Annotated in this window: 104 protein-coding genes, 1 other RNA gene and 1 pseudogene (2 of these 106 cut by a window edge); 42 read left to right on the plus strand and 64 right to left on the minus strand. The window is 65.8% G+C overall.

From position 1 onward, the window contains the following. Positions 1-116, minus strand: partial view of a hypothetical protein gene (locus tag ML401_RS27735; protein WP_246776341.1) — the beginning only. It extends 229 nt beyond the left edge of the window; the window shows 116 of its 345 coding nt (coding positions 1-116); it begins with the start codon at positions 114-116; its stop codon lies beyond the left edge, outside the window. A 353-nt stretch (positions 117-469) separates the two neighbouring features. Between ML401_RS27735 and ML401_RS27740 the strand changes: the two genes are divergently transcribed. The 3 genes from ML401_RS27740 (at position 470) to ML401_RS27750 (ending at position 1426) form a co-directional block, all read left to right on the plus strand. Further along, entirely contained in the window at positions 470-736 is a 267-nt protein-coding gene (locus ML401_RS27740) for a hypothetical protein (protein ID WP_259217069.1), read from the plus strand. Continuing rightward, on the plus strand, positions 729-1025 hold the full coding sequence (locus ML401_RS27745) for a hypothetical protein (protein ID WP_211416337.1): 297 nt from the start codon (positions 729-731) through the stop codon (positions 1023-1025). The genes ML401_RS27740 and ML401_RS27745 overlap by 8 nt, the downstream gene beginning before the upstream one ends. Positions 1026-1147: 122 nt before the next feature. Then, positions 1148-1426, plus strand: a complete 279-nt coding sequence (locus ML401_RS27750; protein WP_211416336.1) for a DUF1488 domain-containing protein — start codon at positions 1148-1150, stop codon at positions 1424-1426. A gap of 87 nt (positions 1427-1513) precedes the next feature. On the opposite strand, the gene rpsU is transcribed toward ML401_RS27750, so the two are convergent. After that, entirely contained in the window at positions 1514-1789 is a 276-nt protein-coding gene (rpsU, locus tag ML401_RS27755; RefSeq protein WP_285812757.1) for a 30S ribosomal protein S21, read from the minus strand. A gap of 439 nt (positions 1790-2228) precedes the next feature. On the opposite strand from rpsU, the gene ML401_RS27760 reads away from it, so the two are divergent. The 3 genes from ML401_RS27760 to ML401_RS27770 all read left to right on the plus strand — a co-directional run bounded on the left by ML401_RS27760 (position 2229) and on the right by ML401_RS27770 (position 3049). Next, the gene (locus ML401_RS27760; RefSeq protein ID WP_194408426.1) at positions 2229-2438 is read left to right on the plus strand and encodes a cold-shock protein; all 210 of its coding nucleotides are present in this window, start codon (positions 2229-2231) and stop codon (positions 2436-2438) included. 97 nt (positions 2439-2535) lie between these two features. Next, a complete protein-coding gene (locus tag ML401_RS27765; protein ID WP_211416335.1) occupies positions 2536-2778 on the plus strand; it encodes a transcriptional regulator in 243 nt (80 codons plus the stop codon). 49 nt (positions 2779-2827) lie between these two features. Then, entirely contained in the window at positions 2828-3049 is a 222-nt protein-coding gene (locus ML401_RS27770) for a hypothetical protein (protein WP_212067744.1), read from the plus strand. 38 nt (positions 3050-3087) lie between these two features. On the opposite strand, the gene ML401_RS27775 is transcribed toward ML401_RS27770, so the two are convergent. The 5 genes from ML401_RS27775 to ML401_RS27795 all read right to left on the minus strand — a co-directional run bounded on the left by ML401_RS27775 (position 3088) and on the right by ML401_RS27795 (position 10675). Further along, a complete protein-coding gene (locus ML401_RS27775) occupies positions 3088-3324 on the minus strand; it encodes a DUF6894 family protein (protein ID WP_211416334.1) in 237 nt (78 codons plus the stop codon). Next, positions 3325-3798: a hypothetical protein gene (locus ML401_RS27780; RefSeq protein WP_376717316.1), complete on the minus strand. Its 474-nt coding sequence runs from the start codon at positions 3796-3798 to the stop codon at positions 3325-3327. 254 nt (positions 3799-4052) lie between these two features. Next, positions 4053-6638, minus strand: a complete 2586-nt coding sequence (locus ML401_RS27785; RefSeq protein WP_285807620.1) for an EAL domain-containing protein — start codon at positions 6636-6638, stop codon at positions 4053-4055. A 155-nt stretch (positions 6639-6793) separates the two neighbouring features. Beyond that, positions 6794-8092 (minus strand): MFS transporter, encoded by a 1299-nt coding sequence (locus tag ML401_RS27790; protein ID WP_285807621.1) that lies wholly within the window; start codon positions 8090-8092, stop codon positions 6794-6796. 192 nt (positions 8093-8284) lie between these two features. Further along, positions 8285-10675: an EAL domain-containing protein gene (locus tag ML401_RS27795; RefSeq protein ID WP_259217063.1), complete on the minus strand. Its 2391-nt coding sequence runs from the start codon at positions 10673-10675 to the stop codon at positions 8285-8287. A 328-nt stretch (positions 10676-11003) separates the two neighbouring features. Here ML401_RS27795 and ML401_RS27800 point away from each other — a divergent pair, with 328 nt between their 5' ends. Beyond that, the gene (locus tag ML401_RS27800; RefSeq protein ID WP_212067650.1) at positions 11004-12170 is read left to right on the plus strand and encodes an ABC transporter substrate-binding protein; all 1167 of its coding nucleotides are present in this window, start codon (positions 11004-11006) and stop codon (positions 12168-12170) included. Positions 12171-12177: 7 nt separating this feature from the next. On the opposite strand, the gene ML401_RS27805 is transcribed toward ML401_RS27800, so the two are convergent. From ML401_RS27805 to ML401_RS27815, 3 genes are read right to left on the minus strand one after another with little or no spacing between them, the layout of a single operon-like run. Next, a complete protein-coding gene (locus ML401_RS27805) occupies positions 12178-13155 on the minus strand; it encodes a hydroxyacid dehydrogenase (protein ID WP_285807622.1) in 978 nt (325 codons plus the stop codon). Positions 13156-13167: 12 nt separating this feature from the next. Further along, a complete protein-coding gene (locus ML401_RS27810; protein WP_285812758.1) occupies positions 13168-15021 on the minus strand; it encodes a TRAP transporter large permease subunit in 1854 nt (617 codons plus the stop codon). Positions 15022-15026: 5 nt separating this feature from the next. Beyond that, positions 15027-16058: a TRAP transporter substrate-binding protein gene (locus tag ML401_RS27815; protein WP_212067652.1), complete on the minus strand. Its 1032-nt coding sequence runs from the start codon at positions 16056-16058 to the stop codon at positions 15027-15029. A 425-nt stretch (positions 16059-16483) separates the two neighbouring features. Between ML401_RS27815 and ML401_RS27820 the strand changes: the two genes are divergently transcribed. Then, complete coding sequence (locus tag ML401_RS27820; protein WP_285807623.1) at positions 16484-17953, plus strand: caspase family protein; 1470 nt, start codon at positions 16484-16486, stop codon at positions 17951-17953. 58 nt (positions 17954-18011) lie between these two features. On the opposite strand, the gene ML401_RS27825 is transcribed toward ML401_RS27820, so the two are convergent. The 3 genes from ML401_RS27825 to ML401_RS27835 all read right to left on the minus strand — a co-directional run bounded on the left by ML401_RS27825 (position 18012) and on the right by ML401_RS27835 (position 21222). Further along, on the minus strand, positions 18012-18380 hold the full coding sequence (locus ML401_RS27825) for a hypothetical protein (protein ID WP_259217060.1): 369 nt from the start codon (positions 18378-18380) through the stop codon (positions 18012-18014). 35 nt (positions 18381-18415) lie between these two features. Continuing rightward, positions 18416-19714: a Spy/CpxP family protein refolding chaperone gene (locus ML401_RS27830; protein ID WP_285807624.1), complete on the minus strand. Its 1299-nt coding sequence runs from the start codon at positions 19712-19714 to the stop codon at positions 18416-18418. An 83-nt stretch (positions 19715-19797) separates the two neighbouring features. Further along, positions 19798-21222 (minus strand): FAD-binding oxidoreductase, encoded by a 1425-nt coding sequence (locus ML401_RS27835; protein ID WP_194403890.1) that lies wholly within the window; start codon positions 21220-21222, stop codon positions 19798-19800. Between the two features lie 85 nt (positions 21223-21307). Between ML401_RS27835 and ML401_RS27840 the strand changes: the two genes are divergently transcribed. Next, positions 21308-21814, plus strand: a complete 507-nt coding sequence (locus ML401_RS27840) for a thioesterase family protein (protein WP_211416323.1) — start codon at positions 21308-21310, stop codon at positions 21812-21814. Between the two features lie 3 nt (positions 21815-21817). Here the strand turns inward: ML401_RS27840 and ML401_RS27845 are convergent, their stop codons facing one another. After that, on the minus strand, positions 21818-21991 hold the full coding sequence (locus tag ML401_RS27845; RefSeq protein WP_028138034.1) for a DUF1328 domain-containing protein: 174 nt from the start codon (positions 21989-21991) through the stop codon (positions 21818-21820). Positions 21992-22226: 235 nt separating this feature from the next. Between ML401_RS27845 and ML401_RS27850 the strand changes: the two genes are divergently transcribed. The 9 genes from ML401_RS27850 (at position 22227) to ML401_RS27890 (ending at position 30522) form a co-directional block, all read left to right on the plus strand. After that, positions 22227-24833, plus strand: a complete 2607-nt coding sequence (locus ML401_RS27850; RefSeq protein WP_285807625.1) for an ATP-dependent helicase — start codon at positions 22227-22229, stop codon at positions 24831-24833. Positions 24834-24843: 10 nt separating this feature from the next. After that, the gene (locus tag ML401_RS27855) at positions 24844-25128 is read left to right on the plus strand and encodes a type II toxin-antitoxin system HicB family antitoxin (protein ID WP_212067657.1); all 285 of its coding nucleotides are present in this window, start codon (positions 24844-24846) and stop codon (positions 25126-25128) included. An 88-nt stretch (positions 25129-25216) separates the two neighbouring features. Beyond that, positions 25217-25633, plus strand: coding sequence for a hypothetical protein (locus ML401_RS27860; protein WP_259217051.1), 417 nt, complete (start codon positions 25217-25219; stop codon positions 25631-25633). Then, positions 25633-26304 carry an OmpA family protein gene (locus ML401_RS27865; RefSeq protein WP_211416321.1) on the plus strand — a complete coding sequence of 224 codons (672 nt, stop codon included), beginning with the start codon at positions 25633-25635 and terminating at the stop codon, positions 26302-26304. Before ML401_RS27860 ends, ML401_RS27865 begins: the two co-directional genes overlap by 1 nt. A 170-nt stretch (positions 26305-26474) precedes the next feature. Next, positions 26475-26993, plus strand: coding sequence for a DUF962 domain-containing protein (locus tag ML401_RS27870; protein WP_194403896.1), 519 nt, complete (start codon positions 26475-26477; stop codon positions 26991-26993). Between the two features lie 28 nt (positions 26994-27021). After that, entirely contained in the window at positions 27022-28053 is a 1032-nt protein-coding gene (locus tag ML401_RS27875) for an NAD-dependent epimerase/dehydratase family protein (protein WP_285807626.1), read from the plus strand. A gap of 27 nt (positions 28054-28080) precedes the next feature. Further along, complete coding sequence (locus ML401_RS27880) at positions 28081-28707, plus strand: isoprenylcysteine carboxylmethyltransferase family protein (RefSeq protein WP_285807627.1); 627 nt, start codon at positions 28081-28083, stop codon at positions 28705-28707. Positions 28708-28865: 158 nt separating this feature from the next. Continuing rightward, positions 28866-29075, plus strand: coding sequence for a hypothetical protein (locus tag ML401_RS27885; RefSeq protein ID WP_194403898.1), 210 nt, complete (start codon positions 28866-28868; stop codon positions 29073-29075). 142 nt (positions 29076-29217) lie between these two features. Then, positions 29218-30522 carry a sorbosone dehydrogenase family protein gene (locus ML401_RS27890; protein ID WP_285807628.1) on the plus strand — a complete coding sequence of 435 codons (1305 nt, stop codon included), beginning with the start codon at positions 29218-29220 and terminating at the stop codon, positions 30520-30522. A 4-nt stretch (positions 30523-30526) separates the two neighbouring features. Here ML401_RS27890 and ML401_RS27895 read toward each other — a convergent pair whose 3' ends face one another. Both ML401_RS27895 and ML401_RS27900 read right to left on the minus strand, forming a co-directional pair. Further along, positions 30527-31351 (minus strand): aspartate dehydrogenase, encoded by an 825-nt coding sequence (locus tag ML401_RS27895; RefSeq protein ID WP_285807629.1) that lies wholly within the window; start codon positions 31349-31351, stop codon positions 30527-30529. Positions 31352-31388: 37 nt separating this feature from the next. Then, the gene (locus ML401_RS27900; protein ID WP_285807630.1) at positions 31389-32306 is read right to left on the minus strand and encodes a LysR family transcriptional regulator; all 918 of its coding nucleotides are present in this window, start codon (positions 32304-32306) and stop codon (positions 31389-31391) included. Between the two features lie 153 nt (positions 32307-32459). Here ML401_RS27900 and ML401_RS27905 point away from each other — a divergent pair, with 153 nt between their 5' ends. Next, positions 32460-33533, plus strand: coding sequence for a tartrate dehydrogenase (locus tag ML401_RS27905; RefSeq protein ID WP_211416316.1), 1074 nt, complete (start codon positions 32460-32462; stop codon positions 33531-33533). Between the two features lie 149 nt (positions 33534-33682). On the opposite strand, the gene ML401_RS27910 is transcribed toward ML401_RS27905, so the two are convergent. Beyond that, complete coding sequence (locus tag ML401_RS27910) at positions 33683-34627, minus strand: LysM peptidoglycan-binding domain-containing protein (RefSeq protein ID WP_212067664.1); 945 nt, start codon at positions 34625-34627, stop codon at positions 33683-33685. A gap of 101 nt (positions 34628-34728) precedes the next feature. Next, complete coding sequence (locus ML401_RS27915) at positions 34729-35448, minus strand: hypothetical protein (protein ID WP_211416314.1); 720 nt, start codon at positions 35446-35448, stop codon at positions 34729-34731. A 287-nt stretch (positions 35449-35735) separates the two neighbouring features. Here ML401_RS27915 and ML401_RS27920 point away from each other — a divergent pair, with 287 nt between their 5' ends. Then, complete coding sequence (locus ML401_RS27920; RefSeq protein ID WP_211416313.1) at positions 35736-36659, plus strand: ABC transporter ATP-binding protein; 924 nt, start codon at positions 35736-35738, stop codon at positions 36657-36659. After that, a complete protein-coding gene (locus ML401_RS27925; protein ID WP_259217039.1) occupies positions 36656-37417 on the plus strand; it encodes an ABC transporter permease in 762 nt (253 codons plus the stop codon). Before ML401_RS27920 ends, ML401_RS27925 begins: the two co-directional genes overlap by 4 nt. Before the next feature lie 53 nt (positions 37418-37470). On the opposite strand, the gene ML401_RS27930 is transcribed toward ML401_RS27925, so the two are convergent. Beyond that, positions 37471-37794, minus strand: a complete 324-nt coding sequence (locus ML401_RS27930) for a hypothetical protein (RefSeq protein ID WP_285807631.1) — start codon at positions 37792-37794, stop codon at positions 37471-37473. Between the two features lie 315 nt (positions 37795-38109). Between ML401_RS27930 and ML401_RS27935 the strand changes: the two genes are divergently transcribed. Both ML401_RS27935 and ML401_RS27940 read left to right on the plus strand, forming a co-directional pair. Continuing rightward, the gene (locus ML401_RS27935; protein ID WP_194403910.1) at positions 38110-38907 is read left to right on the plus strand and encodes a L,D-transpeptidase; all 798 of its coding nucleotides are present in this window, start codon (positions 38110-38112) and stop codon (positions 38905-38907) included. Positions 38908-38969: 62 nt separating this feature from the next. Then, positions 38970-39953, plus strand: a complete 984-nt coding sequence (locus ML401_RS27940) for a glycerophosphodiester phosphodiesterase (protein ID WP_285807632.1) — start codon at positions 38970-38972, stop codon at positions 39951-39953. A gap of 119 nt (positions 39954-40072) precedes the next feature. On the opposite strand, the gene ML401_RS27945 is transcribed toward ML401_RS27940, so the two are convergent. Next, positions 40073-42352, minus strand: coding sequence for a fused MFS/spermidine synthase (locus ML401_RS27945; protein WP_285807633.1), 2280 nt, complete (start codon positions 42350-42352; stop codon positions 40073-40075). A gap of 179 nt (positions 42353-42531) precedes the next feature. On the opposite strand from ML401_RS27945, the gene ML401_RS27950 reads away from it, so the two are divergent. Then, entirely contained in the window at positions 42532-44142 is a 1611-nt protein-coding gene (locus ML401_RS27950; protein WP_285807634.1) for an NAD(P)/FAD-dependent oxidoreductase, read from the plus strand. A 286-nt stretch (positions 44143-44428) separates the two neighbouring features. Here the strand turns inward: ML401_RS27950 and ML401_RS27955 are convergent, their stop codons facing one another. Beyond that, positions 44429-44584 carry a Flp family type IVb pilin gene (locus ML401_RS27955; RefSeq protein WP_371746368.1) on the minus strand — a complete coding sequence of 52 codons (156 nt, stop codon included), beginning with the start codon at positions 44582-44584 and terminating at the stop codon, positions 44429-44431. A gap of 163 nt (positions 44585-44747) precedes the next feature. Between ML401_RS27955 and ML401_RS27960 the strand changes: the two genes are divergently transcribed. Continuing rightward, entirely contained in the window at positions 44748-45635 is an 888-nt protein-coding gene (locus tag ML401_RS27960; RefSeq protein ID WP_285807635.1) for a 50S ribosomal protein L11 methyltransferase, read from the plus strand. 94 nt (positions 45636-45729) lie between these two features. Here the strand turns inward: ML401_RS27960 and ML401_RS27965 are convergent, their stop codons facing one another. After that, positions 45730-45909 carry a hypothetical protein gene (locus tag ML401_RS27965; RefSeq protein WP_259217032.1) on the minus strand — a complete coding sequence of 60 codons (180 nt, stop codon included), beginning with the start codon at positions 45907-45909 and terminating at the stop codon, positions 45730-45732. A gap of 185 nt (positions 45910-46094) precedes the next feature. Between ML401_RS27965 and ML401_RS27970 the strand changes: the two genes are divergently transcribed. Both ML401_RS27970 and ML401_RS27975 read left to right on the plus strand, forming a co-directional pair. After that, a complete protein-coding gene (locus ML401_RS27970) occupies positions 46095-47924 on the plus strand; it encodes an aminopeptidase P family protein (protein ID WP_211416304.1) in 1830 nt (609 codons plus the stop codon). A gap of 321 nt (positions 47925-48245) precedes the next feature. Beyond that, positions 48246-49520 (plus strand): multidrug effflux MFS transporter, encoded by a 1275-nt coding sequence (locus ML401_RS27975; protein WP_285807636.1) that lies wholly within the window; start codon positions 48246-48248, stop codon positions 49518-49520. Positions 49521-49681: 161 nt separating this feature from the next. On the opposite strand, the gene ligA is transcribed toward ML401_RS27975, so the two are convergent. From ligA to rsmH, 19 genes are all read right to left on the minus strand, one after another. Next, positions 49682-51835: an NAD-dependent DNA ligase LigA gene (gene ligA, locus ML401_RS27980; RefSeq protein WP_285807637.1), complete on the minus strand. Its 2154-nt coding sequence runs from the start codon at positions 51833-51835 to the stop codon at positions 49682-49684. A gap of 196 nt (positions 51836-52031) precedes the next feature. Then, positions 52032-53702, minus strand: a complete 1671-nt coding sequence (gene recN, locus ML401_RS27985) for a DNA repair protein RecN (protein WP_194403921.1) — start codon at positions 53700-53702, stop codon at positions 52032-52034. A gap of 13 nt (positions 53703-53715) precedes the next feature. Next, complete coding sequence (locus ML401_RS27990) at positions 53716-54606, minus strand: outer membrane protein assembly factor BamD (protein ID WP_194403922.1); 891 nt, start codon at positions 54604-54606, stop codon at positions 53716-53718. A gap of 244 nt (positions 54607-54850) precedes the next feature. Then, positions 54851-55813, minus strand: a complete 963-nt coding sequence (gene lpxC / locus ML401_RS27995; protein ID WP_211416301.1) for a UDP-3-O-acyl-N-acetylglucosamine deacetylase — start codon at positions 55811-55813, stop codon at positions 54851-54853. A 364-nt stretch (positions 55814-56177) separates the two neighbouring features. Further along, positions 56178-57980, minus strand: a complete 1803-nt coding sequence (gene ftsZ / locus ML401_RS28000; RefSeq protein WP_211416300.1) for a cell division protein FtsZ — start codon at positions 57978-57980, stop codon at positions 56178-56180. A gap of 90 nt (positions 57981-58070) precedes the next feature. After that, positions 58071-59393: a cell division protein FtsA gene (ftsA, locus tag ML401_RS28005; RefSeq protein WP_194403925.1), complete on the minus strand. Its 1323-nt coding sequence runs from the start codon at positions 59391-59393 to the stop codon at positions 58071-58073. Next, on the minus strand, positions 59390-60418 hold the full coding sequence (locus ML401_RS28010) for a cell division protein FtsQ/DivIB (protein WP_285807638.1): 1029 nt from the start codon (positions 60416-60418) through the stop codon (positions 59390-59392). The genes ftsA and ML401_RS28010 overlap by 4 nt, the downstream gene beginning before the upstream one ends. Before the next feature lie 350 nt (positions 60419-60768). Next, the gene (locus ML401_RS28015) at positions 60769-61755 is read right to left on the minus strand and encodes a D-alanine--D-alanine ligase (RefSeq protein ID WP_211416611.1); all 987 of its coding nucleotides are present in this window, start codon (positions 61753-61755) and stop codon (positions 60769-60771) included. Between the two features lie 152 nt (positions 61756-61907). Further along, positions 61908-62828, minus strand: coding sequence for a UDP-N-acetylmuramate dehydrogenase (gene murB / locus ML401_RS28020; RefSeq protein ID WP_285807639.1), 921 nt, complete (start codon positions 62826-62828; stop codon positions 61908-61910). A 4-nt stretch (positions 62829-62832) separates the two neighbouring features. After that, complete coding sequence (murC, locus tag ML401_RS28025) at positions 62833-64236, minus strand: UDP-N-acetylmuramate--L-alanine ligase (protein WP_285807640.1); 1404 nt, start codon at positions 64234-64236, stop codon at positions 62833-62835. Positions 64237-64360: 124 nt separating this feature from the next. Then, positions 64361-65461 (minus strand): undecaprenyldiphospho-muramoylpentapeptide beta-N-acetylglucosaminyltransferase, encoded by a 1101-nt coding sequence (murG, locus tag ML401_RS28030; protein WP_194403929.1) that lies wholly within the window; start codon positions 65459-65461, stop codon positions 64361-64363. 189 nt (positions 65462-65650) lie between these two features. Next, positions 65651-66802, minus strand: coding sequence for a putative lipid II flippase FtsW (gene ftsW, locus ML401_RS28035; protein ID WP_194403930.1), 1152 nt, complete (start codon positions 66800-66802; stop codon positions 65651-65653). Between the two features lie 196 nt (positions 66803-66998). Continuing rightward, complete coding sequence (murD, locus tag ML401_RS28040) at positions 66999-68396, minus strand: UDP-N-acetylmuramoyl-L-alanine--D-glutamate ligase (RefSeq protein ID WP_285807641.1); 1398 nt, start codon at positions 68394-68396, stop codon at positions 66999-67001. A gap of 7 nt (positions 68397-68403) precedes the next feature. Next, positions 68404-69507, minus strand: coding sequence for a phospho-N-acetylmuramoyl-pentapeptide-transferase (mraY, locus tag ML401_RS28045; RefSeq protein WP_194403932.1), 1104 nt, complete (start codon positions 69505-69507; stop codon positions 68404-68406). Between the two features lie 150 nt (positions 69508-69657). After that, positions 69658-71037 carry a UDP-N-acetylmuramoyl-tripeptide--D-alanyl-D-alanine ligase gene (gene murF / locus ML401_RS28050; RefSeq protein WP_285807642.1) on the minus strand — a complete coding sequence of 460 codons (1380 nt, stop codon included), beginning with the start codon at positions 71035-71037 and terminating at the stop codon, positions 69658-69660. Beyond that, positions 71034-72506 carry a UDP-N-acetylmuramoyl-L-alanyl-D-glutamate--2,6-diaminopimelate ligase gene (locus ML401_RS28055; RefSeq protein WP_285807643.1) on the minus strand — a complete coding sequence of 491 codons (1473 nt, stop codon included), beginning with the start codon at positions 72504-72506 and terminating at the stop codon, positions 71034-71036. The genes murF and ML401_RS28055 overlap by 4 nt, the downstream gene beginning before the upstream one ends. 86 nt (positions 72507-72592) lie before the next feature. Then, positions 72593-74347 carry a penicillin-binding protein 2 gene (locus ML401_RS28060; RefSeq protein WP_285807644.1) on the minus strand — a complete coding sequence of 585 codons (1755 nt, stop codon included), beginning with the start codon at positions 74345-74347 and terminating at the stop codon, positions 72593-72595. Further along, positions 74344-74736, minus strand: a complete 393-nt coding sequence (locus ML401_RS28065) for a hypothetical protein (RefSeq protein WP_194403936.1) — start codon at positions 74734-74736, stop codon at positions 74344-74346. Before ML401_RS28065 ends, ML401_RS28060 begins: the two co-directional genes overlap by 4 nt. 3 nt (positions 74737-74739) lie before the next feature. Beyond that, a complete protein-coding gene (rsmH, locus tag ML401_RS28070) occupies positions 74740-75729 on the minus strand; it encodes a 16S rRNA (cytosine(1402)-N(4))-methyltransferase RsmH (RefSeq protein WP_285807645.1) in 990 nt (329 codons plus the stop codon). A gap of 563 nt (positions 75730-76292) precedes the next feature. On the opposite strand from rsmH, the gene ML401_RS28075 reads away from it, so the two are divergent. Further along, a complete protein-coding gene (locus ML401_RS28075) occupies positions 76293-77075 on the plus strand; it encodes an N-acetylmuramoyl-L-alanine amidase (protein WP_194403938.1) in 783 nt (260 codons plus the stop codon). A gap of 88 nt (positions 77076-77163) precedes the next feature. On the opposite strand, the gene ML401_RS28080 is transcribed toward ML401_RS28075, so the two are convergent. After that, the gene (locus ML401_RS28080) at positions 77164-78396 is read right to left on the minus strand and encodes an RNA polymerase sigma factor (protein WP_285807646.1); all 1233 of its coding nucleotides are present in this window, start codon (positions 78394-78396) and stop codon (positions 77164-77166) included. A 22-nt stretch (positions 78397-78418) separates the two neighbouring features. Further along, positions 78419-78772, minus strand: a complete 354-nt coding sequence (locus ML401_RS28085) for a YciI family protein (RefSeq protein ID WP_194403940.1) — start codon at positions 78770-78772, stop codon at positions 78419-78421. Between the two features lie 148 nt (positions 78773-78920). Between ML401_RS28085 and rnpB the strand changes: the two genes are divergently transcribed. Further along, an RNA gene (gene rnpB, locus ML401_RS28090) (RNase P RNA component class A) lies at positions 78921-79347 on the plus strand. Positions 79348-79529: 182 nt separating this feature from the next. Here the strand turns inward: rnpB and ML401_RS28095 are convergent. Beyond that, positions 79530-79970, minus strand: coding sequence for a DUF983 domain-containing protein (locus ML401_RS28095; protein WP_285807647.1), 441 nt, complete (start codon positions 79968-79970; stop codon positions 79530-79532). Positions 79971-80049: 79 nt separating this feature from the next. On the opposite strand from ML401_RS28095, the gene ML401_RS28100 reads away from it, so the two are divergent. Then, positions 80050-81420, plus strand: coding sequence for a PLP-dependent aminotransferase family protein (locus ML401_RS28100; protein WP_285807648.1), 1371 nt, complete (start codon positions 80050-80052; stop codon positions 81418-81420). Between the two features lie 97 nt (positions 81421-81517). Here the strand turns inward: ML401_RS28100 and ML401_RS28105 are convergent, their stop codons facing one another. Then, positions 81518-81790, minus strand: coding sequence for a hypothetical protein (locus tag ML401_RS28105; RefSeq protein ID WP_285807649.1), 273 nt, complete (start codon positions 81788-81790; stop codon positions 81518-81520). 212 nt (positions 81791-82002) lie between these two features. On the opposite strand from ML401_RS28105, the gene ML401_RS28110 reads away from it, so the two are divergent. After that, the gene (locus ML401_RS28110; protein WP_194403944.1) at positions 82003-82746 is read left to right on the plus strand and encodes a sulfite exporter TauE/SafE family protein; all 744 of its coding nucleotides are present in this window, start codon (positions 82003-82005) and stop codon (positions 82744-82746) included. Here the strand turns inward: ML401_RS28110 and ML401_RS28115 are convergent. The 5 genes and pseudogenes from ML401_RS28115 to ML401_RS28135 form a co-directional block, all read right to left on the minus strand. Continuing rightward, positions 82743-84013, minus strand: a pseudogene (locus ML401_RS28115) (O-antigen ligase family protein). The gene ML401_RS28110 and the pseudogene ML401_RS28115 overlap by 4 nt on opposite strands. A gap of 72 nt (positions 84014-84085) precedes the next feature. Beyond that, on the minus strand, positions 84086-85492 hold the full coding sequence (locus tag ML401_RS28120; RefSeq protein WP_285807651.1) for an MATE family efflux transporter: 1407 nt from the start codon (positions 85490-85492) through the stop codon (positions 84086-84088). Positions 85493-85559: 67 nt separating this feature from the next. Continuing rightward, positions 85560-87359 carry an ABC transporter ATP-binding protein gene (locus tag ML401_RS28125; RefSeq protein WP_285807652.1) on the minus strand — a complete coding sequence of 600 codons (1800 nt, stop codon included), beginning with the start codon at positions 87357-87359 and terminating at the stop codon, positions 85560-85562. A gap of 425 nt (positions 87360-87784) precedes the next feature. Next, positions 87785-89368, minus strand: a complete 1584-nt coding sequence (locus ML401_RS28130) for a DHA2 family efflux MFS transporter permease subunit (protein WP_212067694.1) — start codon at positions 89366-89368, stop codon at positions 87785-87787. 33 nt (positions 89369-89401) lie between these two features. Next, positions 89402-90715, minus strand: coding sequence for an HlyD family secretion protein (locus ML401_RS28135; RefSeq protein ID WP_212067695.1), 1314 nt, complete (start codon positions 90713-90715; stop codon positions 89402-89404). Between the two features lie 196 nt (positions 90716-90911). Here ML401_RS28135 and ML401_RS28140 point away from each other — a divergent pair, with 196 nt between their 5' ends. Further along, positions 90912-91547: a TetR/AcrR family transcriptional regulator gene (locus ML401_RS28140; protein WP_285807653.1), complete on the plus strand. Its 636-nt coding sequence runs from the start codon at positions 90912-90914 to the stop codon at positions 91545-91547. Positions 91548-91590: 43 nt separating this feature from the next. Then, entirely contained in the window at positions 91591-91932 is a 342-nt protein-coding gene (locus ML401_RS28145) for a DUF6665 family protein (protein WP_211416281.1), read from the plus strand. A gap of 6 nt (positions 91933-91938) precedes the next feature. Here the strand turns inward: ML401_RS28145 and ML401_RS28150 are convergent, their stop codons facing one another. The 7 genes from ML401_RS28150 to ML401_RS28180 form a co-directional block, all read right to left on the minus strand. Next, complete coding sequence (locus ML401_RS28150; RefSeq protein WP_212067697.1) at positions 91939-92667, minus strand: Crp/Fnr family transcriptional regulator; 729 nt, start codon at positions 92665-92667, stop codon at positions 91939-91941. 72 nt (positions 92668-92739) lie between these two features. Beyond that, positions 92740-94095: an amidase family protein gene (locus ML401_RS28155; RefSeq protein WP_285807654.1), complete on the minus strand. Its 1356-nt coding sequence runs from the start codon at positions 94093-94095 to the stop codon at positions 92740-92742. Positions 94096-94144: 49 nt separating this feature from the next. Continuing rightward, the gene (locus ML401_RS28160) at positions 94145-95155 is read right to left on the minus strand and encodes an aliphatic sulfonate ABC transporter substrate-binding protein (protein WP_285807655.1); all 1011 of its coding nucleotides are present in this window, start codon (positions 95153-95155) and stop codon (positions 94145-94147) included. A 21-nt stretch (positions 95156-95176) separates the two neighbouring features. Beyond that, positions 95177-96016: an ABC transporter permease gene (locus ML401_RS28165; protein ID WP_285807656.1), complete on the minus strand. Its 840-nt coding sequence runs from the start codon at positions 96014-96016 to the stop codon at positions 95177-95179. Then, positions 96013-97311 carry a M20 family metallopeptidase gene (locus ML401_RS28170; RefSeq protein ID WP_211416277.1) on the minus strand — a complete coding sequence of 433 codons (1299 nt, stop codon included), beginning with the start codon at positions 97309-97311 and terminating at the stop codon, positions 96013-96015. The genes ML401_RS28165 and ML401_RS28170 overlap by 4 nt, the downstream gene beginning before the upstream one ends. 241 nt (positions 97312-97552) lie before the next feature. Further along, positions 97553-98767: an extensin family protein gene (locus ML401_RS28175; RefSeq protein WP_194403957.1), complete on the minus strand. Its 1215-nt coding sequence runs from the start codon at positions 98765-98767 to the stop codon at positions 97553-97555. Positions 98768-99124: 357 nt separating this feature from the next. Further along, positions 99125-100000 (minus strand): DUF2147 domain-containing protein, encoded by an 876-nt coding sequence (locus tag ML401_RS28180; RefSeq protein ID WP_285807657.1) that lies wholly within the window; start codon positions 99998-100000, stop codon positions 99125-99127. Between the two features lie 194 nt (positions 100001-100194). Here ML401_RS28180 and ML401_RS28185 point away from each other — a divergent pair, with 194 nt between their 5' ends. Next, positions 100195-100980: a DUF2147 domain-containing protein gene (locus ML401_RS28185; RefSeq protein WP_211416274.1), complete on the plus strand. Its 786-nt coding sequence runs from the start codon at positions 100195-100197 to the stop codon at positions 100978-100980. Positions 100981-101303: 323 nt separating this feature from the next. Next, complete coding sequence (locus tag ML401_RS28190) at positions 101304-102770, plus strand: FecR domain-containing protein (RefSeq protein ID WP_285812759.1); 1467 nt, start codon at positions 101304-101306, stop codon at positions 102768-102770. Positions 102771-102899: 129 nt separating this feature from the next. Here the strand turns inward: ML401_RS28190 and ML401_RS28195 are convergent, their stop codons facing one another. Beyond that, positions 102900-103463 (minus strand): NUDIX hydrolase, encoded by a 564-nt coding sequence (locus ML401_RS28195; RefSeq protein ID WP_285807658.1) that lies wholly within the window; start codon positions 103461-103463, stop codon positions 102900-102902. 67 nt (positions 103464-103530) lie between these two features. Then, positions 103531-104394, minus strand: a complete 864-nt coding sequence (asd, locus tag ML401_RS28200; protein WP_285807659.1) for an archaetidylserine decarboxylase — start codon at positions 104392-104394, stop codon at positions 103531-103533. Between the two features lie 35 nt (positions 104395-104429). On the opposite strand from asd, the gene ML401_RS28205 reads away from it, so the two are divergent. Next, positions 104430-106094 (plus strand): aminotransferase class III-fold pyridoxal phosphate-dependent enzyme, encoded by a 1665-nt coding sequence (locus ML401_RS28205; protein ID WP_285807660.1) that lies wholly within the window; start codon positions 104430-104432, stop codon positions 106092-106094. A gap of 170 nt (positions 106095-106264) precedes the next feature. On the opposite strand, the gene ML401_RS28210 is transcribed toward ML401_RS28205, so the two are convergent. The 3 genes from ML401_RS28210 to ML401_RS28220 form a co-directional block, all read right to left on the minus strand. Further along, positions 106265-106924 (minus strand): hypothetical protein, encoded by a 660-nt coding sequence (locus ML401_RS28210; protein WP_211416269.1) that lies wholly within the window; start codon positions 106922-106924, stop codon positions 106265-106267. Positions 106925-107043: 119 nt separating this feature from the next. Next, positions 107044-107733 (minus strand): methyltransferase domain-containing protein, encoded by a 690-nt coding sequence (locus ML401_RS28215; protein ID WP_285807661.1) that lies wholly within the window; start codon positions 107731-107733, stop codon positions 107044-107046. A 33-nt stretch (positions 107734-107766) separates the two neighbouring features. Continuing rightward, a complete protein-coding gene (locus tag ML401_RS28220) occupies positions 107767-108819 on the minus strand; it encodes a glycosyltransferase family 1 protein (RefSeq protein ID WP_259216979.1) in 1053 nt (350 codons plus the stop codon). Positions 108820-109093: 274 nt separating this feature from the next. Between ML401_RS28220 and ML401_RS28225 the strand changes: the two genes are divergently transcribed. Further along, positions 109094-109819: a L,D-transpeptidase gene (locus tag ML401_RS28225; protein ID WP_285807662.1), complete on the plus strand. Its 726-nt coding sequence runs from the start codon at positions 109094-109096 to the stop codon at positions 109817-109819. A 111-nt stretch (positions 109820-109930) separates the two neighbouring features. Then, positions 109931-110350 (plus strand): cytochrome c family protein, encoded by a 420-nt coding sequence (locus ML401_RS28230; protein ID WP_285807663.1) that lies wholly within the window; start codon positions 109931-109933, stop codon positions 110348-110350. Here the strand turns inward: ML401_RS28230 and ML401_RS28235 are convergent. Next, on the minus strand, positions 110323-110613 hold the full coding sequence (locus ML401_RS28235; protein WP_285807664.1) for a hypothetical protein: 291 nt from the start codon (positions 110611-110613) through the stop codon (positions 110323-110325). The genes ML401_RS28230 and ML401_RS28235 overlap by 28 nt on opposite strands. Then, the gene (locus ML401_RS28240) at positions 110606-111397 is read right to left on the minus strand and encodes a DUF899 domain-containing protein (RefSeq protein ID WP_371746168.1); all 792 of its coding nucleotides are present in this window, start codon (positions 111395-111397) and stop codon (positions 110606-110608) included. Before ML401_RS28240 ends, ML401_RS28235 begins: the two co-directional genes overlap by 8 nt. Before the next feature lie 141 nt (positions 111398-111538). Here ML401_RS28240 and ML401_RS28245 point away from each other — a divergent pair, with 141 nt between their 5' ends. The 4 genes from ML401_RS28245 to ML401_RS28260 form a co-directional block, all read left to right on the plus strand. Next, complete coding sequence (locus ML401_RS28245; RefSeq protein ID WP_285807665.1) at positions 111539-112759, plus strand: helix-turn-helix domain-containing protein; 1221 nt, start codon at positions 111539-111541, stop codon at positions 112757-112759. 30 nt (positions 112760-112789) lie between these two features. Further along, positions 112790-113425 carry a PQQ-binding-like beta-propeller repeat protein gene (locus ML401_RS28250; protein WP_285807666.1) on the plus strand — a complete coding sequence of 212 codons (636 nt, stop codon included), beginning with the start codon at positions 112790-112792 and terminating at the stop codon, positions 113423-113425. Between the two features lie 89 nt (positions 113426-113514). Beyond that, the gene (locus ML401_RS28255) at positions 113515-115083 is read left to right on the plus strand and encodes a DUF4403 family protein (RefSeq protein ID WP_212067710.1); all 1569 of its coding nucleotides are present in this window, start codon (positions 113515-113517) and stop codon (positions 115081-115083) included. A gap of 118 nt (positions 115084-115201) precedes the next feature. Then, positions 115202-115343 carry the beginning of an ABC transporter ATP-binding protein gene (locus tag ML401_RS28260; protein ID WP_212067711.1) on the plus strand. The gene runs 968 nt beyond the window's last position, so only the first 142 of its 1110 coding nucleotides appear in the window; its start codon is at positions 115202-115204; the stop codon falls past the right edge of the window.

Consider the following 115343-nt stretch of genomic DNA (forward strand, 5'->3'; position numbering starts at 1 on the left):
CGCAGCAGCTTTCGGGCAAGGCGTAGCGCGACCGTCGCATTGCCGCGACCGAGATTGGAACTGCCGTATTCGTTGGTCCCGCTGACCAGATACGGCACGCGCGTCGGCCTAGCCATTTAGAAGGGCCGCGGCGCACACCAGAAGCAGAAGAAACAACGGAACGATCACCGGCGGCACGATCCATTCCAAGATCTGAACACGCGACATCGAACGCTCCTGCGAAGCCTTCGGCGGGAGCACACGTGACCCTCAGTCACCGGTCGAAGCCGTTGAGACGTGCGGTGATGGCCGCGACCTTACGCCCGCACAGCAGCGATAGCGAGCGCTAAATGCCTCGCGGGCGTCTATCGCGCCGTGACACTGTCGTTCTCGGCGCGGTGACGATAGTGCTGGCTATTGCCGCGCCAGGAGCGCATGCTCGCGGGCAGCCGGCACCGGTTGGGGCTTCACTTGCGAAAGGCAGGCGTGCATGACCATCCGCTCGCGGCGAGAAACCGTCACGTTCAGGCATCCGTTCCGCATGCGCGGCATCGACCGCGTCTTGCCAGCCGGCGCCTATGAGGTCGTCACTGACGAGGAGACGATCGAGGGCCTGACCTTTGCCGCCTATCGCCGCGTCGCCACGATGATCACCGTGCCCGCCGAAGGCGCGGGCGGCACCATGGAGATGCTGCCGATCGGCTCGATCGATCTTGCGAACGCGCAAGCCGCAGATGCGAGCATCGCCAATGACTGATCATACCGTGGATCTCGACAAGCACCGCGGCATGGCCGCACAGAAGGCCACCGACCTGCGCCGCGCGCTGGCGGAGGTCGAAGCCAACACCAGGGAGCTGCGCGAGCGCGAGGCCGATCTCGAGCACCGCATGATGACGGTGCCCGCCGCGTCCTGGCCGGAGGCCGCGGTGAAGGCGCGCCATTTGCTCAATCTCTACGCCGCGAGCCTGCCCACCGAGGACACGCGCCACCGCGCGCTGGTGACGGCGCTGCTCGATGATTTCGCCCGGCTGTCGGGGGAGAGCTGAGGCGAACGACCGCCGCCTGCATTCTCAACGCGCTCCATGCGCGGCGGGAACGCAGGCGGCCGGTCACTCGCGGTGATTTGAGGGGCGCGATCGTGCCTGGCGATCACGCAACGGAGCAAACCATGACGTTGACCAGCGGCCGCTTCATCAGCCACGAATACGACCGGATGGTCGTCCGGTTCTCGATGCATGACGGCACCAGGGAGGTTCCCTGCGCCATCTCGACCTCCGCGATGGATGATCTCGAGCGTGGGCCACAGGTCAGGCCCGAGCAGCGAGAGGCTCAGTTCACACGCCTGCGCGATCGCATCGAAGCACGCGCGGCGAGCAAATATCACGCGACGGAGTTCGAAGGCACCCCGCCAGGCATCGTGCTGCGTGGCATCGATTTCAGGACATAGGAGACGGCGGCGCCGCGACGGCGGATGTGCGGCGGAAGGACCGATATCGTCGCGGTCCCATGATCGCAGCCAGCGCCGAGGTCGTCTCTACTCGGCCTTTGCCTTGATCTCCGGCAAGGGCGGCTTGCGTTCAAAGGGCTTCTTTTTCGGCGGCGCGGGCAGCAACCCCTCTCTGATCGCCTGCTTGCGGGCAAGCTTGCGGGCGCGACGAATGGCTTCGGATTTCTCGCGAGTCCTTTTCTCCGACGGCTTTTCATAGGAACGCCGCTGCTTCATTTCGCGGAAGACGCCCTCGCGCTGCATCTTCTTTTTGAGAACACGGAGCGCTTGGTCAACATTGTTGTCTCTGACGAGTACGTGCAATTGATTCTCCCTGCTGGGGGGCTGCAAATGCGACACGTCCTGCAGGGCAGCCCATTGCGCAGGAGTCTCATTGCGATTTTGGAGGACGGTAGCGGCGACATTCGTCGCGGCCTCGGATGAGCTGGTCTGCTTGTCACAGCGATGCAGCTTCGTGGCGTGAACGTGACCACTGTCGTACAGCGCTGTCAATCGCTAAGGTCCCTGCTTGCGAGGTCGACGGACGCAAAGCGCCGCGATCGGAGCCGACGACATGCCTCGCAGGAAAACAAATCGGCCCCACTCCTTGCAAAATCGTGAAAACCATATATATTGGCCTGGTTCGATTAGCCGCTGTGCCTTGTTGAATGCGCCCGCGGGCTCCTTTTCCAGAGACATCGACGAAGTTGAAGATAACGCGCGATTGTTGCGCGGAATGCGCTTGCGCGCTTTGGAGAAGAAAATGGCAACAGGTACTGTCAAGTGGTTCAACGGCCAAAAGGGCTTCGGTTTCATTCAGCCGAGCGACGGCAGCAATGATGTGTTCGTTCACATCAGCGCAGTCGAGAGAGCTGGCCTTGCCGGTCTCGCAGAAGGCCAAAAGGTCAACTTCGAGGCCAAGACCGACAAGATGCGAGGCAAAGTCAGCGCCGAGAACCTCTCGCTGGCTTGATATCGTGGCGCCGTTTCACGGATGTACTGAAACGGCCGCCCTACCCGCTCAATCCCAGGATTGAGCGGGTTTAGTCGTTTACGGAGCCGGGTGAACGATGAGCACAAAGAAGACGGCAGAACCATCAGCCGAAAGCGTTGCGCGATCCGATCGGCGGCGTTTGGCCGCTGAAGAGGGCGTGCGGGCCATGGCTGACGCCGAAAGGCAGGCGATCGACGTTCGCAAGAACATGGCGCGGCTCCGAGCTGCGCGCGAGGCCAAGGAGGCAGCTGACGAAGCTGTTCGGCTCGCTTTGCCCCCACCGGCGCTCAAGAAGCGTTCGAAGAAGCCGACGCGGTAATCGTCTTCAAGACGCCGCCGAATTGAGGGGGCCGATCCCATGCCGGAGACTGCAGATCGTGCCTAGAATCAAACCCGACCACGGAACCATCACCTTCTTTCTCGCGTCCGGTGCAACTCGGCAGATGTGCCAGCTCGCCACGACGTTCAACACGCAGAAGCAGGCCTTCAGCTATTTGCAGAGGAATCGAACCGAGTTCGAGCGTATTGCTCGGTCACGGCTTGCTTCAGGCGAGCTCGAAGACGGGATCGTCGTGCTTTCGATGCTTTAGCCAAAGCGCTCGGGCTGTATGGCCGGCTCGCCGCGATCTCAATTGATCGGCTGAACTTTTTCGCAAACGAATATCGCCCTCAACACCGGTCCGCTCGCATCCCGAACATTGACGGCCAAACCGTCGCTGCTGGCGAGTGGCTCGAGCTGTCTGGCGATGTCGGCCAGAGACATCGCGGCCTCGACCTCCGCGGCACGTTGGCCGGCCAGATCCAGGCCTTCTTCGTCAACGACGAGCGCTTCACCATCCCAGATGTCGAAGTAGAAGTGCGACATCTAACGCGTCCTGTCGGACGGGCTTGGTCGGTCAGCTTCCCTCGCCAACCGTTCAGCCTTCAATCGTTCCCGGTTATCCTTGAAAGCCTGTTCCGCTTTCTCGTAGTCGGTCGCCGGCTTCGCCGCGGCCTGCTTGAAGTGGCTATTCGCCTCATCCTCTGCACGCGATTGGGAATGCCGTTTCATCTTACGTCCTCTATCTCTCTGGCGGCTCGAAGTCCTCCGGTATGGGGGCTTCCAGGTGGTCGCCTCATTCCTGGATCGGCTTGCCGCGTTTGGCACGATCAATTCGCACGCGTCCGAACTCCTTGGGTCCATCGAGTTGGGTCCATCGAGCAGATCCTGCTTGCGGATTGCCCGATCGTCCGCTGTCGTCGTCGCGTCGCCCATGCGATCAATCGTATCGCCGGCCATTTCGCGGGCGCGCAGCTTCTGTCGATCCTGGTCGGCGTGCGTAAGCCCCAGCTCCACCAAGCGAGCTATTGCCTGGGACAGACTGGGCGTTTTCTTCCTGAAACGCCATCCATGCCGTGATGGCTCCGAGCAGCGGTTGCGACGGTCGAAAACCTGCCGATCGAACCAAGGGAATGGCGTCTTCCGGTCTCTTTGTCGGGCCCATGCATCCTCCAAACTGGATACGGCGTGGCGCCCCTCCGCAGGTATCATAGATCAAACCGCCGGCGTTCCGATACGTTCCTATTGGCCGGGGAAGATCGCCGGCTAGGCAATTATGCCGACCGCTTCACCGCGGCCATGCCGGCCGGTCCCACCCCGAGCCGCGCCAGCATCGCCTTTGCCTGCTCGGCGCAATGCTCGATCAGCCAGCGCTCGAAGGCGACGGGGGGAAGCGCGGGGGCGTAGAGGAAGCCCTGCACGACGTCGCAGCCGAGCTCGGCCAGCGTCTTGCGCTGGCCCTCGGTCTCGACGCCTTCGGCGACGACGGTCATGCCGAGGCCCTGGCCGACGCGCACCACGGCGGTGGCGATGGCGAGGGCGCCTGCATCCTTCTCGATATCGCGCATGAAACTACGGTCGATCTTGAGTTCGCGGATCGGCAGATGCGCGAGGCGGCTGAGGCTGGAATAGCCGGTGCCGAAATCGTCCACCGAGAGGCCGACGCCGAGCTCGCGGATCGCGTTCATCGTCTCCAGGGCGGCAACGCTGTCCTGCATGAAGGCGCCTTCGGTGATCTCCAGCATCAAGGCTTCCGCCGGCAGATCGTATTCGGCGAGGATGTCCTTGAGCCGCGCGGCCAACGTGACGTTGCGGAAATTGATCGGCGACAGGTTCACCGACACGCAGGGGATGTCGAGACCGGCGCGGCGCCAGCTCGCCATCTGCCGGCAGGCCTCGCGCACCGACCACAGGCCGATCTGCTCGATCAGGCCGCACTCCTCGGCGAGCGGAATGAACTTGGCCGGCGAGACGTCGCCGAGCTCGGCGTCATGCCAGCGTGACAGCGCCTCGACGCCGTGGATCGCGCCGTCGGAGCTGCGGATCTGCGGCTGGTAACTCAGGCTGAGCGCTCCTTCCGCGATGGCGCGACGGAGCGCTGCGATCAACGCCAGACGTTGCTCGGTGAGCCCGTTCATCTCGGCGCTGAAGATGCGATGGGTCGAGCGCCCGGCCTGCTTGGCCATGTACATGGCGGCATCTGCCTGCTGCATCAGCGTATCGATGTCGGTCGCATGATCGGGATAGAGGCTGATGCCGATGCTGGCCGACATCGGCATCAGCTTCGATCCCAGCCTCAAGGGCGCGGCCAGCGCCTCGGTGATCCCGGCCGCGACGCGCTCGGCGTCTTGCGCGTTGCGCTGCGGCAGCAGGATGACGAATTCGTCGCCGCCGAGCCGTCCCAGCATGTCTTCGGGGCCGATCTGCTCGCGCAGACGCTGGGCCAGCTGGATCAGCAGCTCGTCACCGGCGGCGTGACCCAGCGTGTCGTTGACGTCCTTGAAATGATCGACGTCGAGGAAGGCCAGCGCGATATGGCTGCCGGTCGGGCAGGCATCGATCGCGGTGGTGATCAGATTCCGCAGCTGTGCGCGGTTCGGCAGGCCGGTGACGATGTCGTGATAGGCGAGCCGCGCGATCTCGGCGCGTGCCTCCTTGCGCTCGATCGCGAAGGCTCCGAGATTGACGCAGGCCTCGACGATGCGCCGGTGCCAGTTGCTCGGCGCGCGAGGCTCCCGATAGTAGAAGGCGAAGGTCGCGATGACCCGGCCGTCCTTGGCCTTGACCGGGGTCGACCAGCAGGCGCGCAGGCCGATCGCAAGCGGCATCGCCTTGTAGGGTTGCCAGCGGTGATCGGTCTCGAGGTCGGTCGCCAGCACCGGCTCGCCGTAGAAGGCGGCAGTGCCGCAGGAGCCGACATTCGGGCCGATCGCAATCCCGTCCAGCGCGCGTGAATAATCCTCCGGCAGCGAGGGACCGCCGAGCGGGTGGATCAGGCCGGCGGCATCGACGTGGAGCAGCGAACAGACGACGTCCGGCGCGATCTCCTCGACGCGGCGGCATAGCCGGTCGGCGATGTCGGTAATCGGAACTTCGTCCGCGAGGGAGCCCATGATGAGCTGCTGCAGCGAGCGCAACTGCTTGGTCTCGGTGATGTCCTCGAGCAGCGCGAAGATGTGCCTGACCTGGCCCTTCTTGTCGCGGAAAGCATCGATCCGGGCGCAGACCCAGATCTCCTCGCCATCTTTGTCGTAGGCGAGCACTTCGGCTTCGCCGCGGCGACCGCCATGCATCAGGCGCTTGACGAGCCTCTCGACCGCCCTGCGGTTGGTGTGACAGCCGGCGATCAGCTCGCCTGCGCGGCGGCCCTCGGCCTCACCGCTGGTGTAGCCGAACAGCGCCGTGAAGGCCGAATTGACGTAGACGATGTTCTGCTCGGTATCGGTGATGATCACCGCCCGGTTGGTCTGATCGGAGACGGCGTGGAGAAGTCCGATCCTGACGCGGCGCTCGGCATCCGCGGTGACGTCGCGCGCGAACACGACGCGATGGGTCGCGCCGTCATGCGCAATCGACGACAGCGATATCGCGGCACGGATCCGGCTGCCGTCGTTCCGCACGAGGCTGATCTCGTCGCGGAATTCCGCGACCGGATCGGCTTGAAGGCATTTCAGGCTGAGAATTCCGGCATCGCGGCCGAGCGCGTCGGTGCGCGCGAGCTTCCAGATCCGCTCCGCACTGGCGTTGAAATGCGTGATGCGATGCGCGCTGTCGACGATGACGACGCCATCGTCGGCGCGTTCCAGCGCAGCAAGCAGCACGTCCGAAGTTTCTGTCACAAGACCATCGCAAGCAGACATCGGTGGACCGGGCATCGGGAAGAAGCGGCAATCGGCCCGAGGCTAACGCTCCGATGGTGTCCAAGACGTTTTTGCAATCCCCCATCGCATTTGCCAAGCCGCGACATGCTTAACTTTCGGCGAAGGAAACGCAGGTAATGCGGTGTGCCCGGAACTCACTCCGCGGTTCGGCCCTGGAGTTCGTGCAATCGGCCGGCGACGGCCCGCACCTTTCCCGGCGATGCCCGCCAGATCGACAGCGCCGACAATCCACTCACGATCATCGCGATGCCGAAGGCGAGCGTGTAGTCGCCGGCGCGATCATAGAGCAGGCCGGTCACCCACGGTCCGGCCGCACCGCCCGCCAGCGCCGCCAGCATGATCGTACCGAAGATGCTGCCCTGGTGCTTGCCCTGGAAGATCTCGAACACCACCGCGCCCATGATCGAGGTGAGGCCGTAGCCGAGCGCACCTTGCGCGAACACCATGACGTAAACAAGCCAGAGCGAGGGTTGATACTTCAAGGCGATCAGCGCGGCGAAGCAGATCACGAAGCCCGCACAGCTGATCGCCCAGACCCACTCCCGTCCGATGCGATCGGAGACATGGCCCAGCACGATCTGGCCGGGAATGCCGAGCAGGCTGACGATACCGAGCGCCCACACCGCGACACCGGGACTGAAGCCGATGTCGAGCAGGAATTTTGTCTGATGCACCTGCACCGCGTACCAGATGTACAGGCCGGAGAAATAGCCGATCGCGATCCACCAGAAGCGCGCGGTCGCAACGGCGCGCTTCAGCGTCCAGTCGGTGTTGACCCAAACGGGATCGACGATGTTGGAGATCGGTTGGGCATCGCCCGCAGCCGGGTCGGCGTCGCCGTCCGGCTCGAGGCCGATGTCCTGCGGGCGCTTGTGCAGCAGCAAGTTGACCGGCGCCAGCACCACCAGGATGAGCAGGCCCATCGCGGTGCAGGCGGTGCGCCAGCCGGTCTGTTCGATCATGTGCTGCACCCATGGCAGCAGCGTCACCGAGCCGATGCCGACGCCGGCGAAGGCGATGCCGATGGCAAAGCCGCGCTTGCGGATGAACCAGTTCGGCAGGAACAGCGACTGGCCGGAATAACCGAGACACACCGAGCCGGCGCCGACCATGACGCCGATGGTGACATAGAGATGCCAGGGCGCGCTGGTGAGCGGCGCGAGCAGCAAGCCGCCCCCCATCAGCACGACCCCGAGCTCCATCACCGCGCGCGGGCCGACGCGGTCCATCAAGCGGCCGATCAGCGGGCTGACCACGCCCGACACGACGAAGCCGAAAGAGAACGCGCCGGCGGTCACGCCACGCTCCCAGCCGAATTCGGAGATGATCGGCGGAAAGAACAATGAGAAGGCGGTACGCGCGTTGACGCCGATGGCCATGGTGACGAAGGTCACGGCGACCACGACCCAGCCGTAGAAGAACGGAAGCCGCATGATGTGATTGTTTCACCCCTAGATGGTGCTACCGACCATCCGGAGCGGTCCGGGTCAAGCGCTTTTCGCGTGTACGCTCGAGCCGCGGGGCTCGCATGATGCCAGAGCCTGGGAATGATGCTTCCGCATCGTCATGGCCGGGCATGTCCCGGCATGACGGCTTCTTGTTCAAGGACGATAGAGGCGGTGCGCTCAAGCGGCGTCGCGGCGCGACGGTTTGGCGGGGGCGTCGAACAGGATTCGCTCGATCGGCTGCGGGCGGCCGAACAGATAGCCTTGCGCGAAATTGACGCCGAGCGCCTTCAGCCGCTCGTACTCCTCGCGGGTCTCGACGCCCTCGGCCGTCACCGACATGTCGAGCCCGCGCGCCAGCGTCACGATCGAAGAGATGATGGCGGAGCTGCGCGGCTGCTGCGTGAGATTGCGGATGAACGACTTGTCGATCTTGATCTTGTCGAACGGAAACGCGGTCAGGTAGCTCAGCGAGGAATAGCCGGTCCCGAAATCGTCGAGCGCGAGCTCGATGCCGAGCTGCTTGAGCCGCTGCATGAAGGCGTGGTTCTCGCCGCCGCGCTCGAGCAGGACGGATTCGGTGATCTCGATCTCCAGCCGGTGCGGCGGCAGGCCGGAATCCGCGAGCGCCGCGCAGATCACCTCGAACAGCTCGGCTTCCTTGAACTGGATCGGCGACAGATTGACGGCGACCGCGAGATCGGAAGGCCAGCCGGCCGCATCAGCGCAGGCGCGCCGCAGCACGAATTCGCCGAGCGGCACGATCAGCCCGGTCTCCTCTGCAAGCTGGATGAACTGGTCCGGCGGGATCAGGCCGCGGGTAGGATGCCGCCAGCGCACCAGCGCCTCGAAGCCGCGCCGCGCGCCGCTGAGGGCGTCGATGAACGGCTGGTAATGCACCTCCAGCTGGCACCGCGCGATGGCGTCGCGCAGGTCCCCCTCCAGCGTATTGCGGGCCTCCAGCTCGGCCGACATCGCCTCGTCGTAGATGGTGAAGCAGTTGCGGCCCGCCGATTTCGACCGATAGAGCGCAAGGTCCGCCTTCTTCAGCAATTGCTCCTGATCGCTGCCGTGATCGGGCGCGATGGCAATGCCGATGCTGGTGCCGATCTCGACGCGGTGGCCGGGCAGGAGGAAGGGCTCGGTCAAGAGCTTGGCGATCCGCGCCGCCAGCTCGGTCGAGCAGGCGCGCTGATCCGCGCCGGCTTCCTGGATGACGGCGAACTCGTCGCCGCCGAGCCGCGCCAGCACGTCGTTGGCGCGTACGGCGGATTTCAGCCGCTGTGCCACCTGGCGCAGCAGCGCATCGCCGGCGCCGTGACCGAGGGAATCGTTGACGTTCTTGAAGCGATCGAGGTCGAGCATCAGGATCGAGAACGGCAGGCCGCGCACGCCCAGCTGGCTGTTCATCTCGTCGAGCCGGGTCAGGAAGAAGGCGCGGTTCGGCAATCCGGTCAGGATGTCGGTCTGAGCGAGCTCGAGCACCCGCCGGTTGGCCAATGACAGCCGCCGCGAATTGCGGCTCGCGAGCATGAGGTAGGTCGACAACGACAGCGTCAGCAGCAAGCCGACGATCAGCACCGCGCCCGCGCGATCATAGGTCGTCTCCAGCGCACCGCCGGCGGTTGGAACCGCACGCACCTGCCAATCGGTATCGCCGATCTTCAGGCTGCCCGACCAGTGCAGCGCCCGCGCGACGTCGCGCATGGACTGCGGCGCCGTGGCGGCCGACGAATAATCCGGCAGCATCTGCTCCAGGCCGACGATCTGCGCCGTGAACGGCGGATAGACGTTCATGCTGACCGCGGGGCTCGCGCCGGTGGTCACGCGAATGGTCTGAATCAACAGCGGCAGGTCGAAGATGCCGACCACGAAGCCGGCGAGATTGCGACGCCGGTCCGCAACCGTCTCGCGCGACGTCCCCTTGGCATAGACGGGAACGGCAACGAGGACGTCGGGCAGCCGGCCCCCCTCCTTCGGTTCGAACAGGCGCGTGCGGATGGCCGCGACCTTGTCGTTGTCGCGCGCGCGCTCCAGAACCGCGCGGCGTTCCGGAACGGTGGCGTAGTCCATGCCGTAGACCAACGAGGTCTTCGGCTGGGTCGAGTAGAACACCGGAAAGTACTCGTCGCCCTGCGGCGCAGTCACGAATTTCTCGCCTTGAAGCGCCTTGATGCGATAGCCGGACACACCGTCCGTGATCGCCGCAGTCTCGTACTCGACGCGTTCCTTGCGGTTGACGCGCGGCAGCCAGGCAATGCGCAGCATGCCGGGATGGCGCTCGAACAGGCGGGCGCTGAAGGTCTCGAACTCGCTGCGGGTGACTTCGTCGTTGGTCGATTCGAACAGCGTGCGCAGCGCGACCAGCCTCGAGATGTACTCGCCCATGCCGTTCTGCATGACGATCGCTTCGGTCTCGGCCGCGTTCTCGAACTCGATCCTGTTGACGCGATCTTCCCACCGCGCCACGGCGGCCGCACCCACGACCGAGAACAGAAGGCCGACGCCGACCGCGACGAGCGCAGGGCGATAGAGCCCGAGCAGCGGCGCGGCACGCCACCATCCGGTCATCCGCCTTCGATCCTGATCGTTCTGATCGCGATCGCCCATCTTGAAAGCCGCCGTCCCCTATCCCGCGACAGCCGGAACCTCTGGTTGAGGCTCCGGCCCGGCTATCGGAACAAGACCGCGGTTAAGAACTGCACAATTTCGGAACCGGATCGTTTCGCACTGCATGGATTAGTTAACGAAGTGCGCGAATGACCGGGCATAGTGGAAACAAGTTGCCGGTTTTGCCCGGAGTACTACGGCCCTTCGATACCGTGCCGCTTAGCGAGCTATTCAGGCTCGCAGGGATATGTTGCGGAAGGTTTCTTCCAGCATCCGGCAAGACCTCCCGATGTATCGATTCCGATCGACGAGATCCGTTGTCCTGACCTTCCTGCTCCTGGCAGCGACAGCGCTCGCCGCCAGAGGCGATGAAACCGGCGTCAGCGAGGATGCGATCCTGTTCGGCCAGGCCGCCGCGCTGGAAGGCCCCTCCTCCGCGCTCGGACAGCGCATGCGGCAAGGCATCGTCGCAGCCTTCACCGAGATCAACGCCAAGGGCGGCGTGCACGGCCGCAAGCTCCAGCTCATCAGCCGCGACGACGGCTACGACCCCGATCGTTCGGTGGCTGAGACGCTGCACCTGATCGAGGACGACAAGGTGTTCGCGCTGATCGGCGCGGTGGGCACGCCGACCGCGATGGCGACGATTCCTATCACCAGCGCCAGGAACGTTCCCTTCATCGGCCCGTTCAGCGGCGCCGAATTCCTGCGCGACCTCGAACTCACGAACGTCGTCAACATCCGCGCGAGCTATGGTGCGGAAGCCGAAGCCTGGGTCAAGCACCTCACCGAGGATCGCCACTTCACCCGCATCGGCATCTTCTATCAGGACGATTCCTTCGGCCGCGACGGGCTGAGCGGTGTGAAGCGCGCACTCGCCAAGCGCGGCCTCGAGCTTGCCGCCGAAGGCACCTTCGAGCGCAACACCCGCGCGGTGACGGCCGCCTGGCGAACGATCAAGCGCGCCGAGCCCGAGGCCATCGTAATGGTCGGGACCTACGGGCCCTGCGCGGAGTTCATCAAGCTCGCACACCGCAGCGGTTTCTATCCGACCTTCGTCAACATCTCCTTCGTCGGCGCCACCGCGCTCGCCAGGGAGCTCGGCCCCGAGGGCGAAGGCGTCATCGTCTCGCAGGTCGTGCCGTTTCCATGGGACCGCTCGCTCGAGCTCGTCGCCGACTACCAGGCGGCGCAGAAGGCGTTCGACCCGACGCTGACGCCGGACTTCGTGTCGCTGGAAGGTTATCTCTCCGGCCGCCTCGCGGCCGCGGCGCTGGAAATCGCCGGGCCGAAACCGACTCGCGCGAGCCTGCTCCGCGCCATCAACAATGTCGGCCGTTTCGACATCAGCGGCAGCACCGTCACCGTCGGCGTGCGCACATTCGACACGCCGCCGAAGGTGTTTCTGACGGTGATCCAGAAGGACGGGACGTTCAAGGCTGTGGACCGGCTATAGGGCCGCTTCACGGCCGCCGCGTCCAGCGGTCGGCGTTCACCGCGCCCGGCGGCACTTCGCCCTTCACGATCGCTGCCACCTGCCGCACGGTTTCCAGCGACTGATATTCGATCGCCTGCGGCGTCAGCCCGCCGACATGGGGCGTCGCGATGACGTTCGGCAATCTCGCCAGCTCCGGCGTCGGCATCTGGTCCGGCGCGCGGCCGACGTCCAGCGCGGCGCCGGCAATGCGATTCTCGCGCAACGCCCGCGCCAGCGCCGGCTCGTCGACGAGATTCCCGCGCGAGAGGTTGATGAAAACGGCATGCCTCTGCATGCGCGCCAGCGCCGCTTCGCCGATCAGATTTTCGGTGTGCTCGTTGGCGATCGCGAGGCAGACGACATAGTCCGCCGCGGCGAGCAGCTCGTCGAGGCCAAGCTGGCGGATCGCGGCATCGCTGACGTCAGCGAACGGATCGCAGACCAGCACCTCCATGCGCAGCACCTTTGCCACTTCGGCAAGGTATCGCCCGATGCTGCCATAGCCGATGATGCCGAGCCGGCTGCCGGCGAGCTGGCGGCCCATCCGCGCCTCCGGCTTGCGGCCGGCCTGGTAGTCCGCCGTCGTCCGCGAGACGCCACGCGAGAGATCGACCATGAAGCCGAGCGCGAGCTCGGCGACCGCCTGCACGAAGCCGGGGCCAGCGCGGGTGACGAGCACGCCGGCCGCCGAGGCCGCCTCCACATCGACGTTGCGGATATCGACGGCGCAGCGGACGAAGGCCCGCAGACGCGGCAATTGCGCAAAGATCTCGCCGCGCCCTTCCGTCATGCGGTCGGCGACGATGATGTCGGCGTCCTTCGCGGCACGCACGAGGCCGGCGGCGTCCAGAGTTTCGTCGCTCTCGTGCAGGATCACCTCGGCGGCCGCCCGCAGCCCGTTGAGGCTACGGTCGCCGTAATAGTTGCGCCGCATCTCCGGCGTGTGCGCGAGCAGGACCTTCACGACATCTCTCCTTCAGTAACCGAACGCCCGCGGCAGCGCGGTGCTCAGCCACGGCACGAAGGCGATGACGAGCAGGCAGAGGAACAACAGGCCGAGATAGCCCATGATCGGCTTCACCGTCTGCTCGATCGGCACGTTGCCGATCAGGCAGGCACCGTAAAGGCCGAGCCCGAGCGGCGGCGCGAACAGGCCGATGCCCATGGCGATGACCAGCACGACGCCGAAATGCAGGGGGTCGACGCCGAGCTGCACCGCGACCGGCAACAGCAGCGGCCCGAAGATGATCAGCGCGGCCGCGCCTTCCAGCACCGAGCCCATCACGATCAGCACGGCGATCGCCAGCAGGATGAACAGCCAGACGCCCGAGGTCTTGGAGAGCCCGAGCATGAAATCGCCGACCGCATGCGGCACCTGCTGCAGGGTCAGCGTGAACGCCAGCGATTGCGCGGCGGCGACGATGAACAGGACGAGACCCGCGCGCGTCGCGGCCTGCACGAAGCTGTGCGCGGCCGATTTGAAGCTGAGCTCCCGGAACACCACGCTGCCGACGACCAGCGCATAAGCCACCGCGAAGGCCGAGATTTCGGTCGCGGTGGCAAAGCCGCTCTTGAAGCCGAAGAAGATCATGAAGATCAGGCCGAACGAGGCGATCGCACCGCTCCACAGCCCCGACACCGGCATCTGCGGCTCGACCTCCTCGATCCGCTCCGGCCGCTTGCCGAAGATGATGGAGACCGCAATCAGCACAGAAGCCATCAGCGCCGACGGCAGCAGGCCGGCGACGAACAGGCCACCGATCGACAGATTGGCCACGAAGCCCAGAATGATCAGGTTGATGCAGGGCGGAATGGTCTCCGCCATCACCGCGGATGCCGCGAGCAGCGCCACCGCGCCGCCCGGATTTTGCCTGGAACGACGCGCCGCCGGGATCAGCACGGAGCCGACCGCTGCGACGTCGGCCATCTTCGAGCCCGAGATGCCCGAGAATAGCACCATGGAAGCGACCATGACGACGTTGAGGCCGCCGCGCATACGCCCGACCGCGCGCTGCAACAGCTCGATCAGCCGCACCGACATGCCGTTGGCTTCCATGAGATAGCCGACGAGGATGAAGAAGGGGATCGCCAGCAGCACGAAATTGTCGATGCCGCGCGCCATCTGCTGGGCGAAGATCACGCCGGGCAGCGCGCCTTCGACCCAGATGAAGATGAGCGCGGCGAGCGCCAGCGCAAAGCCGATCGGCAGGCCGCCGAACAGCGTTGCGAAGAAGCCGATCAGCATCAAGGTGCCCGCCGACGGCACCGAGGACGGCGACAGATAGTCCCAGGCCAGATAAAGGCCGGTGACGACGATGATCGCGATGAGCCCCCTGACGATGTCTGGCAGCGGCCTTGCGCAGAGATGGTCGATTGCGAACACCGTCATGAACAGCGCGCCGACCCCCATGGGATAGAAGGTCAACTCCAGCGGCAGGCCGGAGCCGGTGGTCTGGCCTGCGGTCAGCGAACCCAGCTTGATCGCGTTATAGGCGACGTAGCCGGAGATCAGCACGATCAACAGCGCGCTGGCGGCATCGACCAGCGCGCGCAGCCGCACCGGCAGCAGATCGCGGAAGAAGGAGACACCGACATTCTCGCCGCGCGCGAGCGCGCTCGCCGCGCCGAAAAAGGCCGAGCCGACCATCAGCCCGCGCGCAACATCGTCGGACCATTCAACCGGCGCGTTGAAGAAGAACCGCAGCAGCACGGAGACGCAGACCACCACGAGATCGGCGGCGAGCAGGATCGCCGCGATCGCATCGCTGACGCGCAGCAGCAGGGCGATGCTGCCGTGGCGGCCGCCCGAAACGGGCACGGCGGCTGTCATCGTCATCAGGCTTGCGTCGCGCGGATGATGTCGATGACGGCCTTGGACTCCGGCCGCGCCTTCATGAAGTTCTCGGTCTGCGGCGCGACGCGCTTCTTGAACGCCTCGCGGTCGCATTCGGCCACCGTCACGCCCTTCTCGGTCAGGGCCGCAAGCGCCTCCTTCTCGACCGCGAGCCCATGGGCCCGGGTGTCGGCTGCGGCCTTCTTCGCAGCATCGAGGAAGCCTTCGCGCAGCTTCGGATCCATGCGGTTATAGGTCATGTCGCTGAAATAGATCGCGAGCGGCGAGAAATTATGCTGGGTCAGCGCGTAGAATTTCGACGTTTCGAAGAACTTGCTGGCCAGGATCGTCGGCGGATCGTGCTCCAGACCGTCAAGCACGCCGGCCTGCAGGGCCGTGTAGATTTCGCCGAACGCCAGGGGCGTCGCAGCAGCGCCCATCAGGCGCAGGCATTCGGTGATGACGGGGTTGGGCAGCGTCCTGATCTTGAGGCCGGCGAGATCCTCCGGCGTCTTCACCGGCTTCTTCGCCAGCACGCTGCGCGAGCCGAAATTATAGGCCCAGGCGATGATGCGGATGTTGCCGCCCTTGAGCAGCGCGTCCTCGATCGGCTTGGCCGCGCCGGCGTCGAACGCCTTGGTCTGCTGCGGGAAGCTCGAGAACAGGAAACCGAGATCGTAGGTGCCGACCAGCGGCACCAGATTGGCCGAGATCGACGAGCCCGACACCATGAGGTCGATGACACCGAGCTTCACCGAGTTGATGACGTCGATCTCCTGGCCGAGCTGGTTGTCGGGGAAGAAGGCGACCTCGATCTGCTCGCCGAGGCCATTCCCTTTCAGGTTCTTGACGAGGTTGTCGTAGTAGACCCGGCCGTTGGCGAATTTGGGATCGTTCGGCAGCGAGGAGGAGCATTTCAGCTTCAGCGTCGCAGCTTCGGCGCGGCCGATGATGGCGGGAGAGAGCGCGAGGCCGGCGGTGACCGCCGCCGATGACTTGATGAACGCGCGACGGTTCACGGGCACGATGGTCATGGTGCGGCTTCTCCCACATTGTTTTTGTTCGCCGCAGTCGTTGCTGGCGGCCTGTTGCGTGAACTCTATGGCCAAAGCGACGGAACAGGCAAGCGGGCGGCCGGCAAGCGCAGAGCGGCAGGGAGCGCGTACAGCAGGCGACCAGCGCGGCTGAACGACCGCAATTCCCCGGGGATTCGCGACGGGGATCGACCTGCAGCCACATCCGCGCAACGGGCGCGGTCGCGCCGGGCCGGCATCGATCCAATTGGAGCATGGATCAATGCGCAACTGACATGGATGGGCCGAGAATGATGCCCTCCGGCCCGGCAGGCGCCCTGCCCCATTTTGCCGCACGCCGAACGTGATCCAGTGCACAGACGGACGCATGGCGGCACCTTAGAAAAAGTGACATCATCGCGCGCATTGCCGATGGAGGTGACACCATGCGCCGTCCAGTCTTTTCCAATTTGCTTCTTGCATCCGGCCTTCTTGCGCTCGCTCAGTTGATGATTCCGACGGAGGCCGCGGCCGAAGCGCGGCTCGCGCTGGTGATCGGCCAATCCGCCTATCGCACCGTGCCCGAGCTGCCCAACGCCGCCAACGACGCCAAGGGCATGACAGAACTGCTCGGCAATGCCGGCTTCACCGTCACCACCGCGGCCAATCTGGCGCAGAACGAGATGCGCGCCGCGATCTCGGATTTCGCCGGCAAGGTCAGCGCCAGCGGCGCCGACACCGTCGCGCTGGTGTTTTATGCCGGCCACGGTCTGCAGATCGACGGCGAGAACTATCTCGTTCCTATCGATCTCGATCCCAAGCGCGAGGCCGACATCCCGCTCCAGGGCGTGCGCCTCAACGACCTGCTCAACACCCTCGGCGCGCTGCCGACGCGGGCGCGCATCTTCATGCTCGATGCCTGCCGCAACAATCCGTTCCCGGCGCTGAGCGGCGCCGGCCACGGCCTTGCGATCGTCGACACCAAGGCCGGCGCGCCCGGCTCCTTCATCTCCTATTCGACATCGCCGGGCGCCGAAGCCGAGGACGGCAGTGGCATCGACAGCCCCTACACCACGGCGGCGCTGACCATCGCCAAGCAGCCCAACCTGCCGATCGAGGAAGTGTTCAAGCGCATTCGTGTCGCCGTCGCACAATCGACCGACGGCCGGCAGATTCCCTGGGAAAGCTCCTCGCTGACCACCGACTTCAAGTTCTTCGGCGAGAGCAGCGGTCAGCCGTCCCTTCCGGGCGCAAATTCGATGGCGCTTGCCAGTGGCACGCGTAGCCTCGAGGACTGGCGCAAGGAATTGCAGGGCAAGCCTGCCATGGTCGCCTATGAACTCGTCATCACCGACGACACGGTGCCGGCGTACCAAGCCTATATCGAGCTGTACGCGCAGGACACCCGAACCCCGCGCGTGCGCACCGTGCTGGAACGGCGCCGCCAGATGCTGGCCTGGGAGCGCGCGACCGCGATCAACACCCGCGCTTCGTTCGAGGCTTATCTGGCCAATTGGGACAACAGCGACCTCGCCGCGACCGCGCGCCGGCTGCTGCTGCGCGTGCAAAACCGCAATTACGGCGTGCCCGTCGCCGCCGCGGCGACCCCGGTCGCCGTCGCAATGGCTCCGACCTGCCCGTGCTCGGCGCCGACACCGCCGGCGACGCCCGCCAATCCGAGCGTCGCGCCCATCATCAAGAAACGCGTCGACGACACTCCGCCCAAGCGCAAGGTGGTCGAGACGCCGCCGAAGCGCCGGCCGCCGCCCGACGAAGTGGTCTACGAGCGCGCGCCACCTCCCGGACCGCCGCCCGGCGCCGTGATGCAGGGCATCGGCGTCGGGATCGGCATCGGCATCGGAATGGGCGGCCGCGGCGGCGGCGACCATTACCGCGGCGACTACCGCAGATACTGAGACGGTCCAGCTTTGACATCGCACCGGCTCGCGCCCAATCGCGCGCGAGCCGGATTTATTACGTCAGCGCCGGATAATCGCGCTGGATGGCCTCCCGGATCCAGCCGGCCTGGATTGCGCGAAACAGGATCTGCGCCGTCCTGAGATCATTGGCCTTCATGCAGAGGTCGACGATGCGGCGGACCGCATCGTCGCGCATCAGATCGTCTGCAATCTTCATCGCGATTTCCATCGCGACGCGGGCCGCACGCTCATAGCGCTCACGCTCGCGCGTGGCAGTCTGCGCGGAGCCTCCGACGGCCTCCGCGCCCGCTCTCGCGGCCTCGCAGATGTTGCGGATTCGCTCCGCCGCGTCGATATCGCCGAGCGGCCCCAGGATCGGCTCATCCCAGATGTCGGCCGGCTGCCGCCTTGCGAACCACTTCATTGCCCCCCACCAATGGTCGTCGTTGCTTGCACCTTTCAGGACGTGCGGCGCGGCCCAATCGCCTCGAACTGCGCCTTCTGCTCGTCGTTGAGCGTGGCGTAGAAATCATCGAGCGCCGCGCGCACCGACTTGATGCCGTCCAGCATCGCATCCAGCCGCTTGCGGATCGTGGCCATGCGGGCCGGCGGTGTCATGACCTCATTGGGCTCGCAGGTTACTTTCAGCGATGCGCTGGCCTTGACGCTGGTATCCTGCAGCACCTGAAGCGCTGCGCGCTGGGTGTCGCTCGGACGAAGTCTTTCCTCGATCGTGGCGCCGGGCCAATCGAACGCGGCGGGCACGCTGCAAGTCTGCACCGGCGATCCGCCCGCATTGTTCGATGCGCTGGCGCGCCGCTGATCGTCAGCGAGGGCATTCAAGCGCGCCTTCTGTTCGTCGTTGAGCGAACCATAGAACTGGTCGAGGGCGGGCTGGACCAGATCGACGGCCTTCTGCATCGCCTCGATGCGTTGCTGCATGGCCGCGAGCCGGCCGGGGGCCGTCGCTGCGGCCTGCGTCGGACAGGATGTGCGGATCAGTGCTGCCGCGTCGACCGAGGCGTTGCCGAGCGCATCGAGAGCTGAGCCCTGCGCATCCGTCGGCTGCACCGCGGATGCGATCTGATCGATGGGCAGCCCGGCGATGGCGCGGCGGTCACTGCCGCAGAGCTGATCGAGCGGTGCGCTGCGCGCCCGCCGTCGTCCCTGCGGCTGCTGCGGCAGATAGGCCGACAGGCGATCAAAACCGTAGGGGCCGAAAATGCCGGCATAGATGTCCGGGTAGCCATAACCCCAGAAGCCGAGCCCGTCGCCCCAGATCGTGTAGTCGTAGAGATCGTTGTAGGCGAACGGCCAGAACAGCGGACCAACCCAGCCATAGCCGCCACCCGCATGTTGCCACCAGCCGCTGCTCGCGCCGCTCCAGCCGGCGAGTGCGGCCGCGGCGGCGAGCTGCGCACGCGCCGCCGGATTGCTGATCAGCCGGCCGTTGCGGAATGCGCTGGAGTTGATGGCATTGCGGAAGCTCGCGGGGGGGATCGCCGCGTTGCGGATCTGACCAAAATTGGGCCCGCCGCGCCGGGCACCCGTGGTGAACCGCATGCCGCGATGATGTCCGCCGCCATGTACATGCCCGCCGCCATGACCGCGGAAATGTCCGCCGCCGTGATGGCCACCGCCGTGTCCGCCTCCGTGGCCGCCGCCATGACCCCCGCCATGTCCGCCCTTCGCCAGGGCCGCGCCCGCCAGCATGCAGGCAAACGCCATTGCGGCAATTCCAATGACCGGTCGCACCATCGCATCCTCCCGCAGAGCCGCGCCATTGAGGCACCGGAACTTGGCGGGAATTGGAACCGGCAGGATTGCCGAAAGTTCCCGGTCTACGCCTCGGGCACAATCTTGCCGGGATTGAAGATGTTGAGCGGATCGAGGGCCTTCTTCAGGGCCCGCATCGCATCCAGTGCCTCGGGGCCGAGCTCCGCCTTCAGATATTTCTGCTTGCCCTGGCCGATGCCGTGCTCGCCGGTGCAGGTGCCGTCCATGGCCTGCGCGCGCTCGACCAGGCGATGCATGAACTCTTCGCCGCGCGCCATCTCGGCGGCGTCGTTGGTGTCGCAGACCAGGGAGCAATGGAAATTGCCATCGCCGACATGGCCGACGATCGGCGACAGCAGGTTGAGCCGCTTGAGATCCTCCTCGGTCTCGCTGACGCACTCGGCAAGGCGAGAGATCGGCACGCAGACGTCGGTCGCGACCACGCCGATGCTGTCGCCGGGCCGCAGCGCCTTCACGGACCAATAGGCGTCGTGCCGCGCCTGCCACAGTTTGGTGCGGTCCTCCGGCTTGGTGGTCCAGGAGAAATCGCCGCCGCCGCAATCTTTCGCGATCTCGCCGAAAGCCTTGGACTGTTCGGCGACCTCGATCTCGCTACCGTGGAATTCCATCAGCAGCAGCGGCGTCTCCGGCAGCGTCAGCTTGGAATAGGCGTTGCAGGCCTGCACCTGCGCGGCGTTGAGCAGCTCGATACGCGCCACGGGAATGCCGGTCTGGATCGCCAGGATGACGGCCTGACAGGCCCCGTGCACGGTCTCGAACGACACCGCGCCGGCCGCGATCGTCTCGGGAATGCCGCGCAGGCGGATGGTCAATTCCGAGATGATGCCGAGCGTGCCTTCCGCCCCGACGAACAGATGGGTGAGGTCGTAGCCCGCCGATGACTTCTTGGCGCGCGTGCCCGTGGTGATGATCTCGCCGTCGCCGCGCACCACCTTCAACGCCAGCACGCTGTCGCGCATGGTGCCGTAGCGCACCGCATTGGTGCCGGAGGCGCGGGTCGAGGCCATGCCGCCCAGCGAGGCATCCGCGCCGGGATCGATCGGGAAGAACAGGCCCTGGTCGCGCAGGTGCTCGTTGAGCGCCTTGCGGGTCACGCCGGGCTGGATCACGCAGTCGAGGTCCTCGGCATGCACCGCGAGCACCTTGTTCATGTCGCGCAGGTCGATCGAGATACCGCCGGCGGGCGCGTTGACCTGGCCCTCGAGCGAGGTGCCGGTGCCGAAGGGAATGACGGGGACGCCGTTCTTGGCGCAGATCCGCACCACGTCCTGGATGTCGGCGGTCTCCTGCGCCATCACCACGCCGTCCGGCGGCTGGTTGGGGATCCAGGTGGTGGTATGGCCGTGCTGCTCGCGCACGGCCTGCGAGGTGATCAGCCGGTTACCGAAGCGTGCGGCGAGCTGCTCCAGCGCGCTCGCGAGGGCTTTCGGCTCCGGCCGCGGCGGATTATTGGTGATGGTCGTACCCACGGAATTCCTCCCGACAGAAGAACCGTGGCAAAGGACATAAAGCCGGTCAAGTCAAGCGACCGGACGCATAGCTTGGGAAGGAAACATGCCGGAGACTGCCGCCTCGACGCCCAAAGCAGAGCCGTTCCGCGCCGCGATCATGCAGATCGAGCCGCAATGGATCGACTACAACGGCCATCTCAACATGGCCTATTACAACGTGATGTTCGACCGCGCGATCGACCAGCTCTGGAGCGAGCTCGGGATCGGGCCGACCTACATGAAGCAGCGCGGCGGCTCGACCTTCACGGCCGAATGCCATGTGCGCTATCTGCGTGAAATCCACCTCGGCGATCCCGTGCAGATCCTGGTGTGGTTGCTGGAGGCCGACGACAAGCGGCTGCATACATTCGAGGAGATGCGGCACGCGACCGAGGGCTGGCTGTCGGCGACGTCCGAGAACATGTCGCTCCACATGGACATGAATGCGCGGCGCGTTGCGCCGTTTCCGCCCGATATCAGCGAGCGCATCGCTGCGGTCACAAAGGCCCACAGCGCGGTCCCGCGCCCCGAGGGCATCGGCCGGAACGTGGCGATGCCCTCGAAGCGCTAAGCGCTATACCCTGTTGCGGCCGCGGGCCAGGCCGACCACGGCCGAGACCAGGAACAGAACGACCGCGATGAAGAAGATGATCTTGGCGATCTCGATCGAAGCGCCGGCGACGCCGCCGAAGCCCAGGATGCCGGCGATCAGTGCGATAACCAGAAACGTTACAACCCAGCCTAGCATGGTCAAACCCTCGTCTTGATGTTGTCTGCGTCGACGCGGCTCGCCGCGCCACTTGCCCAGACAATCTCGAGGCGGGAACGATGGTTCCGGGCCCTGCAACAGCGAAATTCGTGGTCCGCGAAGGAACAAATTGACCTGCCGCGCACGTGGAAAACCTGTTTTCGCCGCCCCATATAGGCACCATCCCTGTTAGAAGGCTCCCTCCCGTCACCCCGCGGTGTCATCGTGGGGCCAAATGATTCGCATGACCGAGCCGAGCAAGATCACTGGCGTACCCGACCACCAGCTCGCAGCCGGCGGCATCGCCGCGCGTGCGCGCGCCTCGGTGGGCCCGAAATACCTGTCCGGGCTCAATCCGGAGCAGCGCGAAGCGGTGGAGACGCTGGACGGCCCGGTCCTGGTGCTGGCGGGCGCCGGCACCGGCAAGACCCGCGTGCTGACGACGCGTATCGCCCATATCCTGAGCCAGGGCCGCGCCCGTCCCGCCGAGATCCTGTCGGTGACCTTCACCAACAAGGCCGCGCGCGAGATGAAGCACCGGCTCGGCCAGATGCTCGGCCATGCGGTGGAGGGCATGCCCTGGCTCGGCACGTTCCACTCCATCGGCGGCCGCATCCTGCGCGTCCATGCCGAGCTGGCGCAGCTCAAGTCCAACTTCACCGTGCTCGACGTCGACGACCAGGTCCGGCTCTTGAAGCAACTGCTTCAAGCCGAGAGCATCGACGACAAGCGCTGGCCGGCGCGCATGCTGGCCGGCCTGATCGACGGCTGGAAGAACCGCGGCCTGATGCCCTCGCAGGTGCCCTCGGGCGAAGCCGCCATGTTCGCCAACGGCAAGGGCGGCAAGCTCTATGCGAGCTATCAGGAGCGGTTGAAAATCCTGAACGCGGCCGATTTCGGCGATCTCCTGCTGGAGAATATCCGCATCTTCCGCGAGCACCCGGATATTTTGCGGCAGTACCAGCAGCGCTTCAAATTCATTCTGGTCGACGAGTACCAGGATACGAACGTCGCACAATATCTGTGGCTGCGGCTGCTGTCGCAGGCGCCGTCTGATTCGTCCTTCACCTCTCCCCGCGCACGGGGAGAGGTCGCATCGCCCGGCAGCGCAATTGCGCGCCTGAGCGATGCGGGTGAGGAGGACTCTCCGCAAGCTGAACCCGTGAGGACAACCCCTCTCCCCGTGCAGGACGGGGAGAGAGAGCAGAAGCCTCACGTCAAGAACATCTGCTGCGTCGGCGACGACGACCAGTCGATCTATGGCTGGCGCGGCGCCGAGGTGGACAACATCCTGCGCTTCGACCACGATTTCCCGGGCGCCAAGGTCATTCGCCTGGAGCGCAACTACCGCTCGACCGGGCACATCCTCGCCGCCGCCTCGCATCTGATCGCGCACAACGAAGGCCGGCTCGGCAAGACGCTGCGCACCGAGGACCAGGACGGCGAGAAGGTCACGGTCACAGGCTCGTGGGATTCCGAAGAGGAAGCCCGCGGCATCGGCGAGGAGATCGAGCAGATCCAGCGCAAGGGCGAGAAGCTCAACGAGATCGCGATCCTGGTGCGCGCGTCCTACCAGATGCGCGAGTTCGAAGACCGTTTTGTCACGCTCGGCCTGCCCTATCGCGTCATCGGCGGCCCGCGCTTCTACGAGCGCGCAGAGATCCGCGACGCGCTGGCCTATTTGCGCGTCATCAACTCCCCGGCCGACGACCTCGCCTTCGAGCGTATCGTCAACGTCCCGAAGCGCGGCCTCGGCGATGCCACCGTGCAGATGCTGCACGACCACGCCCGCAAGCGCCGCATTCCCCTGTTCGAGGCGGCCCGCGCGGTGGTCGAGACCGACGAGCTGAAGCCGAAGGCGCGCGGCTCGCTTCGCGACGTCGTCGCCCAGTTCGACCGCTGGCGCGCCCAGCGCGAGGTCACCGCCCACACCGATCTCGCCCAGATCGTGCTCGACGAGAGCGGCTACACCGAGATGTGGCAGAAGGATCGCTCCGCCGACGCCGCGGGCCGGCTGGAGAATTTGAAAGAACTCGTGCGCTCGATGGAAGAGTTCGAAAACCTGCAAGGGTTCCTAGAGCACATCTCGCTGGTGATGGACCGCGACAGCGGTGCCGACGAGGACGCGGTGTCGCTGATGACGCTGCACTCGGCCAAAGGGCTCGAATTCGACAACGTGTTCCTGCCCGGCTGGGAGGAAGGCCTGTTCCCGAGCCAGCGCACGCTGGACGAACAGGGCCGCGCCGGTCTGGAAGAAGAGCGCCGGCTCGGCCATGTCGGTCTGACCCGCGCCCGCCGCCGCGCCATGATCTATTTCGCGACCAACCGGCGCATCCATGGCACCTGGTCGACCACGATCCCCTCGCGCTTCCTCGACGAATTGCCGGCGGCAAACGTCGAGATCACGGAGTCCAAAGGCGGCTCGGCCTGGGGCGGCACCGGCGGCTACGGCGCCTCGCGCTTCGACGACATGGAGGCGTTCGGCTCGACCTATTCGACGCCGGGCTGGCAGCGCGCCCAAGCCAACCGCAACCGCGGCGGCGGACGCAATGGCGGCGGCGGAAGCGGCGGCTTCGAGGAAGAAGCCGCGACGTTCTCCTCCTCGTCATCCGGACCGGATTTCGGCAGCTTCTCCTCGCGCCGTCGCGCTCCCCTGACGATCGAGGGCGAGCTGGTCGCCAAATCGACCGGCACGACGTCCGAATTCTCGCTGTCAGACCGCGTCTTCCACCAGAAATTCGGCTACGGCCGCGTCACCAAGATCGACGGCAACAAGCTCACCATCGCCTTCGACAAGACCGGCGAGAAGAAGGTCGTGGACAGTTTTGTGCAGCGGGCGTGAGGCCTGCGATATGGCACAATACGTTGCTGTCATTGAGGACACCGATCCCGAAGCCGTCAGCTTGTGGTTTCCGGACCTGCCCGGCTGCATTTCCGGCGGCGACGACGTCGACGAGGCCATGGAGAATGCTCCAGAGGCCCTCGCATTCTATGCACAGGAGCTTGGTGCCGACGGCCGCCGGCTTCCTCCGCCGCGGACGCTGGACGAACTCAGGGCCGATCCGGAGTTCGCCGACGACCTGGGAAACCACACCGTCGTCCTGATCGAATGGCCACCCCTCGACACCGCCGAGTGAGGACTGTTCGCCGCACTCCCCTGGCCTTCGACGGTTCTCCTCCGAACAGGTCTTGACCATCGCGAACTTCCCCGTATCAGATAAAGCCATGGTCCGGGGCTCCATCACACTGATCTTGCTGACATTGGGGATGCCGTCGCTCAGCGCGGCGGAGACCATGAGCTTTGGCGATTCGATCGGAAAGCTGGCGGCGAGCTGCGGTGCGGAAATCGTCGCCAATTGCCGCGGCGTCAACCCGGACTCGACACGCCTGAAGGAGTGCCTGTCGCGCAACCGCGACGTGCTCTCCCCGCAATGCGCGAGCGACTATCTCGGCGCCTTCGACGCCATCCAGAAGCGCGTCGCCGCGCGCGTCACGGTGGCGAATGCCTGCCAGCGCGAGATCGTCAAGGTCTGCGGCGGCTCGACCAAGGAGACCAGCAAGTCGATCCCCTGCCTGGTTTCGACCCCCAAGGGCATCAGCAACAACTGCCTGAAGGCCGTCGACGACGCGGGGTATCGCTGATGCGCGCGACGAGGCTCTTCATTGCCGGACCGGCCCTCGCGTTTGGCCTCGCTTGGCTCGCGGGCACAGCCGTCGCGCAGACGGCGGCGCCGACCCGCGACGACATCGTCGGCAAGCTCAACCATCTCGAAGAGCCCGGCGAGGTCGATCTCCCCGCGCTGAAGACGCAGGTGATGGAGCGCGCCAAGGCCAGGATCAAGAATGATCCCGGTCCGGTGAACCGGCCGCCGATCGCGCCTGATCTCGCAAAGCTGCCCGCCTTCAACGCGCAGATCCAGTTCGATGCCGACACGCCGATCATCCAGCCGGCATCCTACCAGACCGTCGGCCGCATCGCGGACGCGCTGGTTCATTCCTCGCTGCTGCCCTACACGTTCCTGATCGTCGGTCACGTCGAATCCAATTCGAAGACGCGCGAGGCCAATGCGATCCTGAGCCAGCGCCGCGCGGACGCGATCCGTGACGTGCTGGTGAACACCTTCAAGATCTCGACCAAGCGGCTGCATCCGATCGGCCTCGGCGAGGAGCAGTTTCTCGACCGCGCCAAGCCGACGTCGGCCGTCAACGGCCAGTTGCAAATCCTGACCTATGCCAAGGTGCCCGAGGAGGCGCCTGCGCGTCCGGCCGCAGCGCCCGCGCCTGCGGCGAAAAAGCCCGCCAAGAAGCGCTGAGCACACGGGCTTCGCACCCGGCGGAACCCTTTGAAGTCCTGATCGTTTTGTAACCTGTCCGGGGCGCACCCATACGGCTTTGCGCGACAAAAGCGCCGGTTTGTGCACCGCCCTGTCCAGTGCTATAGCCACTGTTCGCCCTTCCCGATCCCGTGCTGCATGAGACCAAAATGGGTGGCATTTTTCAGCGCCAACTTGCCGTTTACGTCGAGTACCATCGCGATCCCCGGAATACGGCGATGCATGTGGTTGGTATTCTTCTGTTGTTCACCGGCGCGGTGATGCCGCTGACGCTGGTCCGGCTTCCGCTGTTCGGTTTCGATGTCAGCCTGGCGGTGATCCTGGCCTTGCCGGTGCTGATCTATTGGCTGCTGCTCGATGTGGCGCTCGGGATCGGCATTCTGGCTGTTTCCATCGTGCTGTTTTCGGTTGCGACGACCATTGCGGCGCAGGTCAGCACTGCGACCATGTGGGCTATTTTCGCCGCGCTGGTGGCGCTCGGCCTCGCCGCGCAGACCATCGGTCACAAGGTTTTTGAGGGCCGCGAAGCCTCGCTGTTCACTTTTCCTTCGCATCTTTTGCTTGGACCGATGTTCGTCATGGCAAAATTATTCATTGCATTGGGCTTCCGTCGCGACCTTGCCGCGATTCTGGCGCCTCTTCCGGCCAATTCCCTTTCAACCCGATAGTTCTAGAAGCGAAACAGCAACCTTCTGCATGGCTCTCGTCCTGGTTACCGGTGGCAGTGGCTTCATCGGACATCATCTCGTCGAAGCGCTCCGCGCCCGTGGGCAGCGGGTGCGCGTTCTCGATGTCCGCGGGCCGGCCGCGGGGAACACTGACGTCGAACACGTGCAGGGTTCGGTGCTTGACGGCGCCGCGGTCGATGCTGCGATCGCCGGGGTCGATCAGGTCTATCACCTCGCCGGTCTGCCCGGCATGTGGGTCGCCAACAAGCAGGACTTTCACGAGGTCAATTGCCGCGGCACCGAGATCGTGCTTGCGGCCGCGATGAAGCGCGGCGTGTCGCGCTTCCTGCACTGTTCGACCGAATCGATCCTGTTCCCCTATTCCGACCTGAACGGCGTCCCCGCGGAAGAAGCGTTGCAGCCGGCCGATGCCATGCCGGGCGCCTATACGCGCTCGAAGTCGCTCGCCGAACATTGCGCCGCAAAGGCCGCGGCCGATGGCTTTCCGCTCGTGATCGGCACGCCGACCATGCCGATCGGTGCCGCCGACCACAATCTGACGCCGCCGACCGCGATGCTGTGGTACTTCCTGCAGAAGAAGGTGCAGCCGCATCTCAACTTCCTGGTCAACCTCGTCGACGTTCGCGACGTGGCCATGGGCCTGGTGCTGACCATGGAGCGCGGCCGCCTCGGCCAGCGCTACATTCTCGGCGGGGACTGCGTCCCGCTCGGACGCATCCTGCGGATGATGTCGGCGATGAGCGGCCGCCGGCAGTTTCCGGTCGTCGTCCCCGGCAAGATCGCCGAGCTCTCCGCGATCATGCTGGAATACATCTCCGATCAATTCACGCGCCGGCCGCCCAACGGCACCGCCGAGGGCGTGCGCATCGCGCTCGCCGCGAGCGATCTTTCGATCGGCAAAGCCCGTAACGAGCTCGGCTATTCGCCGCGTCCGATCGAGCCGGTGCTGCGCGAAACCATCACCCATCTGCTTGCCCGCAACGGCCAGCAGCCCACCGGCGCCATCGAGCATCGCACGCTCTCCTCGCGCGCAGGCTGAAGCCGCCGCCCAACGCAAAGAACCTTCATGTCATTCGATTTCAGCAAGCTTCTCTCCGTCGCCTGGGGTGGCTGGACCACGGCCTGGCCGACCGAACTCCTTGCCCTGGTCTGGCTCGCCTTTCTCGCCAGCTGGGTTGGTGCCTCGTTCTGGCAGGGGCGGACCAAGAAGCAGGTCATGACGCTGGAGTCGCAGCGCTATCGCCTGCCGATCCTGGTCGGCGGCATCCTGTACACGCCATGGGTTGCACAGCTCCTGGGCTGGAAGCCGCTTTGGGTGCTCGGCAATACCGGCATCTACATCGCTGCGGTCCTCTCCGCGGCCGGCATCGCCTTCGCCTGGTGGGGCCGGCTGCATCTCGGAAAATTCTGGTCGAACACCATCACCCACAAGGAAGATCACCGCGTGATCGACACCGGCCCCTACGGCATCGTGCGTCACCCGATCTACACCGGCTTGATCTTCGGCATGCTGGTGACCGGCGTTGCGATCGGCTTGGTGACGACGATCCTCGGCGCGATCCTGATCTCGCTCGGCATGTGGCAGAAGGGCCGGATGGAAGAAGTGTTCCTCTCCAAGGAGCTCGGCGAAGATGCCTACGGCGCCTATTGCCGCCGCGTGCCGATGATCATTCCGTTTTTGTCGCCGCGGTAAGGGCGTAGTAACTGGCCCTCACTCTCGTGTCCCGGACGCGCTGCGCTGCGCCCCGGGGGCACCAGCGCACGCTTCTGCGCACCAAGGAACCGCACCCCCCCTTGCCCGTTAGCTCCTCGACATCTGCACCACGCAGAGCATCGAGCCGAGCCCAAGCCATGTCGGACGCCTACGATTATTTCCGCGAGCACGCGATCGCCGCCTTGCGCAAGGCGCGGGCGCTGCCGCCTGGGCGTACCAAGCAGAAGCAGCGCACGGTCGCGCGGGTCTATCATCTGCTGTCCAGAGAAGCCGCGCTCGCACCCAACGTCCATCACCTCGACGATTTTCGCGCGGCACGGCAGCTCGAGCGGCAGATCGGCCGTTGATCTCCGGGCATCACCCGTCGGCGCTCGTCCCATGCAAATTCGATCGGCTGCCATTCCCAGGGAATAGGCCCCAGCGGCATGCCGCATAGGTTGACGCCGGCCCCGTCAGCCAGTTGGATGCGCGCGCAAACAGGGGCACCTCATGACCTTCTCCAGCGTCTTCGCGCAGTTCGTCGCGATCCTCGGCGGCATCGCGCTGCAATGGCGCAAGATGACGGGCACCGAGCCCGCGCCGGCCTGGGGCCTGACCCCCGCCATTCCCGAAGCGAAGCCGCAAGGCGCGATCCCGACCTTGAAGATGCCGACCGCGCGCGGCTGGAACGAGGGCCAGAAACCGACGGTCGCGCCGGACCTTGAGGTCAACGCGTTCGCCACCGGCCTCGACCATCCGCGCTGGATCGAGGTGCTGCCGAATGGCGACGTGCTGATCGCGGAGGCGACGCAGATCGCAGGTGCCCCGCGCAGCGTGTTTCACTACGCGATGCAGGCGACGATGCGCCGCGCAGCAGCGCTCGGCGTGTCCGCCAACCGCATCACGCTGCTGCGCGACAGGGACGGCGACGGCGTCGCCGAAGTTCGCGGCGCCTTCATGGAGAACCTCAATCAGCCCTTCGGCATGGCGCTGGTCGGCGACACCTTCTATGTCGGCAACACCGACGGCGTGATGGCGTTTCCCTATGTCGCGGGGGCCGACCGCATCACCGCGCCGGGCAAGCGTCTCACGACTTTCAAGCCAGGCGGCCACTGGACGCGCAGCCTGCTCGCAAGCCCAGACGGCAGGAAGCTCTATGCCGGCGTCGGCTCGCTCAGCAACATCGCCGAGATGGGCATGGAGGTCGAGGAAGGCCGTGCCGCGGTGTACGAGCTCGACCTCGCCGCCGGTACGCATCGCATTTTCGGCGCCGGCCTGCGCAATCCCGTAGGCCTGGCCTGGGAGCCGAACACGAACGTGCTCTGGGCCGTCGTCAACGAGCGCGACGGGCTCGGCGACGAGACGCCGCCCGATTATCTCACCTCGGTGCGCGACGGCGGCTTCTACGGCTGGCCTTATTGCTATTGGGGCAAGACGGTTGACGACCGCGTGCCGCAGGATCCGGCGATGGTCGCCAAGGCGCTGCAGCCGGACTATGCGCTCGGCGGCCACACCGCCTCGCTCGGCCTGTGCTGGATGCCCGCGGGCACCCTGCCCGGCTTCGGAGACGGCATGGTGATCGGCCAGCACGGCTCGTGGAATCGCAGCAAGCTGTCCGGCTACAAGCTGGTGTTCATCCCGTTCGAGAACGGCAAGCCGTCCGGTCCGGGCCGCGACATCCTGTCGGGCTTCCTGTCTCCCGACGAGAAGGAATCCTACGGCCGCCCGGTGGGCGTGACGATCGGCCCCGACAAGAAATCGCTGCTGATGGCCGACGACGTCGGCAACGTGATCTGGCGCGTCACGGGAGCGTAGAGCCTCACGTCCCTACGCACAGGGTGGCGCGCTGCTTCTTGAGCAGCGCGATCACGGACAGCGCCGTGATCAACCCGGTCTTGGGATTCTCCGACGGGATGTTCTCGATCCCCATCGAGAACCTTGCAGAATCCGCGTCGACCTCGATGCGGTGAACGTTGCGTGTCACGGTCGGGTCGGCCCAGACCTGGATCTGGGTGCGATCAGGCCCGATGCCCGCCAGCGACAGCGCAACGGCGACATTGACGTTCGCCGGAAAGCCTTTTGCGGCTTCGCGCGCGCTGCCCTCGAACAATTTCAGCGGCTCGCGCAGATTGTCGATATCGATGTTGTTTTGCACGGTGAACGGCGCACCCTTCAGCCCGTCGATCGGCTTGCGCGTCACCATCTTCACGGAATGAATGGTGCCGATGGCGGCGGCGTTGACGGCGTCGAGCCCGATCAGCGCGCCGGTCGGCACGATGATGCGGCCGCCATTGGCGCGGGCGAGATCGACGAGATCGAAATTATCGAGCAGGCCGCCGACGCTGACCACGACCGCGGCCTTGCCGCGCTTCACCACGGGCTCGACGATGGAGCGCAGATGATGGCTCGGCGCGCACTCGACCACGATGTCCGCGGCCTCGCCGAGCTGGTCGATCGGCAGGATTTGCGGCGGGCGGCGCAGGCTATCGAGGAACGCCTGATGCTTTGCGGGATCGCGCACCGCGACGGCGGACAGCGCCAGCCCCTCGATGCCCTGATCGAGCGCGGTCGCGATCTTGCTGCCGATCGAGCCCAGCCCGGCAATGGCAACGCGCAATTCACCCGGCGTCTTTTGTTCGCTCATCGCATCCACCTTCTCGCCCAGCCTACGTCATAGCCCCTCATGCCTCCCGCGCATAGCGGCGCAGGCGCGCCTCCAGCACCGCCAGCATGACATCGCGAGCCGGATCGCGCGTGCCGCGCAGCCAGACGGCGGCGAGCGGCAGCCGGCCGACCGGGCCGCTATGCCTCAGCCGGAGCGGCACGAAGCGCACGCCTGACACCGCCATCCGCGTGGTCCAGCGCGGCACGATCGCGACGCCGAGCCTGGTGGCCACCAGATGGATGATGGTCTGCTTCTCGTCGGCGACCTGCACGATGCGCGGTGTCAGCCCGGCCTGCTCGAACAGCTTGATCGTGAGATCGTGGCTGTGCGGCCGCGAGCGGCGATCCGGCACCAGCATCGCCTCGTCGGCGATGTCGGCCAGCGTGATCGACTTGCGCCTAGCCAGTGCATGCCGCTGCGGGAACGCCACGATCGCGGTCTCCTGGAGCAGGTCGCGGAATTCGAGCCGCTTGTCCGCGCGGCCCGGCGGGCGGACAAAGGCCAGATCGAGCGCGCCGGTCAGCACCTTCGGCAGCAGCCGGACCGTCTTGTCCTCGAGAAGCTGCACCGCGATGTCAGGATGGCTCGCGCGGAAGTCGCGCAGGAGCGGCGGCAGCAGCCCGGCCGCCGCGCTGTCGATGGCACCGATCCGCAGCCGCCGCGCGGCTCCCGCACGCGAGCGATTGCGAAGGCTGTTCTCGACGGCCTCGACCTTGGCGAGGATGGCACGGGCATCGCGCAGCAGCGTCGTGCCGTCCTCGGTGAGCGACACCGCGCGCGTGGTCCGCGCAAACAGCCGCGTGCCGAGGTCCTCCTCCAGCAGCCTGATCTGCCGGCCCAGCGCCGAGGGCAGCATTTGGAGCTGCTGCGCAGCGCGGCCGAAATGCAGCTGCTCGGCTGCCGCCACGAAGCATCGAAGCTGATGCAATTCCATTCCCGGCCCTCTCACCTCAGACGGCGATGATTATATCATTTTTTTGTATAAACCAGCGCTGCTTGAGACGGTTTGGGCCACCGTCTAGATTCGGCGCCGACGCAGCCCGCCGGATCCGGCGCGGCACCACCGACATCCCAAACGGAGCCTCCCATGCGCACCCATTCGATCGCGGCCATTCCCGCCGACGGCATCGGCCCCGAGGTGATCTCGGCCGGCATCCGCGTGCTGGAGGCGCTGGCACAGCGCAGCGGCGATCTCGCCTTCGACGTCAAGACGTTCGACTGGGGCTCGGACTATTACAAGAAGCACGGCGTGATGATGCCGGCCGACGGTCTCGCCGAGCTCAAGAAGTTCGACGCGATCTATTTCGGCGCGGTCGGCGCCCCCGATGTGCCCGACCACATCACGCTGTGGGGCCTGCGCCTGCCGATCTGCCAGGGCTTTGACCAATACGCCAATGTGCGGCCGACAAAGATCCTGCCCGGCGTCGCCTCGCCGCTGCGCAATGTCGGCGTCGGCGATCTCGACTGGGTGATCGTGCGCGAGAACTCGGAAGGCGAATATGCCGGCATGGGCGGCCGCGCGCACAAGGGCCTGCCGGAAGAGGTCGGCACCGAAGTCGCGGTGTTCACCCGCGTCGGTGTCACCCGCATCATGCGCTATGCGTTCCAGCTCGCGCAGTCGCGCCCGCGCAAATTCCTGACCGTCGTGACCAAGTCGAACGCGCAGCGCCACGGCATGGTGATGTGGGACGAGATCGCCGCCGAGGTCGCGACCGAATTCCCCGACGTGACCTGGGACAAGATGCTGGTCGATGCCATGACGGTGCGCATGACGCTGCATCCGAAGAGCCTCGACACCATCGTCGCGACCAATCTGCACGCCGACATCCTCTCCGATCTCGCCGGCGCGCTGGCGGGAAGCCTCGGCGTGGCGCCGACCGGCAATATCGATCCGCAACGCCGCTTCCCCTCGATGTTCGAGCCGATCCACGGCTCGGCCTTCGATATCACCGGCAAGGGCATCGCCAATCCGGTCGCGACGTTCTGGACCGGCGCGCAGATGCTGGAGCATCTCGGCGAGAAGGATGCAGCGATGCGGTTGATGGCGGCCGTCGAGAAAGTCTGCGCGGCCGGCGTGCTGACGCCCGACGTCGGCGGCAAGGCGACAACGAAGGAGGTCACGGACGCCGTGATCGATGCGATCCACGGATCGAATGTTTGAGAACGCCCTGCGTCATGCGCCGGCTTATCCCGGCCATCCACGATCTTTCGTGCGGCACCGAGAACGTGGATGCCCGGGACAAGCCCGGGCATGATGAACGAGGAAGACCGCCCGCCCAATCAACACCGCTTTTACAGCGGCAAAGCCCCTTATTTCCGCTTCGGCGGAGCCGCCGGCGGCGCTGCCATCGCGGCCGCAGGCTCCGGCGGCGTCAGGTGGCGCGGGACGATGATGGTTTGCCCCGGCGTGAGCTGTGCATTCTCGGCAAGCGAATTGCTCTGCGCGAGCGTCCACAGCGGCACGCGATTGGCGGCGGCGATGCTCTCCATGGTGTCGCCGCGGCGCACCGGCACCCGCACGCCGGAATCCCACAATTCGACCAACGTATCGGCAGGTACGAGATAGCGCAGCGGCACGGCATCGGCCTGGGTCTGCGGCGGAATGCGCGGCAACTGCGTCACCATCTCGAGGATCTGGCGATGGATGTCATCGGACTTCTCGATGTTGATGTGCGAGACGCGCGCGTTTTCCTTCAGGTCGTAGCTGGCGTAATGACCGCGAAAGCCCGGCACCGCGACGACGTCGCCTCCGCCGAGCACGCTGTCGGACAGGAAGATGTTGATGAAGCGCTCGACATTGAGCGGCACGTCACCGGTCGCGTGCGCGGGATCGATGGCGATGACGAGGCTGATCGGGATGTTCTCCTTGGCCGCCATCTCGGAGATGACGACCGAGCACAGCCCGCCCATGGAATGGCCGATCAGCACGATCGGCGCCGGGCTTTCCTTGTAGCTGGCGATGACACGATTGCCGATGAACCGGCACAGGGTGAATTCATAGACATTGGCCGAGAAGCCGGCCTTCGTCAGCTTCTCCTCGAGCCGGTCCATGCCGGTCGAGAAGATGGGCCCCATGGCACCGCGGAACAGGTAGATCTTCGGCGGCGGCAGCGGCTCGAACGGCGGGGGCGGCGGCGCGGCAGGGACGGCGGCCGCCGCGGGCTTCGACTTGGCAGGGGAAGCGGCGGCCGGGCCGATGCTTAAGGCGAGCAGCGCAATCGCTGCCAGCGCAAGGATTCGCCTCGGTTCGAGCATCAGTCCAGCAGTCCCACCGTGGGAGGCAGAGGCCTCTCCCGCGGCGGTTCATGCCCGCGGATTTGGCGGATTTTGCGGCGCCGAAACTGAGCCGATTCGTCTCAGTTCCTCGCCGGAGCCGTTGCCGCCGCGGAGCGCGCCTGCCGCGGCGCGCCGCGCTCGGCGACCGGCAAGGCCGGAGCGCGCGAGCGCATGATCGCGGCGTCGATCTCGGCGATGACGCGGCGCTGGATCGCCTCGTTCTTGTCGATCGAGATGTGGCCGACGCCGGTGCCGCGCACGTCGACATTGTCGAGCTTGCCGCGCAGGCCCTGCGCGGCCCGCACCGGCTCACCGGGACCGTCGCCGATATAGATGTTGATGTAGCGCTCCGCGCCGGTCGAGAGCCTGGTCTTGAACACGGAGTCGAGACCGATCGCGAGCTTCACGGGCACGCCGAGCTGGTTGAGCTTGGCGATCATGTCGGGCAGCGCCGTGGCGCCGGAGGAATGGCCGACCAGGATGATGGTCTTGAGGCGGCCAGCCTTGTAGGCGGTCGCGGCTTCGTCGGCGAGCGAGGACCAGGACACGAAGTTGGCGACGGTGACCGGGACGCCTTGCGCCTGCAGCCGGGCGCCGATCGTGTCGAGCCCGAGCGAGAAGATGTTGAGCACGCCGCGGAGCAGGTAGACATGCGTGGTCGCGGCCTGGGCCTGGCTCGGTGCCGCGTTGGCGGGGGCCGGGCTCATGGCAACAGCTGACAGCAGGAGCAGGCCCATCGCCCAGACGCGAAGGGCGGACAATTGGCTGGCGCCGGCGGTGTGACGGCCGTTCGGTCTCATCGATGTTTTCCCTGGGGACATACGCTTTGCGATTGGCCGGAATCGTAGCCATGGCCTGCTCGCAGACGCAACAAAGAGCCGCGTGAACGGCAATCTTAGCCACAGCCCGTGACCATCGCGCAACACTTGCCTGGAACCTGCCACCGAAGGGCCTGTTTTGAGACCATTTTTCTCCAGCCGATTGCGGCCGGGCAATGGCATTCCTATCTCAGGGCTCCGCTGACCCGCCCTCCCGGCAGAGGCCAGCCTCCCCTCCCCAGCCCTTGCCCCTCATCCTCGCGGCCATCATGTCCTCCATCATTTCCGTCGCCAATTTGTCGAAGACCTATGGGTCCGGCTTCAAGGCGCTCAAGAACGTCAATCTCGATATCAAGCGCGGCGAGATCTTCGCGCTGCTCGGCCCGAACGGCGCGGGCAAGACCACGCTGATCTCCATCATCTGCGGCATCGCCAATCCGAGCGAGGGACGCGTCCTGGTCGGCGGCGAGGACATCCAGACCTCCTACCGCAAGGCACGCTCGCTGATCGGCCTTGTGCCGCAGGAATTGCACACCGATGCTTTCGAGAGCGTGTGGGCGACGGTGAGCTTCTCCCGCGGACTGTTCGGCAAGCCGAAGAACCCTGCGCATATCGAGAAGGTGTTGAAGGACCTCTCGCTGTGGGACAAGAAGGACAACAAGATCATCACGCTCTCCGGCGGCATGAAGCGCCGCGTGATGATCGCCAAGGCGCTGTCGCACGAGCCGCAGATCCTGTTCCTGGACGAGCCCACCGCCGGCGTCGACGTCGAGCTGCGCAAGGGCATGTGGGAGGTCGTGCGCACGCTTCAGCAATCCGGCGTCACCATCATCCTCACCACGCATTACATCGAGGAAGCCGAGGAGATGGCCGACCGCATCGGCGTCATCAACAAGGGCGAGATCGTACTGGTCGAGGACAAGGCGACCTTGATGCAGAAGCTCGGCAAGAAGCGGCTGACGCTGCATCTGCAGGGCAAGATCGCCGCGCTGCCGGAAAGCCTTCATCATTACGAGCTCGAGCTCTGCGACAACGGCGCGACGCTGGTCTACGACTACGACACCAAGGGCGAGCGAACCGGCATCACCAGCCTGCTCGGCGATCTCCGCACCGCCGGCATCCGCTTCAACGATCTCGATACGACGCAATCGTCGCTCGAGGACATCTTCGTCGACCTCGTGAGGACGTCATGAACCATCGCGCCATCCGCGCCATCTATCTGTTCGAAATGGCGCGCACCTGGCGCACGCTGCTGCAAAGCATCGTCTCGCCGGTGGTCTCGACGTCGCTATATTTCGTGGTGTTCGGCGCCGCGATCGGCTCGCGCATCAGCCAGGTCGAGGGCGTCAGCTACGGCACCTTCATCGTGCCGGGCCTGATCATGCTCTCCGTGCTGACGCAGAGCATTGCCAACGCCTCGTTCGGGATCTACTTCCCGAAATTCACCGGCACGATCTACGAGATCCTGTCGGCACCGATTTCCTATTTCGAGATCGTGCTGGGCTATGTCGGCGCCGCCGCGACCAAGTCGATCATTCTGGGCCTGATCATCCTGGCCACAGCCGGGCTGTTCGTGCCGCTGCATATCCATCATCCCATCTGGATGCTGGCTTTCCTGGTGCTGACGGCAGTGACGTTCAGCCTGTTCGGCTTCATCATCGGCATCTGGGCCGACGGCTTCGAGAAGCTGCAGATGATCCCGATGCTGGTGGTGACGCCGCTGACCTTCCTCGGCGGCAGCTTCTATTCCATCGAGATGCTGCCGCCCACCTGGCGCACGGTGGCGCTGCTCAACCCGGTCGTCTATCTGATCTCCGGCTTCCGCTGGAGCTTTTACGAGATCGCGGACGTCAGCATCTCCGTCAGCATCGGCATGACGCTGGCGTTCCTGGTGATCTGCCTGGTCGTGATCTGGTGGATCTTCCGCACGGGTTATCGGCTGAAGAATTGATCTGTCGTTCCGGGGCACGCGATGCATGCGCCCCGGAATGACGTCCGCGGCCGTCACCTGTAACAGTGGAAGTGGTGATACCCGTCGTAATATCCGCGGCAGCGGTGGCGGTAATGACGGTGGGGAATGCCGAACACGCCCTCCACCGCGCCCACGGCGCCTCCAACACCGGCCCCGACTGCGCCACCAACCACGCCGCCTACGGGACCGGCGATCCGGTTGCCTTCATAGGAGCCTTCCTGCGCACCGCGCACGATGCCCTGAGCGTAGCCGGCGTGCGGCAAGGCCAGCAGCGCAAGCAGGCTGGCTGCGGCGAACAGCAGGCGGACGGGCAAGCCGGCCGGGAGCGCTGCGGCGGAGATACGGGCTTTGTTCATGTTCGACCCCAGGGGAAATAAAAGAGGTAGCGGCGGCGGACGCCGCCTGTCGAGGGTGGTGGTGCTCAACGCCCGGGGCAGCCGGATGGTTGCGCCTTTGTGACGAATTGTCGGCGTTGCGAACGCGCGTCAGCTCGCGAAAATGTCAGCAGCGCCGGCAGCCGCGCGGCACAAAGCGGCCTTGCTTAAGCCCGACGTCACGTTAACGATGGCTGAAGCAGGCTGCTGGAACGAAAGCCGGATTGCAGGCATATTGCACGCCGGGGACGGAGAGCCGCGGCGGCTAGCGAGAAGAGGCCGGAGGCCAGGATTCAAATGCGTTTCCAGATGCGTTCATTTTTCATTGCTTTCACCTCCCTGATGCTTTTGAGCGCGGGCACCGCGCAGGCCAAGGTCGAGATCACCGTCGACAAGGACAATCAGCAGATGACCGTCGCCGTCGACGGCGTCGCGCGCTATCACTGGCCGGTGTCGACCGGCATCCCCTCGCGCGAGACGCCAAACGGCGCGTTCCGCACCTTCCGCATGGAAGAGGATCACTACTCCAAGGAGTTCGACGACGCGCCGATGCCGCACGCGATCTTCTTCACCAAGGTCGGTCACGCCATCCACGGCACGGATTCCGTCGGCCGTCTCGGCTCGCCTGCCTCCCATGGTTGCGTCCGGCTGTCGCGCCAGAACGCCTCGACGCTCTATGCGCTGGTGCAGCAGCAGGGCGTGCTCAACACCACGGTGACGCTGACCGGATCGGCCCAGGTGGCGCTGGCGCGCAATCCGCGCGGCCGCGCCAATGCTGCGGTGGCCCGCGCTCCCCAGCAGCCCGTCGAGGAGCAAGTCGCTACCACAGGCGATCCCGTGAACCTGACGCCGCCGGCGCAGCCCGCGCGCCGCTACATGCCGCAGGACGACAACTACATCTATCCCGCCGACGGCAGCGACACCGGCGCGCGCTATCCGGCGCCGCGTTCGGCCACCCGCCCGCTCTATGACGCGCAGGTCTATCAGCAGCAGCCGCAGCAATATTACAATCAGGGCTACGGCCAGCAGGGCTATTATTATCAGCCGCAACCCCGGCAGGTTTATCAGCCGCGCGGCTATTACTACCAGAATTGAAGCGGTCGCTTCTCCCCGCCGTCGGTGGTCAGCGCTAACAAGCGATAGCTATTCGAGGCACCATGCCGTCACGTGCCACGACTGTTCTGACCGTGCTCTCAGTTCTGATCATGGGGCGGGCCATGGCCTTTGATCTCGAGGCGCATCGCGGCGGGCGGGCGCTGTTGCCGGAAAACACTCTGCCGGCCTTCGCCAACGCGTTGTCGATGGGCGTGGACACGCTGGAGCTCGACGTCGGCGTGACCGCGGACGGCGAGATCATCGTGTCGCATGAGCGCGGGCTCAATCCTGATCTCACGCGCAACGCCGATGGCGCGTATATTCCCGCGCCCGGCACGCCTTTCGTGAAGCTGCGGCTGGACGAGGTCAAGACCTACGACGTCGGCCAGATCCGGCCGGACAGCAACTATGCAAAGCAATTCCCCGACCAGCGCGCCATGCCGGGGACGCGCATTTCGACGCTGGGCGAGCTGTTCGCGCTGGTGCGGAAATCCGGCAACGCGCGGGTGCGCTTCAACATCGAGACCAAGATCGACCCGAACCATCCGGACGACACGCTCGATCCGCAAGCGTTCGTCACGAAGCTGCTTGGGCTGATCCGGTCCGAGGCGTTTTCCGACAGGGTCATGATCCAGTCCTTCGACTGGAGGACCTTGCAGCTCGTCCAGCAGCAGGCACCGAAGATCCCGACGGTGTACCTGACGCTCCAGCGCGGCTCGGGCCAGACGGTGGCGCTGGACAAGGCGACGAACTGGACCGCCGGCTTCAGCCCGGCCGATCACGGCGGCTCGCTGCCGCGGACGATCAAGGCAGCAGGCGGCGCGATCTGGTCGCCCTATTTCGGCGATGTCACCGCTGCGCTCGTTTCCGAAGCTCGAGCGCTCGGATTGCGCGTGGTGGTGTGGACGGTCAACAAGCGTGAGGACATGGCGCGGATGATCGAGCTCGGCGTCGACGGGATCATCTCGGATCGCCCGGATCTGCTGCGACAGGTGGCGGGCGAGAAGGGAATTGCGCTGCCGGCGGGGACGCCGGTCGAGCCTTAGAAGCCTCTCGCCTTGCAGCCCGGATGGAGCGAAGCGCAATCCGGGAAAAGTGCCCATCACGCACGAGCGGCCCCGGATTACGCTTCGCTTCATCCGGGCTACGAAGTTACGAAGTGGCCCTACTCCCCGTCCCGCAAGCGCCGGTACAGCGCGCCCAGGATGTTGGAATAGTCGTCCGTCCAGACCCGCACCCTGTCGTCGGCTTCGGTCTGCTCCCAGGACTTGGATGAGGCAAGCCGGCCGATATCTGCTTCCTCCCGCGCGGAGATGACGACGTCGGTGGAGAAGATGTAGTCACCATCCCGCCCGGAATCCTCGTTGAAGACCCAGCTCTTGAGATCGTTGGCATCCGCAATGCCGACCACGACGGTCTCGAGATCGAGATGCCGGTTGGAGACGTGCATCACCACGGCGCCGTGCGGCGCGAGCTTGTCCTTGTAGATCTTCATCGCCTCTTCGGTGGCGAGATGAATCGGGATCGCATCCGACGAATAGGCATCGACGATGATGAGGTCGTAGGCGCCGTCGGGCTCTTTGGCAAAGGTGAGCCGCGCATCGCCGATCACCGGCTTCATGTCCGGCATGCAGCTCGAGATGTAGCGGAAATTCTTGGGGTCACGCGCCGCATCCACCATCGACTGGTCGATCTCGAAGAATTTCCAGTCCTCGCCGGGCACTGCGGCACACGCGAGCGTGCCGGAGCCGACGCCGATCGCGGCGACCTTGAGCGGCGTGCCCTTGCGTTCGCGGATCGCGCTGACGGCCTGACCGATGCCGCCGTCCTTGTGGTAATAGGTGATCGGCTCGGGGCGGCCCGCGACCGGCGTGCCGTCATTATTGCGGAAGCGCTCGGCGCCGTGGATGGTGGTGCCGTGCATCAGCACATGGAAATAGCCGCCGGGCGTCACCACGATCTTGTGCACGCCGAAGAAGCTGCGCACCGTCGTGACGCGGCCCTCGTCCGCGGGATAGACGCGGATCAACGCCAGCGCGAGCACGACGGTGGCAAAGATCTTCCAGCGTCCGGCATTGAGCGCCAGCGCAAGCAGCGCGGCAAGCACGCCGACGCCGCCAGCGACCCAGACGCGGTGATCCTCGAACCAGGTCGAGAGATGGCCGGTGGCGTATGACGGCGCGACGAGCGCGACCGCAAGCGCGGCGAGCCCCAGCCAATACCATTTGACGACACCGGCAAACCGCTCGTTTGCGGCCGGCCGGCACAGCGCAGCAAGCGCGACCAGGATCGGATATTCGGCGATCCAGGAGAAGGTGAAGGGCGCGACGAGGCCGGCAAAAAGCCCGCCGACCATGCCGCCGAACGACAGCGCGACATAGAAGCCGGTAAGATATTTGGCTGCGGGGCGGGTCCGTGCCAGCTCGCCGTGGCAGGCCATGGCGATGACGAAGAAGCACAATTGATGGCCGCCGAGCGTCAGCAGCAGATTCTGCTCGCCGCCGAAGGCGAGCAGGACGACGACGCCTGCGATCGCGACCGGCTGCAGCATCAGCATCCATTTGTGCGGCAGCAGCGGCCGCGACTGGAACACCACGACCCAGGTGAGCAGATACAGCGACAGCGGCAGCACCCACAGCAGCGGCGCCGCCGCAACGTCGGTCGAGATGTGCGCGGTGACGGCGATGAGCAGACCCGACGGCACCGCGGCCAGGAAGATCCAGCGCAGCCGCGTCAGGAAAGCCGGCGCTGGCGCATTGATGTCCTCGGTTTTCGGGTCGACGACCGCCAGCTTCGGCGAGCGCAACAACAGCGCGCCACAGGCGGCGATCAGGAGAATCAGGACGCCATAACCGGCGGTCCAGAGCCGGTTCTGCGTGTGCAGTGTGAACACCGGCTCCAGCAGGAACGGATAGGACAGCAGCGCGAGGAAGCTGCCGATGTTGGAGGAGGCATAGAGGAAATAGGGATCATGTCCGGCCGGATGGCCGGTGCGGACGAACCAGGCCTGCAACAGCGGATTGTTGGCGGCGAGCGCAAAGAACGGCAGGCCGATCGAGACCACGAACAGGCCGAGCAGCCAGAATGCATAACCGGACGCGGGCGGCTCGCCATAGGTCGAGGCGATACCGAGCGGCAGCGTGGCAAAGGCCGCGATCAGCAGCACCAGATGCACGGCCACCGGAACGACGCGGCTCCTCGCCTGCATCAACAGATGCGCATAGGCATAGCCCGCCAGCAGCAGCGACTGAAAGAACACCATCGCCACCGACCACACCGCCGGCGAGCCGCCGAGCCGCGGCAGCACCATCTTCGTGAACAGCGGCTGCACCGAGAACAGCAGCAGCGCGCTGACGAAGATCGCAGCGGTGTAGACCGTCAGCAGCAGCCGGTTGCGCGAGGCGGACGGCTGCTCCGTGGCGGCGGGTTGCACGATCGAATCCATGGAAGCTCCGGCTCAAGACCCGGCGGGCGCCGGACGCGCGCAATGGAGCACAAGGCGCCTGAACGGGCAATAAAGGGGCGCGTGATGTTGCAGCGAGGATTGCTTGATATAGAGATGTCATTCCGGGTCTGGTCCTTCGGACCATCCCGGAATGACGGTGGAACAAATTTGAAGCTCTCATGACCGAAACCGACGTCGTCATCATCGGCGCTGGCCATAACGGCCTCACCTGCGCGGCCTATCTCGCGATGGCGGGCCTGCGCGTGCGCGTGGTCGAGCGCCGCAAGGTGGTCGGAGGTGCGGCGGTCACGGAGGAGTTTCACCCGGGATTCCGCAATTCGGTCGCGGCCTATACCGTAAGCCTGCTCAATCCGCAGGTGATCCGCGATCTCAAGCTCACTGAACAGGGCCTGCGCATCGTCGAACGGCGTGCCCAGAACTTCCTGCCCGCGCCCGACGGCAGCTATCTCCTCACCGGCGAGGGCCGGACGAAGGCATCGGTCGAGCGGTTGAGTGCGCATGACGCAGGCGCGCTCGACGGGTTTTCACGCGAGCTGGAAGACATCGCCGACGTGCTCAGGCAGTTCGTGCTGCGGGCGCCGCCGAACCTCGTCGCCGGCTTTGGCACCGCGGCCATCCGCGAAGGCGTCAACGCCTGGAAGACTGCCAATATCCTGCGCGGCCTCACGCTGGAGCAGAGCCGCAGCCTGCTCGACCTCTTCACCCGCTCGGCCGGCGAGATGCTGGACGAGCGCTTCGAGCATGATCTGGTCAAGGCGCTGTTCGGCTTCGATGCCATCGTCGGCAACTATGCCAGCCCGTACGCCGCCGGCTCGGCCTATGTGATGCTGCATCACGCCTTCGGCGAGGTGAACGGCAAGAAGGGTGTCTGGGGTCACGCCATCGGCGGCATGGGCGCTATCACGCAGGCGATGGCGCGCGCGGCGCGCGAGCGGGGCGTCGTGATCGACACGGATGCCGGGGTGCGCGAGGTGATCGTCGAGCGCGACCGCGCGGTCGGCATCGTGCTGGAGAACGGCGAGACGATCCGCGCGAAATATGTCGCGGCCAACGTCAATCCAAAGCTGCTCTACACGCGCCTGATCGCGGCTGAGGCGCTGCCTGCGGACTTCCTCGCCCGCATCCGGCACTGGAAGAACGGCTCCGGCACCTTCCGCATGAACGTGGCGCTGGACCGCCTGCCCTCCTTCACGGCGCTGCCGGGCGAAGGCGACCATCTCTCGTCCGGCATCATCCTGGCGCCGAGCCTCGACTATATGGACCGCGCCTATCTCGACGCGCGGGCGCAAGGCTGGAGCCGCTCGCCCGTCGTCGAGATGCTGATCCCCTCCACCCTCGACGACACGCTGGCGCCCGCGGGACAGCATGTCGCGAGCCTGTTCTGCCAGCACGTCGCGCCGGAGCTTCCGGATGGAAAATCGTGGGATGACCATCGCGACGAAGTCGCCGATCTCATGATCGCGACGGTGGACAGCTACGCGCCGGGTTTTGCGGCGAGCGTGCTGGGCCGCCAGATACTGTCCCCGCTCGACCTCGAACGGCAGTTCGGACTTCTCGGCGGCGACATCTTCCACGGCGCGCTGACCTTGAATCAGCTGTTCTCGGCACGGCCCATGCTGGGCCATGCCGATTATCGTGGACCGTTGAAGGGCCTCTACCATTGCGGCTCCGGCGCGCATCCCGGCGGCGGCGTCACCGGAGCGCCCGGCCACAATGCGGCGCAGGCGATCCTGAGGGATCACCGGTCGCTGTTCGGAAGCCGTGGATAGGCCTGTGGATTGCCTGTGTACAGCCTGTTGGCAGAGCTGTGGAGAGGCTGCGGATGATTGGGCCAGAACCTCGTGACGAGCCCGGGGAAAACACGGTGGAAAAGCGCAGGGACAATTGCGGGAAAAGCGGGTGGATAGCGTCCTGGATAAGCAGCGGACAACCTGTGAGTCATCGAAAGCGCTGGCCAAAAACGACATCGCCCGCAAGGGGGAATTCCCCTCGCGGGCGGTGATCAGGAATAGCCTCAGAAGAAAAACAGCCCCCGCTGGGAAATGGAGGCGGAATTTACTTCAAGGAGGTGTTAATCGACGTGAACTTGTCGTTCATGGTGCTACCCAGGCTGTTCACCACGGTGATGATCGCCAGGGCGATGCCCGCGGCAATCAGACCATATTCGATCGCCGTCGCACCGGACTCATCCGACCAGAACTTCCAAATCATGCTCTTCAAGACTCGCCTCCGTTTCAATTTCAAATTGCACTGTCTGAATTCGACATCCGAAAATGTACGGGGCGCGACCTTCGACCCGGTTAACCCGGCAACCGCAACTTTCGCGGAAAATCGCCAACAAAAGTTCCAAAAATTGAACCCAATGGAACCCTGAATGCAGCCTTCTCCAACCCATCGCGCCAGCTTTTCGATCGGCAGCGAGGCCGACGCGAGGCGCGTCGTCGACGTGCTCACCGAGGTGTTTTTCGAGGGCGACGCGGCGGTCGCGGCGTTCGAGCGGCCGGACGGACAATGGGACGTCACGCTCCATTTCGCGGAGGCGCCCGATCAGGCTTGGCTGCGCGAACTCATTGTGAATTCAGCAGGAAATGAGATTGCCGCGACGCTTGTCTTCGACACGATCGAGGCGAAGGACTGGGTCAAGGCCAGCCTGGAAGACCTGGTCCCGGTGCCGGCCGGCCGCTTCGTCGTGCACGGCAGCCACGACCGCGACCGGGTGGCGCCGAACAAGCTCGCCATCGAGATCGAGGCGGCGCTCGCCTTCGGCACCGGCCACCACGGCACGACGCTCGGCTGTTTACTGCTGCTTGACCATGTCCTGAAGAGTTCCCGTCCGAGGAACCTGCTCGACCTCGGCACCGGGACCGGCGTGCTGGCCATCGCCGCGGCGAAAGCGCTGCATCGCCACGTGCTCGCCTCCGACATCGACCCGCCGTCGGTGCGGGTGGCAGCCGAAAATGCGATTCTGAATGGAGCCGGCACCCATGTGCGGGTGATCCGCGCCACCGGATTCGCCGCGCCGGATTTCGGACGGGCCGGTCCGTTCGACCTGGTGCTGGCCAACATCCTTGCCAACCCCTTGCGGCAATTGGCGGGCCCGATGGCGCGGCATCTCGCGCCCGGCGGACGCGTCATCCTCTCCGGCCTGCTGACGCACCAGGCCCCCGCCGTGATCGCCGCCTATCGCGCGCGCGGCCTCGTGCCGTTGAAGCATCTGCGAATCGAGGGGTGGAGCAGTCTGTTGTTGCGGAAGATGGGGTGAGATGCCGTATGGCTAACCCACCTCCTTACTCTCCGCGGTGACAGCAGCGGCGGGTTACGCCTTCGGCTAACCCGCCCTACGAAATTTCATGCAGCTACTTCGCCGGCTTCTCATTCTGACGCATCGCGCGCTCATCTTGCACCGCGCGCTTGGCGCGGCGCTCGGCGATCCGGTCGATCATCTGGTTGATGACGCTGCGCGGCTTCTGCGGTGCCGCCGCGGCCGCGCCACGGCGCGCCGGCGGCGATATCTTTTCAAACGAGAACGCTGGCATCACGTGTCCCCTCGTCGTTGAGATGAACCACCTGCTCGAATGTCCCCGTCATCCGGACGAAGCGCGGCAGCCGCATCCTTTACTCCACTCATTCGAATGGAACCATTCAAGCACAGTCCATGCCAGATGCGACGCAAATGCGACGAGATTGCGGACTGATCCCCATGATCCTAAAGTGATCCACCATGTTCGAAGCACACTTCCAGACATTCGAGGAGCCGGAGGCCGGCGTCGCATTGACGGCGCGGCTGGCGGCACTTCGCGAAGAACTCGCCCGCCGCAAGCTCGCCGGCTTCGTCGTTCCGCGCGCCGATCAGCAGCAAAACGAATATGTGCCGCCGTCGGAAGAACGGCTGGCCTGGCTGACCGGATTTACAGGCTCGGCGGGATTCGCGGTGGTTCTGGCCCAGGAGGCCGCGTTGTTCGTCGATGGCCGCTACACGCTGCAGGCGGCCAAGCAGGTCGATGCAAAGGCCTGGGCCGTGGAATCGCTGATCGATCCGCCGCCGGAGAGCTGGGTGTCGGCGCATCTGAAAGCCGGGGACCGCCTCGGATTCGATCCGTGGCTGCACACTTTTGCGGCAGCCGAGCGCCTGTCCGCCGCCTGCGCCAAGGCCGGTGCCGAGCTAGTCGCGGTCGACAGCAATCCGATCGACGCGATCTGGCAGGACCGCCCGCAGCCGCCGCTCGCCCCCGTCGCCGTGCACGGACCCCAGCATGCCGGCGTCACGGAAGCCGAGAAGCTGACGCAGATCAGAAGCGAGATCGGCAAGCTTGGCGTCGACGCGCTGGTGCTGTCCGACAGCCACGCGGTCGCCTGGACCTTCAACATCCGCGGCGCAGACGTCGCCCATACGCCGCTGCCGCTGTCCTACGCGCTGGTACCGAAAGACGGACGTCCCACCATCTTCATCGATAGCCGCAAGCTCTCAAACCTCACGCGCGACCATCTCGAGCAATCCGCCGACGTGCGCGAGCCCGATGCGATGGCGCCGACGCTGATGGCGCTCGCCAAGGGCGGCGGGTCGATCGCGCTCGACGGCGCCACCGCGGCCGACGCGCTCAGTCGGCTGATCGCGGCCGCCGGCGGCAAACCGCTGCGCGGCAGCGATCCGATCGCGCTGCTCAAGGCCGTCAAGAACCCGATCGAGATCAAAGGCACGAAGACGGCCCACGTGCGCGACGCCGTGGCGCTGGCGCGTTTCCTGGCGTGGGTCGACCGGGAAGCGCCAAGCGGCAAGCTCACCGAGATCGACGCGGTCGAGGCGCTGGAGACGTTCCGCCGCGACACCGGCGCACTGAAGGACGTGTCGTTTCCGACCATCTCCGGCACCGGCCCGAACGGCGCCATCGTGCATTACCGCGTCACGCGCAAGAGCAACCGGCGGATCGCGCCCGGCGACCTCCTGCTGATCGATTCCGGCGCGCAGTACGAAGACGGCACCACGGACGTCACGCGCACCATGACCGTCGGCGAGCCGACCGACGAGATGCGCGACCGCTTCACACGCGTGCTGCGGGGCCATATCGCGATCGCACGTGCGATCTTCCCCGACGGCACCACGGGCGCGCAGCTCGACACGCTGGCGCGGCAATATCTCTGGGCCGCCGGCGTCGATTTCGAGCACGGCACCGGCCACGGCGTCGGCAGCTATCTCTCGGTGCACGAAGGACCGGCACGGATTTCGAAGCTCGGCACCACGCCGCTGAAGCGCGGCATGATCCTCTCCAACGAGCCCGGCTATTACAAGACCGACGGTTTCGGCATCCGCATCGAGAACCTCGAACTCGTCGTCGCCGCCGACATCAAGGGCGCCGAAAAGCCGATGAACGCGTTCGAGACGCTGACGCTCGCACCGATCGACCGCCGGCTGATCGATGTCGCGATGCTGAGCAAGGACGAGCTCGACTGGCTCAACGCCTATCACGCGCGCGTCCGAGCCGAGGTGCGGCCGGCGCTGGACGAGGCGACCCGGGGCTGGCTCGATCAGGCGACGGCGGAGCTGAAGACGTAACGCATACCGCCACGCGATGAGCGCAAGGCTGCTTCCCAACCGCCGCCGTCATGCCCCGCGAAGGGGCAATCGAATACGCCGAGGCCTCCCGATTCAATCAGCGCAGCCTCTGGAATACCGGATTCCCCGCAGTTGCGGGGAATGACACCGAAGTTGAGGCGCGAGCGCACAACATCCCGGCACGCGCGCCCCGTAAGATAGTGCCTCCGCCCTCCCTCATCGCAACCCTCCCGGAATCCGTATAGCCGCATTCCGAAACGCCGATATCGGTCTTGCGCGAGCGCGCTACAGTCGATTCGAATTGCAACGAGATGGGCCCGCATGCACGGCATGATCAGCAAGCCGCCGAAAGCGGCAACCAACCTTGCGACCTCGCGCGGGGTGCTGCTGTTGCTGGTCGTGATGACCGGGATTGCGCCGATCTCGCTCTACATCCTGGTTCCGGCGCTGCCGGTGCTGGCGGCGAATTTCGGCAGCGACATCTCCATCGCACAGATGACGGTGTCGCTCTACATGGTCGGCATCGCGCTGTCGCAGCTGATCATGGGGCCGCTGTCCGACCGGTTCGGCCGGCGCCCGGTGCTGCTCGGAGGGCTGGCGCTGATGGTCGTGGCGAGCGTCGCCTGCATCTTTGCCGAAACCCTGCCGCAGTTGATCGCAGCCCGCTTCTTCCAAGCCCTGGGCGGCGCCGCCGGCATGGTGGTGAGCCGCGCCATCATCCGCGACATCTATGAGCGCGACCGCGTCGCCTCGATGATCAGCCTCGTGGTCGCGGCGCTGATGATCGGACAGATGGTCTCTCCGCTCACCGGCGGCCTGATCGAGACCGCGTTCGGCTGGTGCGCGATCTTCTACGCCATCACCATCGCCGCGATCATCGTCGCCGTCGGGATCGCAATCGCGCTGCCCGAGACGCGCCGCAGCCGCGCGGCCGGCAGCGGCTTCCGCGGCGACGTCGGCATTCTGATCAAAAACCGCGCCTTCGTCGGCTATGTGATGTGCCAGGTGCTGGCCTCGCAGATCATCTTCACCTTCGCTGGCGGCGGCCCCTACATCGTGGTGACGCAGATGGGCCGAACCAGCGCCGAATACGGCGCCTGGTTCGCGACAACGGGATTTGCATTTCTCGTCGGCAATTTGCTCTGCGTGCGCTTTGCGCCGCGGCATTCGCTGGAAAAGCTGATCTGGTTCGGGCTCGCGCTCCAGCTCGCCGGCAGCCTGCTGAACCTGCTGTGGAGCTTCACCGGCTGGAACGAGGCGCCAAGCTGGCTGTTCGGCACGCAGATGATCGTGATGGTCGGCAATGCCTTCGTGATGTCGAATTCCGCCGCCGGCGCCATCAGCATCCGTCCCGAAGCCGCCGGCGCCGCGTCGGGCGCCATGGGCTTTCTGCAACAGGGGATCGGCGCGCTGATGTCGCAATTCGGCGCCTATCTCGGCGGCCACTCAGCCACGACGCTGCCACTGACCGCGGCCGTCCTCGCCGTCTCGCTGCTCTGTGCCTGCATGATGATCTTCATCGTCCCGCGCCGCGAGGTGATGGTGAGCGAGACGATGATCGAGCAGGCGGAGGAGGAAGAGAGCGGGATGATGTGACTCATTCTTCCTTCTCCCCCTTGTGGAGAAGGTGGCGCGCGCAGCGCGCCGGATGAGGGGTCTCTCTCCAAACGGCCTCTCTCAAAGTTTGACTCGGGGATAGAACCCCTCATCCGGCGCTTCGCGCCACCTTCTCCCACAGGGGGAGAAGGGAAGACCCCTCACTCCCCGATCAGCTTCAGCCACTCGTCCTCGGTCAGCACCTTGACGCCGTGCTTGTTGGCCTCCGCGAGCTTCGAGCCCGCGCCGGGGCCGGCGACGACGAGATCGGTCTTCTTCGACACCGAGCCCGACACCTTTGCGCCTAGCCGCTCGGCGGTGGCCTTGGCCTCGTCGCGGGTCATCTTCTGCAGCGATCCCGTGAACACCACGGTCTTGCCGGCGACGGGCGAATTGCTCTTCGGTTTCTCGGCGTCGACGATCTCGACCTCCTTGGTCAGCCGTTCGACGATGCCGCGATTGTGGCTTTCGCCGAAATAATCGGCGATGCTCTTGATCACGGTGTCGCCGATCTGGTCCAGCGCGTCCATGTCGGCCATCGCCTCCTCGTCGCCGTCGGCGACCTTCAGGCAGGCGTCGTGGAAGGCATCCCAGGAGCCGTAGCCGCGCGCCAGCGCCAGCGCGGTGGTCTCACCGACATGGCGCATGCCGAGCGCATAGACGAAGCGCTCCAGCGCGATCTTGCGCCGGCTCTCGATGGCTGCGAACAGATTGCGTACCGAAGTCGCGCCGTAGCCCTCGATCTCCTCGAGCTTGAGCTTGGAATTGCGCTTCTCCAGCGTGAAGATGTCGGCGGGCTCCTTGACCCAGCCTTCATCGAAGAAATACTGCAGCTGCTTTTCGCCCAGACCGTCGATATCGAAGGCACGGCGCGAGACGAACAGCTTCAAGTGCTCGATCTTCTGATAGGGACAGGCGAACTCGCCGCTGCACCGGGCGCGGGATTCCTCTTCGCCGGCGGCCGTCTCTCCGCGCACGACGTCGGTGTGCAGCGGGCACGGGCATTTCTTCGGGAAGGAAAACTCCTTGGCACTCTTCGGCCGCTTGTCGAGCACGACGTCGACGATCTGCGGAATGACGTCGCCGGCGCGCTGGATCACGACGGTGTCACCGATCCTGATATCGCGACCCTCGCGCAGCACTTCGCCCTTGTTGCCGATACCCTTGATGTAGTCCTCGTTGTGCAGCGTGACGTTCTGTACGATCACGCCGCCGACACCGACCGGTTCGAGCTTGCCGACCGGCGTGAACGAGCCGGTGCGGCCGACCTGGATCTCGATGTCGCGCAGCACCGTCATGGCGCGCTCCGCCGGGAATTTGTGCGCGATGCCCCAGCGCGGCGTGCGCGAGACGAAGCCAAGACGCTCCTGCCAGTCGATGCGGTCGACCTTGTAGACGACACCGTCGATATCGTAGTCGAGCTCGGCGCGCTCTTCCTCGATGCTCTGGTGGAACGCGACCAACTCCTCGACCGAGTGACAGAGCTTGGTCAGCGGATTGGTCTTGAAGCCACAGCGCTCGAACCAATGGATCATGCCGGTCTGCGTCTCTTCCGGCATCGCGCTCATCTCGCCCCAGGCATAGGCGAAGAAGCCGAGCGGACGCGAAGCGGTGATGGTCGGGTCCTTCTGCCGGAGCGAGCCCGCGGCCGAATTGCGCGGATTGGCGAAGATGGTATCGCCCGCCGCCTTCTGCCGCTCATTGAGCGCGAGGAACGCCTTCTTGGTCATGTAGACCTCGCCGCGGACCTCGCAGATGTCGGGGACGTTGCGCCCCTTCAGCTTCTGCGGCACGTCTTCGAGAGTACGAATGTTGGCGGTGACGTCCTCGCCCACCGCGCCGTCGCCGCGTGTCGCCGCGGTGACGAGCTCGCCGCCCTCGTAGCGCAGCGACATCGACAGGCCGTCGATCTTCGGCTCGGCGGAGAAATTGACCTCGTCGTCGCCGAGCTTGAGGAACCGCACGATGCGGCCGACGAAGTCGCGCACGTCCTCTTCGGCAAAGGCGTTGTCGAGCGACAGCATCGGAACGGAATGCCGGACCTTCTTGAAGCGGCCGGACGGCGCCGCGCCGACCTTCTGCGAGGGCGAGTCCGCCGTGACGAATTCCGGAAACCGCTTCTCGATGGCGTTGAAGCGCTGGCGCAACGCGTCGTATTCGGCGTCGGTAACGGAGGGCGCGTCCTCTTGATAGTAGCGCTCGTTGTGCCCCTCGATCTCGAGCGACAGCCGCATGTGCTCGACCTTGGCCTGGGCCTTGGTGAGATCGGCGACGTCACGAAGCGGTTTTGCTTTGGATTTTGCTGCTCTGGCCATGATGCTTGGATACGACAGAGCGGGCGGCAGGGTAAAGGCGTGTGGAAATCTCGTGCTCCGCACGCAGCGCAACGTTCCCGGCGAAGCGCAGCATCGTCCGGTGCGGTGCGCTGCAGAGCCGAGGCCACCTGGCAGCGCTCTGGATCCCGGCTCTGCGGAGCGGCACTGCGCGCCGCACCGCGTCCGGGACACGAACCTAGCTCGCCGCCTTGAGCAGCCGTTCCGCGGCCGCCCGCGCCTCGGCCGTGATCTCGGCCCCCGCCAGCATGCGGGCGATTTCCTCGCGGCGGTGGTCGGCGGCCAGCGCGTTGACGCGGGTGGCGACGCGCTTGCCCTTGTCGAGGGCGTCCTTGGAGATGAGCAGGTGCTGGTCGGCGCGGGCGGCGACCTGCGGGGCGTGGGTCACGGCCATCACCTGGACCTTGCCGGCGAGCCGCGCCAGGCGCCCGCCGATGGCGTCGGCGACCGCGCCGCCGACACCCGTGTCGATCTCGTCGAACACCAGCGTCGGTGCCGAGCCGCGATCGGACAGCACGACCTTGAGCGCGAGCAGGAAGCGCGATAGCTCGCCGCCGGAGGCGACTTTCATCATCGGCCCCGGCTTGGTGCCCGGATTGGTCTGCACCCAGAACTCGACCCGATCGAAGCCCTGCGGGCCCGGCGCGGCCTCGTCGGTCGCGACCTGGGTCATGAACTTGGCGCGTTCGAGCTTGAGCGGCGCGAGCTCGGCATTGACGGCCTTGTTGAGCTTCTCGGCCGATTTCTGCCGCGCCGCCGACAGCTTCTTGGCGGCCGCTGCATAGTGTGCGTCGGCCTCGATCGCAGCCTGCTCCAGCTTCTTCAGGCGCGAAGCACCGGCATCGATCAGCACGACGTCGGCGGCATATTTGGCGGCGAGCGCTGCGAGCCCGTCGACCGGCGTCGAATATTTGCGCGAGGCAGCGCGCAACGCAAACAGCCGCTCCTCGATGCGCTCGAGCTCGGCCGGGTCGAAATCGGTTGCGGCCAGCGCGGCCTGGAGATGCTGGTCGGCCTCCTCCAGCGCGTTGATCGCGGCGTCGATCGCCCTCACGGCAGGCTCGACCAGCGCCGGCGAATTGACGCCGCGGCGCTCCAGCCGGCGTACCGCGGCCGACAGCGCCGCCACCGGCGAATGGTGACCGCCGACCGCCTCCTGCGCCTCGCGCAGATCGGAGGCGATCTTCTCGCCCTGCATCATGGTGGTGCGGCGCTGGGCCAGCGAGGTCTCCTCGCCGTCCTTGGGCGCGAGCTGCTTCAGCTCGGCCGAGGCGTGGCGCAGATAGTCGGCCTCGCGCGCGGCGCGCTCCATGCCCGCGCGATGCTCCTCCAGCGCGGTGTTGGCGGTCCGGCGTGCGTCCCAGAGCGTCTCGACCGCGGCGACGTCCTTCTCGAGGCCCGCGAAGGCGTCGAGCAGGCGGCGATGGGTGGCGGCGTCGACCAGCGCGCGCTCGTCGTGCTGGCCATGGATCTCGACCAGGGCGGCGCCGACGGCCTTCAGCGTCTGCACGCTGATCGACTGGTCGTTGATGAAGGCGCGGGTGCGGCCGTCGGCGAGCTGCACGCGGCGCAGGATCATCTCGCCGGTATCGTCCAGACCGTTCTCGGCGAGGATCTTCGCCGCAGGGTGATTCTTGGGGACATCGAACACGGCGGTGACCTGCCCCTGCTCCGCGCCGTGACGCACGAGGCCGGCATCGCCGCGGCCGCCGAGCGCCAGCGCAAAGGCATCGAGCAGGATGGATTTTCCCGCACCGGTCTCGCCGGTCAAAACCGCAAGGCCGGTGGCGAATTCGATATCGAGCCGTTCGATCAGGACGATGTCACGGATCGATAGACGCGCCAGCATGGAACCAAATTTCCTAGCCGAGGCCCATCTTCTTGAAGGTCTTGCTGATCCAGGACCCCTGATTCTCGCTCGGCTCGAGACCGCCGGATTTTACAAGATTATAGGCGTCCTTGTACCAGCGGCTGTCAGGAAAATTGTGGCCAAGCACGGCCGCCGCGGTCTGTGCCTCGCCGACGATGCCGATCGCCATATAGGCTTCGGTCAGCCGGTACAGCGCCTCCTCGACATGGCGGGTGGTCTGGTACTGCGTGACGACCGTCTTGTAGCGGTTGATGGCGGCTGTGTAATCGCGCTTCTGCGCGTAATAGCGGCCGGTATTCATTTCCTTGCCGGCGAGCTGGTCGCGCGCGCCCTCGATCTTGGCCTTGGCCGAGGTGGCATATTCCGAGTTCGGATATTTGCGCACCACCTCTTCCAGCGCGGCGATCGCCTTCTCGGTACGGGCCTGGTCGCGGCTGACGTCCGGAATCTGGTCGTAATGGGAGGCGGCGATCAGATATTGCGCGTAGGCCGCGTCCGGGCTGCCGGGATGCAGCGTGACGTAGCGGGTGGCCGCGCCGATGCAGCCGTCGTAGTCGCCGCCCTGATAGGACGCATAGGCGGACATCAGCAGCGATTTGCGGGCCCACTCGGAATAAGGATGCTGGCGGTCGACTTCTTCGAACTTCTTGTTCGCCGCCTTCATGTCCTTCTTCTCGTTCATGAGGTACAGGCCCTCATTGTAGATCTTGTCGGCGGGCTCCTCGACGAAGGTGTCGTCCTTGGCGGTGAACTTGTCCCAGAGCGAGCCGGTGCCGCAGCCGGCGAGCGGCAGCGCGAGAAGAATGAAGGTGACAGCCTGAAGCAGCCCACGGGCTCGCAAGGAGACCGAGAAATATCCGCGCGTCGTACGCTGTGCCGACATGAGTTTAAGCCCTGACGCCCTGTGAGCGGTGCCCGCCAGCCCATGAACCCCGTCATGGGCGCGAAATGTGTTCGTGGTGCCTGCCATGCGACCACGCCGATGGATCCGAAAAGCGATCTTTAACCAACCGGATAGGCAGGCATTCCGCCCGGATTAAGGCGAACTTGCCGCAATGCTAGCTGATCATGGTTACCAGGAGTTTCCCGGGGTAAGCCGCTGCCAGAGGCCGCGACACCAGCTCTGTTCAGGACACGTCCGGCCCGTAGGCCGCAGCGACCCGGCCGCCGACGATACCGCGACCGACTTCGCCCACGGGACGCGTGGTCCGGCGGGCCGCCTCGCCCTCGACCACCCGCCAGGCGGTACGGTCGGCCAGCAAGGCGGTCAGGACGGCGTGGTTCAGCTTGTGGCCGCCGCGCACCGAGCGGTAGGCGCCAAGCAGCGGCAGGCCGGCCAGCGCGAGATCGCCGATCACGTCCAGCACCTTGTGACGGGCGCATTCGTCGGCGTAGCGCAGGCCTTCGGGATTGAGGAGGCGTTCCTCGTCGAACACCACGGTGTTGCCGAAGGAGGCACCGCGACCGTAGCCCGCGGCCCAGAGCCGCGCCTGATCGCACATCAGACCGAAGGTCCGGGCGCGAGCGACCTCGCGGCGGAACCGCTCCGGCACCAGCTCCAGCGTGTAGCTCTGCCGGCCAATCACGGGATTGGCGAAATCGATCTCAACTTCAGCGCGGAAGCCGTCGGCATAGGGCCGCAATTCGCCAAAGGAGTCGCCGATTGCGACCGAAATGGGTTTCAAAACCTGGATGAAGCGGCGTTGTGCGGGTTGAGTGACAATGCCGGCCTGATCGATCGCCGCAACGAAGGCCGCGGCGCTGCCGTCCATGATCGGCACTTCGGGACCGTCGACCTCGATGGTGGCGTTGTCCACGCCCATGCCCCGCAGTGCAGCAAGCACGTGCTCGGCGGTGGAAACGAGCGGTCCCTCACTGTCACCCAGCACGGTCGCGAGATCCGTCGCGACCACTTGTCCGGCGGTCGCCTGAACTTCGCGGTCACTTCCCTCAAGGCCCGTGCGGACAAAAATAAAACCCGCGTCGACAGGCGCAGGCCCAAGCGTGAGAGTGACGGGAAGACCGGAATGAACGCCCACGCCTGCCACCGAGGCTTGCGCACGAAGCGTTGTTTGCCGGCTAAATTTCATCAGGAACCCGCCCCACTACGACCCATTGCGACTTATACGAGACCCACTTGGCCGGCTAGTGCCGGCACCCCTGCGAATCCGTATCCCCAAGTCACGCCAAACCATAGTCACTGCCTCAAACAGCGCCAACTCACGCTTTTTTACCGATTGTTACCCCAAACCCGCCGTATTCGCGCCAAGGCTTAACCAAATTGCGCCGAGCTTTTGGGCCGCTTCCGGCAATTCTACCGAACACCCGAACTCGTAATTAATGATTTAAAATCAGTTGTTTGACTGCGCAATCCGGGTATGCACGGGACAAAAGGAAAGGTCCCGGCAAGCGTGTTGCCGGGACCTTTTTTCGTCTGCCTTATTGTAACAATCCTCAGGTCGCCTGCCGCCGCAGGAAGGCCGGGATATCAAGATGGTCGTCACCCTGTGGCGCCGGCGCAACAGGCGCGGGACGGCCATGCATGTCCAGGCCCTGCGGCGCGGGACGGCGGGCATACTCCGATACCGGCTCGCTCGATGCGATCTGCTGCGCCACGGTCTTCTGCGGCCGGCGCTCAGGCAGCGGCGGCATTGCGGGACCGGCGGTGCGGGCTGCGACCGGCGGCTCGCTCTCTTCGTCACGACGGCCGAGGCCGACATTGGCGAGGCGCTGGAGCAACGACAGGCGGCTCTTCGGCGGCGTCTCCTCCTCGACCTCACCGCGAGCCTGGCGAAGCTCGGCCTGGGCCGGCATCGGCAGCTCGTCGATCCGCGGCATCCTGGGCGCACGGACCGGGCGCTCGGCCTGCGGCGGGATGAAGGTCTCGGGCGTCATCGGCTCCTGCATCGCGAGCGGGGCCTGCTCGGGCTCCGGAAACAGGGTCGGCTTCTGGGCGATCGGGCGCACGGTGACGTCGCCGTAGGTCTGCATCGGCGCCGGCGCCTGCGGAACGTCCGCCACGGCAGCCGCGATGGCGGCGAGCGCGGCGCGCTCGACGTTCGGACGGGGCGCCATCGGCGCGGCAGCGACCGGAGCCTGGCTTGCGGCCGGCATCTGCGCTTCCAGCTTCTGGGCGCGCTCGGCCATGCGCTGATTGTCGGCGCGGAGGCGCGCGGTCAAATCGGCGAGACGGCTCTCGGCGGCTGCGGCCGGAGCCGCGGGCGCCTGCTGGGCCTGCGGCGCCGCGTTCGCGACGGGAGCGGAGGTGGCCTGGCTGTTGCGGGCGATCGCGGCCTGCTCGATGCCGGTGGCGACGACGGAGACGCGGATCAGGCCGTCGAGCGCTTCGTCGAAGGTTGCGCCGACGATGATGTTGGCGTCCTGGTCGACTTCCTCACGGATGCGGGTCGCGGCTTCGTCGACCTCGAACAGAGTGAGGTCCTTGCCGCCGGTGATGGAGATGAGGAGGCCCTTGGCGCCCTTCATCGAAGAGTCGTCGATCAGCGGGTTGGCGATCGCGGCTTCAGCGGCGGTCAGCGCGCGCTTGTCGCCGGAGGCCTCGCCGGTGCCCATCATCGCCTTACCCATCTCCTTCATCACCGCTCTCACGTCGGCGAAGTCGAGATTGATCAGGCCTTCCTTGACCATCAGATCGGTGATGCAGGCAACGCCGGAGTAGAGCACCTGGTCGGCCATCGCGAAGGCGTCGGCGAAGGTGGTCTTCTCGTTGGCGACCCGGAACAGGTTCTGGTTCGGGATGATCAGCAGGGTATCGACCACTTTATGCAGCTCGGCGATACCGGCTTCCGCCGTGCGCATGCGGCGGGCGCCTTCGAAGTGGAACGGCTTGGTCACGACGCCGACGGTGAGGATGCCCATGTCGCGCGCGATCCTGGCGATCACGGGAGCAGCACCCGTGCCGGTGCCGCCGCCCATGCCGGCGGTGACGAACACCATGTTGGCGCCGGAGAGATGGTCGCGCAGCTCGTCGATCACCTCTTCCGCCGCGGTGGCGCCGACGTTCGGCTGCGAACCTGCGCCGAGGCCCTGCGTGACCACCGTGCCCATCTGCACGATGCGCTGCGCCTTCGACATCGTCAGCGCCTGCGCGTCGGTATTGGCGACCACGAAGTCGACGCCCTGAAGGCCGGCCGTGATCATGTTGTTGACGGCGTTGCCACCGGCGCCACCGACGCCGAACACGGTGATCCGGGGCTTCAGTTCGTGAATATCAGGAACGTTGATGCTGATGGTCATGGTTGCTGCCTCTCGATCACGCGCGCGTGGGTTCGCCCCGGCCGGTGGCCGCGGGAGTTGGTGAAAATCGATAATTGCGGACAGGAGTCATCAGAAGCCCTCGCGTAGCCATCGTCCGACCTTTCCGAAATAACCGCCGGTCCCTGTCTTGACCTGCTGCCGCGTATGCCGCGGTTCGACATGTTCGAGGTGAACATATTGCGGGTAGACGAGAAGTCCGGCCGGCACCGCGAACGCGGCGTTCTTCGCCTCGTTGGGCAGCCGGCCGAAGCCGAGCGGACGTCCGACCCGCACGGGCCGGCCGAGAATCTGGGTGCCGAGTTCGACGAGGCCGGTGAGCTGCGAGGCGCCGCCCGAGAGCACGACGCGGCCGTTGGGCTCCGAGGCGAAGGGCGAATCCTTCAGCTTGTCCCGAACCATTTCGAAGACTTCCTCGGCACGGTGCTTGACGATGTTGGCGATGGTGGCGCGGGAGACGATCTGCGGCAGATCCTGCTCGTCACCGGCCGTCGGCACAGACATCAGCTCACGCGAGTCCGATCCGCCGGTGATGACGGTGCCGTATAACGTCTTGATTCGCTCGGCATCGGCAATGGTCGCGGAGAGTCCGCGCGCGAGATCCATCGTGATGTGTTGCCCGCCGACCGCAAAACCCGCCGCATGCACGAAACGGCCGCCTGAATAAACGGCAATCGTGGTGGTGCCGGCGCCCATCTCGACGACGGCGGCGCCGAGATCGGCCTCGTCGTCGGTCAGCACCGACAATCCGGCGACATAGGGGCTCGCCGCCATGGCTTCGACATTGATGTGGCAGCGCTCGACCGCCAGCATCAGGTTCCGCGCCACGGTGGCGTCGCAGGTGACGACGTTCATGTCGACGCCGAATTGATGGGCGACCATGCCGCGGGGGTCGCGGATGCCCTTGACGCCATCGAGCGTGTAGCCGACCGGCAGCGCGTGCAGCACGGTGCGGCCTTCGCCGGTGGCGTGGCGCATGCCGGTGGAGGTGACGCGGCTGACATCGGCCTGCGTCACGGCACCACCACGGATGTCGGCGGCGGCTTCCACCAGCTGGCCGGACAGCCGGCCGCCGGAGACCGAGAGCAGCACGGACTCGACCCGCACCTTGGCCATCTTCTCCGCGAGCGCGACGGCCTGGCGCACGGCCTGCTCGCATTCGCCGAGATCGATCACCGCGCCGGCCTTCATGCCACGCGACTGGATCTGGCTGTATCCGATCAATTCCACCGCATGGGTGCGGCCGCGAAGCGCCTCGCTCGGCGCCGACGGCTTCAGGCGCGCGATCATGCAGGCGATCTTGCTGGTGCCGATGTCGAGGCAGGCGACGAGGCCGCCGCGCTTGTGCGGCATCGGGCGCGTCTTCGGTGTCTGGGTGCGATCGAGACCGGTCATGCAGCGTCCCCGGCCTTCTTTTTCTTCTTGTCCTTGAACAGATCTTCGCGCGCCTTGGCGGCGTCCTCGGACAGCTGCACCACCAGGCGATCGGGCAGGCGCATGTCGACGGCGACGATATCGCGGGAGAACAGCCTGTCCTCCTTGTCGAACTTGGACAGCATCGCGAGCGCGTTGCCGATGTCCTGCTCGGGCAGGCGAATGTCGAGGCCGTCCTTCAGCCTCAGATTCCAGCGCCGCTCGCCGACATAGATCGCAGCTTTCGTCACGGAATTGACCTGCGGATAGCGCGCCAGCAGCGCGAGGAAATCGCGGGCCTGGGTCTCGGCGCCCTTGCCGACCACGAGCGGCAACGACAGGAAGCGGCGCGAGACGTAGGGCTCGAGCACCGCGCCGTCATCGGCGATGACCGAAAGCCGGCCGGCCTCCTGCCACAGCGCGAACGCCTTGCGCTCGGTCAGTTCGATCATGAGCTGGCCCGGATAGAGCTTCAGCACGGTCGCATCCGCGATCCAGGGATTGGCCTTGAGCTTGTCGCGCACCGCGTCGGCGTCGAGGAACAGCAGCGAAGAGCGGCCGCTGACGCCGCCGATCGCCAGGATCTCGTCCTGGGTGAGCTGCTTGCGGCCGTTGATCACGACCGAAGTGATGCGGAACCCGGCGGAATTGGCCAGCGCGTTGCGGGCATCGCTGACCGCGGTGACGAAATCCTGGAGATGGCCGCCCTTGACGATGCCGAAGCCGGTGCTGCCGATCAGCAGCAGCACGGTCATGCTGATCCCGACCCGGCGCGGCAAATAGCGCTCGACCAGCGCGACCACGCGCGGCGGCGGCTCGCGCTCGACTGCGGCCTTGGCCTTCGCCCTGGTCTTGATCCTGTCCTTGGCGGCGGCGCGCGCCCCGGCGTGCTTGTCCTGCAGCCACTCGCGCAGAAGCACGACCGCTCCGACAGCGGCCGCCTTCAGGTCAGCTTGGGGCCTCAGCGATCTGAAAAGAGACCGGGTGAGGCTTCCTGCTCCATCCATTGCACGAGCTCGTCAACAGTTAGTCCGCGACATCGCGCGGATCCTGGCGAACATGACGTCTTGAACATGCCGGGCCGGGTGCTGGTCTTCAGCAGAAGAAAACCTCTCCCCTTCAAAGCGTTCGCTGGAGGTGACATCACCCGCGACAGCTCACGCGCCGGCAGCCAAAGCGCCATATGCGCCGCCAGCGTTAACCTTCGGACGTCCTGGTAAACAAAAGGTAAAGTTCGTTAACGTCCGGCGCATTTTGCCCCGGTGTGTGAGGCATTTATGCCGCGATGTCCGGCATTTTACCGGTTTTGGACCCCAAACCGGCCCGTTTCGCCCATTTGGCCGTTAACCAGTCCTAATTATTTCCGCACGGCCCGCCCGGCGAGCTCCACGAGGCCGCGCAGGAAGTCGACGAAGGCGATGCCTTCGGCTTTCAGCGCCTTGGGGTAGAGCGAGGACTTGGTCAGCCCGGGCAGCGTGTTGGTCTCGAGATAGACGAGGCCCTTGTCCGAGACGATGAAGTCCGACCGGGAGTAGCCGCTGCAGGACATCGCGCGATGCGCCAGCATCGCCTGCGCCTTCAGCGCGGCGGTGATCTCGGGCGCGAAACGGCCGGGGCAGATCTCCTGGGTCGACTTCAGCAGATATTTCGCGGCGTAGTCGAAGCTGCCCTCGCCCGGAATGATCTCGATCGGCGGCAGCGCGATGATCGAACCATCGGTGCGCTCCAGCACACCGCAGGTCGCCTCGATGCCGGCGATGTAGGGCTCGATGACATAGTCTTCGTGCTTGGCCGCGTTACGGACGGCGACGAGATCCTGCTTGGCGTTGACGAAGATCAGACCGTAGCTCGAGCCGTCGCGCGCCGGCTTTGCGATCAGTCTTCCGTATTCGGCGAAGGCTTCGTCGATGTCGTCGAGCGCAACGTTCGGCGGCGATGCCACGCCGCCGAGCGCGGCGAAATGCTTGGCCGCGATCTTGTCGAAGGCCAGATGCGAGGAGGCCGAGCCCGATCCGGTGAAGGGCACGCCGCGCGCCTCGCACATCACCTGCAATTCGCCGTTCTCAGCACGCCCGCCATGCAGGCCGAGCACCAGCACTCGGTTCTCGGCCTTGGCCTGGTCGAGCGCCTGCTCCAAGGGAATGCCACGCGTGCCCGGCTTGAACTCGTCCTCGAAGGGACGGGCGTGCTCGAGCAGCTGCTTGGACTGCACGACATGCACCTTGTCCTCGACGTCCCACCACCAGAGATCAGCCTCGGGTAGCGCCTGATGCAGCGCCTGCGCCGAGGCGACCGAGACGAGACGCTCGCGGTTGGAGCCGCCGAAGAGGATGGTGATGCGCATGGTCATGGTCTGCAATCTCTCCATTCGTCATTCCGGGGCGCGACGAAGTCGCGAACCATGGTGCGCAATTGCGCACCTGAGAATCCATTTCCCCACCGTCTCTGCCGTCCGATGGATTCCGGGTTCTCGCTTCGCGAGCCCCGGAACGACACTCACGCGGGAATCCCGATCCGCTTGATTTCCCAGTGTAGCTCAATCCCGGAATTCGCCTTCACGCGTTCGCGTACGGTCTCGCCCAGCGTCTCGATGTCGTGCGCGGTGGCATCGCCATTGTTGATCAGGAAGTTGCAGTGCATCTCCGAGACCTGCGCACCGCCGACGCGCAGGCCACGGCAGCCGGCGACGTCGACCAGCTTCCAGGCGGAATGGCCGGGCGGATTCTTGAAGGTCGAGCCGCCGGTCTTCTCGCGGATCGGCTGCGCTGTCTCGCGATGGCTCTGCACCTCCGCCATCCGCGCGCGGATCGTCTCCGCATCCCTGATCTCGCCGCGAAAACGCGCGGAGGTGAAGATGATGGAGGGATCGACGCCGCTATTGCGATAAACGAACTTCATGTCGGCATTGGAGAAGACGTGCTTGGTACCGTCGCGACCGACGCCGCGCGCCTCGATCAGCACGTCCTTGGTCTCGCCGCCATTGGCGCCCGCATTCATCCGCAGCGCGCCGCCGATGGTGCCGGGAATGCCGAAGTAGAATTCGAGCCCGCCGATATTGGCGGAGGCGGCCACCTCCGCCACGCGCTTGTCGAGCGCGGCCGCGCCGGCGGTGACGACGTCGCCGCTCGCGCTCGCTTCGCCGAAGGCGCGCGGCGCCAAGCGGATCACGACGCCCGCAATGCCGCCATCGCGCACGATGAGGTTGGAGCCGACGCCGACGACATAGACGGGGATGTCGGGCGCAAGACGCGCCAGGAAGTAAGCGAGATCGTCCTCGTCCGCCGGCGTGAACAGCACCTGCGCCGGACCGCCGACGCGAAACCAGGTCAGCTCGGCCAGCGACTGGTTGGCGAGCAGCCGGCCGCGAAGTTGCGGCATCGCGGCTTTGAGAGCGGGCGTGATGTCGGGGAAGCTCACCACCCTACCCCAGCGCCTTCAACTGATCCGGCAGGGCATACGCCCATTGCGTGATGTTGCCGGCCCCTAAGCACACGACGAGATCGCCGGACTTCGCGAGCCGCTTGACGATGCCCGCGAGCTCCGGTGCCGCCGGCAGCGGCACCACCTCGCGATGCCCATGCGCGCGCAGGCCTTCCACAAAATGGTCGCGGTCGATGCCGTCGATGGGCGCTTCGCCGGCGGCATAGACGTCGGCGACAACAACCGCATCCGCGTCGTTGAAGCAGGTGCAGAATTCCTCGAACAGTGATTGCAGGCGGGTGTAGCGATGCGGCTGCACCACGGCGATCACCTTGCCGGTGTAGGAATCGCGCGCCGCTTTCAGCACCGCCGCGATCTCCACGGGGTGATGGCCGTAATCGTCGATGACGGTGACGCCGTTCCACTCGCCGGTTTTGGTGAAGCGGCGCTTGACGCCGCCGAAGCCGGCCATCGCCTTGCGGATCGCATCGTCGGAGACGCCGAGCGCATGCGCGACCGCAATCGCTGCCGTCGCGTTCGACGCATTGTGCCGGCCCGGCATCGGCAGCGCGAGATCGGCGATCTCATGCGTGGTGCCGGCCTTGCGGTCGCGGATCACGACCTTGAATTTCGAGCCGCCGCCGCCCGCGGTGAGATCGACCAGCCGCGCGTCGGCCTGCGGGTTCTCGCCATAGGTGATGATGCGGCGATCCTCGATCTTGCCGACAAGAGTCTGCACCACGGGATGGTCGATGCACATCACGGCGAAGCCATAGAATGGCAGATTCTCGACGAAATGGCGGAACGCGTCCTGCACGGCGTCGAAGGTCTTGAAGTGATCGAGATGCTCGGGATCGACATTGGTGACGATGGCGACATCGGTCGGCAGCTTCAGGAAGGTGCCGTCGCTCTCGTCCGCTTCCACCACCATCCAGTCGCCGGCACCCAGCCGCGCGTTGGAGCCATAGGCGTTGATGATGCCGCCGTTGATCACGGTGGGATCGAGCCCGCCGGCATCGAGCAGCGTTGCGACCATCGTCGTCGTCGTGGTCTTGCCGTGGGTGCCCGCGATCGCGACGCAGCTCTTCAGCCGCATCAGCTCGGCCAGCATCTCGGCGCGGCGCACCACAGGAATGCGCCGTTCGCGCGCCGCCATCAGTTCCGGATTGTCGCGCTTGATCGCGGTGGAGACCACGACGACTTCGGCGCCGTCGACATTCTCGGCCTTGTGGCCCACCGAAACCTTCGCGCCCTTCTTGCGCAGCCGGTCGAGATTGTAATTGTCGGAGGCATCCGAGCCCTGCACGGCATAGCCGAGATTGACCAGCACCTCGGCGATGCCGCTCATGCCGATCCCGCCGATCCCGACGAAGTGGATGGGTCCGATCTCGCGCGGCAGTCTCATGCTCTGTTCCCTGACCTCGCCGCCTTCCGCAGGCGGCATCTGGCGAAGGTCACGGCCAAATCAGCCGCGCGCCTTTCTTACTGGATGCCTCGCTTTAGAAGGCGAAGACAAGGGCTTTTTCGCGTCAGATTCCCGCAACCTTGACCACCAGATCGGCCAGCCGCTCGGCGGCATCGAGCCGGCCCGCGCCACGGGCCGCTGCGGCCATGGCGGCGAGGCGCGCGGGTTCGGCGGCGAAGGCGGAGATTTCGGACGCCAAACGGTCGGAGGTGAACTCGGTCTGCGGGATACGGATCGCGCCATCCACCTTGACCAGCACGCCGGCATTGGCGAACTGGTCCTGGTCGATCGAGCCCGGCAGCGGCACCAGGATCGAGGGCCGGCCGATTGCCGCGAGCTCGGCCACCGTGCCGGCGCCGGAGCGCGATACCACGAGATGATTTGACGCGAGCCGGGCCGGCAAGTCGGTGAAGAACGGCGCCAGCTCCACCTTGATCTTCAGCCTGTCGTAGACCGCGCGGACGCGGCTCATGTCCTCGTCGCGCACCTGCTGGGTGAGGACGAGCCGGCCCCACAGCGCAGGCTCGAGCCGCTCGATCGCACCGGGCACGATGTCGGCCATGATGCGCGCGCCCTGGCTGCCGCCGACGACGAGCAGACGCAGCGGGCCGTTCACCTCGGGTGCAGCATAGGGCACGGCGGCAGCAGCGAGCACCGCCGGCCGCATTGGCGTGCCGACGGTGGTGGTCTTGGCCGACAGCGCGGGATCGCGGTCGAGCACGCCCGGCAACGACGTCGCGATGGCGCGCACGCGGCTCGACAGGAACCGGTTGGCGCGGCCGAGCACCGCGTTGGCATCGTGGATGATGCCGGGCACGCCGGCGAATTTCGCCGCGACCAGCGGCGGCAGCGTCGGATAGCCGCCGAAGCCGACGACTGCGACAGGCTTCAATCGCTTGATCAGTCCGTAAGCGGACAGCGTGCCGGCCACGAGCGTGAGCCCGGCATAGGCGAGCTGAAGCGGATTGCGGCCGCGCGCGGTCTCGCTGGCCACGACGTCGATCATGTCCTTGCTGAACAGCCCGCTATAGCGCAGCGCGCGCTCGTCCGTGACGAGGCGGACGCGATAGCCGCGCCGGATCAATTCGACGCCGAGCGCCTCGGCCGGAAACAGATGGCCGCCGGTGCCGCCCGCGGCGAGAAGAATCAGGGGGGACGTGGTCATGGTGGCGGAGTTTTACAGGGAGTTTTCCGTCATTGCGAGTGCGGCAACGAAAGTGTTCGTGCCCCGGGCGCAGCGCAGCGCGCTGCCCTTCGCAGCGTGGTGCGCTGCTGAACCGGGGCCCATTGGTTGCAGCATTCTGGATCCCGGCTCTGCGCTCCGCTTCGCGGAGCTTGTCCGGGACACGTGCAACTACGCGTAACTCCGCATCGCCTCGGCGTGGCCGCTGGCTTCGACCTCAGTGCGCGGGCGCAGCCGCGTCAGGGCCAGCATCATGCCGACGCCATAGGCCAGCGACACGATCGAGGAGCCGCCATAGGAGATGAACGGCAGCGTCATGCCCTTGGCGGGGATGAGCTGGAGGTTGACCGACATGTTGATCGCGGCCTGCACGCCGAACAGGATCGCAAGACCCGAGGCGGCGAAGCGCGAGAACATGTCCTCGTTGGCATAGGCGCGCGACAGCGTGCGGATGACGACGAAGGCGAACAGCGTCAGCATCGCAAGGCACAGGATGATGCCGAACTCCTCGGCGGCGACTGCGAACACGAAATCGGTGTGGCTGTCCGGCAGGCTGCGCTTGGCGATGCCCTCGCCCGGCCCCAAGCCGAACCAGCCGCCGTTGTAAAAGGCCTCCATGGCGGTATCGACCTGGAAGGTGTCGCCGGAGGCCGGGTTCATGAAGCGCTTGATGCGGCCCGCGACGTGCGGCACGAACAGATAGGCGCTGAACAGGCCGGCCGCCGCGGCGCCGGCGAGGCCGAACACCCAGATCATGCGCATGCCCGCGATGAAGAACAGAGAGCCCCACACCATCAGGATCAGCATGGTCTGGCCGAAATCCGGCTCCATCACCAGCAGCGAGACCAGCATCAACAGCAGCACCAGCGCCATCGTGGTCGCCGGCATCTCGGGCCGCTTGGTCGATTCCGCAAACAGCCAGGCCGCGATGACGACGAAGGACGGCTTGGCGATCTCGGAGGCCTGGATGTTGACGCCGAGCAGCGTGATCCAGCGTCGCGAGCCCTTCACCTCAGGGCCTATCGCGAGCGTCAGCACGATCAGGATGATGCTCGCCGCGAAGATGATCAGCGCCGAACGGCGGATCGCGCGCGGCGACAGGAAGGACACCCCGAGCAACACGATGCAGGACGGCACCAGGAACAGCACGTGGCGGCTGAAGAAGTGGAAGGGATCGAGCCCGATGCGCGTCGCAACCGGCGGGCTCGCCGCCAGCGACAGGATCACGCCGGTCAGCATCAAGGCCAGGATCGCGCCCATCAGCGGCTTGTCGACGGTCCACCACCACTCGGAAAAGGGGGTGCGTTCTTCACGGGAGAGCATGGGCGGCCGCTTTCGGACAGAGGTCAGCCCATTGGTCGCCGAGGTTGGTTACCGCAGGGTTAAGGAAGTGGATGAAGTTGTGCACAGTCTCGTGCCCCGGACGCAGCGCAGCGCCATTGCGGTGCGCTGCAGAGCCGGGGCCCAGCGGCTTCTGGGTCCCGGCTCGCGCTACGCGCGTCCGGGACACGAGAACTCGCTACACCACCGGCTTCACGCCCGGCAGCGCCTGCACCAGCTCGCGGAACTTGGTGCCGCGGATCTCGAAGTTGCGATACTGGTCGAAGGACGCACAGGCTGGCGACAGCAGCACGACGGCATCGGTGAGGCCTGATGCCTCCGCATCGCGCGCGGCGTGCTCGACGGCGACGTCCAGCGTCTGGCTGATCTCGTGCGCGACACTACCAAGCGTGCCGGAAAATTCCTGCGCGGCCTCGCCGATCAGATAGGCCTTGCGGATGCGTGGGAAATAACCGGTGAGACCAGTGATACCGCCCGCCTTGGGCTTGCCGCCGGCGATCCAGAAGATGTCGGCAAAGGACGACAGCGCATGCGCGGTGGCGTCCGCATTGGTGCCCTTGGAATCGTTGACGAACAGCACGTTGCCGCGGCGGCCGACCTGCTCCATGCGGTGGGCGAGGCCCGGAAAGCTGCGCAGGCCATTCTGAAGCACGTCGAGGCCGATGCCCATCGCGAGCGCGGCTGCGGCCGCGCAGGCCGCGTTCTGCGCGTTGTGCAAGCCGCGGAGTGAGCCGATGCCGCCGAGCGCGGCGATCTCGCTGCGCGCACCGCCCGCGGTGCGCACGATATTGCCGTGCTCGACATGGATGCCCGACGCCAGCGGGTTCTTGACGGAGATGCGCACCACATTCTTGCCCGAGCGGTCGAGCCGGTCGGCGATGTCGCGGCAAAAGCCGTCGTCAACGCCGACGATCGCGGTGCCGCCTCCTTGCACGCCCGCAACGAGGCGCTCCTTCACCGCGGCGTAGTGCGCGATGGTGCCGTGACGATCGATATGGTCTTCGCTGACATTGAGCAAAATGCCGACGGAGGGATCTAGCGAGGGCGTGAGGTCGATCTGGTAGGACGACATCTCGATGACGTGGACGCGGCCCGTGCGCGGCGGCTCCAGCGACAGGATCGCGGTGCCGATATTGCCGCCCATCTGGGTGTCGTAGCCGGCAACCTTCGTGAGGTGCGCGATCAGCGCCGTCGTGGTCGACTTGCCGTTGGTCCCGGTGATGGCGACGAACGGCGCATCCGGCGCATGGCGCCGCCGCTCGCGGCAGAACAGCTCGATGTCGCCGATCACCTCACAGCCCGCCTCGCGCGCCTTCAGCACGCTCCAATGCGGGACCGGATGGGTCAGCGGCACGCCGGGCGCGAGCACGAGCGCCGCAAAGTTCGCCCAGGACACGTTGCGCAAATCCGCGGTGATGAAGCCGGCCTGCGCAGCCTTGGCGACGTTCTCGGCGTTGTCGTCGGCCGCGATCACCTCGGCGCCGCCGGCCTTTAGCGCGTGGCAGGAGGCGAGCCCGGAGCCGCCGAGGCCGAACACCGCGACGGTCTTGCCGGCAAAGGAGGTGACGGGGATCATCGAGCGATCACCGCAGCTTCAGCGTCGACAGGCCGGCCAGCGCCAGCATCACCGAGATGATCCAGAACCGGATCACGATCTGCGGCTCGGTCCAGCCGAGCTGCTCGAAATGGTGATGGATCGGCGCCATGCGGAAGATGCGTTTTCCGGTCAGCTTGAACGACACCACCTGCACGATGACGGAGACCGCCTCCAGCACGAACAGGCCGCCGATCACCGCGAGCACGATCTCGTGCTTCACCGCGACCGCGATGGCACCCAGCATGCCGCCGAGCGCGAGCGAGCCGGTGTCGCCCATGAAGATCGACGCCGGCGGCGCGTTGAACCAGAGGAAGCCGAGGCCGGCGCCTAGAAGCGCGCCGCAGAGCACCGCGAGCTCGCCGGTGCCGGCGACATATTTGATCTGGAGATATTCGGCGAACACCGCATTGCCGGCGAGATAGGCGATCATCGCAAAGCTCGCGGTCGCGATCATCACGGGCACGATGGCGAGGCCGTCGAGACCGTCGGTGAGGTTCACCGCGTTGCCGGAGCCGACGATGACGAAGGCACCGAAGATCACGAAGAACCAGCCGAAATGCAGCACGGTGTCCTTCAGGAAAGGAATCGTCAGCGCGGTGGACGCGGGATCGCGGTTCAGCCGCACCAGGGCGTAGCAGGCCACCAGCGCGATCGCCGCCTCGATCAGCAGGCGAAGCTTGCTGCCGAACCCGCTCGTGGTCTGCTTGGTCACCTTGAGGTAGTCGTCATAGAAGCCGACGAAGCCGAAACCGAGCGTCACCGCCAGCACGATCCAGACATAGGGGTTGAGCGGATTGGCCCACAGCACGGTACCGACGGTGAGGCCGGACAGGATCATCAGCCCGCCCATCGTGGGCGTTCCCTTCTTGGCGAGATGCGATTGCGGACCGTCGGTCCGGATCGGCTGGCCCTTGCCTTGGCGGATACGCAGATGGTCGATGATCCAGGGCCCGAACAGGAACACGAACAGCGCACCGGTGACCACCGCGCCGCCGGTGCGGAAAGTGATGTAGCGGAAGACGTTCAGGAAGGTGCGAACGGCACCGAAGCCCGGAAATGTGTTGGAGAGCTCGATCAGCCAGTAAAACATTCAGACGGTCCTATGGCGCCTCTGCACGCACGATCTTGGCGTGCCTCACGCGCATTCGCTGGTCTTCATCATGGGTCGCGCGCCCCCAGGGAAACCGGACGGCTTCGCGCCGCAAAGGGTGGGATTCGGGAACGGCGCCTTCCAAGCAGTTTACGCCTTTGCCTGCAAGGCGGCCACCAGGCCCGGCACAAACTTGTTGACCCAGAACATCTTCTTGCTGCCCTTGACAACCACGACATCGCCTGCCTGCAGCAGGCTCGCGACCTCGCCCGGCTTCAGCGTGGCGGGGTCGTCGTGCCAGCCGAGACCCTTGCCTGATGGCAGCACCTCAAAGAGGTGCCGCATCAGAGGGCCGACGCAGTAGACCCCGTCGATGCCGTCGAGGTGCTTGGCAAGGGCGGTGTGATAGTCCGGGGCGTCTTCGCCCAGCTCCAGCATGTCGCCGAGCACCGCAATGCGGCGGCCGCCGGTCATGTTGCGTGCCTGCAGGCTCTGCAGCGCGGCAGCGACGCTGGCCGGATTGCCGTTGAAACTGTCGTCGATCACGGTGATGCCGCCGATCGTCTGCTCGACGCCGCGGCCGGTCATGATGCCGACCCGGTCGAGCTTGATCGCGAGCGTCGCCGGGTCGAGACCCGCCGCACGGATCGCGGCGAGCGCAGCCAGCGCATTTTGAACGCGGTGCGGCGCGCCCGGCGTCAGACTGAAGGCAAGTTCCTTCTTGCCGATCATGGCCACGATCTGCCAGCTCTCGCCGTGCGGCGCGTGCGCGACCTCGTGCACCTCGGCGTGCTCACCGAAGCGGACGACCTTGCCCTTCCATTCCGACGCCTTGAGCCCGGCGGGCAGCACCAGCACCCCGTCCTCGGGCAGGCCGAGCGCAATCGAGACCTTCTCGCGCCTGATGGCTTCGAGCGAGCCGAGCTTTTCCAGATGCACCGGCTGGACGTTGACGACGAGCGCGACCGTCGGCCGCGTCAATTCGCTGAGCCGTGCGATCTCGCCTTTCTGGTTCATGCCCATCTCGACGACCCAGAGGGTGGCATCGGTGCGCGCATTGCACAGCGTCAGCGGCACGCCCCAGAAATTGTTGAAGCTCGAGGGGCTGGCATAGGCGTTCGGATAGGCCGCCAGAAATTCCTTGGTGCTGGTCTTGCCCGCGCTGCCGGTGAGCCCGATCACCGGCCCGTTGAACCGCGCGCGCGCGGCGCGTGCGAGGCCCCAGAGGCCGTCGATCAGCGTGTCCTTGACGACGATTTGGGGAATGCGGATGCCGGCGATTTCATGCGGAACGATCATCGCGACCGCACCGGACGCCTCAGCCTTGTCTGCGAACTCCCAGCCGTCGCGCGCGCTGGCAAAGGCCGAGACGAAGCCGCCGCTCGGCGTGCCTGATAGCGCGACGAACAGGCTGCCCGGTTTCACCAGGCGGCTATCCTGGGTGACGAAATCGATCGGAGTATCCGGGAACGATCCGTCCGCGCTCAGCGCGCGCGCCACTTCGGCAACCGTCCATATCGGCGCGCTCATGCAACCCTCGACGCTAATGCGGCGGCGACCGCCTCGTGATCACTGAAGGGCAAAACCTCTCCGCCGACGATCTGCCCGGTCTCGTGGCCCTTGCCGGCGATGAGCAGCGCATCGCCCTCCTGCAATTCCTCGATCGCGGCGCGGATGGCAGCGGCACGGTCGCCGATTTCGCGGGCGCCCCTGGCGGTAGCGAGGATCGCGGCGCGGATCGCTTCCGGCTTCTCGCTGCGCGGATTGTCGTCGGTGATGATGATTCCGTCAGCGTTCTCGGCTGCGATCTCGCCCATGATCGGACGCTTGCCGGCATCGCGGTCGCCGCCGGCGCCGAACACGACGACCAGCCTGCGCCTGGCATAGGGACGCAGCGCCTGCAGTGCCTTCACGAGCGCATCGGGCTTGTGCGCGTAGTCGACGAAGATCGGCGCGCCATTGCGCTCGCCGACGAGCTCGAGTCGTCCCTTGGCGCCTTCGAGATGCTCAAGGCTTGCAAGCACGTTGGCCGCATCGCTGCCGGTCCCGATGGCAAGACCCGCCGACACCAGCGAGTTCTCGATCTGGAATTCCCCGACCAGCGGCAGGCGGATCGCATAGCGCTTGCCGCGATGCTCGAGCGCGAGCACTTGCGAGAAGCCTTCGACCCTGGCGTCCGCGAGACGAATGCCCTCGCCTGCCCCGTCGCCGTTGCGACCGACCGCCATGACGCGCAGGCCGCGCGTCTTCGCAGCGTCGATCGCTTCCGCCGAGCAATCATGATCGGCCGAGATCACCGCCGCGCCGCCGGGCGGCACCAGCTCGCGGAACAGGCGGAGTTTCGCGGCAAGGTAATGCGCGACGGTCGGATGATAATCCATATGGTCGCGCGAGAGATTGGTGAAGCCGCCGGCGGAGACACGCACGCCGTCGAGCCTGAATTGATCGAGCCCGTGCGACGACGCCTCGAAGGCGAGATGGGTGACGCCCTCGCGCGCGATCTCATCGATCTGCCGGTGCAGTGCGATCGGATCCGGCGTCGTCAGCGAGCCATAGACCGTGCGCTTGGGCGAGACGAGACCGATGGTGCCGATGCTGGCGGAGACATGCCCCAGCCGCTCCCAGATCTGGCGCGTGAAGGCTGCAACCGAGGTCTTGCCGCTGGTGCCGGTCACGGCCGCGATGGTCGCCGGCTGGGCGGGGAAGAAGCTTGCGGCGGCCAGCGCCAGCGCACGGCGCGGATTGGCGACGGCGATGAACGGCACCTTGCCGCCATCAGGCGCATGGTCGCCGACGACGGCGACCGCGCCCGCGGCAATCGCGGCGTCGACGAAGCGCGCGCCATCGGTCTTGCTGCCCGCCAGCGCGAAGAAGAGATCACCCGGCTTGACGACGCGGCTGTCGAGCGCAAGGCCGGTCACATCGAGCGCGGCGATGGCGGGCTCGATCGCGGCGTCATTGCCCAGAATATCCAGACCCAGGAGGTCGCGCAGCTTCATGGTCTTCCAGTCGACATGCCCTGCCGGGAAGCCGAATACGGGTGGAAAATCCCGACTCAGCCGCGGCGAAAAGCCTACCCCGTTGATTACTGGGTTGTCCTGGATGCTGCAAGAATAAGGCGCTCCGCAGGCGGCAGGTCGAACCGCGGCTCGACGCCCAGGAGCGGCGCGATCCGCTCGATCACCTTGCCGCCGGTCGGAACAGCGTTCCAGCCGGAGGTGATGAACCCCTTCGTCTCAGGAATGGCCTGCGGCTCGTCCAGCATGATCAGGATCTGATATTTGGGATCGTCGCAAGGCATGATCGCCGTGAAGGAGTTGAGCACGCGCTTCTTGGCGTAACGACCATTGATGACCTTTTCGGACGTGCCGGTCTTGCCGCCGACGTAATAGCCCTTGATATCGGCGGTCTTGGCGGTGCCAATCTCGGCGTTGAGCCGCATCAGGAACCGCATCTTGTCGCTGGTCTCGGTCTTGATGACGCGCTTGGCGATCGCCGCGGCTTCGGACTCGCTGCGCTTCATGAAGGTCGGCGGAATCAGATAGCCGCCGTTCACCAGCGCATTGATGCCCATCACCGCTTGCAGCGGCGCCACCGACATGCCCTGACCAAACGCAATGGTGACCGTGTTCAGCTCGCCCCAGCGCCGCGGCACCAGCGGCGCCGCGCTCTCCGGCAGCTCGGTGCGCAGCCGCGTCAATTGGCCCATCTTGGCGAGGAACGCCTTGTGGGCCTCCACGCCCTGGCTCAGCGCGATGCGCGCCGCACCGATGTTGGACGAGTAGGTGAACACTTCCTTCGTGTTGATGAAACGTCCGAGCGGATGGCTGTCGTGGATGGTGAACTTGCCGTAGTGCAGGTTTCCACGCGCGTCCCACGACGAGTTCAGATTGATCTTGCCGGAATCGAGCGCCATCGCCAGCGTGAACGCCTTGAAGGTGGAGCCCATCTCGTAGACGCCGGTGGTCAGGCGGTTGATGCGATCAGGATCGTGCGCTTCCTTCGGGTTGTTGGGGTCGAAATCCGGCAGGGAGACCATCGCCACCAGCTCGCCGGTCTTGACGTTCGAGATGATGCCGGAGGCTGCCTTGGCGTGGAACTTGTCCTTGGCCTTCAGAAGCTCGTCGCGCAGCGCGTGCTCGACGCGCAGGTCGATCGAGAGCTCGATCGGCTTTTGCAGCCGGTCGGTGGCAAATCCGGCGCGGTGGAGATCGGCGAGGCCCTGATTGTCGAGCCACTTCTCCATGCCGGCGATGCCCTGGTTGTCGATGTTGACGAGACCGATGAGGTGGGCGACCTCGTTGCCGGTCGGATAGACGCGCTTGTTCTCGCGCAGGAAGCCGATGCCGGGAATGCCGAGCTTGTGGATGGCCTGCTGCTGCTTCGCCGTGACCTCGCGCTTGAGCCAGACGAAACCCTTGCGCGTCCTCAGGCGCTCGCGCACCTCGGCCTCGTCGAGGTCGGGCACGGTCGCGGTGAGAAGCTCGATCGCCTCGTCCTTGTCGATGATGCGGCGCGGCTCGCCGAACAGGCTCGCCGCCTTGACGTCGGTGGCGAGGATCGCGCCGTTGCGGTCGACGATGTCGGGACGCGCGGTCGCCACCACCTCCTGCGCCGCTGCGCGGCGCGCGCCATGGGCATCGGCGCCGATCGCGAACATCACGAGCCGGCCGCCGATCAGGGCATAGACCGAGGCGAAGGCGAGCATGGCGAGGCCGACGCGCGCGCGCGCCTTCGCGGCGCGGTCGACGTTGCGCCCGTAGAGCAGGCTGCGGGTCAGACGCTGCCGCCAGGGCTCAGTCGGCTTTTCTGCAGGTTTGGCCGGAGTCGCAGCGCTCATTGATTGTCCTCGGGCTGAGGCACGGAGCCCGTCACGGTGTCGGGATCGCTGGCGGCTTCGATCGTGTTCAGCATGGCCCCGATCGGATCGGGCTCGCCCGGCCTGAACATCCGCGGCGGACGCTCCGGCAGGTTCTTCAGCGAATCGTATTGGGTGCCATTGACCGGCTTGAGCTGCAGATGCCGATCGGACAGGCCTTGCAGCCGGTGCGGCGCATCGAGCCTGGCCCATTCGGACCGCAGAGACGCGATCGCGTCGCGCTGCTCGCGGATCTCCGCATGCAGCCGCAGCACCTTCTCGACGCGCGCTGTCGAGTCCATCTTGATGCGGTAGACATAGGCCGCCGCGAAGATCAGCGCGCCGATGACGAGGAGGTGGATGATGCGCATGCGCTAGCCGCCCCTCATCACGTCGGAGAGTTTCGGCCAGGACGATGGCTCGTCATCATGATGCGCCGGCGCGGAGGTGCGCTCGGCTGCGCGCAGTTTTGCGGAACGCGCCCGCGGATTATGCGCGACTTCGTCGTCACCGGCGACCACAGGCCGCCGCGTCAACAACTGGAAGCTCGGCGGAACCTGCGCGACTTCCGGCAGATGCCGCGAGCCGCCGCCGGTCTTCGAACGCGCGGCGAAGAAATTCTTGACGATGCGGTCTTCCAGCGAATGGAACGAGACCACGACGAGGCGGCCACCGGGCTTGAGCACGCGCTCGGCGGCGGCGAGCGCGGTCTGCAGCTCCTCGAGCTCCTCGTTAACGAAGATGCGCAAGGCCTGAAACGTCCGCGTCGCCGGATGGATGTCGCCGGGCTTGGAGCGCACGATCCTGCCGATGAGATCGGCGAGCGCGCGCGTGGTCGTGAACGGCGTCTCCTGCCGGTCGGCGACGATGGCGCGGGCGATGCGGCGCGACTGCCGCTCCTCGCCGAACAGATAGATGATGTCGGCAAGATCGCCTTCGGAGGCATGCGCGACCACGTCGGCCGAGGTCGGCCCAACCTGTCCCATCCGCATGTCGAGCGGACCGTCGAGGCGGAACGAGAAGCCGCGACCGGCCTGGTCGAGCTGCATCGAGGACACCCCGACATCCATCACGACGCCATCCACGGCGTCGATGCCCTGGGCCGCGCAGACATCGGCGAGATTGGAGAAGCGGTCCTCGACCAGCGTCAGCCGGCCCTCGGAACGTTCGACCAGTTCGGCGCCGCCGGCAATGGCAGTTCGATCGCGGTCGATCGCGATCAGGCGGGTTCCAGGCACGTCGAGAATGGCGCGGCTATAGCCGCCGGCGCCGAAGGTGGCATCGACATAGATCCCGCCCGCCCGCGGCGCGAGATGATCAACGGCCTCGCGGCCGAGCACGGGAATGTGGGGAGCGGAGCTCATGCGCCAAGCCTTGTGACACAGAGCCTTGTGACCCAAAGCCTTGCAAGCCCGCCGAAGGCCTTGCCTGACGTCCAAGCGAGATCGGGGACGAACAAGCCCATAACGCCTCGAATCATTCCGCGTCGCGGCGGTTCCACGACAAAGCTCCCGTCCGGCATGGTTACCGAGCCCGGTCGTCCCGGGCAGCAAACCCAGTGTTGCCAGTGGAATTTGTCGGGCAGCCATGGGATTTCGAGCCAAAATACGCTTTGGCCGCCTCCGGACGCGGGTCGGCTCTTCATCCCTCAGTAACGGCCCTTAGCGTTAAGAAAGCGTTGCTCGGCTGCCTACAAGTCGAAAAGCTGATGGCGTGGTGATGCTTCATCCACACACATGCGCCAAAATGCATCCGTTAACCGCGCCGCGCGATTGCGTGCGGTGGAGGGTAAAGGAATAGTAAAGAGAAGGGCTTGCCCATTCTCGTCCGACCTGAGTTGTCTATGCCGCCGTCCGGTTCGTCCACGCCGTCTGGATCTGATTCGAAGCGTCAACGCGTTCTCCCGGTTCCCAAGGCCGCGGCGAACATGCGGACGTTCGAGCCGGACTCCTCGATCGTCTCCGACATCATCCCCTCGCCGAACTTCGGCGAGCGCAACAAAGGCCGGCAGCCCGACATGATCGTGCTGCACTACACCGGCATGCCCGACGTAGAGGGCGCGCTGGCGCGGCTGTGCACGGCCGGAACGGAAGTATCGGCGCATTACGTCGTGCTGGAGGATGGCCGCATCGTGCAATGCGTGTCCGAAACCAAGCGCGCCTGGCACGCCGGCGTTTCCTCGTGGGCCGGCGAAGACGACATCAATTCCTGCTCGATCGGCATCGAGATCATCAATCGCGGCCATGACTGGGGCTATCCGGAGTATCCGCTGCGCCAGATCGCCGCCGTGATCGCGCTGTGCCGCGGCATCATGCTTCGCCGCAAGGTGCCGGCCCACCGGGTGCTCGGCCATTCCGACGTCGCGCCCGCGCGCAAGAAGGACCCCGGCGAGAAGTTTCCGTGGCACTCGCTGGCCAATTCCGGCGTCGGCCATTGGGTCACGCCCGCTCCTGTCGTGCGCGGCGAGACCCTGATGCTCGGCACCATCAGCGACGAGGTGCTGAGCCTGCAGCAGGCGCTCGCCAGATACGGCTACGGCGTGCCGCTATCAGGCAAATACGACGCCGCGACCATGGAGGTCGTCACGGCCTTCCAGCGCCATTTCCGCCCGGCGCGGCTCGACGGTGTCGCAGACCATTCGACGCTGTCGACCTTGCAAGCGCTGCTGGCAAGCCTGCCGGCAGAGGGGACGCCGGTCGCGTCGAAGTAGCGGCGACGGCCACATAGTTCACTCTCGTGTCCCGGCTCTGCAGCGCATCGTCGAAGTGACGCTGTGCTGCGTCCGGGGCACGAGAGCCCTAGCCCATCTCCCTCACCCGTCGCGCATATAGCCGCCGCAGCGGCTCCAGCTGCGTTGCCTCCGTCGCCGCACGATACGCCTCGCGCGCTTCGTCCTTGCGACCCAACCTTCGCAACAGATCCGCGCGCACTGCAGGTAGCAGCTCATAGCCGCGCAGGTCGCCGCGCGCACTGAGCGCCTCGACGAGATCGAGCGCGCGGGCCGGCCCATCGACCATCGACACGGCGGCAGCGTGGTTGAGCTCGATCACGGCAGACGGACCGATGCGCAGCAACACCTCGTAAAGCCCGGCGATCTGCGGCCAGTCGGTCTGCCCGAAGCTGGGCGCTCGCGCATGCAGCGCGGCGATCGCGGCCTGCACGGCATAGGCTTGCGGCCGGCCGGGGATACGCAGCGCATCGTCGACCAGGCGCAGGCCCTCCTCGATCTGCGCGCGGTCCCACAACATGCGGTCCTGCTCTTCCAGCAGCACGATATCGCCGGCCGTCGTCGCGCGCCCGGCGCGGCGCGCATCGTGCAGCAGCATCAGGGCGAGCAGGCCCTTGATGCCGGCGCGATCCGGCATCAGCCGGTCGAGCAAGCGGCCGAGCCGGATCGCCTCGGCCGCAAGATCGGGCCGCATCAGATCCGCGCCCTCGGTCGCGACATAACCCTCCGTGAAAACCAGATAGATCACGGCGAGCACGCCATTGAGCCGCGGCGCCAGCGCGTCGCGCTCGGGCACCTCATAGGGGATGCCGGCGAGCCTGATCTTCTGCTTGGCGCGGACCAGCCGCTGCGCCATCGCCTCCTCGCCGACAAGGAAGGCGCGCGCGACCTGCGCGGTCGAGAGCCCGCAGACGGTGCGCAGCGTCAGCGCGACCTGGACCTCGGCCGCGAACGCCGGATGGCAACACGTGAAGATCAGCCGCAGCATGTCGTCGTCGAGCATTGCCGGCAGTTCCTCGGGCGCCTGCGCATTCAGCTCGAGCTCGTGCACGATCGCCTTTTGCTTGCCGCGGAAGGCGATCTGGCGGCGGACCCGGTCGATCGCCTTGTGCCTGGCGACGTTGACCAGCCAGGCGCGCGGATTGTCCGGGATCTCGCACGCCGGCCAGCGCTCCAGCGCGACCGCAAAGGCATCCTGCAACGCATCCTCTGCAAGATCGAAATCGCCGACGAGACGGATCAGCGTGGCCAGCGCCCGCCCCGCCTCGTCGCGAAATATCTTGTCGATCTCGGACGGTGTCATGCGCCGACGCGCAGGCTAGTCGTCACTTGTCGTAGACCCAGATCGGCCGCACCTCGATCGAACCGATGCGCGCGCTCGGAATGCGCGCCGCGATCTCGATCGCAGCGTCGAGATCCCGGGCCTCGATCAGATAATAGCCACCGAGCTGCTCGCGCGTTTCCGCGAACGGGCCGTCGGTCGTCAGCACCTTGCCGTCGCGCACGCGCACAGTGGTTGCGGTCGTGGTCGGCTGGAGCCGGTCGCCGGCCTTGAAATTGCCGCTCTGAATGATGGACTGGGTGAAGGTCTGATATTCCGCCGTCATCTGCTGGCCGGCCGCCGGACGCATGTTCGCGTACTCGGCTTCGTTCTGGTAGATCATCAGCAAATACTGCATCGCTTAACTCCTGTTGCACGGCTGGATCGCCGACATCCAGTCGAACGGGCCCACTCCAGACGACATCTTCAGGATAAATTATTTGCAGGCCGCGTGCGCGGCGATACCGGCTTGACGGAACCATCGCAAATGCCCCATGCGTTACCGGTCAGTCGGCCGGACGGCCGCTCCGGCAAGGGTCGAAAGGCCGCCGGGGAGGAAAGTCCGGGCTCCCTTGACATGCGGTGCCGGATAACGTCCGGCGGGGGCGACCCCAGGGAAAGTGCCACAGAGAACGAACCGCCCCGCTTCGCCTTTGGCTTCGCGGGGTAAGGGTGAAAAGGTGCGGTAAGAGCGCACCGCGGCTGCGGCAACGGAGCCGGCATGGCAAACCCCACCGGGAGCAAAACCGAATAGGGACGGCGTAGCGGGCTGTTCGCTTTGAGCGATAACGCCGCGGGGCGATGTCAGGCCCGCCGTCCGGGTAGGTTGCTCGAGGCCATGTGCAAACATGGTCCCAGAGGAATGGCCGTCACGCATCGTTCGCGCAAGCGGGCGGTGCCTTACAGAACCCGGCTTACAGGCCGGCTGATATCTTGCAACGAGGGGTTCGGCGTGACTGCGCCGGGCCCCTCACCATTTGGGCTGACGCGCACCCATTCGACCGCTGTCATTCCGGGGCGTGCGCAGCACGAGCCCGGAATCCATCGGGCCGCAATGTTGGTCGAGGAATGGATTCCGGGCTCTCGCTTCGCGAGCCCCGGAATGACAGCGATAACTACGCCGCGCGCGCGTCCGCCTTCACCAGCACCGGCGCAAGCTCGTCGGCTTCGCGCCGTAGCTTGCTCGCCTCGAATCCGTGCATGCCGAGCTGCCATTGCAGAGCGACGATGGCGCCCTTGGTCGGCTGCAGCAATGCGAGCGAGGCGAACAGCGTCACCGGCAGCCACACCGCGAGCTGCAGCCACTCCGGCGGCGCATAGGCGGTCTCGACCGCGAGGATCGCCGGCACCACGAGATGGCCGACCACGACCATCACGAGATAGGCCGGGAAGTCGTCGGCGCGCTGGTGGAACAGCTCCTCTCCGCAATGATCGCACTCGTGGGCGACTTTCAGGAAGCGGCTGAACAGATGGCCCTCGCCGCAGTTCGGGCACCTGCCGCGAAAGCCGCGCCACATCGCCTTTGCCAGAGAGACCTTCGCCAGAGAGACAGACATGACCACACCTCTTCCTTTCCAACGATCCATACAATATTATCTCGCCTCCATACATTCAAAGGATATGGGCCTTAATTGCATGGATTGGACTCCTACAATCTCGGAGCTCTCAGGGCCGCGCTACCAGCGCATCGTCGACGCCCTGGAAGCCGACATCGCCGCCGGCCGGCTGGTGCGCGGCCAGCAATTGCCGACGCAGCGCGCGCTGGCAAAGACGCTCGGCATCGACCTCACCACGGTGACGCGCGCCTACACCGAAGCGCGGCGCCGCGGCATCATGGAGGCGCGGGTCGGACAAGGCTCGTTCGTGTCTGAGACCAGCGCGCGCCGCGCGGTCGACCTGCCGCATCCCGTCGCGATCGACCTGTCGATGAACGTGCCGCCGCATCCGCTGGAGGCGCAGCTCGACGAGCGCATCATCGCCGGGATGGATTTCATCCGCGCGCAATCGGGCCTGACGGCCTATCTCAACTACCAGCCGCCCGGCGGCAGCGCGCATGAGCGCGAGGTCGCCGCGCGCTGGATGCGTTCACGGGTGCCGCACGCGCAGGCCGACAGGCTCGTGATCTTTCCCGGCGCGCAGACGATCCTGTTCAACCTGCTTGCGCATCTTGCGCGGCCGGGCGACATCGTGCTGACGGAGGCGCTGACATTTCCCGGCATCAAGGCCGCGGCCGTGCAGCTCGGCATCAAGCTCGTCGGCGTCGCCATGGATGATTGCGGCATCCTGCCAGATGCGCTGGCGAAGGCCTGCCGCGCGCACCGGCCCAAGGCCGTCTATCTCATTCCGACGCTGCACAATCCGACCACCGCGACGCTTTCCCCCGAGCGGCGCCGCGCCATCGCAAAGATCATCCGCGACACCGACACGATCCTGATCGAGGACGACGCCTACGGCCTGCTCGACCGCTCGGCCTCGCCGATCGCCAACCTCATTCCGGAGCGGACGTATCTTGCGACCACGCTGTCGAAATGCATCGCGCCGGCGCTGCGCGTTGCCTATCTGGTGACGCCGGACGGCGACACGCAGCGGCAGATGCGGACGTCCTTGCAGGCGACCGTGCAGATGCCGGCGCCGCTGATGGTCGCATTGGTGACGCATTGGATCGAGAGCGGCATTGCGGATCGCATCATCACCGCCATCCGCAGCGAAGCGGTCGGCCGTCAGCAGCTCGCGCAACGCACGTTGAAGGGCTTCCAATTCCAGGCCAAGCCCGCCGCGCATCATCTGTGGCTGCGACTGCCCGAGGGCCGGCCCGACGTCGCCGCACATCTCTTGCGGAACGGACTTGCGGTGGTCGCCGGCGACGCTTTCACCGTCGACGGGACACCGCCGCACGCGGCGCGCGTCTCGCTCGGGGCGGCCCGGAATAGATCTGAATTGACGGAAGCGCTGCGCATTCTGGTCGGCGCGCTGCACAAGCCCGCCGACATCAGGCAGATCGTCTAAAGCATGATCCGGAAAAGTGCGCAGCGGTTTTCCGAGAAGAACATGCTCAAACAACAACCTAAAGCGCGATGACGATTCATCCTCATCGCGCTTTTGCTCATCGACGATGACGGCGGTGGCCGGAGCGCACGGCCGGCGCCGCGGGCGACGGATAGGCCTGCGACGCGTACGCATCATTGGGCGCTCCCTGCCGGCCAAGAGCCGCACGTGCGGCGGGCGTGAGCTGGCCGCCATTCAGCACGTCGCGGTCGGGATGCGCGGCCTGATAGGCCGCAGGCTCGGACAACTGCGCCTGGGCCATTGTCGGCATCAACGCTGTTGCCGACACTAGCGCGGCCACAATGGCAATCTTAGTGCGGGTCACGGTCATTCTCCATTATCGCGTTCGGGGCCGAGCCGATGATCACGCCAGATAGCGGCCCGAATTGAAGTACGACCGTCATGTAGGCGCGTCTTCCGCGAATGCCCGATGCCGCAGATCACGCCTGCGTGCAGCATGGATTGACCTGCACGGCGGCAAGCGTGCTATGCGAGCCGGAGCGATCAACTGTTCGGGATCGCCGCCGCGAAGAGGACAATCCGTTGGAAACGCTCACCTATGTCCTGCTGCTGTTCGGCGCGCTGGCCGGGGGCTTCGTTTCGGGGCTGGCAGGGTTCGGCACGGCGTTGATGGCGCTCGGCATCTGGCTCTACGTGCTGCCGCCCTCGCTCGCGGTGCCCCTGGTGCTGATCTGCTCGGTGATCGCGCAGACCTCGACCTTGCCCTCGATGTGGAAGAGCTTCGATCTTTCGCTGGTCTGGCCGTTCCTGATCGGAGGGCTGATCGGCGTGCCGCTGGGGACCATGCTGATCGCCTCGGCCGATCCCAAAGTGTTCAAGCTGAGCGTCGGCGTTCTGATTCTGATCTTCTCGACGGCGCTCTATCTGAACAAGAGGCCGCTCGCCGTCACGTTCGGCGGCCGCATCGCCGACGGTGCGGTCGGCTTTGCCGGCGGCATTCTTGGCGGCCTCGCCGGCTTGTCAGGGCCGCTGCCGATCCTGTGGGCCAACATCCGCGGCTGGAACAAGCACGAGCGGCGCGGCATCTTCCAGCTATTCAATTTCACGGTGCTGGCCACCGCGCTGGTGCTGCAAGCCGCATCGGGTCTCGTCGAACTCAAAGTGGTCTGGCTCGCACTGGTCGCCTTTCCCTGCACCTTGATCGGCGCCTGGGCCGGCGCACGCGTCTATCACGCCCTCAACGACAAGCATTTTGGCGATGTCGTGCTCGGCCTGTTATTCCTGTCGGGCCTCACTCTCGTCTGGAATAGTCTCGGCGCGCTTTAGCTCTGCGTTCGCTTCGCGGCGAGCGCCATGCCGCCGGCGACACCGACGCCGAGCACGTAGATCCAGCCCGCTGTGAAGTCGAACAAATGGGTGTTGAACAGCGAGGTCAGCATGTTCTGCACCACGACCAGCAGGCCGATCCAGGAAGCGAGCCCCTCGCCGCGAAACAGCGCGAGATGCGCAAGCCAGAGCGCGTAGAGGATCAGCACACCAACGACACCCCATTGCACGGCCGCACTGAGGGTCTGGTTGTGCGGATTGCTGACGATCTCCGCGCGCAGCGGATCCATCTCCGCATCGACAGCCACGCTTGTGAACAGGCCGGGGATCGATCCGGTGCCATGGCCGATCAGCGGCGCATCGGCGATGAAGCCAAAGGACTTCCGCCAATATTCCAGACGCGAGCCCATGCCGCTGACCTGACTGTCCTGCACGCTCATCTCATAGTCGGCCTGGAACTTCGCAACCGTCATGCGCAGATGCGGTGACACGCCAAAGAGCAGCACGGCCAGCAGTCCCATCGCGCCGGCGGCAAGCAGCGCCGTACGCAGGCGCAGATGCAGCAGCGCGAAGAGCAGAACCAGAATCGGCAGCGTCACGAGCGCCGTGCGCGAGACCACGACGAAGATCATGTTGGCGAGGAATCCGGCCGCGAGGGCTGCGAACAACGCCGCGCTGCGTGAGCGACCTTGTCGCAGCAGCGACACGACCGGATAGACCAGCGCGAGCGCGCAGAGCGCGAATTCCTGGCTCTGGTCGATGTAGTTGCGCACCGCGATCCCGCTTTCGACCTTGTAAGGCCCACGCGACAGATAGAGCTTCAAGGAGAGCGCGGGGTCGATGGCGACGGCAAATGAATAGAGCATCAAGGCGGTGCAGGACGCCAGGAACGCGGCAAACACCCAGCCGCCATAAGGCCAGCGCTCGAACTGGTAGATCAGAAGCGGGATGACCAGCAGCTTCGCGGCCGGTCCGAGGGCGTGGATTCGCTCCGGCCATGGCGCATCCGACCAGAGCATGCCCAAGGCGGCGAGCGCGACCAGCGCGATCGGCAGCAGGCAGATCGGGCGAAGCAACGCGGAAATGCGCGGAGATCGAGGAACGCGAACGCGATCAGCCAGGGTATCAGCGCGAAGGTCAGCCCGGTCGTGGTCCACGGCAGCAGCAGCGCGATCAGCGCGACGAAGCGTGCCGGCGTGCGGTAGCGCGCCGCCCAGATCGCGGCGAGCCATGACACCCGCCGCTGCTCGTTCGTCGCTCCGGTCATTGGCCCGTCTGCAGCCCGCCATCCCCGCCGTCCGGCAAATTAGCCGGAGCAGCCGGGATGGAACAGGCCGCGTTACGCAGGTTCGCGGGCGAGAGGCGCAATGGCTTCGGGGCTCTCCGGCCCTAGAGCCTTCTCATGCGGCGCCGGCGCCAAGCGCTTTGCGAGCTCGCGGTGCAGCAGCCACAGGCTCAAGCCCGCCTGCAACATCGTCGCCGCGACCGAGAGGTACCAGACGTATTCCATGCGAAAGCCCGGGCGCGTCGAGAGCCAGATCGCCGGCAGCGAGTAGGTGAACACGCGCGACGCAGAGGTCAAAAGCACCGGCTTGGTGTTGCCGAGGGCCTGGAACATGCTCGAGCAGGTGAAGATCAGCCCCTGCGCGATCATGTTGAGCGAGATGATCCGCAGAAACAGATAGGCGATCTCCATGGTCTCGCGGTCGTTCGAGAATCCGCCGAGCAGCAGCTCCGGCTTCACCTGGGCAAGGATCATGAAGCCGGCCATCACGGTCGTGACGATCAAGGCCGCCTTGACGAAGGTTTCCCGCACGCGCGCGGCGTTGGCAGCGCCGACGTTCTGGCCGGCGATCGGCCCGGCCGCCAGCCCGACCGCGAGCGCAGGCATGTTGATCAGGCCGAGCACGCGCTGCCCGATGCCGAAGCCGGCCTGCGCCGCCGCGCCGAAATCGCGCAGCACGTAATAGACCACCGCCATGAAGATGAACATCATCGCGAACTCGCCGCCGGCGGGCAGGCCGACATTGAGAATGCGCTTAAGATGGCGCGGCTGCGGACGCCACTGCGCTACGTTGAACGCGACATAGCGCTCGACCTTGCGGAAATAGGCCAGCAGCATCAGCGCGCCGATGGCGACCGCGATCGAGCTCGCCAGACCCGCACCGGCCACCCCGAGCGCATGGCCGGTGCCCCAGCCCGTGATCAGAACCGGCGCCAGGACGATATTGATGGCCACGGCAAACGTCTGCACCAGCATGACGGGACGAACGATACCGGTCGCACGCAACGCCGATCCCATCACCTGCGTCGCGAACTGCAGCGCGAGCGCCGGCATGAACCACAGCAGGTAAGTGGTCCCCGCCTCGATCGTGGCCTGGTCCGCGGCAATCGCATGCATATAGGCGCGCGACAGCGCGGCACCCGCAACCAGGGTCGACAGTCCGAACAGCACCGACAGCATCATCGCCTGATTGAAGATCAGGTTCGCATCCGTCCGGTCCTTGCGTCCCACGGCATGCGCGATCAGCGCCACCGCGCCAACGCCAAGCACCTGCATCAACCCGTTGACGAGGAAACCGGCGTTGCCGGCCGCGGCAACGCCGGCGACGGCCGCATCACCCAGGCCCGACACGAAGTAGAGATCGACCAGCTGGCAGATCATGATCGTGACCATGCCGACCATGATCGGCGGCGCCATGACCAGGATGTGTCTCACGATGGAGCCGTTCGTCAGGTCTTTCATGTCATTCGGTCCTTGACGTAGTCGCTGGCGCCGCGGCAGCGGGACGTTCACCCCGCTGCCGCACGCCTCATTCCGCTGCAGCGATATGCCCGAGCTCAACCACCTGCCGCTCGAACAGGCCGCGATAGATGCCGCCCGGCTTGCCCGCCAGCAGAGCATGCGTGCCCTGCTCGACGATTTCGCCGCGGTCGAACACCAGGATTCGATCGAGGCTCCGCACCGTCGACAGCCGGTGCGCAATCACGATCGAGGTGCGGCCCTTCATCAACCGCTCCATCGCCTGCTGGATCAGCGCCTCCGATTCCGAATCCAGGCTCGAGGTCGCCTCGTCCAGGATCAGCACCGGTGCATCCGCCAGGAACGCGCGCGCCAGCGCCACGCGCTGCCGCTCGCCGCCCGACAGTTTTACGCCGCGCTCGCCGACCAGAGTCCCATAGCCCTTCGGCAGACGCAGGATGAAGTCGTGCGCGTTCGCCAACCGCGCCGCCTGCTCGATCGCCTCGAGGCTGGCACCTGGCCGGCCGTAGGCGATGTTCTCGGCGAGCGAGCGGTGAAACAGGATCGGATCCTGCTGCACGATCGCGATCTGGCTGCGCAACGACTGCTGCGTGGCGAGCGCTATATCCTGCCCGTCGATCAGCACGCGGCCGCCGCTGACGTCGTAGAGCCGCTGCACCAGCTTGACGAAGGTGGTCTTGCCGGAGCCGGAGCGTCCGACGAGGCCCACGCGTTCGCCGGCCCGGATCGTCACCGAGAGCCCGTCGTACAGCGGCGTGCGATGACCGCCATAGTGGAACGTGACGTCGTCGAACACGATCTCGCCGCCTTCGATCGCGATCGGCCGCGCGTCCCTGGCATCCGCAATTCCGATCGGCTCGTCGTGGATCGCCACCAGCTCCTCCATGTCGTTGACCGAGCGCTGGAGGTTGTTGATGTGCATGCCGACGTCGCGCAAATAGGCGTGGATGACGTAGTAGCTGGTGAGCACATAGGTGACGTCGCCGGGCGAGGCATGCCCGGACATCCACAGCAGCACCGAACCGCCGATCACGGACCCCCGCAGGCACAGCAACAGCGAGAGCTGCGCCATGGCGGTGTAGTTGTAGCGATACCAGGTCCGCCGCACCCGCACGCGCCAGCGGTGGATGACGCGGGCGAGCCGTGCGTCTTCGCGCAGCTCGGCGCCGAAGGATTTCACCACCGCATTGCAGGTCAACGCATCCGCCAGCGTGCCGCCGACCTTGGTGTCCCAGGCATTGGAGACACGCGCGACCGGCGCGATGTAGCGGGTCGAGAACAGCACCGTCATCGTGACATAGACAAGCGCGCCGAGGGCGATCACCGCGCCGAGCGAAGCCCAGTGCACGCCGAGCAGGATCATCGATCCGATCAGCACCACCAGCGAGGGCAGCAGCGCCAGCAGGATGGTGTCGTTCAACAGATCGACCGCCCACATGCCGCGGGTGACCTTGCGCACCGTGGAACCGGCGAAGGAATTGGCGTGCCAGTCGGTCGAGAAGCGCTGCACGCGCAGGAAAGCATCCTGCGCCAGGTCGGACATGATCTTCAGCGTGAACGGCACGATGGCCTGAAGGCCGATGAGCCGCAACACCATCGAGGCCGCGCCCAGCGCCACGATCGCGCCGAAGGCCACCAGCGCCGCGTGGCGCGCCTCCAGGTCGGACGGGCCGCGCGTCAGCGCGTCGATCAGGTGTCCGGAGAACACCGGCATGAACAGGTCGGCAGCGGTCGCACCCAACAGACCGACGACGATGACGAGCGTGCGCGCCGGCTGCTTCAGCCAGTGCCGAAATATGAAGGGCAGCACCACGCGAATTGCGGCGGGTTTCTTGGACAGAGCGGTCATGACATCATCCGGCCGCCTCTGGGGCAGGCCGGCTCCATCGATGGACGCAAACCGGCCGCGAGGGCCGAGGCGGCGTCACCTAAGATTGATTTTGACTTGGGAAGCGGAGCGATCGGGACACAAAACCCAATCGAAGCTGGCGGAAAGGACCTCTAGGAGGTCGAGCCCATACCGAGCCAGGACATCATCGACGACATCATCGACGACATCATCGAGCGCGGGCGTACGATCTGCGAATGCGACGAAATCATGCAAATCCTCCCGGTTCGATTGAATGAGGTGCGCTTTATAGATGTGCAATGCGCGTTTTGCAACGGGGCTCGCGCGAGATCACGGATGAGTGTTGCATTTTGGTGCGGAGGTGGCGTGGAGCGCACCGCCCTGGCGGATGACACCGAATGTGTGGCTCACCAACCATATGGCGATCAGTGCGCGTCGCCGCCGCCGGTCAACGAGGCCGGCTTGTTCAGCAGCGTCACCAGGAGGCTGAGGCCGAGATAGAACAGCGTCAGGATGAAGAAGGCGTCGCCGAAGCTCATCACCACGGCCTGGCGGTGCACGAGCTGCGAGAGCTGCTTCATCGCCATCAGCGTGGAATCGCCGAGCCCCTGGAACTTCTGCATGAACATGGTCAGGGTTTCGGTCGCGGTCGCGTTGCCCCAGGTCACGCGCTCCTGCAAACGCGTGATGTGCAGATCGGTGCGGTCGTTGAGCACGGTGTTGATGACGGCGAGGCCGACCGCGCCACCGAGGTTGCGCATCAGGTTGAACAGCCCCGAGGCGTTCTTCACCTTGTCCGGCGCGAGCGTGCCGAGCGCGATGTTGTTGGTCGGTACCATCGCGAACATCATGCCGATGCCGCGCAGGATCTGCGGCACCAGCAGCTCGTAGAAATCGTAGTCGCGCGTGATCCACGTCATCTGGTAGGAGCCGATCGCGAACACGACGAGGCCAAACGCGATCATGTAGCGCATGTCGAACTTCACCATGAGGCGGCCGACCAGCGGCGCGACCAGGAACATGGTGATGCCGGAGACGAACATGGTCTCGCCGATCATCAGCGCGCTGTAGCCGCGCACTTCGGCGAGATAGCGCGGATAGATGTAGGTCAGGCCGTAGAGGCCGATACCGATGCAGAATTGCAAGAGGCAGCCGATCGCGAAATTGCGGTTGGAGAAGGTCCGCAAATTGACGATCGGTTCGGCCGCCGTGAAGACGCGCCAGAAGAAGGCGATCGCCGAGATGCCGCAGATCCACGCGCAGATCGCGACCGAGGTGTCCTGCATCCATTCATATTGCGGCCCCTCCTCCAGCACATATTCCAGCGCACCGAGGAAGCCGGCCATGAACAACAGGCCCCACCAGTCGAAGCGGTCGAGCAGCTCGAAATGCGGCTCGTCGAAATCGACCAGCGCCAACACGCCGACGGTGATGCCGATGCCGGGCACGACGTTGATGAAGAACAGCCAGTTCCACGACATCAGGTCGGTGATGTAGCCGCCGACCGTCGGGCCGATCGTGGGAGCGAGGGTCGCGACAAGCCCGATGATGGGGCCGACGATGTGGAATTTCGATCGCGGGAAGACGGTATAGGCCGAGGCGAACACCGTCGGGATCATGCCGGCGCCCAGAAATCCCTGCAGCGCGCGCCAGAGGATCATTTCCTCGATGGTGGTCGCAAAGCCGCAGAGCAGGCTCGAGGCGGTGAAGCCGGCCGCCGAGATCGCGAACAGCAGCCGCGTGCCGAAGGCTCGCGACAGGAATCCCGACAACGGAATGGCGATGACCTCGGCGATCAGATAGGCGGTCTGCACCCAAGAGACTTCGCTGGAGCTCGCCGACAGTCCGGCCTGGATCTCGCTGAGGGACGCCGAGACGATCTGGATGTCCAGGATCGACATGAACATCCCGAACACCATGATGATGAAGGCGAACAGCCGCTTCGGCGCGATGCGCTCCGAAGCAGGATCCGCCATCATGGCAGGTGAAGCAGTGGTGGCGTTGGCCATGGTCGTCCGACCTCGCAGCGCTGGGATCGCGATTTACTGCGGGTGGATCGCCGTGGGATCGTCGAGATCGACCTCGCTGTCGGCGTCGGCCGCGCCCTTGTTGGTGTCGACGGTCGCATAGACCGACATGCCGGCACGGAGCAGGTTCTGCTTTGCCACCGACTTCGGCACGCGGATGCGGACCGGCACGCGCTGCACGATCTTGGTGAAGTTGCCGGTGGCGTTGTCGGGCGGCAGCAGCGTGAACACCGAGCCCGCACCCGCCGCGATGCTGTCGACCACGCCGGAGAATTTGCGCATGCCGTAGGCGTCGACCTTGATCGTCACGGGCTGGCCGGGACGGATGCGCTTGAGCTGCGTTTCCTTGAAATTGGCGTCGATATAGACGTCGTCCAGCGGCACGACGTTGCCGAGGCGCTGGCCGACCGCGACGAAGTCGCCGGCGTTGACCAGGCGATTGGAGAACGTGCCGCCAACCGGCGCGCGCACCGCGGTGAAGCTGAGATCGCGCTCGGCCTTGGCGAGCGTGGTCTTGAGCTCGGCGAGCTGGGCCTGCGCTTCGGCCTGCTGCGCCTTGGCGACATCGACATTGCTGACGGCGACATCGTAGGCGGCCTGCGCGGCCTTGACCGCGGCGGCGCCCTGGTCGCGTCCGGCTTCCGAGCTCTCGAAGGTGGCGCGCGAGGCAAAGCCCTTGTTGCTCAGGGCCTGCTGGCGCTCATAATCGAGATCGGCGCGCTTGAGGCCCGCTTCGGCCGAGACGAGCTGTGCCCTGGCCTGCGCGACCTGGCTGTCGAGTGCCGCGACCTGGCGGCCGATGCGATCGATGGTGGCCTGCTGGGTCGCGATCCTGGTCGCGGCGGCGTCGACCGCGATCTTGTAATCGCCTTCGTCGATACGGAGGACGACGTCGCCTGCTTTCACCGGCATGTTGTCGCCGGCGAGGATCGCGGCGATATGACCGGAAACGCGCGCGCCCAGCATGGTGTTGTTGGCGCGGACATAGGCGTCGTCGGTGGAGATGTAGAAGCGGCCGACCAGCGTGTAGTAGCCGGCATAGCTCGCGGCGGCGAGCGCCAGCACGAGGCCGACGCCCATCAGGACGAACTTGCGCTTGCCGGATTTGGCAGCGCCGGCGGCGGATGCGTCAGGCGCAGGCGCGGCCGGCTTGTCGATCACAGGCTTCTCCGGCGCCTCAGCGGTGCGGCGCTTGGCTTCCTCGGCTACATGCGCGCGCAGCTGCCCGGCAAGGGGAGCCGAGTTCTCGGCCGCAGCGTCACCGCCCGCGTGTTCCTCCACCGCTTCCTGGCGAAGGACGCGCGCAGCCTGGTCTCTCGATACGGCCATCAAGGCCTCCCCAAAAAAGCGCGATCAAGGCGACGGCCGGCAAGCGGCCTGGTCCCCCTCGCTGATCCAAATACCATTGACCGAACGGTTCGGTCAATATACATAATAATCCCGGCCGGACCCTACTGACGAGAATCCTTTATTCGGGTTTCATGGCCGCAGACCCGACTCAAAAACCTTCCGAGACCCTGAACCAATGGTTGTAGCTGCCAGCGACCGTCTGCACGTCATCCAAGAGGAGGACGGCTCCAAACGTCGCCAGATCCTGGACGGTGCCCGCAAGGTGTTCATGGATCTCGGCTTCGACGGCGCCAGCATGGGCGAGATCGCGCGCGCGGCGCAGGTCTCCAAGGGCACGCTCTACGTCTACTTCGCCGACAAATTCGCGCTGTTCGAAGCCATCCTCGAGCAGGAGGCGCTCCAGCACGGCCAGGTCGTGTTCAACTTCGATCCCGCGCGCGATGCCGAGACCACGCTGAAGGAATTCGGCCGGGCCTACATCCACCTGCTCTGCCGTCCCGGCGGCGGATCGGCGATCCGCACCGTGATGGCGATCGCCGAGCGCATGCCCGATGTCGGCCGCCGCTATTATGCGCGGGTCCTGGACAAGACCATCAATCGCCTCTCCGACTATCTCAAGACCCATGTCGCCTCCGGCGATCTCAGGATCGACGATTGCGAACTCGCGGCCTCGCAGTTCATGGAACTGTGCAAGGCCTCGCTCTTCCTGCCCTTCGTTTTCCAGGCCGCGCCCGCCCCGTCGGAACAGCGCATGACCGAAGTGGTCGACAGCGCGACACGGATGTTCCTCGCGGCGTACCGGGCGACGTAGCCGCGCGTTGCGCGGGCCGGTCCGGCCGAATTATATTGCGATCATGTCCCGTGATCTTCGCCCGCCCGTCGATATCCTCCATTACGAGATCGTCCAGGAACAGGCCTCGGCGCTCGGCCGGATGGGCCGCACGCTCGAACAGGCACTGGCGCGTTTGCGCGAGTTCGACGCCGCGCACGGCACCACGGAAATTGCAGCCTCGGTGCGGCAGGCCAGGCGAAAGCTGGTGCTGGAAGCCGGCCAGGCGCTGTGGATGTTCGTGGTGCAGCGTGAGGCATCCGGCTTGCGCGACAGCCGCCACATCATGCGCACCTACAACGTTCCAAGCGAAGTGCAATTGTGTATGGGGCTGGCGCCGGCGCCGCTGAAGCCTTCAGCGAAATAGAGCTGGCTAGTCCGTGATCTGCTTCCTCAACGCGGCGAGATCGTTGACGACCAACTTGGTCGGGCCGGTCGAGATGATACCGTCATCCTGGAGACGACTCAGGATCAGGCTGATCGATTGCCGCGTCGCGCCGATCATGCGCGCGAGATTGGCCTGTGTGATGCGGCCGAGCGATATCGGGCTATTCTCGTCCTGCGCCGCGTTCTCGCATAGCTTGACCAGCAGCAGCACCAGCCGTTCCGCCGCTTTCTGCCCGGCCAGCGTCTGCGCCAGCATCGAATAGGTCTCGCCCTTGAAGCCGAGACATTCGATCAGCGCGACCGCGAACGACGGCGACTGGGCGATCAGCCTGCGGATCGCGTCCTGGTCGAGATGCAGCGCCTCGACCCGGCCGAGCGCGCGAGCAGACCAGCTATGGCGGTGATCGCCGAGAATGTAGGGCGCACCGACGAAGTCGCCGGCCTCCCAGGTCGCCAGCATCAGTTCGCGCCCCTGCGTGCCGGCATGGGTGCTTTCGACGATGCCGCTCAGGATGACGTGAATGCCGTTGGCGGGCTCGTTCTCCCTCAGCAGATAGTCGCGGTTCTGGTAGGCAGCGAGCCTGCCGGTTCGCATCACCAGGTCGAGATCGGCCTTGTCCAGCGCCTTCAACACGTAACGCCCGGCTCCGGCCCTTCGCTGTTCGGTGCGCGGCTCACCCGCATCAGCCACCTCATGCGCATGATTGGGCTCCACCAACGGTCTCCCTCCGAGTGACGGCTCGAAGGCTAGGAGGTCTCCGCTCGGATTGCAACGCGGCGCAAATGCTCAAGGCTGCGCTGCCTCCCCCGTGAATGCACAGGCGAGGTCAGCAAGCAGGCGCTCCCGGCCGGCCGGCGCCAGAAAGGTGATGCCATAGGGCACGCCCGCCCCGGTCACCGCATTCGGGACCGCGATTGCGGCAAGCCCGAGCGGGTTCGCGAAATTGGTGTAATAGCCGTTGTCGAAATTGGCAGCCAAAGGATTGCGCGCGACGTCGTCGATGCTGAGCACGGTTCCGACCGTCGGTACCACCAACGCGTCATGGGCCTCCCAGAAGTCGCGCAGCGAGCACTGCGCCTCCTTGACCGCGTAGAGCGCGCGATAGGCATCGGCCGCGGAAAACTTGCGACTGCCGATGACGAGATCGCGGACGATCTTCACGCCCGCATCCGGATTGGCGTCGAGGAACGCGCCGACGGAGACATCGCGCTCGGCGAGAAACGGCCCGAAGAACATCAGATCGTTGATCGAGGTGAACGGAGAGAAATCAGCCGACGTGACTGACATGTCGAGCCGCCGCAGCTTGCGAAGCGCACCGCCGAACAACTCCTCCGTCTCGGCATTGCCGAAGAATCTGAGTTGATCGATACGCGGTGTCGCGAGGCGAAGCGGCCGCGCTGGCGGCGCCTGCTCGGCCCAGCCGGCAAACTCGACCGGCGAGAAGCTGTCGTGGGCATCGCGCCGCGCCAGCGCGCGGTAGACGTCGTATCCGTCCCGCGGCTCGCGGGTGTAGAGCGAGATCGTATCGAAACTCCGGCACGCATAGACCATGCCGCGCTGGCTGAAGGCGCCAGGCGCCGGCTTGAAGCCGGTGACGCCGCAATAGGACGCCGGCACCCTGCCCGATCCGCCGGTATCGGTGCCGAACGCAAAGGACGACGTGCCGGTCGCCACCGACACCGCCGCGCCCGAGCTGGAGCCACCGGGAATGTAATCCGGATTGTGCGGGTTGCGCGCGATGCCATAGGGCGAGCGCACGCCGACCAGGCCGGTCGCGAACTGGTCCATGTTGGTCTTGCCGACATAGATCGCGCCCGCGGCGATGGCATCTGCCACCACCGGGCTCGTATCCGTCGCGACATGGGAGAACTCGGGGCAAGCCGAAGTGGTCTGCTCGCCCGCGACGTCGATGCAGTCCTTGACCGAAAAGATCAACCCGTAGAGCGGCAGCGTGTCGATCTCGCCGATGCGTGCATCTGCCGCGCGCGCGGCAGCCATCACGCTTTCGGGATTCGCCGTCGAGATCCAGACGCCACTCTGGTCGGCGTCCGTCAGACGCGACAGCACGTGCGCGGCGACATCGGAAGGCTTGAGCGCGCCGCTGCGATAGGCGGCACGAAGACGGCGGGGTGAGATATCCATGTCAATCCTGCGGGAATATGCCGGCGAGACCAGCCCGTCGGCACCGGCCTCAGCGGCCAACCACCTTCTCCAGATAGGCAGGCTGGATGAACGCCTCGAAGTCGGCACGCGGCAACAGCTTCGGCAGACGCTCCTGCTTCACCAGGAAGTCGGCGGTCGAGACCAGCGTGTCGACGAACTTGCCCTTCTTCGCGGACGTGCCGAGATACTCTTCCGTAAGCTGCTTGTTGCAGGGGACCATTCCGGTGCCCTTCATCATGCGCGTCGCATCCTCGAGCGGCAGAGACAACTCGTCCGCGATGATCTGCGCCGTCTTCTCCGGATTCTTCAGCCAGAAATCCATCCCCTCGCATTCGGCCTTGATGAATTTCTCGACATAGGACGGATACTTTTCCGCGAACGCGTTCATGACGACGCCGATGTCCCAGGTCGGATAGCCGCGCTTGGCCATCTCGCCCGAGGTGACGAGGATCTTGCCGCCGTTCTTGACGGCCTTGTCGAGATTCGGCTCCCAGAACCAGGCGGCATCGATATCGCCGCGAAGCCAGGCTGCCGCGATGTCCGAGGGCGCGAGATCGATGATCTTCATCGAGGCGGGATCGACGCCATCGTCCTTCAATGCCTGCAGCAGCAGGTAATGCGTGGTGGATCCGAACGGCGCGGCGACCGTCTTGCCCTTGAGGTCCTTGAGCGACGTGATGTTCTTGTCGGAGCGCACCACCATCGCCTCGACATAGTCGAGCATGTTGATCACCAGGATGCCCTTGATCGGCAGCGCCCGGGTCGCACCGATTGCCGTCGGCGGATTGCCGAGGCCGCCGAAATCGACGTCGTTGCCGGCGATCGCACGCAGCATGTCGCCGCCGCCGCCGACCTTGACGTATTTGATGTCGACACCCGGCATTTCCTTGGCGAGCAGGCCGAGATGCTTGGTGACGAGTTGCGCGTTCACCAGATTGAGATAACCGACGGTTACCTTGGCCGGCTTTTCCTCGGCGCGAGCGGTGACCGTGAGCGCCAGCGTAGCAAGTGCGAGTGTTGCAACAAGTCTCTTCATCATGTCGATCTCTCCTCGATCAAATCAGGTTCGGGCCCAAGGCATCAACAATTTGGCGATGCCGCGCATCATCAGGTCGAGCACGACGCCGGTCAGGCCAAGCACGATCAGGCCCATGATCACGACGTCGGACAGCAGGAATTTCGCGGCATCCCAGATCATCCAGCCGATGCCGGCCGAGGCCGCAACGATCTCGGCGGCGACGAGGACGGTGTAGGTGAAGCCGAGCGAGATGCGCATGCCTGCGAGGATCAGTGGTCCCGCAGCTGGCAGATAGACGTGAAAGAGCAGGTGTCGGCGGGTCGCACCGAGGGATTGCGCGGCGCGCACATAGACCGGATCGACGCTGGTGACGGCCTGGATCGTCGAAATGACGATGCCCGGCAGGCCGGCCAGGAACAGCAAGGACAGTTTGGAGCTCTCGCCGATGCCGAGCCACATCACCAGCAGCGTATAGAGCCCGAGCGGCGGCAGCGGCCGGTAGAATTCAATCAGCGGATTGAGCAGCGCGCGTGCATTGCGCGAGACGCCCATGAGAACGCCGAGTGGAATGCCGACGAGGCACGCCAACGCGAAAGCCGTGAGGATGCGGTACAGGCTGGCGCCGAGATGCTGAAGCAGCGTGGCGCCCTGATAGCCCTTCGTCATGGTCTTGACGAACGCGGCCCATACCGCCTGCGGCTTCGGCAGGAACAGCTCGTTGGCCCAGCCCATCTCCGTGACGACGACCCATGCGGCCAGCAGCACGGCGACGGTGAGCGTCGAGAGCAACACCGACCGGGAGACGATCGGCAGCCGCAAATTGCCCCGTCGCGTACGATCGGCCGAGATCGGAATCGCCATGGGGCTTGCCTCGACGCTCATGTACGCACTCCCAGGATCTGCATGATGGTCAGCGCGTAGATCCGCGTCGCCATCACCGACTTGGTGATCGAGATGTTCTCGTTGTCGACGGCCCAGCCATCCTCGCCCGGACCGAACGTCACCGCGTTGATGCCGGCCTCACGGAAACGGATGGTATCGTTGAATGCGTTCTTGCGATTGACGCCGGGCTCGCGGCCCATCAGCCGGCGATAGACCGCACGCAGGGAGCGGCACGGTTCTTCCTCGACTGGCACCGGCTCGGTCGCATTGACGAACAGCGAGCCGGGCACCTGGCGAACGGCAACCTTGACGTCGTTCACCCCGGCAAATGTCTGCTGGCCGAGCCCCTCGATGTCGGAGATCACGCTGGCGAGCGTCATGCCCGGCACGATGCCCACCACAGCGAGCGTGATGGTGCAGGCATCTGGCGAGAACTGCATCTCGCCGGGCAGACCGCCGCGGATGCGCACCACCGAGCAGCAGGGCGGCGTGTGTCCCATGAACGTGCTCGGAACATGCGTGAAAGCCATCTCCTTCAGCTTCGGCAGCAATTTTGCCGCTTCCATGATGGCGTTGACGCTGATGTCGGGCCGCCAGATGTGCGACTTGATGCCCTCGACCGTGACCTCGATCAGGCAATGGCCCGAATTGGCCACCGAGAGGTTCATGCCCCAGTCTTTGCTGACATCGCCCCAGGCCGTCGGCTCGGCCGTGATCTCGTAATCGGCAGTGAGGCCGACTTTGTCGAGCATGTAGATCGAGCCCTCAGTGCCGTTGCGCTCTTCGTCGACGGTGTAGCAGCACATCAACGTGCCATCGAATTTCACGCCCTCCTCGATCAGGGCCTGAACCGCGAGCAGCGAAGCGGCGAGATTGCCGCGCGTATCGGACGTCCCGCGCGCGTAGAGCAGATCGCCATGGCGCGTCGCCTTGAACGGATCGTAATCCGTCATATGCCATTTCTCGGGCTCAACCGCCGGATAGGTGTCGAGATGATCGTTGAGGATCAACGACGGCGCGCCCTCACGCCCTTTGAGCACACCGAGCACATTGGGCCGGTGCGGCTGCGCGCTGTGCTTGGTCACCTCCATGCCGAGAGCTTCGAGCTTGCCGGCGACCAGCATGGAGATCGCCTCCTCCTCGGCGGGCGGCAGGTCGGGATCGAGCGGATTGCCGGAGCGCGGCTGACCGGTGCCGATCAGTTCGGATGCGAGGTCAAGCCAGCGTTGCTCCGTGATGCGCGACAGCACGCGCCGCTCGAGATCGGAGTAAGACGGGGCGACAGGCATCTGCATGACGGGTCCGCTGGCTCACAGCGCCGGCTGCGCTGCTTCGTTGCAGGCTCTTCACTGCACCGACTGTGCCAATTGCCGGCCACGCCCGCTCGGACACGAATAGCGATTGCAATTCAATGATTTGGTCTAGAATCGAGGCCGCGCAAATTTTTGCGCGTCAGCAGCGCTTTGCTGAAGACACGGCGCCGGCTGAACAGACCAGCCGCAGCGCGTTGACGGCCGCTTCAGCTCCGGCGGACGTCTAATCGTCGGCGTAGTCGTCTTCCTCGCGCTTGCGCGCCATGCTCTTGCGCGCGCCGAGCGAACCGGTGACGGAGGGCTCGCGCGCATTGGCATAGGGACTGCGCGACTGCGCACGCGAGGCAACTTCCTCGCCGGAGACCGCGGCGGGCTGGCAGATCAGGCGGCGGCTGGCGCGGCGCATCAGGTCCACGTGGATGTGGTCATAGTGATAGACGTTGGAGCCCGGCGCCAGCACCGTGGTGAAATGCGCGCAGGCGCCCGCCTGCACGTCGCGCAAGAATCCCTGCTCCTCCGGCATGCCGCGCCAGCCGTCCTTCACGGTGACACGGCGTCCGTCGGCCAGCACGAAGGCAGCAATATCGAGCGCATTGCCGAAGGCGTGCTCGGAGATATGGGCGCGCGAGTTACCGTTCATGCCGCGGCAGGAATAGGCGGAGATCTGCTTGATCTCCGCGACGCGGACGCCGAACCAGCGCATCGACGAAGGCTGCACGGTATCGGCGAGCCAGCGGTCGAGCTCGGACACGATCGGACAGGCCAGCGTCGCGGTCGGCTTGATCGCGACAGGACCGACGGCTGTGACACCATTGCCCTGCGCCGGACCAAGACGCGGCAGCGCCTGCTGTGCGGGCGCCTGCGAATAAGGCGCGGGATTCGCCGGCCGGGCCGGATAGCTCGGCGCATTCATGTAGCGCGAGGCTCCCGCGGCATCAGTGCCCTCTGGCGGCAGATCGATCTCGTCTTCCTCCGGCGCGACGCCGGGCGCGTTCAACGACATCGGCCCCGTCGAGGTGCCATAACCGCTGGGTTGGCGGACCGCGGTTTCGGGATAGTTCGAGCGCGAAGGAGTGGAGGACGCCGGATAATTCTGGCTCTGCGGATAGTTCGATCGCGGCTGCGCCACCGGCCAACGTGGCTGGCCACCGATGCTGCCCGGCGGTCGCAGTTCCTCGTCGGCAAAGCCGTAAGTGCCTGAGGCTTCGCCGAGGGCGGCGACCTTGAGCGGAAACTCGGCGCCGCACTGGCCGGGCCCCGAGATCGGGTCAATCCGGACCAGATCCGGCCCCTCTTTGACCGCGCCCGATTTCAGGCATGCGGCCTCAGCCTCGGCCCGCCATGGTTCACGTTCGGCCTGGAAGAAGCCGCGTCCGCAACCCGCTAGCGAAACAAGGACGATGGAGCCGACGAGATACAAACGAACTCCGCGCGTCATGCACGCACGTTCGATGAATTTACTTAAAGACTCTTCAACACGTTGATTTCAGTGTTCTTTAACCATACCGGCTCACGCATGCCGAACCCCGGGCAGAACCGAGCGACAGCAAGGCTGACTTTTTCGCGCCGAGACTCTCTGTTAACCATACCGGCTCGCGCGCCAAAGCAGCGCGCAGGGTGGGAGCGACCTCATGACGTTCGCCGGGAGACTGAGCGTAGTCACCGCGTACCTCGCCATGGCCTTCGTCGGCGCCATCGTGCTCGGCATGATCTAGCGGTTTACCAAGCCCGTCGCAGGCGATCTCTTCCCTTTTTCCCCTTGTGGGAGAGGGGAGCAGCGGGACTGCCGCAAATATTAAGACCGTGCATTCCACTGCCGCGACGTGGTGATCAGCTGCTCCTGCGGCGCCTCGACGCGCGTCCAGTCGTTGCCCGAGCACCAGAAACGCCAGAACGCGCAGGCCTCGACGTGGAGCCTGCCGGGGCTCTTCAGCGTCATCGTCGCGTAATAGGTGTTGCCGCTGGAGCGGCTGTAGATGCTGCCGGTCCAGGCGTCGTGCGATTTCGGCTTCATGTTGACGAGCACGCTCTCGCCCCGGCTCAAAGCCTCGGTCAGCGCGTAGCCGCACAATGCGGGCCCGCAGCGCTCGATGCGGACCGTGCCCTTGGCACCGACACTCTCCCATTCGCCGAGCGGCGTATAGGCCTGCTCGTCGTCGTTGCGCTGTGCAGCCGCCGCGGTCGGCTTGATCTCGGGGCTCGGAACGGGCGGCGGCTCCATGCGCGGCGGATCGAGCATGACGGTCTTCGGTGGATCGATGCGCGGCAGCTCAACCCGTGGCGGATGCGGGCTCGGCGCCTCGGGTCTTGACGCCTCGGGTTTTGGCGCCGGCGGCAGCACGACGGGTTGCGACGTCGTCGCGGCCATGACGGGAGCCGCCGGCACCGGTGACGGCACGACCACGGTCGCCGGCCTGACCGGAATGACGACATTGGCCGGCGGCGCGGCCGCAGCCGGCGCTGGCGGGGTCGATGTCACACCGGCATCTTCTGTCGGCCGGATGCTGCGATTCGAGGACACCGAGACACAGGACGCAGATCGGCAATTGCGCGGCGCCTCGACACGGAAGCGGTGGCCGCCAATCGAGAACGAATAGGAGCCGGCCTCGGCCGCCGGCGCGATCGCCAGCAGTGCGATCATTATGCCAAGCGAAGTCGCAAGCCGTTGCATCGCCGTCTCCCTCAGTATCGCGACGACCTTACGCAGAGGAACCGCGGCTGAATGTGCGCTGCCTCACCCAGGCGGCGCGCACCGTTGTGACCCCCATCACAGAACGCCCGGCCAGTCCGGCGTAGGGTCGAACCACGCTTCATCCACCAGCGTCTTCAGCCCATCTCGGGACCAACGCCATTTCGGAGGTTGTCATGAACAAGCTCACCATCGCCGCCACCGCACTCTTCCTGGCGTCGACCGCCGCCGCCCATGCCGGCGGCAATACGATCTCGTTCCAGATCGAGGGCCAGCACATCCGCATCGAGACGCCGCGCAACTGCGCCTCGCTCAATTGCGTGACCATCGTCGCGCCGGGCCTGTCGGACAAGCCGATCAAGCTGAACAACATCAACCTCAAGGGCCTCGGCGGCTCCAAGGACGATGACGTCGACACCACGCCGGCTCCGGCCACGACCGCGCAGCCCGCACCGGCTCCGGTGCAGCAGCCCGTGCAGCAGGCGCCGGTTCAGGCCACCGCGCCGGCCGCGCCCGTTGTCGCTCCGGCGGCACCCGCGCCGACCGTTGCCGCCGCGCCGTCCCTCGACACGACGACGCAGCCTGCGCCCGTCGCGGCGCCTGCTCCCGTTGCTGCTCCCGCGCCGGTCGCGGTTGCGCCCGCTCCGGCCCCGGTTGCCGCCGCGCCCGTGGCCGCGGCGAACTCGCCGATCGGCGTCTGGGCGACCGAAGAGGGCAAGGGCAATGTCCGCGTCGAGCAGTGCGGCGCCAATCTGTGCGGCTACGCCGAGAAGACCAACGAGCGCATCCTGATCAACATGAAGCCCGAGGGCGCGAAGTGGAGCGGCCGCATTCACGATCCCAACTCCGGCCGCAACTACGACTCGACCATCGCGATGAAGGGCCCGAATGCGATGCGCGTGCAGGGCTGCGCCTTCGGCGGCATGTTCTGCGGCGGCCAGACCTGGAAGCGCGTGAGCTGACAGCGAAGCTGTCGTCCGGGGCGATGCAAAGCATCGAACCATGGCGCGCAATTGCGCACCTGAGGATCTCGCGCCACAGCTACAAATCTTCGTCATGCCCGGGCTTGTCCCGGGCATCCACGTTCTGAGTGACGCGAAGCAAGGCGTGGATGGCCGGGGCAAGCCCGGCCATGACGGCGTGGAGAGGTTTAGCGCCAAGCTGGCACCGCACACCATTTGGCCTTCTCACCCCTGCGACACATGTTCATCCGCCATTCAGGTCCCTCCGGCTGATATCGGCCGATCTCGCCTCGCGTTCTCACCGGGACTTCCTCGTGACATCATTGCTGGCCTGGCGCCGCTTCGTGTTCGCGCTTGCGCTGCTGGCATTGCCGCTGGCGGGCAGCGGCGCAGCGCATGCATCCGATGCAATCGAGCTCGCGCAGGCGCAGCCCCAGGCAGAGCCTGCGCCTGCGGCTTCCCCAGCCCCTTCCGCCTCCCCGACGCCTTCGGCCTCGCCTGCCCCCTCGACAGATGCGCAATCCACCGTCGAGCCGATCGGCAACGTCGCGACCGTCACGGGGATCGCGACCGTGATCCGCGACAAGAACTCGTATCCGCTGCGCGTGCGCGACGACATCTATCTCAACGACGTCGTGCAGACCTCGTCGAACTCCACGCTCGGCATCACCTTCAACGACGCCACTACGTTCAACCTCTCCGCCTCGTCGAAGATCACCATCGACAATTACGTCTATGAGGACGGCGGCAAGCAGAACTCCGGAATTTTCGACGTCGGCAAGGGCACGGTCGCCTTCGTCGCGGCTGCCGTGGCGAAGACCGGCAACATGAAGATCACGACGCCGACAGCGACGCTCGGCATCCGCGGCACCACCGGCGTCGTCGACGTGCCCGAAGGCGCGGCCGCGAGCAGCGCGCGCAACGTCAACATCAAGCTCTATCCCGATGCCGATGGCCGCGTCGGCCACATCGACGTCGACGACCGCACCAGCGGCACGCGGCTCGGCGCGTTGACGCAAGGCGCGAGCGGCTTTGCGATCCGGCCTGGCGCTGCCGGCGCGGGCGGCATGCGCTTTGCGGCGGTGCCGATCACGATTCCCGCGCAGCAGATCGTGCGCGACCGCGGCTTCGTCAGTCAGGTGCATCTGGCGCAAACCACGGGCCGTCAGATCGTCACCGAGCAGCGCGACTTCCGCCGCGCCAATCCGACCGCGGAGAGCCGCATTCCGCGGCCGGCGCTGCCGCCGCAGCAACAGCAATTGCGTCCGGCGACCACCGTACCGGGACAGCAGCCCCAGCGCCCGAACGGCCAGCCGGGCCAGAACAACCGTCCGGGTCAGCAGCAGCCGGGCGCACCGGGCCGGCAAGGGACCCAGCCAGGCGCCCAGCCGCCGCAGCAGCGGCAGGGCCAGCAAGGTGGCGCGGTGCAACCGGGCACACCGCGTGCGGGTCAGGGGCAACAGCAACAAGGCCAGCAACAGCCCGGCCAGCAGCAAGGCGCAGGACGTCCAGGAGCACCCCGCGCCGGACAGCGCACACCGCCGATCGGCACGCCGCAAAACCAGCCGCAACGCGGCGGACAGATTCAGCCCGGGGGAGTCGTGCCGCCGCAGCAGCCGGCGACACAGCCGCAACTGCCGCGCACCGGCATGCAATCGGGCCAACCGCCTGCGGCTCAACCGCCGGGCATGCAACGCCCCGGCGGATTCCAGCAGCGCCTCCCCGCCGCGCAGCGTCCGGCGGCCCCCCGCAAACCAGCACCCGCTCCGAAGGAGAAGGACCGGCGGTGACCCTTGAGGCAGCGCCCGCGTCCGCACGATAGCGCTGAGGAGGACTCGTCCCTCCTCCGTCAGCCCACGCTTGCACAGGCATATCGACTTGCGGATGGTCTCCAGGCGCGCCAGCAGCGCGGCGTGACCTCACGCCTCGCCGCGCAGCCAGGCCTTCACCTTCTGCAACAGGCCGTGGCGCAACTCGTCGACGGAGGCGGCTTCGGCGGGTGTCAGCGCCTGCAAGGCTGCATCCATGTCATCGGCCGATTGCACCGGCTCGGGCGCCGGCGACGGCGCGACCCCCGCGGCCGCAAGCGCGATCGGGCCAATCTGGGTCAGGAACGCGCGTTCATATTCGCGCGACAGCCGCGCGATCGCGTCGTCCAGCGCGAGCCAGTCGACCGCCTTGATGTCGTTCATCAGCTTGCGGACGGGACCGCCCTCGGCCTCCATGCGCCAGAAATGCACGACCTTCGAACGTCCGCCGGACTGGTAGACGAGCGTGCCGAGAAATTCGTGAACGGCGACGTCGTGGCCGGTTTCTTCCAGCACCTCGCGATGCGCGGCCTCCTTCGGCGTCTCGCCGTCGTCGAGCTTGCCCTTGGGCAGGACCCATTCGTTGCGCTTGCGCTGGCGCACGACCGCGATCAGCGGCGTCGAACCACGCCGCAGCACGATACCACCCGCCGCCATCACCGGCGCCCGCGCCATCACCAAATCCGTCGCCGTCGAATCGTCCCCACCGACGATATAGGCGGCCGGAACGGCAGATTGAAGGCTACTTTCTTTTGAGCAGCGCCTCGCCGGCACGGATGCGCGTGCCCTCGGCGATGCCGTCACAGAAGCTGAAATCGCCCGGCGCGAGGATGATGATGGTCGAGCCATGCTCGAACCAGCCGAGTTCCTCGCCCTTGGTCACGTTGACGTCGCAGGGGAAGTTGACCGGACCGCGCGTCTGCGCGTTCAGCACCCTATCGAGGAAGTGCAGGCGGATGCTCGCGACCAGGATCGCGGCGACCGGTACCAGCGTCACGGCCTCGCCGGTCGACAAATGCGTGCGGATCACCGCGCGCTCGTTCTTGCAGAACAGGCGCTCGACGCGCTTGAGCGCAATCGGATTGACATTCCAGACGTCGCCGTGGATCAGCGTGACGCGCCCGATATGCGCATCGAAGGGCGCATGGAAGCGATGATACATGCTCGACGTCAGCCGCAGCGTCACGAAGCTGCCGTTGCGGTGCTGATCCACCAGCGCGGAATCGCCGACGAGGTCGAGCAGCGAATAGGGCGCGCCCTTGACCTGGAACAGCTCGGTGTCCGCGATCCTGCCGTGAGCGCCGACAATGCCATCCGAGGGGCTGGCGACAATGGTGGGGTCGGGATCAAAGGGGCGCAAGCCCGGCTTCAGCTCCCGGGTAAAACAATCATGCAGGCTCTTGAAGTGGGTCTTCTTCGCCTCGGACAGATCGAGGTCGGAGAACAGCTTCCACAGCGCGATCGAGAAGTCCCGCACGAGGGGGTTCTCGATCTTGGAGAACCAGCCCATGAAGCGGGTCAGCGCCGCGCGGGGGATGCGGTTGGTCAACAGAAAGTTGAGGTCTTCCTGCTGGGTGAAAGAGGCGATGAGGGCTTTGACTGTCATGAATCTGTCAGCTCACAGTATTAGCGCTTGTTGTCATGGAAACGACACTCCCGATTCTCTCGATGTCCGTGGCCGCCGCAGCGTCTGCTGCCGCCGTCCTCCCGAAGCTGAAAGCGCGGATCGAACTGTCCCGCGCCAAGCATCGCTCGCTCGCCGGGCACTCCAAGATGTCGCGCAGGGTGGCAAAGCTGCTCCCGTTCTACGAATACGGAGAGAACGACATCTTCTCGTGCGACGGCGCGCCGGCGGACATCGCCGCGCAGCGCAAGGAGGCGTTCTTTCGTCTCGCCGCCCTCTACGCCGAGCGCTACCCGAAGGGCCGCGCGATGACGAAGGAAGCGGCGGACAAGATCTCCGACCTGAACTTCACCGAGAGCTACCGCGTGCCGTTCCAGTTCTCGCGCCTGGTCCGCGAGCACCTGGGCACCTCGACCTTCGTGGAGTCCTCGGGCGGCGTCACCGTCACGGATGTCGACGGCAACACGTCCTACGATCTCACGGGGTCCTACGGCGTCAACATCTTCGGCAACGATTTCTACAAGGAGTGCATCGAGGGCGCCGAGAAGCGCGCGCATGCACTCGGCCCGGTGCTCGGCCCCTACCATCCCGTGATCCTCGACAATGTGCAGCGTCTCTGCCGGATCTCGGGCCTCGACGAGGTCTCGTTCCACATGTCCGGCACCGAGGCCGTGATGCAGGCGGTGCGGCTGGCGCGCTACCACACCAAGCGCACGCATCTGGTCCGCTTTGCCGGCGCCTATCACGGCTGGTGGGGCGACGTGCAGCCGGGCGTCGGCAATCCCATTGCCGCGCACGAGACCTACACCCTCGCCGAGATGTCGGAGAAGACGCTGCATGTGCTGCGTACGCGCAAGGACATCGCCTGCGTGCTCGTCAACCCTCTGCAAGGCCTGCACCCGAATGCCAACGCGCCCGGCGATTCCTCGCTGGTGGATTCCTCCCGCGGCGGCAACTTCGATCGCGCGGCCTACACCGAATGGCTCAAGAAGCTGCGCGAGGTCTGCGACCAGCGCGGCATCGTGCTGATCTTCGACGAGGTCTTCGTCGGCTTCCGGCTCGCCGCTGGTGGTGCCCAGGAATATTTCGGCGTGAGCGCCGACATGGTGACCTACGGCAAGAGCCTCGCCGGCGGCCTGCCGGTCGGCGTGGTCTGCGGCAAGCGCGAGCTGATGCGCCGCTTCCGCGATGACCGTCCTGCCGACATCTGCTTCGCCCGCGGCACCTTCAACTCGCATCCCTACGTCATGACGGCAATGGACGAGTTTTTGAGCCGGCTCGCCAGCCCGAACTTCCATGCCATTTATGATGGACTGGAAGAAACCTGGAACGGTCGCGTCCAAAAGCTCAACCAGATGATGACGGACGCCGACCTGCCGGTGCGGTTCGCCAACTTCTCGTCGATCTGGACGGTGAAATACACGACGCCCTCCCGCTACAATTGGATGCTGCAATATTATTTGCGCGCCGAGGGCCTGGCGCTGAGCTGGGTCGGCACCGGCCGGCTGATCTTCAGCCTGAACTACACCGACGCCGATTTCACCGAAGTCGCCGACCGCTTCGTCCGCGCAGCCGGGAAGATGAAGGCTGACGGCTTCTGGTGGCACGATGGCGTGCTCACCAACAAGACTATCAAGCGGCAGATCCTGAAAGAGATGCTGGCCAAGCGTTTTGGGCGCTGAGGCCACACTTCGCGGGCTTGCCGCCGATGCCGCGGGGTTGTGTGCGCCATATGCGATTGCCCTACCGCGCGCGGGGAGAGGCGAAGCAGCCCCCAGCACGTGGATGCCCGGCACGAGGCCGGGCATGACGTAACCATCAGACATCGGAGTGTGTTGTGTACGTAGCGCGCTCAGGCGTGCTGCTCTTCGAGCGTGGGCTCGCCGATGAGGCCCAGCGTGTGCTCGGGGTTGAGGTGCAGGCCGGGATCCATAAGCTCACCGCGCATCAGGGCAAGTGGAGCGCTGCGGTAGAGCATCAGATCGTGGAAGGGATCGGTCAGGATCTTGGTCATCCAGACGAGGCCGGTCTCGACATCGCGGATGAAGAACAGGTGCACGGTGCGGAACAAGAGGCCACCGCCGCCGACCACGAGCCAGATCTTGGCAACCTGCCGCATGAAGTCGGTCGCGCCGGCCCAGGGCGTGAACAGGCCGAACAGCGTCGGGTCGAGGAACAGCACCAGCGGCGAGGCCGCCCAGATCGCCATCAGCACCACCTTGCGCTGCAAATTGTAGCCGACCTTGATCTCCTCCTTGTACTCGTGTGTCGCCTGGTTGATGTGGTCGTAGGTATGCGGCTCGAAGAAGAAGTGACCGGCCTGGCGCGAGGTCATCGAGACCAGCCAACCGACCAGCGCAGAGACGACAGGGTCGACGAACAGCCAGACATAGGCGAAGAGGAAGCTCAGCGCGCTGACGAAGTGCAGGCTCTGATTGATGCGGCTGTGGTGATAGTAGCGATGGTCGTCCCAGCGCTGGATCCGCAGCTGCTCGAGATAATTCTTGATCATGCTCTTCCCCAAGATGCTTTCGGGTACCGGGTTAAACGGATTCGATGTACGCCGTGTGACAACATCATCCTGTCATGTGACGGCACGCAGCGGCGCGATGACGCACGCGACGCGTAAGCTCACGCCGCCTTGGCGATGTCGACCTTGCGGAAGCGCACCAGCGAGAAATGGCCGAGCGGCGGAATCAAACGACGTTCGGCGAGCTCGATGCCGTGGGCGCCGGCCAGCCATTTCGCATAGCGCGACCAGGCGAACTCGGCGGTGCGGAAGCCGAGCGGGCGCACCACCGGCTGCAGCTTCTGTTCGATGAACCGGCGCATGCCGGCGTCCGCGCTGACGCGGGTGAGGATGATCAGCTCGCCGCCCGGGCGCAGCACGCGGGCGAATTCGTCGAGCGCCTTCTCCGGGTTCGGCACCGCGGTGACGACGTATTGCGCCATCACGACGTCGAAGGAATTGTCGGGAAATTCGAGCTTCTCGGCGTCCATCACCGCGAGACCCTCGACGTTCTTCAGCTTGCCCTCGGTAACGCGCTGGCGCGCCTTGTCGAGCATGGCTTCCGAAATGTCGGTGCCGAAGATGCGCAGGTGCGGGGCATAGAGCGGCAGCGAGATGCCGGTACCGACACCGACCTCGAGCACGCGGCCGCCGATCTTGTTGGTGGCCGCGATCGCGGCCTGCCGGCCCTTGGCGAACACGCCGCCGAACACGAGGTCGTAGACCGGCGCCCAGCGGTCATAGGCCTGCTCGACCGTGCCGCGGGTGAGGTCGAGCTGCTGGGTGCCGTCAAGGTTCATGATCTTAGCCATCGATGAGGTTCTCGCTGTGGTTCAAACAAAAGATCAACCGCGCACCGGCCGCCGCGCCATGCGGGGCGAAGCGCGCAAGACGCGGCTGGGCTGAAGTGAGGTGAGGTTGCCGACGAACTGGCGCGCGCTGTTCTCCCAGGAACGCTCCAGCGCGAAGTTGCGACAGGTCTCGCGCGACATGGCGAGCGCGCGCAGGCACGCGGCGCGCAGATCGTGGTCGATCGCGCCGATCGGATGATCGGCGATGACGTCCTTCGGGCCCGTGACCGGAAATGCGGCCACCGGCGTGCCGCAGGCCAGCGCCTCCAACTGCACCACGCCGAACGTATCGGTCAGGCTCGGAAACACGAACACGTCGGCGGCGGCGAGATGCGCGGTGAGATCGGCGCCCTTCTTCTCGCCGAGAAAGACGGCATCGGGATATTTCCTTTCGAGCGCGGCCCTCTGCGGGCCGTCGCCGACGACGACCTTGGTGCCGGGCAGGTCGAGCGAGAGGAACGCTTCGAGGTTCTTCTCCACCGCGACGCGGCCCATGGTCATGAAGATCGGACCCGGCAGGTCGAGCCTCGCCGGCGCGTCGGGATGAAACAGCTCGGTGTTGACGCCGCGGGTCCAGAAGCCGAGCCGCTTGAAGCCACGCTCGGACAGCTCCTGCCGCAGCGACGGCGTCGCCACCATGGTCATGGCGGCGGCATCGTGGAAATGGCGCAGCACGGCATAGCCGACGCTCGCGGGAATGCCGGTCCGCACCGAGACGTATTCCGGAAAGCGCGTGGTGTAGGAGGTGGTGAAGGCGAGCCGGTTGCGCCGGCAATAGGCCCGCGCGGCCCAGCCGATCGGCCCTTCGGTCGCGATGTGCAGCGCGTCCGGTGCCGCCTTCTCGATCCGCCGCGCGATCTCCTTGCCCGAAGGCAGCGCGATGCGCAGGCCCGGATAGGTCGGCAGCGGCCAGGACGGAAAGCCGTCGGGTGTGAGAAAGTCGATCTCGACGTCGAGGGCCTTGGCCGCATTCGCCAGCGAGGTCAGCGTCCGGACCACGCCGTTGACCTGCGGATGCCAGGCGTCGGTCGCGATTAATACCCGCATGGGAAAATCCCGAGAGTTTGATGATTCTCAGGCATCGACCATCAACGAAGGATATTTCAGGCGTGTGACGTCATAGAAGTGTCCGCGGGCTGTTTTGTTCGTTAACGGGCGGACCCAGCCACGAAACCGTCATGAAACAATCCTTGCCGCCGTGAAACCGTTTTCGGTTTTCCGCGCAAATGTCCCGAAACGTTTTGCCGTTAGTGATCCAGGCAACAGAGCACCGCAACGGTGCCGCGGTGGCCAAGACCACCGAGCAAACAGGGGCGATCACATGTTCAATCTGGATATTTTCAAGACGTTTTCGCGCGCCGTTGCCTTCGGCGCAGTCGCGGTCTCCGCGATCGCATTCGCAGGTCCAGCCAAGGCCGCGCCGGTGCAGATCTTCCCGTTCTTCCAGCCGCTGCCGCCGATGGCCGCGCCGCGGCCATTCCAGCCCTACCAGCCCTATCAGCCCTATCAGGCGCCCACTTACCAGACCGAGCCGTCCGAGGATCAGGACGCCGTCGAGATGCCGGCCCGCTTCCGCCGCCAGACCGTTTCCTATGCAACGCGCGAGGCGCCGGGCACCATCATCATCGATACCCCCAACACTTATCTCTATTACGTGCTCGGCAACGGTCAGGCGCTGCGCTACGGCATCGGTGTCGGCCGCGACGGCTTCACCTGGTCCGGCATTCAGTCGGTGACCCGCAAGGCGGAATGGCCGGCCTGGACGCCTCCGCCGGAGATGATCGCCCGCCAGCCCTATCTGCCGCGCCACATGGCCGGCGGCCCCGGCAATCCGCTCGGTGCGCGCGCCATGTATCTCGGCGGCACCATCTACCGCATCCACGGCACCAACGCCCCCGAGACCATCGGCAAGCGCGTCTCGTCCGGCTGCATCCGCATGACCAATGACGACGTCACCGACCTCTACTCCCGCGTCAACGTCGGCACCAAGGTCGTGGTGCTGCCGATGACGGAGCGCCGCGCCGAGCTCGGCACCGCGACGCGCTGAACCGGCAGGACATTGTGACGCAAACGGCCCCGGAACCCACCGGGGCCGCTTTCGTTTGCCTCGACATGTCGACGCGCGCTTGCTGCGGCGCGGTCCCCAATGGAGACGCAGATGCGATCACGCCTGCAATCCCCGCCGTATCGATGGCTGCACGCCCTCGTTTGCGCCGGCGCACTGACGTCGCTCGTGTCCACCCCCGCCTCGCTCGCGCAGCAACCTGCGAGCGCTGAGGCAGCGCAGCAAGCCTTCAACAATTCCTGCCGCACCTGCCATTCCGTGAAGGAAGGCGACAACCGCCTCGGCCCCAACCTCAACAAGATCGTCGGCCGCAAGGCCGGCGCGCTGCCGGACTACAAGTACTCCTCGTCGATGAAGGAAGCCGGCTTCACCTGGGACCAGGACAAGCTGACGCGCTTCATGCTCAAGCCGGACGAGGTGGTGTCGGGCAACAAGATGCAGCCTTATGGCGGCGTGTCGGCGGAGGAAGCCGGGAAGATCGTGGCTTACTTGCAGACGGCAGGCGGGCAATAGCCGCCCCGCCGCTCCGCAATCCACCTCAGCCACGCCGCCGAGTGAAACGCGCTCATCAGGAGATACATCGACACCATTCCGCCGAGCAGAGATCCCTGCCCGGCGCCGCACAGCATGTCCGCCGGGCCGCCGATCACAGCCGTCAGCACGGCCATGATCGCGAAGGTCGGGCTTGCCGCCAGGGCCAGCCATCTGGCGAGGTGGCGCGCGGCCACGACGCTGTCGCGGCCGGCGCCGGCGGTTGCGCTGATGGGACTAGTCACGTCCTTGCGCAGCCTCCTCGCGAAAGGCCTTCTCGCCGGCGGTAGAGATCTCGACCCACTTCTGGTCGGGCGCGGCGCCTTCCGTATAGCTGTCGTGCCAGTTCCACCATTTGTAGGTCGGCGTCTGCGGATAGCCTTTTGGCGAGTCTTCCCAGAGCTCCTGGCGGCCGAGCGGCGTGATGTCGAGATAGTTCCAGGTGCCGCCCATCTGCTCGTCGCCGCGGCTCTTGACGAAATAGGTGCGGAAGATGCGCGTCCCGTCGCGGTAGAACACGTTGGTGCCGTGCCATTCGTCGACGCCGAAATCGGCGTCGAAACTGTCTGTTACGGTGACCCATGGCATGGTCCAGCCCATCCGCTGCTTCAGCCTGATAATATCGGCCTGCGGCGCGCGCGAGGCGAACACCAGCGTGGTGTCGCGGGCATTCAGATGCGCGACATGGGCGACCTGATCGGCCACCATGGAGCAGCCGCGGCAGGCGTGATCCGGCCAGCCGAACACGCCCGGCTCGAAAAACGCGCGGTAGACGATCAGCTGCCGCCGGCCCTGGAACAGGTCGGCAAGACTGAGCTTGCCGCCGGGCCCCTCGAACGCATAGGTTTTGGCCACTTCCATCCAGGGCATGCGCCGGCGCTCGGCGGCCAAGGCGTCGCGGGCACGGGTATGCGCCTTTTCCTTCACGAGCAGTTGCTGACGGGCCGCCTCCCAGTCCTGCGGCGACACCACCGGCGGTGTTTGCATCACAGCCTGTCCGTTATTCGGTTCGTTCTGGGCTAATGTCATCATGACTCTCCAAATCTCTCGCTTGGACGATCAGCCCGCGTGTCGCGGAACCGCTCGCCCCTTACCGCACATCGTCGGCTGGCAACGATTTCTGACACCGCACGGTTGCGCGGTGGGAGTAACAAGTGTGGCGGGATTTGAATGGAGTCGCTGATCACGGCCGCCGCACGCGCGCTCGAGGCGGGCGATCCGCTCGGTGCCCTGAACCGCGTTGCGCTGCGCAACGACGCGCCCTCGCTGGCGCTGCGCGGCATCGCAATGGCGCAGCTCGGCGACCTCGCCAAGGCCAAGTCGCTGCTGCGCAGCGCTGCGCGCGCGTTCGGCCCGCGCGAGGCGGTGGCGCGCGCCAGATGCATAGTGGCCGAAGCCGAGATCGCGCTGGTCTCGCGCGACCTCGGCTGGCCGGCGAGGACTCTTGCCGCCGCACGGACGACGCTCGAGCACCACGGCGATCTCGTGAATGCCGCCCATGCGCGCCACATCGAGGCCCGGCGCCTCCTCCTCGTCGGGCGTCTCGACGAAGCCGAGCGCATTTTGGCCGAGCCCGGCGCCGCCCTGCTCCCGCCGGCATCGCAGGCCGTCCGCGCGCTCGTCGTCGCCGGCATCGCCATCAGGCGCCTCAGAACGAAAGACGCGCGCGCGGCGCTCGACCAGGCAACGCGCGGTGCGCGGCTCGCCGATATCCCCGCGCTCGCGGCCGAAGTCGAAAGCGCGAGCCGCGTGCTCGATACGCCGGCGGCGCGGCTGATCACACGCGGCGAGGAGCGGCCATTGCTGCTTGCCGAGGTCGAGGACCTCCAGACATCCGAGGCGCTCGTCGTGGACACGTTCCATCATTCGGTTCGCAGGCGCGGCACCGTCGTGCCGCTCGGCACGAGGCCAGTGCTGTTCGCCCTCGTCCGCGTCCTGGCGCAGGCCTGGCCCGCGGACGTCTCGCGGCAGACGCTGGTTGCGAACGCGTTTCGTGCCAGGCATCTCGATGAATCGCATCGCGCGCGGTTGCGCGTCGAGATCGGGCGGCTCCGCACCAAGCTGAGCCCACTTGCCGATGTGACCGCGACGAAGCAGGGTTTTGCCCTGACGCCGCGCAAGACGCGCCAAGTCCTCGTGCTGGCGCGGCCCGTCGAGGAAAAGCACGCGAGCATCCTCGCCTTCCTCTCCGACGGCGAGCCCTGGTCGAGCTCGGCGCTCGCGCTGGCGCTCGGAACGAGCGCGCGCACGGTGCAGCGGGCGCTCGACGAGCTGGCACGCGCGAACAAGGTGCAATGCTTCGGACATGGCCGGGCGCGGCGCTGGATGACGCCACCCGTTCCGGGTTTCCCGACAGGCTTGTTACTCCCCATGCCGCTCCTGAACTCGTAACGTCAAGGCCACATCACAGGGAGCGAGCACATGAAGCGTTCAGCCGCCGAGATCGTCAGGGAGTATGGGCCGTTCGAGGGCGTCGAGGCCGTGCATGGCGTCAGCTATGACGGCAGCCATATCTGGTTCGCATCCGGCGACAGATTGAATGCGGTCGATCCTGAGAGCGGCAAGGTCGCGCGCTCCATCGACGTCGCCGCGCATGCCGGAACGGCATTCGACGGAAGGCACCTGTTCCAGATCGCCGAGGATCGCATCCAGAAGATCGATGCGGCCTCGGGCAAGGTGCTCGGCACGATTCCGGCGCCGGGCGGCGGCGGCGATTCCGGCCTCGCCTGGGCCGAGGGCTCGCTCTGGGTCGGGCAATACCGCGAGCGCAAGATCCATCAGGTCGATCCGGAAACCGGCAAGGTTCTTCGCACGATCGAGAGCAAGCGCTTCGTGACCGGGGTGACCTGGGTCGACGGCGAGCTCTGGCACGGCACCTGGGAGGGCGAGGACAGCGACATCAGGCGGATCGACCCTGAGACGGGCAAGGTGCTGGAGCAACTCGACCTGCCCGCGGGCACCATGGTCTCGGGCCTGGAGTCAGACGGCGGCGACCGCTTCTTCTGCGGTGGCGGTCCTCGCGGCAATGTGAGAGCAGTCCGCCGTCCCCGCCGTTAACCCATTCGCCGCAATTCCACCCCATCGTTGCGCTCTAGCGCCCTCCTCGCTCGCCCTGTAAAATCCCGTCGGGGCGGCCTGGGGGATAGATGCGACTAACGTTGAACTTGAAGACCATCACGATCGCCGTCGCAGTGCTCGCGGCGTCGTTCTTCATCAGCTTGAAGGCGATGGACTGGCTCGCTCCGCGCGCGACGAATTCGGCGCCGCCGGTCGCACAATTGCCGCCGCTGCCACCGGTCGCGAAGAGCTCGATCGTGATCGCGCCGGTCGCGATCGCGATCGCGGCGATCCGCGAGCAGGCCGAGAAAGCCGCGCCGCGCAATTTCGCAGGCAAGGCCGACAACCCCGTCTCGCAGATCCTGGAGAACGCCGACATCGGCTGGACCGCCGTGCGCGGGCCGATGGCAGCGGCGGGCGACAAGGACGTGCTGACGATCTCGACGCCGCTCTCCGGCAAGCTGAACGTGACGGGCTCGCTGTCGGCGAAGGCCACGGGCGCGCTCGGTGACGCGCTCGGCAGCGTACTCGGCGGTGACGCCGCGAAGCGGATCGGCGCCGTCAACATCAAGAATTTGAACGCCAGCGCCGAGATCAAGGGCAACGTGGTCATCACCTCGCGCCCGAAGCTCGCGGCCAACTGGCATCTCGAGCCCAATCTCGGCGCCCAGGTCAATCTCGGCGACACCAACGTCAACGTCGCCGGCGCCAAGGTCAACGTGCCGGCGCAGGTCAAGCCGCTGATCGACAAGAATGTCGGCGAACAGATCAACATCGTCTCCGAGCGCATCCGCAACGATCCGAGCCTGCGCGAGAACGCGAAGCTGCAATGGGCCAAGGCGTGCCGCTCGATCCCGCTGCAGGGCTCGGGCTCCTCGGCCGCGTTGCCACCGCTGTGGCTGGAGATGAAGCCGATCCGCGCCATCGCCGCGCAGCCGCGCGTCGACGCGCAGGCCGTGACGCTGCTGATGGGCCTGGAAGCGGAGACGCGCGTCACCTCGACGCCGACCAAGCCGGACTGTCCGTTCCCCGACAAGATCTCGATCGTGCCGCCGAGCGGCACCGGCGTGAACATCGGCGTTCCCATCGACGTGCCGTTCACCGAGATCAACAAGCTGATCACCGCGCAGATGGTCGGCCGCACCTATCCCGAGGACGGCTCCGGGCCGGTCGACGTCACCGTGAAGAGCGCCAACGTGATCCCGTCCGGCGACCGGCTGCTGATCTCGCTCTTGGTGCGCGCCAAGGAGAAGAAGAGCTGGCTCGGCCTCGGCGCCGAGGCGACCGTGCACATCTGGGGCCGGCCGGTGCTCGACCAGGCGCAACAGACGCTGCGGCTCACCGACATCCAGCTCGCGGTGGAATCCGAGGCGGCGTTCGGCCTGCTCGGCGCCGCGGCGCGCGCCGTCGTGCCCCAGATGCAGCAGGCACTGCTGCAGAGGGCAACGCTCGACCTGAAGCCGATCGCCGCCAACGCGCGCGAGAAGATCGCCGCCGCCATCGCCGATTACCAGAAGAGCGAGGACGGCCTCAAGGTCGACGCCAAGATCGACAGCCTGACGCTGGCCGACATCGCCTTCGATTCCAAAACGTTGCGCGTGGTCGCGGAAGCCGGCGGCTCGCTGAATGTATTTGTGAGCAAGCTGTCGGGGATGTAGCGGCTCCCACGCCTCTTCATCCCTCGCACCGCTGGCATTCTCATCCGAGGATGCTAAGCTGCCCCTTGCAACCTCGAACGAGGTGCTGACAGCATTGTAGCGGCAAGCCGAGGACAACATGGAAGCCGGCATGGTGACGCCCGCGCCGGCATTGGTGCGCTTTTCCGGCATTCAGAAGACCTATGATGGCGAGCATCTCGTGGTGAAGAACCTCGATCTCGACATCAGGAAGGGCGAGTTCATCACCCTGCTCGGCCCGT

The sequence above is a fragment of the Bradyrhizobium sp. 62B genome (genome assembly GCF_030272265.2).
In the GTDB taxonomy this organism is placed as follows: domain Bacteria; phylum Pseudomonadota; class Alphaproteobacteria; order Rhizobiales; family Xanthobacteraceae; genus Bradyrhizobium.

Coding starts and splice junctions, on each gene's coding strand:
- ML401_RS27815 (WP_212067652.1), bottom strand. CDS start 16,058: ATGACCATCGTGCCCGTGAACCGTCGCGCGTTCATCAAGTCATCGGCG.
- ML401_RS28055 (WP_285807643.1), bottom strand. CDS start 72,506: ATGAAGCTGCGCGACCTCCTGGGTCTGGATATTCTGGGCAATGACGCC.
- ML401_RS27855 (WP_212067657.1), top strand. CDS start 24,844: ATGGCACAATACGTTGCTGTCATTGAGGACACCGATCCCGAAGCCGTC.
- lpxC (WP_211416301.1), bottom strand. CDS start 55,813: ATGAAATTTAGCCGGCAAACAACGCTTCGTGCGCAAGCCTCGGTGGCA.
- ML401_RS27825 (WP_259217060.1), bottom strand. CDS start 18,380: ATGAAGTGGTTCGCAAGGCGGCAGCCGGCCGACATCTGGGATGAGCCG.
- ML401_RS27960 (WP_285807635.1), top strand. CDS start 44,748: ATGCAGCCTTCTCCAACCCATCGCGCCAGCTTTTCGATCGGCAGCGAG.
- ML401_RS27760 (WP_194408426.1), top strand. CDS start 2,229: ATGGCAACAGGTACTGTCAAGTGGTTCAACGGCCAAAAGGGCTTCGGT.
- ML401_RS27785 (WP_285807620.1), bottom strand. CDS start 6,638: ATGTCTGCTTGCGATGGTCTTGTGACAGAAACTTCGGACGTGCTGCTT.
- ML401_RS27930 (WP_285807631.1), bottom strand. CDS start 37,794: ATGAACAAAGCCCGTATCTCCGCCGCAGCGCTCCCGGCCGGCTTGCCC.
- ML401_RS27750 (WP_211416336.1), top strand. CDS start 1,148: ATGACGTTGACCAGCGGCCGCTTCATCAGCCACGAATACGACCGGATG.
- ML401_RS27775 (WP_211416334.1), bottom strand. CDS start 3,324: ATGTCGCACTTCTACTTCGACATCTGGGATGGTGAAGCGCTCGTCGTT.
- ML401_RS27890 (WP_285807628.1), top strand. CDS start 29,218: ATGACCTTCTCCAGCGTCTTCGCGCAGTTCGTCGCGATCCTCGGCGGC.
- ML401_RS27895 (WP_285807629.1), bottom strand. CDS start 31,351: ATGAGCGAACAAAAGACGCCGGGTGAATTGCGCGTTGCCATTGCCGGG.
- ML401_RS28230 (WP_285807663.1), top strand. CDS start 109,931: ATGCGATCACGCCTGCAATCCCCGCCGTATCGATGGCTGCACGCCCTC.
- ML401_RS28205 (WP_285807660.1), top strand. CDS start 104,430: ATGGAAACGACACTCCCGATTCTCTCGATGTCCGTGGCCGCCGCAGCG.
- ML401_RS27795 (WP_259217063.1), bottom strand. CDS start 10,675: ATGACCGGATGGTGGCGTGCCGCGCCGCTGCTCGGGCTCTATCGCCCT.
- ML401_RS27955 (WP_371746368.1), bottom strand. CDS start 44,584: ATGATTTGGAAGTTCTGGTCGGATGAGTCCGGTGCGACGGCGATCGAA.
- ML401_RS28100 (WP_285807648.1), top strand. CDS start 80,050: ATGGATTGGACTCCTACAATCTCGGAGCTCTCAGGGCCGCGCTACCAG.
- ML401_RS27975 (WP_285807636.1), top strand. CDS start 48,246: ATGCACGGCATGATCAGCAAGCCGCCGAAAGCGGCAACCAACCTTGCG.
- ML401_RS28085 (WP_194403940.1), bottom strand. CDS start 78,772: ATGCAGTATTTGCTGATGATCTACCAGAACGAAGCCGAGTACGCGAAC.
- ML401_RS28120 (WP_285807651.1), bottom strand. CDS start 85,492: ATGAAAGACCTGACGAACGGCTCCATCGTGAGACACATCCTGGTCATG.
- ML401_RS28250 (WP_285807666.1), top strand. CDS start 112,790: ATGAAGCGTTCAGCCGCCGAGATCGTCAGGGAGTATGGGCCGTTCGAG.
- ML401_RS28065 (WP_194403936.1), bottom strand. CDS start 74,736: ATGCGCATCATCCACCTCCTCGTCATCGGCGCGCTGATCTTCGCGGCG.
- ML401_RS27880 (WP_285807627.1), top strand. CDS start 28,081: ATGTCATTCGATTTCAGCAAGCTTCTCTCCGTCGCCTGGGGTGGCTGG.
- ML401_RS28060 (WP_285807644.1), bottom strand. CDS start 74,347: ATGAGCGCTGCGACTCCGGCCAAACCTGCAGAAAAGCCGACTGAGCCC.
- ML401_RS27810 (WP_285812758.1), bottom strand. CDS start 15,021: ATGACAGCCGCCGTGCCCGTTTCGGGCGGCCGCCACGGCAGCATCGCC.
- ML401_RS28175 (WP_194403957.1), bottom strand. CDS start 98,767: ATGACGCGCGGAGTTCGTTTGTATCTCGTCGGCTCCATCGTCCTTGTT.
- ML401_RS27840 (WP_211416323.1), top strand. CDS start 21,308: ATGCCGGAGACTGCCGCCTCGACGCCCAAAGCAGAGCCGTTCCGCGCC.
- ML401_RS28075 (WP_194403938.1), top strand. CDS start 76,293: ATGCGGACGTTCGAGCCGGACTCCTCGATCGTCTCCGACATCATCCCC.
- ML401_RS27925 (WP_259217039.1), top strand. CDS start 36,656: ATGAACCATCGCGCCATCCGCGCCATCTATCTGTTCGAAATGGCGCGC.
- ML401_RS27740 (WP_259217069.1), top strand. CDS start 470: ATGACCATCCGCTCGCGGCGAGAAACCGTCACGTTCAGGCATCCGTTC.
- ML401_RS27950 (WP_285807634.1), top strand. CDS start 42,532: ATGACCGAAACCGACGTCGTCATCATCGGCGCTGGCCATAACGGCCTC.
- ligA (WP_285807637.1), bottom strand. CDS start 51,835: ATGGCCAGAGCAGCAAAATCCAAAGCAAAACCGCTTCGTGACGTCGCC.
- ML401_RS28165 (WP_285807656.1), bottom strand. CDS start 96,016: ATGAGCGTCGAGGCAAGCCCCATGGCGATTCCGATCTCGGCCGATCGT.
- ML401_RS27860 (WP_259217051.1), top strand. CDS start 25,217: ATGGTCCGGGGCTCCATCACACTGATCTTGCTGACATTGGGGATGCCG.
- ML401_RS27915 (WP_211416314.1), bottom strand. CDS start 35,448: ATGAGACCGAACGGCCGTCACACCGCCGGCGCCAGCCAATTGTCCGCC.
- murD (WP_285807641.1), bottom strand. CDS start 68,396: ATGATCCCCGTCACCTCCTTTGCCGGCAAGACCGTCGCGGTGTTCGGC.
- ML401_RS28130 (WP_212067694.1), bottom strand. CDS start 89,368: ATGGCCAACGCCACCACTGCTTCACCTGCCATGATGGCGGATCCTGCT.
- ML401_RS27905 (WP_211416316.1), top strand. CDS start 32,460: ATGCGCACCCATTCGATCGCGGCCATTCCCGCCGACGGCATCGGCCCC.
- ML401_RS28095 (WP_285807647.1), bottom strand. CDS start 79,970: ATGTCTGTCTCTCTGGCGAAGGTCTCTCTGGCAAAGGCGATGTGGCGC.
- asd (WP_285807659.1), bottom strand. CDS start 104,394: ATGACAGTCAAAGCCCTCATCGCCTCTTTCACCCAGCAGGAAGACCTC.
- ML401_RS27830 (WP_285807624.1), bottom strand. CDS start 19,714: ATGGTGCGACCGGTCATTGGAATTGCCGCAATGGCGTTTGCCTGCATG.
- ftsW (WP_194403930.1), bottom strand. CDS start 66,802: ATGCTCTCCCGTGAAGAACGCACCCCCTTTTCCGAGTGGTGGTGGACC.
- ML401_RS28225 (WP_285807662.1), top strand. CDS start 109,094: ATGTTCAATCTGGATATTTTCAAGACGTTTTCGCGCGCCGTTGCCTTC.
- ML401_RS28135 (WP_212067695.1), bottom strand. CDS start 90,715: ATGGCCGTATCGAGAGACCAGGCTGCGCGCGTCCTTCGCCAGGAAGCG.
- ML401_RS28215 (WP_285807661.1), bottom strand. CDS start 107,733: ATGGCTAAGATCATGAACCTTGACGGCACCCAGCAGCTCGACCTCACC.
- ML401_RS28010 (WP_285807638.1), bottom strand. CDS start 60,418: ATGGATGGAGCAGGAAGCCTCACCCGGTCTCTTTTCAGATCGCTGAGG.
- ML401_RS27940 (WP_285807632.1), top strand. CDS start 38,970: ATGCCGTCACGTGCCACGACTGTTCTGACCGTGCTCTCAGTTCTGATC.
- ML401_RS27800 (WP_212067650.1), top strand. CDS start 11,004: ATGTATCGATTCCGATCGACGAGATCCGTTGTCCTGACCTTCCTGCTC.
- ftsA (WP_194403925.1), bottom strand. CDS start 59,393: ATGACCGGTCTCGATCGCACCCAGACACCGAAGACGCGCCCGATGCCG.
- ML401_RS28125 (WP_285807652.1), bottom strand. CDS start 87,359: ATGACCGCTCTGTCCAAGAAACCCGCCGCAATTCGCGTGGTGCTGCCC.
- ML401_RS27900 (WP_285807630.1), bottom strand. CDS start 32,306: ATGGAATTGCATCAGCTTCGATGCTTCGTGGCGGCAGCCGAGCAGCTG.
- murG (WP_194403929.1), bottom strand. CDS start 65,461: ATGACCACGTCCCCCCTGATTCTTCTCGCCGCGGGCGGCACCGGCGGC.
- ML401_RS28145 (WP_211416281.1), top strand. CDS start 91,591: ATGTCCCGTGATCTTCGCCCGCCCGTCGATATCCTCCATTACGAGATC.
- ML401_RS27885 (WP_194403898.1), top strand. CDS start 28,866: ATGTCGGACGCCTACGATTATTTCCGCGAGCACGCGATCGCCGCCTTG.
- ML401_RS28080 (WP_285807646.1), bottom strand. CDS start 78,396: ATGACACCGTCCGAGATCGACAAGATATTTCGCGACGAGGCGGGGCGG.
- ML401_RS27850 (WP_285807625.1), top strand. CDS start 22,227: ATGATTCGCATGACCGAGCCGAGCAAGATCACTGGCGTACCCGACCAC.
- ML401_RS27745 (WP_211416337.1), top strand. CDS start 729: ATGACTGATCATACCGTGGATCTCGACAAGCACCGCGGCATGGCCGCA.
- murC (WP_285807640.1), bottom strand. CDS start 64,236: ATGAGACTGCCGCGCGAGATCGGACCCATCCACTTCGTCGGGATCGGC.
- ML401_RS27820 (WP_285807623.1), top strand. CDS start 16,484: ATGCGCCGTCCAGTCTTTTCCAATTTGCTTCTTGCATCCGGCCTTCTT.
- ML401_RS28180 (WP_285807657.1), bottom strand. CDS start 100,000: ATGCAACGGCTTGCGACTTCGCTTGGCATAATGATCGCACTGCTGGCG.
- ML401_RS27845 (WP_028138034.1), bottom strand. CDS start 21,991: ATGCTAGGCTGGGTTGTAACGTTTCTGGTTATCGCACTGATCGCCGGC.
- ML401_RS27870 (WP_194403896.1), top strand. CDS start 26,475: ATGGGTGGCATTTTTCAGCGCCAACTTGCCGTTTACGTCGAGTACCAT.
- mraY (WP_194403932.1), bottom strand. CDS start 69,507: ATGTTTTACTGGCTGATCGAGCTCTCCAACACATTTCCGGGCTTCGGT.
- ML401_RS27910 (WP_212067664.1), bottom strand. CDS start 34,627: ATGCTCGAACCGAGGCGAATCCTTGCGCTGGCAGCGATTGCGCTGCTC.
- ML401_RS27945 (WP_285807633.1), bottom strand. CDS start 42,352: ATGGATTCGATCGTGCAACCCGCCGCCACGGAGCAGCCGTCCGCCTCG.
- ML401_RS28160 (WP_285807655.1), bottom strand. CDS start 95,155: ATGATGAAGAGACTTGTTGCAACACTCGCACTTGCTACGCTGGCGCTC.
- ML401_RS28255 (WP_212067710.1), top strand. CDS start 113,515: ATGCGACTAACGTTGAACTTGAAGACCATCACGATCGCCGTCGCAGTG.
- ML401_RS27990 (WP_194403922.1), bottom strand. CDS start 54,606: ATGTCGGCACAGCGTACGACGCGCGGATATTTCTCGGTCTCCTTGCGA.
- ML401_RS27935 (WP_194403910.1), top strand. CDS start 38,110: ATGCGTTTCCAGATGCGTTCATTTTTCATTGCTTTCACCTCCCTGATG.
- ML401_RS28170 (WP_211416277.1), bottom strand. CDS start 97,311: ATGCAGATGCCTGTCGCCCCGTCTTACTCCGATCTCGAGCGGCGCGTG.
- ML401_RS28105 (WP_285807649.1), bottom strand. CDS start 81,790: ATGACCGTGACCCGCACTAAGATTGCCATTGTGGCCGCGCTAGTGTCG.
- ML401_RS28240 (WP_371746168.1), bottom strand. CDS start 111,397: ATGACATTAGCCCAGAACGAACCGAATAACGGACAGGCTGTGATGCAA.
- ML401_RS28220 (WP_259216979.1), bottom strand. CDS start 108,819: ATGCGGGTATTAATCGCGACCGACGCCTGGCATCCGCAGGTCAACGGC.
- ML401_RS27875 (WP_285807626.1), top strand. CDS start 27,022: ATGGCTCTCGTCCTGGTTACCGGTGGCAGTGGCTTCATCGGACATCAT.
- ML401_RS28185 (WP_211416274.1), top strand. CDS start 100,195: ATGAACAAGCTCACCATCGCCGCCACCGCACTCTTCCTGGCGTCGACC.
- ML401_RS28155 (WP_285807654.1), bottom strand. CDS start 94,095: ATGGATATCTCACCCCGCCGTCTTCGTGCCGCCTATCGCAGCGGCGCG.
- ftsZ (WP_211416300.1), bottom strand. CDS start 57,980: ATGACCATCAGCATCAACGTTCCTGATATTCACGAACTGAAGCCCCGG.
- ML401_RS28195 (WP_285807658.1), bottom strand. CDS start 103,463: ATGGCGCGGGCGCCGGTGATGGCGGCGGGTGGTATCGTGCTGCGGCGT.
- murF (WP_285807642.1), bottom strand. CDS start 71,037: ATGAGCGCGCCGATATGGACGGTTGCCGAAGTGGCGCGCGCGCTGAGC.
- ML401_RS27970 (WP_211416304.1), top strand. CDS start 46,095: ATGTTCGAAGCACACTTCCAGACATTCGAGGAGCCGGAGGCCGGCGTC.
- rsmH (WP_285807645.1), bottom strand. CDS start 75,729: ATGAGCTCCGCTCCCCACATTCCCGTGCTCGGCCGCGAGGCCGTTGAT.
- ML401_RS27920 (WP_211416313.1), top strand. CDS start 35,736: ATGTCCTCCATCATTTCCGTCGCCAATTTGTCGAAGACCTATGGGTCC.
- ML401_RS27865 (WP_211416321.1), top strand. CDS start 25,633: ATGCGCGCGACGAGGCTCTTCATTGCCGGACCGGCCCTCGCGTTTGGC.
- ML401_RS28140 (WP_285807653.1), top strand. CDS start 90,912: ATGGTTGTAGCTGCCAGCGACCGTCTGCACGTCATCCAAGAGGAGGAC.
- ML401_RS28015 (WP_211416611.1), bottom strand. CDS start 61,755: ATGCGCATCACCATCCTCTTCGGCGGCTCCAACCGCGAGCGTCTCGTC.
- ML401_RS27965 (WP_259217032.1), bottom strand. CDS start 45,909: ATGCCAGCGTTCTCGTTTGAAAAGATATCGCCGCCGGCGCGCCGTGGC.
- ML401_RS27765 (WP_211416335.1), top strand. CDS start 2,536: ATGAGCACAAAGAAGACGGCAGAACCATCAGCCGAAAGCGTTGCGCGA.
- ML401_RS28245 (WP_285807665.1), top strand. CDS start 111,539: ATGGAGTCGCTGATCACGGCCGCCGCACGCGCGCTCGAGGCGGGCGAT.
- ML401_RS27790 (WP_285807621.1), bottom strand. CDS start 8,092: ATGCGGCTTCCGTTCTTCTACGGCTGGGTCGTGGTCGCCGTGACCTTC.
- ML401_RS28210 (WP_211416269.1), bottom strand. CDS start 106,924: ATGATCAAGAATTATCTCGAGCAGCTGCGGATCCAGCGCTGGGACGAC.
- recN (WP_194403921.1), bottom strand. CDS start 53,702: ATGCTGGCGCGTCTATCGATCCGTGACATCGTCCTGATCGAACGGCTC.